Source organism: Pseudomonas sp. F2 (assembly GCF_057174385.1).
The window spans coordinates 1268775-1384117 of record NZ_CM169904.1 but is presented as its reverse complement, the minus strand read 5'-3'; the positions used below and the strand labels follow the sequence as shown (position 1 = coordinate 1384117).

Below are 115343 nucleotides of genomic sequence, written 5' to 3'. Positions count from 1 at the left end.
TCGCCTCGACTGGCGCTGTTGTTAAGTGGCCCTAATAAACAAAACGAGTATTTGAGTTTATTTATCAAATAGACTTTTCCGTTAATGCCTGCGCCGCTCTCGCAAATTTTTCACATGTTCTTCACTGCACCGCCACGACTCTGAACGTAGTGTTCAGCAGCCATTCAAGTAGACCACCGTAAAGTAACTAACCTCCTGGAGCTTACGTTGCACTGTGCGTGTACTGAGTGGAACTCGGGAATGACAAGGGGCAACGTCGTGGTTGAATTAGTACACGTACAATCAGCATCTAAACGATGGGTTCTGTCTCGTCCGCGCACTTGGGCAATCATTGCTGTCGGTTTGCTGTTGATTACACTGATTTGCGGCTTCGTCTGGGTCCAACGCTCGCCCGCCAACCTGCGCTACGCCAGTGCATCGGCGACCCAGGAATGGCTGAAGGCCTGGCAGGCCGGTGAGGTCGTCGCACTGGTCCGTCATACTGAGCGTTGCGACCGATCGACCAATACTTGTCTGGGGCCGGCAGACGGTATCACCCAGGCTGGCAGCATTGCTGCAGCCGAGGTAGGCCGTGGCTTTACGCAACTGGGCCTGGAAAAGACCCGATTCTTCAGCAGCCCGCTGACGCGCACCCTGCAAACCGCGCATTCCATGCTCGGCCACGATGCCGTGGCTGCGGAATGGCTGGAAACCTGTGGCCCGACGATGCGCAATGAAGTGGTGGCGCACAAGACCGCAGGACACAACATGATCCTGGTGACCCACAGCGGCTGCATCGCCGATTTCGAACGGCAAACCGGTTACCCACGTGCGGTTGCCGCCGAATATGGCAGCACGGTTCTAGCCCGGATAGATGCGCAAGGCAAACTTGAAGTAATCGGCATCATGAACCCAGAAGGCTGGCAACGATTGGCCAAGTAATCATCAGACTTGATCAAGTAAAAATGCTCGGGCAATGCTCTGGCACAGACTAATTAGCGTTTATGAAATTGTAATAAGAAATTTTTTTCACTTTGAAAAACTGGAAATATTTCATTTTAAAGCTTGGCTTTTCGAGGAGAACTTAACGCTGGAAGCAGACCCGTTCTCCGAATACAGGACACGCCCTTCGGACGTGCTCGCCTCTGCATTCATTCAACCCAGTGCCGCGCCTGCTATGGAAATCGCCAGGCGCAACACTGAAACGCACACTTTGTACTGCACCAAGGTCCAGTCATGACGTCTGAGAACAAACCGTTGCACCATGCAGCGTTGAATTTGCCGCGCCTCCACCAGAGCACCCTGATCGAACGCTTTGCGATACCCGGGCTGGTACTGGCATTCGTGGTGTTTTATCTGCTGCCGCTGATGACCCACGGCCTGTGGATTCCCGATGAAACCCGCTATGGGCAGATCAGCCAGGAAATGCTGCAGAGCGGCAACTGGGTGGCGCCGCACTTCATGGGCATTCGCTATTTCGAAAAACCGATTGCCGGCTACTGGATGATTGCCATCGGCCAAGCCATTTTCGGTGAAAACCTGTTTGGCGTACGCATCGCCTCGGCGCTCAGCACGGGCGTGAGCGTCTGGCTGGCCTATCTGCTGGCCCGTCGCCTGTGGAACAACCCGCGAATCAGTGCCGCTTGTGCCCTCCTTTATATGAGCTTCGGCCTGATCGCAGGGCAAGCCGGCTATGCCAACCTCGATCCGCAATTCACCTTGTGGGTCAACCTCAGCCTGGTGGCGATCTGGTTTGCCATCGACAGCAATACCCCGCGCGCGCGTCTGGGCGGCTGGGCATTGCTGGGATTCGCTTGTGGCATGGGCCTGATGACCAAAGGTTTCCTCGCCCTGATGCTGCCGGTGCTGATTGCCCTGCCCTACATGATCTGGCAGCGACGCTTTGGCGAGCTGGTGCGTTATGGTCTGGTCGCCGTTGCGGTGGCCGCGCTGGTCAGCGTGCCATGGGCACTGGCCGTGCATTACCGTGAACCGGATTTCTGGCGATTCTTCTTCTGGCACGAACACATCCGGCGTTTTGCCGCCGGCGAAGACGCACAGCACGCACGACCATGGTGGTTCTACCTGCCGTTGCTGTTTGCTTCTACCTTGCCATGGGCCCTGCTGTTGCCTTCGACGCTGCTACGCACCTGGCGCGAAAAACGCGATCCGAAAATCGCCTTCCTCGCCTTGTGGTTCCTGCTGCCGCTGGCATTTTTCAGCGCGAGCAGCGGCAAACTGCCGACCTACATCATGCCGTGCCTGCTGCCGTTGGCCCTGTTGATGGGCTACACGGTAATGAACTGGATAGCTGACCAGAACGGGCGCGTCTTGCGCATCAACGGTGTGGTCAACGTGGTGCTGGCCATTGCGGCGCTGGTTGCACTGATCTACCTGCAAGCGACCCGTGAAATTTACGAACACACCGAAATGTTCAGCCTGTCGCTGGGTTATATCGTGTTGCTCGGCTGGCTCATTGCCGGCGCGCTGCAAACCGTGCGCCCACTGACGCTGTGGGCGATGCCGGCGCTGGGCATCGGCTTGCTCGTCGCACTGCTGCCTGCCGCCATGCCGGCGACCATCGTCAACAGCAAGATGCCGGATCAGTTCATTGCCGAACACCAGCAGGAACTCAGCCAGACCCGCTCGTTGCTGAGTAACGACCTGGGGGCGGCTTCTGCGTTGTCATGGCGCTTGCGTCGCCCGCAAATCGACCTGTTCAACACCGTTGGCGAGCTCAAGTACGGCCTCGATGACCCGGCCATGGCGTCACGCAAGGTCAGCCTCGCCGGTGTAGGCGAGTGGATGACCGAAGCGCGCAAAAAAGGCTCGGTGGGTGTGGTGATGCGCGTCAACAGCACCTCCGACGAACAACAACTTGAGCTGCTGCCGATCGATGGTCAGCACTTCCGGCGCGGCAACCTGGAAATCTTCATTTTTGCCCAGAGCAAACCATGACCGCAGACAAAAAAGATCGGGGCGCGTTGCTGCTTCTGCTTGCCGCGACTGCCCTGCTGTTACTGCTCGGTCTGGGGAGTCGTGAGCTGTGGGGGGCGGAAACCCGCTGGGCTAACATCGCGTTGCAGATGTTGCAGAGCGGCGACTATTTCGACCCCTATCTCAAGGGCAGCCCCTATTACGACAAGCCGCTGCTGTCGTACTGGCTGATCACCGCCACCGCCTGGTTCACGGGTGGACTGGGGCATTGGTCGTTGCGCCTGTCATCGGTGATTTCCGCGTGGTTCAGCGTGTGGCTGGTGTACCTGATCGGCGAGCAACTGTTTCGCAAAGGCACCGGGCTGATTGCCGGATGGATGCTGGCGACCACGTTCTACTTCGTGTTCTGGGCGCGAGTCGCCACTGCCGACATCCTCACCGTCTGCGGTGTGCTGGCGGCCGTCTGGTGGTACTGGCGCGGCCCGGATGACACCCGATTCTGGCGCTACGTGGTGTTCTTCGGTTTGCTGTCGCTGACCTCGCTGTTCAAGGGCCTGATCGGTTTCATCCTGCCGGGGCTGGTGCTGCTGCCGCACCTGCTCAGCGAGCACCGCTGGAAGCGTCACCTGAACCTGCGACTGTTCGCGGCGATAGTGATCGCCGGGGCGTTTTACATGACACCATTCGTGCTTTCGCACTTCTACGGCGCGCCCAACTACGAACAAAGTGGCCTGGGGCTGGTACTGCGTGAAAACGTTGTGCGGTTTTTCCAGCCGTTCGATCAGTTCGGGCCGATTTACACCTACTTGATCTACCTGCCGGTCTACACCCTGCCCTGGGCGCCGTGCTGGTTGATCGCCTTGTGGGTGGCCGCGCGCAACTGGAAGCACATCGAACCGGATACCCGCTGGCTGATTCAAGGGCTCGCGTTGCTGATGCTGTTCTTCACCGCCAGTGGCAGTCGCCGCAGCTATTACGTCTTGCCGCTGGTGCCCTTCGCGCAACTGCTGGGTGCCTGGTGGGTGACCCGGCGCATGGCCGCTCGCCACAGCGAAGGCCGTGGGCTGAAGATCGGTTTCGCTGTCACCACCGTGTTGCTTGCCGCAATCCTGGGTGTGCTTTACCCGTGGACCAACAGCGGCGGCGGTGTCATCCGCTTCGGCGAACAGGTTCGCGAGCAGGCCAGCCAGCAGGCACCGTTGAATCAATGGCGCATGGTCATGGTCGAGGTCGACAACAAAGTGCCGATGTACCTGCAAACCGGTGGTGCACCGTTCTACTACGTGCCGGAAACGATCCAGGACTTTCCGCACAATGGTGACACAGCAACGCTGATCGCCTGGCTGGAACGCACCAGCGGAGAACGGTGGGACCCGCAACGCACGATTTTCGTGGCGCAATACCGTTCCGGTGACGCCGTGCCGCTCGATGCGCTGAAGGCTGACCATCAGGTCATCACCACCACGCCCACCCGTGGCGAGCAGGTCTTTCACGGGCGGGAAGACCAGAGCGTGGCCTACATCCCCCACTCCTGAGCGATGACGTTAAGACAAAAGTAGAGAGTCGCGGTAAATTTGAATGGCAATGACAACTATTAACGGCTTCTTTGACGTTTTTTTCTCATTTGCCACCCTACATTGCCGCGACTCGACACTTGCAAATCGTTCGCATTGTTTCCTGCGAGGGTTTGCTCATAACGTCTGAAATCAGGAGCTGCCCGAATGAATCCACGCCTTCCATCCATCTTCAAGCGCGCATTGCTGGCCACCGCGTTGCTCGGCACCGGGCATGCAGTTGCCGCCGACTCGGTAGGTCTGGTGGTTTACAACGCGCAGCATGAAACGCTGACCAAGGCCTGGGTGGCCGGTTTCACCGAGGAAACCGGGATTCCGGTGACCATTCGCAACGGCGATGACACCGAGATGGGCAACCAGCTCGTGCAGGAAGGCGCCGCCTCGCCGGCAGACGTATTCCTCACCGAGAACTCCCCGGCGATGGTGCTGGTGGACAACGCCAAACTGTTTGCGCCGCTGGCGCCCGCGACCCTTGAGCAAGTCGATGCTGCCTACCGTCCGGCCCACGGCAATTGGGTCGGCATCGCTGCCCGTTCCACCGTGTTCGTCTACAACCCGAGCAAGCTGACTGAAAAAGACCTGCCCAAATCCCTACTCGACCTCGCCACCCCGGCCTGGAAAGGCCGGTGGGCCGCCTCGCCGGCTGGCGCCGACTTCCAGGCGATCGTCGCCGCTGTGCTGCAACAGAAAGGCGAAGCTGCCACGCTGGAATGGCTCAAGGGCATGAAGACCAACGCCACGATCTATCGCGGCAACAGCGCGGTGCTCAAAGCGGTGAACGCCGGGCAGATCGACAGCGGCGTGATCTACCACTATTACAGCTTCGTCGATCAATCCAAGACCGGCGAGAACAGCAAAAACACCCAGTTGTACTACTTCAAACATCAGGATCCGGGCGCGTTCGTCAGCACCTCCGGCGCCGGCGTGCTGGCATCGAGCAAGCATCAGGATGAAGCGCAGAAGTTCGTCCAATACATCACCAGCAAGGAAGGTCAGGAAGTACTCGAAACCGGCACCTCCTTCGAATACGCCGTGGGTAAAGACGCGCCGTCCAATCCGAAGCTGACCCCGCTGAAAACCCTCGATGCGCCGAAAGTCGATGCGTCGACCCTCGACAGCAAAAAAGCCGTCGAGCTGATGACCCAGGCCGGGTTGCTCTAAGTGATGCCCAAAACCTTGCCTGCAACGGCCGTGGTGACGGCCCCCGCCAACCTCCTCCACCCGCCCCGCACGCTGGCCGGGCGCGGCAGTTCGTGGGTGGTGAGCTCGGCGGTGCTGGTGTCGTTGCTGTCACTGCTGCCGATTGCCTTCGTGATCGGCGTGGCGTGGTACACCGGTTGGGCGACCATCGAAGCCTTGGTGTTCCGCCCGCGGGTCGGCGAGTTGCTGATCAACACCGTGCTGCTGGTGCTGATCACCTTGCCGCTGTGCATTGTGCTCGGGACAACCCTGGCCTGGCTGACCGAACGCAGCAATCTGCCCGGCCGGCGTCTGTGGTCCCTGCTGGCGGTTGCGCCACTGGCCGTGCCGGCGTTCGTCCACAGTTATGCATGGGTCAGTCTGATTCCGTCGATCCACGGTCTGCCGGCCGGCGTGCTGGTGTCGGTGATCGCCTATTTCCCGTTTCTGTATTTGCCGATTGCCGCGACCTTGCGCCGTCTCGATCCAGCAATCGAAGACGTTGCGCAATCCTTGGGGCTGAAGCCGTGGGCGGTGTTTTTCCGGGTGGTGTTGCCGCAACTGCGGCTGGCCATCTGCGGGGGAGCCTTGTTGGTCGGCCTGCATTTGCTGGCCGAGTACGGCTTGTACGCGATGATCCGTTTCGACACCTTCACCACGGCGATCTTCGATCAGTTCAAATCGACCTTCAACGGCCCGGCCGCCAACATGCTCGCCGGGGTTCTGGCGCTGTGCTGCCTGGCGATGCTCACGGCGGAATCCGCTGCCCGTGGCCAGGCGCGTTATGCGCGGGTCGGTTCCGGCAGCGCCCGGGATCAGCGCAGCGTGCAACTGGGGCGCGGCGCGACAACCTTGGCGCTGCTGCTGCAAACGCTGACGTGCCTGTTGGCACTGGGTGTGCCGTTGCTCACGTTGGGCCGCTGGCTGGTGGCCGGTGGTGCGCAGGTCTGGCAAGGCGACGAGCTGTTGCCAGCCTTGCTGCAAACCCTGTCGTATGGCGTGGCCGGCGCATTGTTGACCAGTGTCGCGGCGATTCCCATTGCGTGGCTGTCGATCCGCTCTCCGGGCAAACTGCAGCGCTTGCTGGAAGGCTGCAACTACATCACCAGTTCACTGCCCGGCATTGTCGTTGCTTTAGCGCTGGTCACCGTGACCATTCATTTCGCCCGGCCGATCTACCAGACCACCATCACGGTGCTCTTGGCCTATCTGCTGATGTTCCTGCCGCGGGCGCTGGTCAGTCTGCGCGCCGGTTTCGCGCAAGCCCCGGTCGAGCTGGAAAACATCGCACAAAGCCTTGGCCGCTCGCCGTTGCGCGCATTGTGGCTGATCACTGTGCGCCTGGCGGCCCCCGGCGCGGCGGCAGGTGCGGCGCTGGTGTTCCTGGCAATCACCAATGAGCTGACCGCAACCCTGCTGCTCGCGCCCAACGGCACGCGCACCCTCGCTACCGGTTTCTGGGCGATGACCAGCGAAATCGATTACGCCGCCGCAGCGCCTTACGCGCTTTTGATGATCCTGCTTTCACTGCCGCTGACGGCCATTCTCTATCACCAATCCAGGCGTACCGCTGGCCGATGAACGCTCTCGAACTGCACAACCTCAGTAAAACCTTCGGCGCGCAAAAGGCGCTCGACGACGTCAGCCTCAACGTACCGACCGGCAGCCGCACAGTGATCGTCGGCCCCTCCGGTTCCGGCAAAACCACGCTGTTGCGGATGATCGCCGGGTTCGAATTCCCCGACAGCGGCAGCCTTACGCTCAACGGTCAGACGCTGGTGGACCGCAGCCACGCGGTGCCGGCCTATCAACGGCAGATCGGTTACGTGCCGCAGGACGGTGCGTTGTTCCCGCACATGACGGTGGCGGCGAACATCGGCTTCGGTCTGGCCCTGACCGGAGCGACCCGCACCCAGCGCATCCTTGAGTTGATGGACAGCGTCGCCCTCGACGCCAACATGGCCCACCGTTGGCCACATGAGCTGTCGGGCGGCCAGCAACAGCGGGTCTCGCTGGCCCGCGCGCTGGCGCAACAACCACGACTGATGCTGCTGGATGAGCCGTTCTCCGCCCTCGATACCGGTTTGCGCAGTGCCATGCGCAAAATGGTCGCGCGTCTGCTCGAAGACGCCGGCGTCACCACCATTCTGGTGACCCACGATCAGAGCGAGGCGTTATCGTTTGCCGATCAATTGGCCGTGATGCGCAGTGGCCGGCTGGTGCAGTCCGGGCATCCGATGGATCTCTACCGCTATCCGCAGGATGAACAGACCGCGCACTTTCTCGGCGAAGCGGTGGTCCTGCCCGCGCAGATCGAGGCGGGTTGGGCGCATTGCGATCTGGGTCAAGTGGCGGTGAACAGCAACGGTTTCAGTGGCGCCGCGCAAATCATGCTGCGCCCCGAACAACTGCTGATCGCCGAGGTGGCCTCTGACAGTCATGGCTGCCACGCGCGGGTCACCGACCGTGATTTTGCCGGCAACACCTGCACCTTGACGGTTGAACTGAGTTCATCCGCGACTCAGGATCCGGCCCGTTCGATTCTGGTGCGCAGCTCCGGCATGCACGCACCGCCCGCCGGCAGCGCGGTGCAGCTGTCGGTGCTCGGGGCGGCGCATGTGTTTGGCCTGAACTGATCAGAGATCGAAGCGATCCACCGCCCGCCGCCGCTCGTTGTCATCGCGCACATCGTAGTTGGCGGTGGTCTGGATGTTGCTGTGATGCGCCAGTTTCTGCGCAATCGACAGGTCGTGCTCCTCGATCACCCGAGTGATGAACGAGCGACGGAAGTCGTGGGGCATGATCTTCACTCCGACCTGCGTGCCGCGCTGACGGGCAATGTAGTAGATCGCATGCTTGGTAATGCGCTCGCGGGTGATGTGGCTGCCACGGCGAATGCGGTTGAACAGAAAAGCATCGTCGCTCTCGCCTTCCTTGAGCTGCGAACGGCGCAGTTCGAGCCACGCATCAAGCTTGCTGAATGCCCACGCCGGCGCGTACTTGATCAACTGCTTGTTGCCCTTGGCGGTGACGCACAGGCTGCGCTCGGTGAAGTCGACCTGATTCAGGTCCAGGTCCACCGATTCCGACTTGCGCATACCCGTGCCGTACAGCAACGCGATGATCGCCGCATCGCGCAGGCCCTGCGGGCGCGGGTCGGCAGCGCAGACTTCCATCAATTCGTGAATCAGCGTGCGCTTGAGATTGCGCCCCTGGGACAACCGTGTGCCGGCAATGCCCTTGACCGAGCGCATCTTCAAAAGATGTTCCTGGCTGATCAGGCTCATGCGCCAGGCCTCGTTCATGACGCCGCGCACCGCATTCACATACAACGAAGAAGTGTTCGGTGCGTAGTTGTCTGCGCGTAATGCAGCGACCAGTGCAACAACATCTTCTGGTTGCAAGGCATGCCAGGGAATCTCTTCGACATTCATGTCTTCAAAGCCCAGGCGATCGGCCGCATCTTGCAGCACGTAACGCATGGTCAATTGGCTGGAGGGCGCCAAACGTGCGAGGTACAGACTCATCGGGTTGGCTTTTGGAGCGTCGGGGGTTGCAGCAACTAAATCAATCAAACGTTAAACCTTGAGTAAAAAATGTACAGCACTACAACAACTAACAAATGCAATGTACTTGAAGTAAAGAAGGTACTTGAGCGGAACTGTCCGACAAAAAACTGCGATGGACGGCAGAAGCCTGAACAGCGGCTGTATAAGTGACAGATAAACGATTCGCCAACCGGTTTTTCATGTTCCTTTCACAAAAACCGGCATAACCTTAATTCCCATAGGTTCGGTAGTGGCTATGCCCCAACCTGCCGGGCAAATCGTGAAAAGTCAATCTATCCCCGACGTCATGCTTTTTTTGCCAAGTTATTGATGCAGGAGCGCTTTTCTGTGTCTACGCTGAGGCTGGATCCAATAATCGCGTGAATCCATCCTTTATTTTTTGTAATGAGGTGCCCATGAGTCAGGCGTTTCTCCCCTTCTCTCGCCCCAGTATCGGCGATGAGGAAATTGCCGCTGTCGAGCAGGTGTTGCGCTCGGGCTGGATCACCACGGGGCCGAAAAACCAGGCACTCGAAGAGCAATTTGCGCAGTACGTGGGTTGCAAGCACGCGGTGGCCTTGTCTTCGGCCACCGGCGGGATGCACATCACGCTGCTGGCCCTGGGCATCGGCCCGGGCGATGAAGTCATCACCCCGTCGCAGACCTGGGTCTCGACCGCCAACATGATCTCCCTGCTGGGCGCCAAACCGGTGTTCGTCGATGTCGACCGCGACACGCTGATGACCGACGCTGCACGCATCGAAGCGGCCATCACCCCGCGGACCAAGGCAATCATTCCGGTGCACTATGCCGGCGCAGCATTCGATCTCGATCCGCTGTATGCCCTGGCCGACAAACACGGCATCCCGGTCATCGAAGACGCCGCCCACGCTGCCGGCACCCGCTACAAGGGCCGTCATGTCGGTTCGCAAGGCACGGCGATCTTCTCGTTCCACGCGATCAAGAACATGACCTGTGCCGAAGGCGCAATGTTCGTCACCGACGACGAAGCCCTCGCCAGCCGCGTGCGCATGCTCAAATTCCACGGCCTGGGCGTCGACGCCTATGACCGTCTGACCGGTGGCCGCAAGCCGCAGGCACAGGTAATGGAACCGGGCTTCAAGTACAACCTGGCCGACATCAACGCCGCGATTGCCCTCGTGCAGTTGCAGCGCCTGGACGAAATCAACGCCCGCCGCACCGAACTGGCCACGACCTATTTGCAAAAGTTCGAAGGCCTGCCAGTGCAACCGCTGGCCCTGCCCGATTATGCCCAGCAACACGCCTGGCACCTGTTCATCCTGCGCATCGACAGCGAGCGTTGCGGCATGGACCGCGAAGCCTTCATGAAGGCGTTGCAGGATCAGGGCATCGGCACCGGTATCCATTTCATCGCCACCCACTTGCACACCTGGTATCGCCAGCGTGACCCCGACCTCTACCTGCCCAACACCGAATGGAACTCGGCGCGGCTGTGCTCGATTCCGCTGTTCCCCGACATGACCGGTCAAGACCTTGACCGTGTGGTCGGTGCCATCGCACACATCATGGAAAAACGCCTGTGAAACCTTATCCAATCCGTAGCGTGTCGATCGTCATCCCGGTCTACAACGAACAGGAAAGCCTGCCCGAACTGCTGCGTCGTACCGAGGCGGCCTGTCGCCAGTTGCATCACGATTTCGAAATCGTGCTGGTCGACGACGGCAGCCGCGACGAGTCGGCCAACATGCTTGAAGAAGCCGCCGGTCGTGAAAACAGCCCGTTCGTGGCGGTCATTCTCAACCGCAACTACGGTCAGCACGCCGCGATCATGGCCGGTTTCGAACAGTGCAAGGGCGACGTGGTCATCACCCTCGACGCCGACCTGCAGAACCCGCCGGAAGAAATCCCGCGACTGGTGGCCGAGGCTGAAAAAGGTTACGACGTGGTCGGCACCGTGCGCGGCAATCGTCAGGACTCGGCGCTGCGCCGTTATCCGTCGAAGCTGATCAACCTTGCCGTGCAGCGCTCCACTGGCGTTGCCATGAGCGACTACGGCTGCATGCTGCGTGCCTACCGCCGCACCATCATCGACGCGATGCTCGCCTGCCGCGAACGCAGCACGTTCATTCCGATCCTGGCCAACAGCTTCGCCCGTCACACCACCGAAATCGTCGTGGCCCACGCCGAGCGTGAACACGGCGACTCGAAATACAGCCCGATGCGCCTGATCAACCTGATGTTCGATCTGATCACCTGCATGACCACCACCCCACTGCGTTTGCTGAGCATCGTCGGCTTCGCCATGGCCGGGCTGGGTGTGCTGTTCGCCGTCGCGCTGATCGTTCTGCGCCTGGCGTTCGGTGCCGGTTGGGCCGGTGACGGCATGTTTGTGCTGTTCGCCGTACTGTTTGTGTTTACCGGTGGCCAGTTCATCGGCATGGGGCTGCTGGGTGAATACCTCGGTCGCATGTACAGCGATGTGCGCGCCCGTCCGCGTTTCTTCATCGAAAAGGTGTTGCGCAGCCAGCCGGCCGATCCGGCCCCTGCCGTCACCGTTGATGGTCTTTCTTCTACCGCTACTTCTTCCACTTCCGATCAGGTTCTCTCATGAGTGCAAAAACTGTTGTCTTCGCCTACCACGATATTGGCTGCGCCGGCATTGAAGCCCTGCTCAACAGCGGCTTTGACATTGCAGCAGTGTTCACTCACGCCGATGATCCGAAAGAAAACGCGTTCTATGCCTCGGTGGCCCAGCTGTGCGCCAACAAAGGCATCCCGGTACACGCGCCGGAAGACGCCAACCACCCACTGTGGATCGAGCGCATCGCCAAGCTGGACCCGGAATACATCTTCTCCTTTTATTACCGCAACCTGCTGAGCGAGCCACTGCTGGCCCTGGCCAAAAAGGGTGCATTCAACCTGCACGGTTCGCTGCTGCCACGCTACCGCGGCCGCGCTCCGGCAAACTGGGTGCTGGTCAACGGCGAAACCGAAACCGGCGTGACCCTGCACCGCATGGTCAAGCGCGCTGATGCCGGCGCCATCGTTGCCCAGCAGCGCGTTGCCATTGAACGCAGCGACACCGGCCTGACCCTGCACGCCAAACTGCGCACCGCCGCCAGCGACCTGCTGCGCGACACCCTGCCGAACATGCTGCAAGGCAAGATCACTGAAACCCCGCAGGACGAATCGAAAGCCACCGTGTTCGGTCGTCGCACCCCGGCGGACGGCAAACTGGTCTGGGCCAAACCGGCCGAAGAACTGTTCAACCTGGTGCGCGCCGTGACCCGTCCTTACCCGGGCGCCTTCTGCGCCGTGGGCGAGCACAAACTGATCGTCTGGAGCGCCGACGTCGTCAAGGGCAACGAAGGTCAGGCGCCAGGTCGCGTGATCAGCGTCGATCCGCTGCGCATTGCCTGCGGTCAGGACTCGCTGGTGATCAACGCCGGTCAGCGCAACGACAACGGTCTGTACCTCAGCGGCCCGCAACTGGCCAACGAACTGGGTCTGGTCGATGGCTCGCTGCTGCGCGGCGCCGAATCCGGGCGTGCGCCACGTCGTACCCGCGTGCTGATCCTCGGTGTCAACGGCTTCATCGGTAACCACCTGTCCGAGCGCCTGCTGCGTGACGACCGCTACGAAGTCTACGGTCTGGACATCGGCTCCGACGCCATCGACCGCCTGCGCAGCCACCCGAACTTCCACTTCGTCGAAGGCGACATCAGCATTCACTCCGAGTGGATCGAGTACCACATCAAGAAGTGCGACGTGGTCCTGCCGCTGGTGGCCATCGCCACGCCGATCGAATACACCCGCAACCCGCTGCGCGTATTCGAACTGGACTTCGAAGAGAACCTGAAACTGGTTCGCTACTGCGTCAAGTACAACAAGCGCGTGATCTTCCCGTCGACCTCGGAAGTCTATGGCATGTGCCAGGACAAGAACTTCGACGAAGACAGCTCGAACCTGATCGTCGGTCCGATCAACAAGCAGCGCTGGATCTACTCGGTCTCCAAGCAACTGCTGGACCGCGTGATCTGGGCTTACGGCGCCAAGGGCCTGAACTTCACCCTGTTCCGTCCGTTCAACTGGATGGGCCCGCGTCTGGACCGTCTGGATTCGGCGCGTATCGGCAGCTCCCGCGCCATCACCCAGTTGATCCTCAACCTGGTGGAAGGCACGCCAATCCGCCTGTTCGACGGTGGCGAGCAGAAGCGTTGCTTCACCGACATCGCTGACGGCGTTGAAGCCCTGGCGCGCATCATCGACAACGACAACGACGTGTGCAACGGCCAGATCATCAACATCGGCAACCCGGAGAACGAAGCCAGCATCCGTCAACTGGGCGAGGAGCTGCTGCGTCAGTTCGAAGCACACCCGCTGCGTCACAACTTCCCGCCGTTCGCCGGTTTCCGCGACGTGGAAAGCAAGGCGTTCTACGGTGCCGGTTACCAGGACGTGGAACACCGCAAACCAAGCATCGCCAACGCCAAGCGCCTGCTGAACTGGGAGCCGACCGTGGAAATGCGCGAGACCATCGGCAACACCCTGGACTTCTTCCTGCGTGAAGCCATGCTCGAAATCGCGGACAAGAAGTAATGCAGGCAGGTCTTCGTATCGATGTCGACACCTACCGCGGCACCCGAGAAGGTGTGCCGCGTCTGTTGGAGATGCTCGACGAGGCGCAGGTCAAGGCAACGTTTTTCTTCAGTGTCGGCCCGGACAACATGGGCCGGCATCTGTGGCGCCTGATCCGCCCGCAGTTCCTCTGGAAAATGCTGCGTTCCAACGCTGCCGGCCTCTACGGCTGGGACATTCTGCTGGCCGGCACCGCCTGGCCCGGCAAACCGATTGGCCGTGATCTCGGGCACCTGATGCGTCAGGCCCGGGACGCCGGTCACGAGGTTGGCCTGCACGCCTGGGATCACCATGGCTGGCAGGCCAATGCCGGGCGCTGGAGTGACGCGCAACTGATCGAACAGATCCGTCGCGGCGTCGACACCTTGAGCGACATCCTCGGCGAAAAGATCCAGTGTTCGGCCGCCGCCGGTTGGCGTGCGGACGAGCGCGTGATCGAGGCCAAGCAGACTTTCGGCTTTCGCTACAACAGCGATTGCCGTGGGCAGAGCCTGTTCCGTCCGCTGCTGGCGGACGGCACACCGGGCACGCCGCAGATTCCAGTGGACCTGCCGACCTTCGATGAAGTCGTCGGCCCGCACGTGGCGGCGAAGGACTTCAACGCCTTCATCCTCGACCGGTTCCAGTCGCAAGCACTCAACGTCTACACCATTCATGCCGAAGTAGAAGGGATTCTGATGGCTCAGGACTTTCGTCAATTGCTGGCCGATGCACGCCAGCGCCACATTGACTTCCAACCCTTGGGCAACTTGCTGCCCGAGTATTTCAATACCTTGCCCGTGGGCCGCGTGCAACGCGGTGCGCTCGAAGGCCGCGAAGGCTGGCTGGGAGTGCAAGGCGCATGACCAGACGCTGGGCACTGCCGCTGTTGGTCGGCCTTTGTCTGCTGGCCTATCTGTTGCCGTTGAGCACCCATGGCCTGTGGATCCCCGACGAAACCCGTTACGCACAGATCAGCCAGGACATGCTGCTCAGTGGCAACTGGGTGTCGCCGCATTTCATGGGCCTGCGGTATTTCGAGAAGCCGATTGCCGGCTACTGGATGATCGCCATCGGCCAGGAACTGTTCGGGCAGAACCTGTTCGGCGTGCGCTTCGCGTCGGCCCTCAGCACGGCTTTGAGTGTGTTGCTGGCCTACCTGGTCGCGCGCAGGCTATGGAACGATCCGCGCAAGAGCTTCGTCTGTGCCCTGCTCTACATGAGTTTCACAGTCGTCGCCGGTCAGGGCGGGTACGCCAACCTCGATCCGCAGTTCACCTTCTGGGTCAACCTGAGTCTGGTGGCGCTGTGGTTTGCGCTTGACAGCAAAAGCACCGGGCACCGCCTGGGCGCCTGGGCGCTGCTGGGGCTGGCCTGCGGCATGGGCTTCATGACCAAGGGCTTCCTCGCCTGGTTATTGCCGGTATTGATCGCGTTGCCGTGGATGCTCTGGCAGAAACGCTGGCGTGAACTGCTGGTGTTCGGTCCGGTGGCCATCGCCATCGCGATCGTCGTCAGCTTGCCGTGGGCACTGGCGGTGCACGCACAGGAACCGGATTACTGGCGGTTTTTCTTCTGGCACGAACACATCCGCCGCTTCGCCGGTGACGATGCGCAGCACGATGCGCCATGGTGGTTCTATCTGCCGCTGTTGGTGGCGTTCAGTTTGCCGTGGGTTGGTCTGTTGCCGACCGCGTTCAAGCAAGCCTGGCAAACCCGGGCCCAGCCGAACATGGTTTTCCTGCTGCTGTGGCTGTGGTTGCCGCTGGGCTTTTTCAGCCTGAGCAACGGCAAGCTGCCGACCTACATCCTGCCGTGTCTGCTGCCATTGGCACTGCTGCTGGGCAACGCGCTGGCTGATCGTCTGCGTCTGGAACAAGGCCGGGCGCTGGGGATCAATGGTCTGCTGAACCTGCTGCTGGGTGTGGTCACCCTGATCGCACTGGTTTACCTGCAACTGAACAAACCGGTGTACGACCACGAACTGCACAGCATGGTGCTGGTGTTCATTGCGTTGATCGGCTGGATCATCGCCAACCTGGCGCAAGCGTTCCTGCCACTGCAATGCTGGGCGGCACCGGCGCTGGGCAGCCTGTTGCTGGCCGGGATCCTGCCGGCGGCGTTGCCCAAATCGGTGGTGGCCAACAAAACCCCGGATCAGTTCATCCGTCATCACGTCACTGAACTGTCCGGTGCCACGCACTTGCTGAGCAACGATCTGGGCGCCGCAGCGGCACTGGCCTGGCGCATGAAACAACCGCAAGTCGCGCTGTACAACACGGTCGGCGAACTCAAGTACGGTCTGTCCTACCCGGAAGGTGCTGAACGCCGACTCACCAAAGACAACGTTCAGCAATGGGTCCGTGAAGCGCGCCGCAGCGGCTCGGTCGGCGTGCTGATGCGCGTCAAGGGCCAGGACGAACTTGAAGAACTCGATCTGCTGCCTAAAGACGGTACCCGTTACGAATCGGGCAATCTGGTGATCATGGTGCTGCCCAAGGATCCGTCATGAGCTGGTTGCTGTTACTGACGGCGTGTCTGCTGACGTGTCTGGGGCAAGTCGCACAGAAGTTCGCCGTGGAGAGCTGGCGCGGCGTTGAGTCGTCGTGGGCTGACAAACTGCGTTCGCCGTGGTTGTGGCTGGCGCTGTTTTCACTGGGCAGCGGGCTGCTGGTCTGGCTGCTGGTGCTGCAGCGTCTTGAAGTGGGCATCGCTTACCCGATGCTCAGCCTCAACTTCGTACTGATCACCCTGATCGCCCGCTTCGTCTTTCACGAGCCCATCGACCGCCGGCATTGGCTGGGCGTGGCGCTGGTGATCGGTGGCGTGGTTTTGCTGGGGCAACAGTCATGAACCAGGCACGAGGTATCGGTTTTGCGCTGGCCAGCGTGGGCCTGGTCAGCGCTGCCCAGTTGGGCATGCGCTGGAGCATGACGCGCCTGCCGCAACCGGAACAATGGCTGGCGGCGTTGAGCACTGGCAGTGTCGATCTGTCGGCACTGGCTGTGGTGGTGGCGGCGATTTTCGCCTACGCCCTGTCGATGCTCTGCTGGCTCGCGGCCTTGCGCGATCTGCCGCTGGGGCGGGCCTATTCACTGTTGAGCATCAGCTATGCGCTGGTGTACCTGCTGGCGGCCAGTCTGCCGCTGTTCAACGAATCGTTCAGTTTCACTAAATCGCTGGGCGTGGCACTGGTCATGCTCGGGGTCATCACTATTAACACTCGTCCGTCTCGTGCGCCCGAATTCAGGAGTGCTCCATGAAAATCACAGTATTTGGTAGCGGTTATGTCGGTCTGGTGCAGGCCGCCGTGTTGGCCGAAGTCGGTCACGACGTCGTGTGCATGGACATCGATCAGAAGAAAGTCGAACTGCTGCGCCAGGGTCACGTCAGCATCTTCGAACCGGGCCTGTCGAGCCTGGTGCGCGAAGGCCTGGACTCCGGCCGCCTGCATTTCACCTCGGATGAAAAACTCGCCGTGCAGCACGGTCGCGTTGCGTTCATCGCTGTCGGTACACCGTCCAGCGACGACGGCTCGGCGGATCTGAAATACGTGCTGTCGGTGGGTGACGCCGTGGCGCGCCACCGTGAGCAGCCGCTGATTCTGGTAGAGAAATCCACCGTGCCGGTCGGCACCGGCGACACCTTGCGTGCGCACATTCAGGCGGCGCTGGACAAGGCCGGTCGTGAACTGCAGTTCGATATCGTCTCCAACCCGGAATTCCTCAAGGAAGGTTCGGCGGTAGCCGACTGCCGTCGTCCCGATCGCATCGTCATCGGCTGCGAAGGTGACGAAGTGCAGGACGTGATGCGTGACCTGTACTCGCCGTTCAACCGCAACCATGACCGCATCATGTTCATGGACCTGCGCAGCGCCGAGCTCACCAAATACGCCGCCAACTGCATGCTGGCGACCAAGATCAGCTTCATCAACCAGATCGCCGAACTGGCCGAACACCTAGGCGCCGACATCGAATCCGTCCGTCAGGGCATCGGTGCCGATACGCGCATCGGTTACCACTTCATTTACCCGGGCTGCGGTTATGGCGGCTCGTGCTTCCCCAAAGACATGCGCGCGCTGATTCACAGCGCCGAGCAGGCGCACTGCTCCAGCGACCTGCTGCAAGCGGTCGAAGCGATCAACGAGCGGCAGAAGCACAAGCTGTTCGACCGTATCAACGCGTTCTACAAGGGTGACCTGCGCGGCAAGACCTTCGCCCTGTGGGGCCTGGCGTTCAAGCCGAACACCGACGACATGCGCGACGCACCGAGCCGCGTGCTGCTCGATTCGCTGTTCGCCGCCGGCGCCAGTGTGCGCGCGTTCGACCCGGAAGCGATGCAGGAAACCCAGCATCTGTACCCGAACGAAGAAAAACTGATGCTGATGGGCACCCCGGAATCGGTGCTGGCCGGTTCCGATGCACTGATCATCTGCACCGAATGGCAGCAATTCAAGGCCCCGGATTTCGACCTGATCGAGCAACGCCTGAAAGCCCCGGTGATCTTCGACGGCCGCAACCTGTACGACGCCGAGCGTCTGGCACGCAACGGCTTCAAGTACTTCCCGATCGGCCGGGGCGATTCGCGCAAACTGCCGATGCCGCTGCAGCAGTGGCCTCACAAAGCGGAAGTCGCTTGATCACGTTGTCGCCTGTCATCCGCCGGCAGTCCCTGATCGCAGGGCTGCTGGCACTGCTGTTGTTTATCGCCGGGGTTTACGGACAGGCTCCCATTGGCTTCGATTCACGTTTTGTGCTGTTTGCCCAAGAGATGCTCAGGCACGGGCCAACGGTATTCCCGACGACCTACGGGCAGCCATACGCCGATTATTCGGCGCTTTCGACGCTGTTCATCTGGCTGTTGTCGCTGCCCTTCGGCGCGATCAACACCCTGACGGCATGGCTGCCCAGCGCCATTGCCGGCGGCGTGATCGTGACGTTGATGTACCGCTTGCTGGCGGTGCATTCGCAACGCTGGGCATTGATCAGCATTGCGCTGATGATGCTCACCAGCACCTTCGTCACCGAAGTGCGCGCGGTGTCGCAAGACCTGATGCTCGCCGCCGTGGCGCTGTCGGTGTTTTATCTGGGCTACGCTCGCGACCACTTCGGTTCCGGCCCTCGCTGGCCGTTGATCTTTGCCCTGCTGTTGCTGGGCTTCGGGATTCGCGGGCCGATCGGCCTGGTGGTGCCGACCGGCATGCTCTGCAGTTACTACTTGCTCAATCGTGAGTGGAAACGCCTGTTGGTGTTCGGTGTGCTGGCGTCGATCCTGCTCGCCGCGTGCGTGGGGCTGCTGTTGTGGCTGGCCAGACTCAGTGGCGGCGAAGCGTTCCTGCAAGACGTGATCCGCATGCAGTTCATGGGGCGCATGGACGGCAGTGAAGGCGTCAGCGGTTCGCTGTATTACTTCACCAGTTCCATGGGCAACTACGCACTGGCATATCCGCTGGCGATCCTGGCGTTGGCGGCGACCTGGCTGAGCAAACCGCATCAGCGCGGGCCGGCCTTGCGTCTGGTGCAATACTGCGCTGCTGCCGGGCTGATCGTCATGGTTGGCCTGTCGATTCCGCAGGCGAAGAAGGCGCGTTACCTGCTGCCGATGTTGCCGATGGCGGCGATCATCGCGGCGTACCCGTTTCAGGTGCTGCACGGTCGGGTGTTCCGCGTATTGCGTGGGGTGATCCAAGGTATCTGGCTGGTGACGCCGGGACTGTTGATGGTGGCCCTGCTGGTTGCCAAACGCCGCTTCCCCGAGCAACTCGACGGTCTGACTCTGGTGCTGATCGTGCTCGGTGTTCTGCAATTGCTCGCGTTGTCGCGCCTGTTGATACCGCGTTGGCGTGCCGAAGTGCTGGCGCTGTGCTCGGTGCTCGCATTGTGGATGGTGTATGCCGCGGTGTTCGAACCGGTGGAGCGACGCTTGTACGACACGCAGGCGTTCAGTCGCGCCGCCTTCGCGCAGGTGCAGCAGAACCCGGCACCGCTGGTGCTGCACGGCATGGGCAAAGACGCCAAGGCGATCAAGTTCATGGTCAACGTCGAGCAGGACCTGCAACCGCAGTTCACCGAAACGGTGCAGCAACTCGAAGCCCTCAAAGGCCCGGCCTGGCTGATGATGGACAGCAAGGACCTGCAATCGCTGCAGGGCACCTCGCTGGCGGGCCTGCAACCGGTGCTGGCCGGCCGTTTCGACAAGAACGATTACGTGCTGTTGTACCTCAACCCCTTGTAGGAACTGATTGAGGCTGCGATCTTTTGCGCTTTCAGGAAAAAGATCGCAGCCTGCGGCAGCGCTTACAGGGACTTTTACCATGAGTTTTGTTGTACGCCGGGCGCGGCAGAGTGACGCCGACGCCCTCCCCGCCATTGAACGCTCGGCCGCCGAGCTGTTTCGCTCAGATCCGACCCTCGCCTGGCTGGCCGACACCGACGTGGCCAGCACCGCGCAACATCGCCAATTCATCGACCATGCCCATGTCTGGGTCGCCGAAAACACCTCGGCGCAGCTCGCAGGGTTTATCCGCGCGCTGGATGTCGGCAAGCAACTGCACGTTGAGGAACTGTCCGTCAGCCTGGCGTTTCAGGGTCAGGGCGTGGGCCGTCATCTGCTGCTGGCCGCGATTGAACATGCCCGCCGCGAGCAGATGCGCGCCGTGACCCTGACCACGTTCCGCGACGTGCCGTGGAATGCGCCGTTTTATCAGCGGATGGGGTTTGTGGACGTCGCACCCGGTGAGCACGACGCGCATTTGCTCGATGCCCTGCAGAACGAAATCGAACAGGGTTTTGCCGCCGAGCGACGCTGCGCCATGCAGTTGAGATTGCCCTGACAGGGAAAATCCCTTGTAGGAACGAGCCTGCTCGCGATAGCGTCCTGTCAGTCAACTGCGTTGGCGCCCGACACTCGGTATTGGCGAGCAGGCTCGCTGCCACGCGGGTTTTCATCATAAAAATAAGGACATTTGCACTGCCGTGGCCACTTACTCCCGCCTGATACGCAGACTGATGATCACCTCGCTGAGCATCGTCATCAGCCGTGCCCTGATCAGTCCACTGCTGACCCTGTTCCTCAGCAACAAACTGGACCTCAACCCGCAGGACGTCGGTCTGCTGTTGGGCATCGCCGTGTTCAGTGCCACGCTGTTGTCGCTGTATGGGGGCTACATCATCGATCGCCTCGACAAGCGTCAGCTGTTGATCCTGACCATGCTATCCAGCGGTGTCGGCCTGATGCTGCTGACCTTCGCGCAGAATCTGTACCTGGTCACGCTGGTGCTGATCATCAGTGAAACGGCGTCGGCACTGTTCCTGATCTGCTCCAAAGCGATGCTCAGTGAAAACCTGCCGGTCGGCCAGCGGGTCAAGGCGTTTTCACTGAACTACACGCTGACCAACATTGGCTACGCCGTGGGCCCGATGATCGGTGTAGTGATTGCCGGGGTTCAGCCTTCAGCGCCGTTTATCGTCGCCGGGCTGGTTGCCGCCGGCAGCGTTTTCCTGCTGCTGGGCGTTTCCCGCGAGACCGGTCCGCTGTCGCCAGCCAGCCCGCCACAGAGTTTCCTGAACACCCTGATCATCCTGAAAAACGACCGCACGATGATCCTGTTCACCCTCGGTTGTCTACTCAGCACCCTGGTCCACGGGCGCTTTACCCTGTACCTGTCGCAATACCTGCTGGTCACCCATACCCAAGAACAGACACTCGACACCATGGCCGCCCTGCTGGCCTGCAACGCGATCACGGTGATCCTGCTGCAATACCAGATCGGGCGTTTACTCAAGCGCGAGCACCTGCGGTTCTGGATTGCCGGCGGCACGGCGTTGTTCATCGTCGGTCTGATCGGTTTCAGCCTGGCGGACAGCCTCGTCGGCTGGTGCGTGGCGATGTTCATCTTCACCCTCGGCGAGATGATCATTTACCCGACGGATTTCCTCTTCGTCGATACCCTCGCGCCGGAAGCGCTGCGCGGCAGTTATTACGGCGCGCAGAACCTCGCGGCACTGGGCGGTGCGCTGAGTCCGGTGATGTGCGGTTTTTTGCTGATGCATACCTCAGCGCCGAGCATGTTCTACGCCCTGAGTGCCTTGGCCGCGCTGGGTGGTTATCTGTGTTTTGTCAGTGGACGTCGCGTGGCAACAATTCAAAAATAATGCACTGAATCAGCATTTATATGAATTTGTCAGCATCGTATTTGCACGGCACACTGTGCGCGTTCCTCCCCCAATAGTTGGAACGCTTAGAGGACTTTCCGAAACGGACAAGTCCTTTTTTTTGCCTCGATTTTACTGCCAAGGACCCGATTCACATGCTCGCTCGCTGGTTCCCCGCCGCCATCAACACCCGCCCCACCGAATGGAGCCGCGCCGCCATCGGTATGGCCTTGGGCACCTTGTTCAGTGTCTGGGCGTGCAGTCAGGTATTCGGCCATGAAGTGGCGTATCACCTGCTCGGGCCATTGGGTGCTTCGGCGGTGCTGTTGTTCGCCGTGTCCTCCGGCGCGCTGGCGCAGCCTTGGTCGATCATCGGCGGCTACCTGTGCGCCAGTGTCATTGCGTTGCTGGTGGCTCATGTTCTTGGGCGAACCCTGGGCAGTGCCTGTCTGGCGGCAGGCATGGCGCTGATTCTGATGTGCTGGTTGCGTTGCCTGCATCCACCGGCCGGCGCGCTGGCGCTGACACTGGTGCTGGCCGATCCGGCCACCATCGCCATGGACTGGAAAGCCATGGAACCGGTGATGCTCGCCGCCGCGTGCATGCTGCTCAGTGCGCTGGCCTACAACAACCTGACGCGCATCCGCTACCCGAAGCGTCCGGCCGAAACTGCGCCGCTGCAGACTCCCGTCGACAGCCAGTCAATTACCGCCGAGGATTTGAAACGGGCACTGGCTGAGATGGAAGCCTTTATCGACGTCACTCCCGAAGACCTCGAACAACTGATCCACGCCAGCGAACTGCACGCCAAACGCCGCAGCATCGGCGAAGTCTTCTCCTGACACCTCACGCACCCTGTAGGAGCTGTCGAGTGCAACGAGGCTGCGATCTTTTCAAGATCAAAAGATCGCAGCCTTCGGCAGCTCCTACACAAGCACATTCGATTTTTACCTAAGGCAAAAACGCAAACTCCCCCTGCACATATCCCGGTTGTACACGGCAAATTTGCACTGTTACGATCCGTTAACGCTCGCGCGCGAGCTTCTCGAATAAAGACAATAAAAGCAGGGAGTTAGTGATGACTGCTCAGGCTTCATCCCCGCGGACGCCGTCCATGGATGCCACGCAAAACGAAGTGCTGGCCGAGGTTCGCAACCACATTGGTCACCTGACCCTCAACCGCCCCGCCGGTCTCAACGCCATCACCCTCGACATGGTTCGCCAGTTGCAGCAGCAACTCGATGCCTGGGCCGCTGATGCCAATGTGCACGCTGTGGTGCTGCGCGGTGCCGGTGAAAAAGCTTTCTGCGCCGGTGGCGATATTCGTTCCCTGTACGACAGTTTCAAAAGCGGCGCCACGCTGCACGAAGATTTCTTCGTCGAGGAATACGCCCTCGACCTGACGATTCATCACTACCGCAAACCGGTGCTGGCGTTGATGGACGGTTTCGTCCTCGGCGGCGGCATGGGCCTGGTGCAAGGTGCCGATCTGCGGGTGGTCACCGAAAAGAGCCGTCTGGCGATGCCGGAAGTGGCCATTGGTTATTTCCCCGATGTCGGCGGCAGCTATTTCCTCTCGCGGATTCCCGGTGAACTGGGGATCTATCTGGGCGTCAGCGGCGTGCAGATTCGTGCGGCCGATGCGTTGTACTGCGGGCTGGCGGACTGGTTTGTCGACAGCAGCAAACTGTCGAGCCTCGACGAACAACTCGATCACCTGGAATGGCACGACACGCCGCTCAAGGATCTGCAGGGCCTGCTGGCGAAAAACGGCGTGCAAACCCTGAGCGATGCGCCGCTGGAGAAGCTGCGCCCGGTCATCGACCATTTCTTCGCCCTGCCGGACGTGCCGAGCATTGTCGAGCAACTGCGCGCAGTCACCGTCGCCGACAGCCATGAGTGGGCGACGACCACCGCTGACCTGCTGGAGACCCGCTCGCCGCTGGCGATGGCCGTGACCCTGGAAATGCTCCGTCGCGGTCGGCAACTGAGCCTGGAACACTGCTTCGCCCTCGAACTGCATCTGGATCGTCAGTGGTTCGAACGCGGCGACCTGATCGAAGGTGTACGCGCCCTGCTGATCGACAAAGACAAGACACCTCGCTGGAATCCGCCGACCCTCGCCGCGCTGGACGCCGGGCACGTCGCGAGTTTCTTTAACGGTTTTGATGAGAGCGGGAGCTGAGCCATGCACGATCTCGAACTGACTGAAGAACAAGTAATGATCCGCGACATGGCCCGGGATTTTGCCCGTGGCGAAATCGCACCTCATGCGCAAGCCTGGGAAAAGGCTGGCTGGATCGACGACGCGCTGGTGGCGAAGATGGGCGAACTCGGTTTGCTCGGTATGGTGGTGCCCGAGGAATGGGGTGGCACTTACGTTGATTACGTCGCCTATGCGCTGGCCGTTGAAGAAATTTCAGCCGGTGACGGCGCGACTGGCGCGTTCATGAGCATTCACAACTCGGTGGGTTGTGGGCCGGTCATGAATTACGGCAGCGAAGAACAGAAACAAACCTGGCTGGCCGACCTCGCCAGCGGTCAGGTCATTGGCTGCTTCTGCCTCACCGAACCGCAGGCCGGCTCCGAGGCGCACAACCTGCGCACCCGCGCCGAACGGCGCGACGGCCAGTGGGTGATCAACGGCGCCAAACAATTCGTCAGCAACGGCAAACGGGCGAAACTGGCGATCGTGTTTGCGGTGACCGACCCGGATCTGGGCAAGAAAGGCATTTCTGCGTTCCTGGTGCCGACCGATACGCCGGGTTTCATCGTTGATCGCACCGAACACAAGATGGGCATCCGCGCCTCCGACACCTGCGCAGTGACCCTCAACAACTGCAGCATTCCCGAGGCCAACCTGCTCGGCGAACGCGGCAAGGGCCTGGCGATTGCCCTGTCCAACCTCGAAGGCGGCCGCATCGGCATTGCTGCGCAAGCCTTGGGCATCGCCCGGGCGGCGTTTGAAGCGGCGCTTGTGTACTCCCGTGATCGCATCCAGTTCGGCAAGCCGATCAACGAACACCAGAGTATCGCCAATCTGTTGGCCGACATGCACATGCAAATCAACGCGGCGCGCTTGATGATCCTGCACGCGGCGCGTCTGCGTACGGCGGGCAAACCGTGCCTGTCGGAGGCGTCGCAGGCCAAACTGTTCGCCTCGGAGATGGCCGAAAAGGTTTGCTCGTCGGCGATTCAGATTCATGGCGGGTACGGGTATCTGGAGGATTATCCGGTCGAGAAGTACTACCGCGATGCACGGATCACCCAGATCTATGAGGGGTCGAGTGAGATTCAGCGGATGGTGATTGCTCGTGAGCTGAAGAACTACCCGCTGTAAAAAGCAAAAGATCGCAGCCTTCGGCAGCTCCTACAGGAAAATGGTGTAGGAGCTGCCGAAGGCTGCGATCTTTTGATGTTGCCTCAAAAGCTTCGCGAGCAAGCTCGCTCCCACAGGGGATTTGTGTACGACATAAATCCAGTGTGGGAGCGAGCTTGCTCGCGAAGACGTCAGCCAGGACGATGCATTACTTTCCGGTAAACTCCGGCGCGCGCTTGGCCACAAACGCCGCCATCCCTTCCTTCTGATCCTGCGTCGCAAACGCCGCGTGGAACACCCGGCGCTCGAAACGCACGCCTTCAGTCAGGTTGACCTCAAACGCACGGTTGACGCTTTCTTTGACCATCATCGCAATCGGCAGCGACTTGCTGGCGATCACGGCGGCGACTTTCAACGCCTCGTCGAGCAACTCATCGCTCGGTACGATCCGCGCAACGATGCCGCAACGTTCGGCCTCCACCGCATCGATCATCCGCCCGCTGAGGCACATTTCCATGGCCTTGGCTTTGCCCACGGCGCGGGTCAGGCGCTGGGTGCCGCCCATGCCCGGGAGCACGCCGAGGTTGATTTCCGGTTGACCGAATTTGGCGTTGTCGCCTGCCAGAATGAAGTCGCACATCAACGCCAGTTCACAGCCGCCACCAAGGGCGAAACCGTTGACCGCAGCGATGATCGGCTTGCGACGGTTGGCCACGCGGTCGCTGTCGCTGAACAGGTCGTCCATGTAGATTTGCGGGTAGGTCAGCTCGGCCATTTCCTTGATATCCGCGCCGGCGGCGAAGGCCTTCTTCGAACCGGTGATGACGATGCAACCGATGTTCGCGTCCGCTTCCAGAGCATCAAGGGCGTGGTTGACTTCGCTGACCAGTTGCGCGTTCAGGGCGTTCAGTGCCTGCGGACGGTTCAGGGTGATCAGGCCGACGCGGCCGTGGTGTTCCAGCAGAATTGTTTCGTAGCTCATACATGACTCCTGAATTTGTACCCTGTAGGAGCTGCCGCAGGCTGCGATCTTTTGATCTTGTTTTTAACAATCAAAAGCAAAAGATCGCAGCCTGCGGCAGCTCCTGCAAAGGGTTGGGGTTAAAGGTTGCGTGAGATGACCATGCGCTGAATGTCGCTGGTGCCTTCGTAGATTTGGCAGACACGCACATCGCGGTAAATGCGTTCCAGCGGGAAGTCGTTGAGGTAACCGTAACCGCCCAGCGTCTGCAACGCCATCGAGCAGACTTTCTCGGCCATTTCCGAGGCGAACAGTTTGGCCATCGAAGCCTCAACCAGTGCCGGCTGACCGCTGTCGCGCAGCGCGGCGGCGTAATGCACCATTTGCCGGGCGACGGCGATCTGCGTGGCCATGTCGGCGAGACGGAACGCCACGGCCTGGTGCTCAATGATCGGCTTGCCGAACGTATCGCGCTCGCGGGCGTAATCGCGAGCGGCTTCGAACGCAGCGCGTGCCATGCCCACCGCTTGCGACGCGATGCCGACCCGCCCGCCTTCGAGGTTGGCCAAGGCGATCTTGTAGCCTTCGCCCTCCTCACCCAAGCGGTTGGCGACCGGTACTTTGACGTCTTCAAACAGAATCTGGCAGGTGTCCGACGCGTGCTGCCCGAGTTTGTCTTCGACCCGTGCGACTTTGTAGCCCGGCGAATCGGTGGGCACGATGAACGCCGTGATGCCGCGCTTGCCGGCACTCGGATCGGTCACCGCAAACACGATCACGATCCCGGCGTTCTGCCCGGACGTGATGAACTGTTTGCAGCCGTTGAGTACATAGTGATCACCTTCCAGACGAGCGCGGGTTTTCAGGCTGCTGGCATCAGAGCCGGCCTGCGGTTCGGTCAAGGCGAAGGCTCCGAGCATGGCGCCGCTGGCCAGCGGTTTGAGGAAGCGCTCGCGCTGGTCGTCGTTGCCGAACTTGAGGATCGGCACGCAGCCGACCGAGTTGTGCACGCTCATGATGGTCGAGCAGGCGCCGTCGCCGGCGGCGATTTCTTCCAGGGCCATGGCGTAGGCCAGGTAGCCGGTGTCACAGCCGCCCCATTGCTCCGGCACGAGCATGCCGAAGAAGCCCAGTTCGGCCATCTCGCCGATGGCTTCCTTGGGGAAACGATGTTCGCGATCCCACTCGGCGGCGAACGGTTTCAGCCGTTCCTCGGCGAACTGCCGGGCCATGTCGCGGATCTGGGTCTGGTCTTCGTTGGGAATCATGGTGAATCCTTAACTTAAATCCGGGTTACCACACATAACCCTGTGGGAGCTGGCTTGCCAGCGATGGGGCCGTGTCAGTAAACATATTGGCTGTGTGACCCACCGCCATCGCGGGCAAGCCCGCTCCCACAGGGTCCGGTGCCAACGTTAATACACGCATTCCACGGCCATCGCCGTGGCTTCACCGCCGCCGATGCAGATCGCCGCAATCCCGCGTTTCAGGTTTTTCTGGCGCAGGGCGGAGAGCAAGGTCACCAGAATCCGCGCGCCCGAGGCACCGATCGGATGGCCCAGCGCGCAGGCGCCGCCGTGCACGTTGAGCTTGTCGTGGGGGATTTCCAGGTGAGTCATCGCGGCCATCGCCACCACGGCGAACGCTTCGTTGATTTCGAACAGATCGACCTCGTTCAACGCCCAGCCGGTCTTCTTCACCAGCTTCTTGATCGCGCCAATCGGTGCCACCGGGAACAGGCCCGGCGTGTCGGCAAACGCCGCGTGACCGTGAATCACCGCCAGTGGCTTGAGACCCAGTTTCTGCGCTTGCGACTGGCGCATCAGCACCAGCGCCGCCGCGCCGTCGGAGATCGAGCTGGAGTTGGCCGCTGTCACCGTGCCGCCTTCGCGGAACGCCGGTTTCAGTGAGGCGACCTTGTCCAGTTTGGCTTTCGGCGGCTGCTCGTCGTTGCTGATCAGCAGCTGTTCTTTGCCGACGGTCACCGTGAGCGGCACGATCTCGGCTTTGAAGCTGCCGTCCTTGATCGCCTGCTGGGCGCGGGTGGTCGAGGCGATGGCAAACGCATCCTGGGCTTCGCGGCTGAAGTCGTTGGTTTCGGCGCAGTCTTCGGCGAAGGTGCCCATCAGACGGCCCTTGTCGTAGGCGTCTTCGAGGCCGTCGAGGAACATCGAATCGAGCACCCGGCCATGCCCCATGCGATAACCGGCGCGAGCGCGGTCGAGCAGATACGGCGAGTTGGACATGCTTTCCATACCGCCGGCGATCACCACATCTGCGCTGCCGGCCAGCAGCATGTCGTGGGCCAGAATGGTGGTTTCCATGCCCGAGCCGCACATCTTGTTGACCGTGGTGCAGCGCGTCGATTTATCCAGCCCGGCGCCCAAAGCTGCCTGCCGCGCCGGCGCCTGACCGAGGCCGGCGGGCAATACGCAACCGAACAACACTTCATCAACCGCGTCGCTGGCAACCCCGGCGCGTTCAACCGCTGCCTTGATCGCCGCAGCGCCCAGTTGCGGCGCGGTGAGGCTTTTCAGTTCGCCCTGAAAACCGCCCATCGGGGTGCGGACGGCACTGACGATAACAATCGGATCGTTGGCAATAGTCATGACAAATCCTCCTTACTTGGCGGCCATGCGCAAGGCGCCGTCGAGACGGATCACCTCACCGTTGAGCATGCTGTTTTCGATGATATGCCGAACCAGCGCGGCGTACTCGGCAGGTTTGCCCAGGCGCGGCGGGAACGGCACGCCGGCGGCCAGCGACTCGCGCACTTCCGGGGTCATGCCGGCCATCATCGGGGTTTCGAAAATGCCCGGAGCGATGGTCATCACGCGGATGCCGAAACGCGCCAGTTCACGGGCGGCCGGCAGGGTCAGGCTGGCAATCGCGCCTTTGGAAGCAGAATACGCCGCCTGGCCGATCTGGCCATCGAACGCTGCGACCGAGGCGGTATTGATGATCACCCCACGCTCGCCATCGGCATTGGCTTCACTCTCGGCAATGGCCGCTGCGGCCAGTCGCAGCATGTTGAAGCTGCCGATCAGGTTGACGTTGATCACTTGGGCAAAACTCGACAGCGCATGCGGGCCGTTCTTGCCGAGAATCTTCTCGCCCCGGACGATGCCGGCGCAGTTGACCAGACCGTTGAGGCTGCCAAAGGCTTTCAGCGTTGCCTGCACCGCCGCTTCGGCAGCGGCTTCATTGCTGATGTCGGCCACCACGCTGTGCGCGCCGAGGCGCTGGGCCTGCGCGGCGACGGCTTCGGCATTCATGTCCACCAACATCACTTTGGCGCCCGCGTTGACCAGCAATTCGGCGCTGGCTGCACCCAGGCCGGAGGCGCCGCCGGTGACGATAAAAACCTTGTTCTCGATCTGCATGACTGACTTCCTGATTCAAGCTGAAACGTTGTGCGCCGCGGCCTCTTGAGCCTTGGCGATTTCCTGGTTGCGCAAGATAAAGCGCTGCAATTTGCCGCTTGGGGTTTTCGGCAATTCGCTGACAAATTCGATTTCACGCGGGTACGAATGCGCGGCCAAACGCTTGCGCACGTGTTGCCGCAGCTCTTCGGCCAGCGCCGGTTCGGCGCGGTATTGCGGGTTGAGCACGACGAACGCCTTGACCAGTTCGGTGCGCTCCGGATCAGGCTTGCCGACCACGGCGGCTTCGACCACCGCCGGGTGTTCGATCAGCGCACTTTCGACGTCGAACGGGCCGACGCGGTAACCGGAAGTCGTGATCACGTCATCACTGCGCCCGACGAAGCTGATACTGCCGTCCGGGTTCCATTCCACGGTGTCGCCGCTGAGGTAGTAATCGCCGACGAAAGCTTTGGTCGGCACGCCCTCGTAGCCGCCGAACCAGCACATCGGCGACTGGGTACGGTCGATGGCGAGGATGCCCGGTTGGCCGACGCCGAGTTCGTTGTAATTTTCGTCGAGCACCACGATGCGATGGCCCGGCGAGGCGAAACCGGCGGCGCCGAGGTGGATCGGATGCTGCAGACCGTGGTGGTTGCACAGCACCATGCCCAGTTCGGTCTGCCCGTAATGGTCGTGAATCACCACATCGAGGTTGTCGGCGAACCAGCGAATCACTTCCGGATTCAGCGGTTCGCCGGCGCTGCTGACAATGCGCAGCTTGCCCTTGATCGACTTGGCGAACTCGTTGCCACCGGCAATCAGCAAGCGGTACGCGGTCGGCGAACCGGTGAGGTTGGTGATGGCGTATTTGTTGATCACCCGGCAGGTGCTTTCGAGGGTGAACGGGCCATCGTAAAAGGTGATCGGATGCCCCATCGCCATCGGCCCGGTGACGCCGAAATAGATGCCGTAGGCCCAGCCCGGATCGGCGACGTTCCAGAACGCATCTTCAGGGCGCAGATCCACCGCGTCGCGGGTGTAGCTCTGAAACGCGACGATGGCCTTGAGCGGCACCGACAGCGCTTTCGACGGGCCGGTGGTGCCCGAGGTGAACATCAGCAGGAACGGATCGTCACCCGTCAGCAGGACCGGTTCGCAAACGCTGGAATAGTTGGCCAGCTCGGCCCAGAAACTGAAGTCGCCACGGACGATGCCCTGACCTTTGGCACCGCCGACGGTGACGATGGTCGGGCAATCCATGACTTCGGCGAGTTTTGGCCGGTTGACCGCGTCGGTGACCACCACTTTGGCGTCGGAGCTGTTCAGCCGATGCTCGATGGCCTTGGGGCCGAATGCGGTGAACAACGGCTGATACACCGCGCCGATGCGCCAGGTGGCAAACACGGTGATGAGCAATTCGATGTTGCGCGGCAGCAGGCCGGCGACCTTGTCGCCCTTTTGCACCCCTTGTTCGAGAAGGAAATTGGCGAAACGCGCGGCTTTGTCTTGCAGTTCGCTGAAGGTGTACGTGGCACTGGCGCCGTCGCGGCCTTCCCAGAACAGTGCGATGCGCCCCGGCAAGGCATGGCGGTCGCAACATTCGACGCAGGCGTTGAGCGCCTCCAGCGTGCCGCTGAGCGCCGCGTCCACGGTGTGCTGATAGTTGAACTGTTCAGTGGCAGACAAGTATTCGCGCATTGCCAGAATCCCTCGGTGTTTTTATTAGGCTGGGAACCGTAAACAACACAGGGATAGTCGCGCTGCGGCGCGGAGGCGGCAATGGTCAAAGCCATCAAAGTGGCTGACTGGTTTGGCCATGTTTCAAAGGATGTGTTGCCTTGACCGGCCCTATCGCTGGCAAGCCAGCTCCCACAGGGTTAGCGCAAACTCTGTGGGAGCTGGCTTGCCAGCGATGGCGGTGGGCCAGGCGACAGATGCTCTGAATCAGACCGCTTCGTTAAGGATCAACGTACGGTAATGCCCAGGATTGGACCCCGACCACTTGCGAAACGCCTTGTAGAACGAACTCGCATCGGCAAACCCCAGCCGCGTGGCGATCTCGACGAAGCTGATCGACGGCTCCGCCAGCCAACTGATCGCCAATTCCTTGCGCACGCTGTCCTTGAGACCCTGATAGGTCTGCCCTTCCTCGGACAAACGCCGGCGCAGGGTCGAGGCGGACATGCACAGTTGCTGCGCCAGCGCCTCGGTCTCCGGCCATTGTTCGGCGGGCAACTGCCGCAGGTCCTGCTTGATCCGGCTGGCAAGGCTCTCAGGATCGCGGTACTTCACCAGAATGTTCGCCGGCGCATGGGCCAGAAAGCGTTTCAATTCTTCGGCCGTGCGCTTGATCGGCAGATCAAGGCAGTCAGCGGCGAAAATCATCCGTGTACGCGGACGTTCGAAACGCAGGTTTTCCGAGAACATCACCCGATAGTCGTCGCAGAAATCCGGCTCGGCGCAGCGCAATTCGATCGCCAGAATCGGAATCCGCCGCCCCGCCAGCCAGCAGGCCACGCCGTGGACGATCATCCAATAGGTGAAATAGGTGAACGCGCGGCGCGGTTGCGGGTCGTCTTCGAGCAGGACGATTTCCGCCAGGCTCTGCTGATGCACCAGTTGCGCGGGCATTTTTTCCAGCATCAGCGAGAGAAAACTCAAGCCCATGTTCAGGCCGGCGGCCAGCGTCGATTGCGCCATGGCGCTGCGGCAGAGGAATTCGAGGCTGCCGGACCTGAGCCGGCGCGGATCCATGCCAAAGAACTCGTCATCGCCGCGCCGGGCCAGCAGACGCCAGAGCCTGGCGTATTGCGAGGCGGGCACCCTGCCCTGTTCGCTGTGCAGCAGGGCCGGCGCAATCCCGACCTTGTTCAAGACTTCATCCGTGGCCACGCCCGGGGCACAACTTTGCAGCAGCGCTTCACGCACCAGCTGCACGGCAATGGTGTCTTTTTCCGACATGGAGCGAGGCAGACCTTGTGGTTTTCGGGTGACGGGCATCTTACCCCAGTCATCCGATTCACCGAAAACCCTGTAGGAGCTGCCGAAGGCTGCGATCTTTTGACTTTGATTTTTAAAAACAAGATCAAAAGATCGCAGCCTGCGGCAGCTCCTACAGGGGGGCTGTGCGGGGGACGAAAAACATGCCGTTCAGCGAATGTTCAGGTAAATGTCAACCATCCCCATTTGGGAATGAGTGTCATTATGTTACAACTTAGCCACCTATCTAAATCACTCGTGGTTGCCTGAATGCTCGTTCCCTTTCTGATCATGCTGCGCGAAGGCATTGAAGCCGCGCTGATCGTTGGCATCATCGCCAGCTACCTGCAACAGACCGGTCGTGGCAAATGGATGCCGGCGGTGTGGATCGGCGTCTTCCTCGCCGCTGCGCTGGCGTTGCTGGTCGGCGGCGGCCTGGAACTGGTCAGTGCCGAATTCCCGCAGAAACAGCAGGAATTGTTCGAAGGCATTGTCGGACTGGTCGCGGTGGGCATCCTCAGTTCGATGGTGTTCTGGATGCGCAAGGTCGCACGTTCGATCAAGCATTCATTACAAGCCTCGCTGGATCACGCCCTGACCTCGTCAAAGCATCAAGTAATCGCACTGATCGCCATGGTGTTTTTCGCCGTGGCTCGCGAAGGGCTGGAAACCGTGTTCTTTCTGCTCGCGGTATTCCAGCAGAGCGAGGGGCCTGGGGCACCGATCGGTGCCCTGCTCGGCCTGGTGCTGGCAATCGTCGTCGGTTTCCTGATCTACAGCGGCAGCATGCGCCTGAACCTGTCAGCGTTCTTCAAGTGGACCGGGTTGTTCATTCTGGTGGTCGCCGCCGGAATCCTCGCCAACTCAGTGCAAGCCCTGCATGAAGCCGGTGTGTGGAATCACCTGCAAAGCGTGCTGTTCGATCTCAGCGCGACGCTGCCGATAGACGGCCCGCTGGGTTCGGTGCTGGCCGGCATGTTCGGTTATCAGGATGCGCCGACCGTCAGCACCCTCGGTGCGTACCTGATCTATCTGGTGCTGGCGCTGGTGCTGTTCTTCTACCCCGCCGCGCCGGCCTCAAGCGCAGACACAGCCGGCAAATCGTCTTCCGTTTCCAGCCAATAAGGGCACCCATGTCAACGCCTAATACTCCTCAGGCCTCGCCTCCCCGCGCCTTGCGCTGGGCGGTGGCCGGTTCGGTGGTCGTGATGATCGCCGCCGGTGGCCTGTTCTACTACGCCTCGAAAATGGCTGCGGCCAAGCGTCAGCACAACCATGATGAAGTCGTGGTCAACATCAACGCGCACAGCTGTGACCCGAACGAGCTGACGGTGCCCGCCGGCCGCGCCAGTTTCCGCATCGTCAACCGTTCCGAACGGGCGGTGGAATGGGAAATTCTCGACGGCGTGCTGGTGATCGAAGAGCGCGAGAACATTGCTCCGGGCCTGAGCCAGGTGATCAACGCCAACCTGCAACCCGGCGACTACGCGATCACGTGCGGTCTGCTGAGCAATCCGCGTGGCGTGTTGCACGTAACGCCGACCGCCGCCTCCGACGCTGCCGCCAAGGCCAAACCGTCGATGGTCGCTTTCGTCGGGCCTTTGTCGGAGTTCCGCGTGTATCTGGCGACTCAGGGCAGCGCGCTGATCAAAGCCGTGACCGCGCTGAATCAGGCAATTACCAGCGGCGACCTGGCTCAGGCACAAGCGCTGTACCTGCCGGCGCGTGGGGCTTACCAGCGTCTGGCCCCTGCCGCGCAACGGCTGGCGGAGCTGGACAACAGCATCAACGCTCGCGCCGATTACTTCGAAAAACGTGAGCAGGATCCGGCCTTCGTCGGCTTCCACCGGGTCGAATATGCGCTGTTCCAGCAACGCAGCCCCGACGGCTTGAACCCGGTCGCCGAGCGCCTGCTGTCCGATGTCACCACGCTCAAACAGCAACTGCTGGCCCAATCGCTGCCGCCGGAACAGCTGGTGAGCATCGTGGTGCGCAACCTCAACACCCTGGCCGACGTGCGCGCCGCCAGCGGTGAAGAGGAACGCTACAGCCACGCCGATCTCAATGGCTTCGCCAGCAACCTGGAAACCGCACACAAAGTGGTCGAGCTGCTGCGGCCGATGCTGAGCAAGTCGGCGCCGGAGCTGCTGCCGAAAATCGACGCGGCGCTGAGTGATTTCGACAGCGTACTGAACAGCTTCAAGGCCAAGGACGGCTACGCCACTTACGACACGGTCAGTGGCGCACAACGCAAACAGATCGCCGACAAGGCTCAGGCCCTGGCTGACGCTCTGGATGGCATCGACCCCGCCCTCGGCCTCTCCGGCCTGTAAGCAGAAGACGAATACCGATGAAAGAATTGCAAAACCTCGATGTGCAACGTCGCCGCCTGCTGATGGGCATGGGTGTCGCCGGTGTCGCCCTGGCCGGATCGGCCCTGAGCTGCCCGGCGATGGCTGCAGCCCCGGCGCAAGTTACCGAAGCGCCCAGCAGCGACAAGACCGAAGACCGCCACGAGTTCCACGGCGTGCACCAGACCGGCATCGTCACCCCGCGCCCGGCGTCCGGCATGCTGGTTTCGTTCGACGTACTGGCCAGCGATCGCCAAGATCTTGAGCGGCTGTTCCGCACCCTCAACGAGCGCATCGCGTTCCTGATGAAGGGCGGCCCGGTGGCACAGGTCGATCCGAAACTGCCACCGCCGGATTCCGGCATCCTTGGCCCGATCGTGACCCCGGACAACCTGACCATCACCGTCTCGGTCGGCGAATCGCTGTTCGACGAGCGCTTCGGTCTGGCCGGTGCCAAACCGAAGCGCCTGCAACGCATGGTCGGCTTCCCCAACGATGCGCTTGAGGCCGAGTGCTGCCACGGCGACTTGAGCCTGCAGTTCTGCTCGAACACCGCCGACACCAACATTCACGCCCTGCGCGACATCGTCAAGAACCTGCCTGACCTGCTGCTGGTGCGCTGGAAACAGGAAGGCAGCGTGCCGCCGCAAGCCCCGGTCAAACCGGGTGTGCCGGCGCAATCGGCGCGTAACTTCCTCGGTTTCCGTGACGGCTCGGCCAACCCCGACTCCAACGACGCCAAGGCGATGGATCAGATTGTCTGGGTGCAACCGGGCAGCGATGAACCGGCCTGGGCGGCGCACGGCAGCTATCAAGCGGTGCGGATCATCCGTAACTTCGTCGAGCGCTGGGACCGGACGCCGTTGCAGGAACAGGAAAGCATCATCGGTCGGGTCAAGACCACGGGCGCGCCGATGGGCGCCCACCATGAGACCGAGGTCCCGGACTACAGCAAAGACCCGCAAGGCAAGCTGACCAAGCTCGACGCGCACATTCGCCTGGCCAACCCGCGCACCGCCGCGAGCCAGGCCAACCTGATCCTGCGCCGCCCCTTCAACTACTCCAACGGCGTGAACAAGAACGGCCAGCTCGACATGGGCCTGCTGTTCATCTGCTACCAAGCCGACCTGGAAAAAGGCTTCATCACCGTGCAGACCCGGCTCAACGGCGAGCCGCTTGAGGAATACCTCAAACCGGTCGGCGGCGGTTACTTCTTCACCCTTCCGGGTGTCACCGGCGACAAGGACTTCATCGGTCGCTCGCTGCTTGACGCCACCCAACCCAAAACAGCTGCCTAACCACAAAAAAACCTCGGAGCCGCTCCATGAAAAAGTCGCCACTCGCGTTATTGCTGACCCTCGGTTTACTCAACACCCCGTTGTCGGCGTTCGCCGCAACAGCGCCGCTGGATCTGGTCGGCCCGGTGTCGGACTACAAGATCTACGTCACCGAGCAACTGGATGAATTGGGCAGCCACACCAAGCAGTTCACCGATGCGGTGAAGAAAGGCGATCTGGCCACCGCGCAAAAGCTCTACGCGCCGACTCGCGTTTACTACGAGTCGATCGAGCCGATTGCCGAGCTGTTCAGCGACCTCGATGCGTCCATCGACTCGCGCGTCGACGACCACGAAAAAGGCGTGAAGGCTGAAGATTTCACCGGTTTCCATCGCCTCGAATATTCGCTGTTCTCGGAGAAGAGCACCGAAGGCCTGACGGCACTGGCTGACAAGCTGGACAGCGACGTCAAAGACCTGCAGACCCGCGTCGCCGGCCTGACCTTCCCGCCGGAGAAAGTCGTCGGCGGTGCGGCCGCGCTGTTGGAAGAAGTTGCCGCGACCAAGATCTCCGGTGAAGAAGACCGCTACAGCCACACCGACCTGTACGATTTCCAGGGCAACATCGACGGCGCTAAGAAGATCGTCGACCTGTTCCGTCCGCAGATCGAAAAGCAGGACAAGGCTTTCGTTGCCAAAGTCGACAAGAACTTCGCCACCGTGGACAAAATCCTCGCCAAGTACAAGACCAAGGACGGTGGTTTCGAGACGTATGACAAGGTGAAGGACAACGACCGCAAGGCCCTGGTTGGCCCGGTCAATACGTTGGCGGAAGACCTGTCTACGTTGCGTGGCAAGTTGGGTCTTAACTGACGGATCTGAGTCGCCAGTAAAAAGATCGCAGCCTTCGGCAGCTCCTACAGGGTGTTCACATACCCAATGTAGGAGCTGCCGGAGGCTGCGATCTTTTGCTTTTAACGGTTACAAAATCCGGTACAGCAACCGCTCAATCCGCACCCGGCTCACCCGCTTGAGAAACTTCGCCACTCCCGCCGGATACTCCGGCAGAGTCTCAAGGTTCTGGAAGCTGGCAATCCGCGTGGTGTTGCGGAAGATCTCTGCCTGCTCCTTCGCTCGTGGCTCAAGCCACTCGCCTTGCGGATCATCGATCAGCAGCGCGTTTTCCAGGTCGAGACGAAACGCCCGCGGGTTGAGGTTGTTGCCGGTCAGCAGCGTATAGCGCTGGTCGATCCACATGCCCTTAAGGTGATAGCTGTTGTCGCCGTCACGCCACAGGTGCAGGTTCAACTGACCGCTGTCGATGTTGCGCTGATGACGCTTGGCGAAGCGGCGCAGGCTGATTTCGTACAGGTACGGCAGCGCCGCAATCACCTTGAACGGCTCGCTCGGCGGAATGTAGAAATCGTTGGCGGTTTTGTCGCCGACCACGATGTCGATCTTCACCCCACGGGTCAGCGCGCGGTTGATCTCGCGGATGATCGGCAGCGGCAGATTGAAATACGGGGTGCAGATCGTCAGCTGCTGTTGCGCACTGGCGATCAGCTCGACAATCACCCGGTTCAACGGGTTGTTCTTGCCCACGCCGAGCAACGGACTCACCGACAGGCCGCTATGCGCGGTACTGCCGGCACTGGTGTCGTACGCCGCATATTTGAGACGGCTGCGCAGGTCGCCGATGTCGTTGCGCAGGCTGCGGGTAGTTGGCAGGTTCGGCAGGTCGAGGCGATGCACAGCTTTGGATTCGATCAGACCGTGCTTGACCAGATGGTGCATCGAGTCTGCCAGTTCGCGGCTGTGCAGTACGTGGTAGCGGTCGAAACGGTACTTGTCGAACTTGTGCAGGTAGACGTTGTTCAGGCTCGCACCGCTGTAAACCACGCAGTCATCGATCACGAAGCCTTTCAAGTGCAGGACGCCAAACAGTTCGCGGGTCTGCACCGGGACGCCGTAAACCGGCACTTCACTCTGATGCGTGCGGGTCATTTCCTGATACCACGCCGAGTTGCCCGGCTGTTTGCCGGCACCGATCAACCCGCGCTGGGCGCGCAGCCAGTCGACCACCACGACAATTTCCAGCTCCGGGCGCTTGAGCTTGGCGGCGTGCAAGGCATCGAGGATTTCCTGACCGGCCTCGTCGTGCTGCAGATACAGCGCAACGATGTAGATGCGCCGGGTCGCCTCGGCGATTTTCTCCAGCAGGCAACGACGGAACTCGGCGGCGCCGGACAGAATCGTCACGGCCTCGGCAGTCAGCGGAAAGCTGCGCAGTTTGGGCAGCAAAGAGCGTTTGAAAAGCAACGGCATAGGGCTCGCAATGGGTCGAATCCGAAGAACCCGAGAGCTTACACCATCAACCGGTTCGGGTCTTGTGAGTGTCTGTAAAGAGATCAAAAGATCGCAGCCTTCGGCAGCTCCAACAGGGATCAGTGTAGGAGCTGCCGAAGGCTGCGATCTTTTGATCTTAAAAATAGCTTGCGAAAGGAGAACGATCGTTCTACTGTTCGCCACATGAACGAAATCAATGACACCTCGACCCGCGACATCATTCTGGATGTCACCGAAAAGTTGATCTACAAAAGTGGCATTGCGGCCACCGGCATGGATCTTCTGGTGAAAACCGCCGGCGTCTCCAGAAAAAGCATCTACCGCTACTTCGCCAACAAGGAGGAGCTGACCGTCGCCGCCCTGCAACGCCGCGACGTGCGCTGGATGCACTGGTACCGTAGCGCTGTCGATCAGGCCGAAACCCCGGCCGACCGCCTGCTGAACCTGTTTACCGTGCTCAAAAGCTGGTTCGCCTCGGAAGGCTTCCGCGGCTGCGCCTTCATCAATACCAGTGGCGAGACCGGTGACCCCGAAGATCCGGTGCGCCAGGTCGCCAAAGACCACAAACAGAAGCTGCTCGACTACCTGTGCGAGCTGTGTACCGAACATGGCGTCGAAGATCCGCAACGTCTGGCCAGGCAGTTGCTGATCCTGATTGACGGCGCCATTACCGTAGCGCTTGTGATGGGTGATCACAGTGCCGCTGATAATGCGCAATGCATGGCGCGTAAGTTATTGGACCTGTAACGCCTTAAATAAGCCTGAACCGTTGTTTAATCGTTTATTAGATCGGGAGACTGACAATGTCGACTGCTGCCCAAGTGCGTCCGCCTTTACCGCCGTTCAACCATGAATCGGCCATCGAAAAAGTTCGACTGGCCGAAGATGGCTGGAACTCCCGCGACCCCGAGAAGGTGTCGCTGGCCTACACACTCGACACGAAATGGCGCAACCGCGCCGAGTTCGCCAACAACCGTGAAGAAGCCAAGGCGTTCCTGACCCGTAAGTGGGCCAAGGAACTCGATTATCGCCTGATCAAGGAACTCTGGGCCTATTCGGATACGCGGATTGCCGTGCGCTACGCCTATGAATGGCGCGACGATTCGGGCAACTGGTTCCGTTCCTACGGCAATGAAAACTGGGAGTTCGATGAGCACGGCCTGATGTTCCAGCGCTATGCCTGCATCAACGACATGCCGATCAAGGAAAGCGAACGCAAGTTCCATTGGCCGCTGGGTCGGCGTCCGGATGATCATCCGGGGCTCTCCGATCTCGGTCTCTGAGTTCATGTAGATCGAAAATGTGGGAGCGAGCTTGCTCGCGAAGGCGTCGTGTCAGTCAATACTCAAGTAACTGACAAACCGCTTTCGCGAGCAAGCTCGCTCCTACACTGGTCTTGTAGTGGTCAGGCGACGGCGGCAGTCTTTTCAGCCTCCAGTTCCCGCACCAACGGCAACACACGCTTGCCGAAATACTCCACCTCCTCCTGAAAGTGCAGAAACCCCGCCAACACCAGATCCACCCCCACCGCTTTCAGCGCCACAATCCGCTCGGCAATCTGCTGTGGCGTGCCGATCAGGTTGGTCTTGAAGCCATCGTTGTATTGCACCAGATCCTCGAACGTCGATTTCGCCCAGTTGCCCTCACCTTCCGGCGACGCCTTGCCCGCCTGCTTCGCCGCGTCACCGAAAGCATTCACCGCTTCCGGGTCGGCCTGGTCGATGATCTGCGCCAGTACAGCGCGGGCCTCTTCTTCGGTGTCGCGGGCGATGACAAAAGCGTTGACGCCGATTTTCACCGAATGATTGTTTGCCGCCGCTTTGGCCCGGATGTCATCGACCTGCGCCTTGATCCCTTCGACGCTGTTGCCGTTGGTGAAATACCAGTCCGAAACCCGCGCCGCCATGTCCCTTGCCGCACGGGAACTGCCACCCTGGAAGATTTCCGGGCGGCCCAGCGGTTTCGGTTTGAGGGTGTAATTGTCGAAACGGTAGAAGTCGCCGCGAAAAGTGAAGTTGTCCTGGCTCCAGATCCCGCGCAGCGAGCGGATGAATTCCTCGGAACGCCGGTAGCGCTCGTCGTGTTCCAGCCAATGTTCGCCGATGGCCTGGAATTCGCCCTTGAACCAACCGCTGACGATATTGACCGCAATCCGGCCGTTGGTGAGTTGATCGATGGTCGCCAGTTGCTTGGCTGCCAGCGCCGGTTGCCAAGGCCCCGGCAGAATCGCCGCGATCACCTTGAGCCTGGTGGTAGCTGCCAGCAGCGCATGACTGAACGCCACCGATTCATGCTGGAACTCGGCACCGTAACCGGCGGTAAAGCGGATCTGCGTCAGGGCATACTCGAACCCCGCCGCTTCGGCGAGTTGCGCCAGTTTGCGGTTGTAGTCGATGCCCCAGTCGGTGCGCTGCTCGATCTTGCTGACCACCAGGCCGCCACTGACGTTCGGCACCCAGTAGGCGAATTTCACGGCTTGCTTGCTCATTGGCGTGTCCTCGGGATATTTGCGGAGATGTGGGGGATAGAGCAGCAAGCGTGCCAGGGTTGAAATGCCCGGTTTTGTTGGGCTTGGGGCTGATGGTGTTGCATTCTTGGAGGGTAATTTGTCGTCGAGGTGTTGGGTAGGCAACAGTTGAATAGCCTTTGCCTGTGCAGGCCGCGTCGCTGGCAAGCCAGCTCCCACAGGTTTTCGGTCTGTTCTCAACATTTGTGATCGCTGAAGATCCCTGTGGGAGCTGGCTTGCCAGCGATGCGGCCATACGGGTCGCCGCAACAGTTGGATACAGGTAACATGTCAGCCCTTCCCCGCAGCCCTTCTGCGCCCTGCCGAATAAGCCGATTCCATGCCTTTCGAACTCAGCGTTGACCTCACCACCCTGGCCATCCTGGCTTTCGTCGCTTTCATTGCCGGTTTCATCGACGCCATCGCTGGCGGCGGTGGTCTGCTGACCACGCCCGCGCTGCTGACGGCCGGCCTGCCGCCACACCTGGTGTTAGGCACCAACAAACTCAGTTCGACTTTCGGCTCGGCCACCGCCAGCTTCACCTTCTACCGGCGCAAACTGTTCCACCCCCGGCAATGGATGCACGCGATCGTCGGTACCCTGGTCGGGGCGTTGACCGGCGCGATTGTTGCCCATTACCTGCCAGCGGAATGGCTGAACAAGATGCTGCCGGTGATCGTCTTCGCCTGCGGCCTGTATCTGTTGTTCGGCGGAACGCCAAAAGCGCCGCTGGACAGCGACGCACCCATCAAGAAGAAATGGCAATCGAGCCAAGGCTTCAGCCTCGGTTTCTACGACGGCGTGGCCGGCCCCGGCACGGGCGCGTTCTGGACCGTCAGCAGCCTGCTGCTCTACCCCATCGACCTGGTCAAGGCCAGCGGTGTAGCGCGCAGCATGAACTTCGTCAGCAACATTGCGGCGCTGTCGGTGTTCATGTTCTCCGGGCAGGTGGACTGGATCATCGGCCTGAGCATGGGCCTGTCGGTGATGGTCGGCGCATTCTTCGGGGCGCGCACCGCGATCAGCGGCGGCGCCAAGTTCATTCGTCCGGTGTTCATCACCGTGGTGCTGGGGCTTACTGTGCGCCTAGCCTGGCAGCACTGGTTCAGCGTGGCCTAAACGGCGCGCCACGTAGACGTCGATCAGGTAACGGGCAATCGATTTTGACGCCGGCAACGGCGGCAGATCGTGCACGTTGAACCACTGGGCGTCTTCGATTTCGTCTTCCTGGCAAACGATCTCGCCACCGGCATATTCGGCATGGAAGCCCAGCATCATCGAGTGCGGGAACGGCCAGCACTGACTGCCCATGTACTGGATGTTCTTCACCTCGATGCTGACTTCCTCGCGCACCTCGCGAATCAGACAATCCTCGGCCGATTCGCCCGGCTCGGCAAACCCGGCCAGCGTGCTGTAGACCCCGGTGACGAAACGCGGTGAGCGCGCCAGCAGGATCTCGTCACCGCGGGTGACCAGCACGATCATGCTCGGTGAAATGCGCGGGTAACTGCGCAATTCACACGGCTGGCAATACATGGCCCGCTCCCGTGGCACCTGGGTCATGGCCTGACCGCAATTGCCGCAAAAGCGATGTTCGCGCGCCCAGGTGCCGATCTGCGCGGCATAACCCAACACCTTGTAGACGGTGTGATCGCCATCGAGCATGAACGCCCGCAGCCCCTTCCAGATGCAGCCCGGCACTTCGCTGTGACTGTGCAGCTCCAGCAGATACACCGGCTCGCCATCAAGATGGCCGATGCCATGCTCGGCGAGGATCGACAAGTCCTGACGCTTGAGCCATTCCCGGGGGAACAGCGCGCCGTTGTCATCGAACAGAAAGCCTTCGGGGCTGCGCGCCACGGCCCAGCCGCCGGGTTGATCGGTGTCCAGTACTGCAGTGGTCCAGCGAGCTGTCATGGTTTCTCAATCCAGAAATTCAGGTTTCTGTTTACTCATATGGGCGGCCATGGCCACGCGCAAGTCGGTGGATTGCAACATGGCGGCGTTCCAGGTGGCAACGTATTCGAGACCGTCGTCAATGCGGTGGTCACGCATGTAGCTGATCATTTCCTTGGTGCCGGTGACCGCGATGGGCGATTTGCGGGCGATCTCGCGAGCAATGTCCATCACGCCTTCGAGCAGCAGTTCCTTGTCACTGTACACGCGATTGACCAGGCCAATGCTGCGCGCTTCCTCGGCGCCAAAGGTGCGACCGGTATAAGCCAGTTCACGCAGCATGCCGTCGCCGATGATCCGTGGCAACCGTTGCAAAGTGCCAACATCGGCGGCCATGCCGATATCGATTTCCTTGATCGAGAACTGCGCATCTTCCGCAGCGTAACGCATGTCGCAGGCGGCGATCAGGTCGATGGCACCACCGAGGCAATAGCCTTGAATCGCCGCCAGCACCGGTTTGCGGCAATTATCGACGGCGTTGAACGAGGCTTGCAGGGTCAGGATCTTGCGCCGCAGCAGACGCGCGTTACGGCCAACGTCCTTGCCCAGTTCATTGGCGACGCCAGCGAGCATCATCAGGTCGATGCCGGAGGAAAAGTGTTTGCCGTTGCCGCTGAGCACCACCACTCGCACTTCGTCGGTGTCATCGATCCACTGGAAAATCTCGACGATCTCGCTCCAGAACGCGGCGTTCATCGAGTTGATCTTTTCCGGACGATTGATCTGCACGTGCGCGATGTTGTCGGCCAGTTCGACGCTGAAGGCGGTGTATTGAGTCATGGCAGTGATCCTTTACCGGGCAGAAAATGAGGCCCGAACTATAACAAGGCATCACGATGGCGGTTCGGCCAAATGCGGGACTGACTTCAACAAAGAATTTTGCCGCGCTCCAGTCCGTGTAGGAGCTGCCGAAGGCTGCGATCTTTTGACTTTGAAGATCATGCGGCAGCTCCTACAAGGCTTTGTATCGATGCAAAAATGTGGGAGCCAGCCTGCTGGCGATGAGGCCGCCCCGATCTAACCGCCCTTCACCGCCACATACGCCGCCGTCTCATAAGGCACCGTCAGCACATGCCGCCCACGCAACGCCGGCTCCGAGGCAATCAGCGCGCGAATCTGCTCATCGACCTTGTCCCGCTGCGCCTGCGGCAACGCGGCAATGAAACTGGTGGAGCGCACCCGATTGAAAATCACGTCCTCCGGCGAGCCGGTATGTCCATGGTGGAACTGCTGCAAGTGCAACGGCCCGAACGCCGGATGCGGAAACACTTGACGCCATTGGCCGGTGTAGTAACGCGGCGTGTCCCCTTCCAGCGCGTTAACGATGGCATCGAGTTTCGGCACCCAACTGACTTGCGTGTCGCGCAGGTTCCAGATCAGGCCAAGCTTGCCGCCGGGCTTGAGCACCCGGGCGATTTCGCTCAAGGCCTCGGGCGTGGCGAACCAGTGAAACGCCTGCGCGCAGACCACTGCATCCACCGACGCATCCGGCAGTGGCAGATCGGTCGCCGTACCGCTCACCGCCAGTACCTGCGGCCAGGCGGCGGAAAGTTTTTCCAGCATCTGCGCCACCGGCTCCACGGCGATTACCTGTGCGTCAGTCGCCACCAGCCGGCCGGTGAACTTGCCGGTACCGGCACCCAGATCGATGACCGTCTTGTGACTGTCCAGACCCAAGGTCTGGGTCAACCACTGGCTGACCTGCGGCGGGTAGTCCGGGCGCCCCTTGATGTAGGTGTCGGCAGCGGTCTTGTAGCCGGCAGCAGCAGAGTGATGGACCTGATCGTTCATGGCAGTTCCTCGTATGGCAGCGCGGTGGCATCGTCAGGCGCTGGATGGACGGCTGGCGTTCCTGAGCATAACGCCACAATTTGCGCTTACCTTGAACAGAGCCTGACAAAACAATGAATAAAATGCCGTGCTGTGGTGTTCAAAGTGAAACATAACCCTCTGTGGAGCCTTGCCCATGACTATCCGTTCCGTTATGTTCGCCGCCCCGTTGCTGCTGGTGACCGCGTTGTCTGCATCGATGGCGTTTGCCAACGGTGATGAAAGTGCGCCCGTGCAGAAACCCAATTGCCCCAAAGGCCAGGTCTGGGACAGCCAATCGCAGAAATGCGTGATGCAGACCAGCCGCGCCGTGCCGGATGCCGACCGTACCGATTACGCCTACAGGCTGGCCAAGGACGGTCGATACGAAGAAGCCCTGGCCCTGCTCGACACCCTCAAACAACCGAACACTGCCAAAGCCCTCAACTATCGCGGTTACGCCACGCGAAAACTCGGGCGTACCGATGAAGGCATCGGCTATTACCTGCAATCGGTGAAACTCGATCCGCAGTACGCGCAAGTGCGTGAATACCTCGGCGAAGCCTATGTAATCAAGGGCCGCGTCGACCTGGCGCAGGAACAGTTGCAGCAGATCAAATCGATTTGCGGAACCTCTTGCGAGGAATACCAGGACCTGGCTGAAGCCATCAACGATTCATCGAAAACCTGAAACAGATAAAGGAACGCCACCATCGTCAGCGATCAGGCATTCGGAGCAGAACTCGGACAGCATCTGGCGCGACTGTGGCGCTACGGCCTGCTGCTTTCGCGCAATCGGCACGTGGCCGAGGATCTGGTGCAGGCTACGTGCGTGCGGGCACTGGAACGTGCCGGGCAATATGTGGCCGGCACGCGCATGGATCGCTGGTTGCTGAGCATCCTGCATTCGATCTGGCTCAATGAAGTGCGCGCCCGCCGGGTGCGTCAGGGTGCGGGCCAGGTCGATGCCGACGGGCAACTGGCCTTCGACGGCGAATATGCCGCGCAGACTCACGTGATGGCGGCGCAGGTGATTCGCCGGGTCGATGCGTTGCCGGAAACCCAGCGCGAAACCGTGTACCTGGCTTACGTCGAAGGCCTGTCCTACCGCGAAGTCGCCGAGATCCTGCAAGTGCCGATCGGTACGGTGATGAGTCGTCTGGCCACCGCGCGGCTGAAACTGGCCGAATACCCGCCGCTGCAAGCCGTGCCGAAAACCACCGGAGGTGACCGCCCATGAACAAGCCCTCCGACGAACAACTGGTGGCCTACCTTGATGATGAGCTGGACCCGGCGTATCGCAAGCAGCTCGACAGCGCAATTGCCGACGACCCGTTGCTCAGCCTGCGCGTGCAATGGTTCGAGCGCAGCAGTCTGCCGTACAAGGATGCCTATGACGAACTGGCGCAACAGGCGCCGCTGGAGCGTTTGCAGGCGCGCCTCGATGCCATCCCCGCTCCCCAGCGGCCGGGCTTGAGTCGACGCTGGTTTATCGGTGCGGCTGCCGCGAGTCTGCTGGCGGGCGGCGTATTGGCCGATCGCCTGTTTCTCGCCTGGCAGTCACGGCAGGCGCATAACTGGCGCGCCTTGGTGGGCGACTATATGGCGCTGTATGTGCCGCAGACGCTTGATCATTTGCCGGGCGACGAAGCCAGCCAGCGCGTGCAACTGCGTGCGGTGGATGCACGATTGGGGCTGAGTCTGTCGCCGGCACTGGTGAGGTTGCCGGGCGCGGAACTCAAACGTGCACAAATGCTCGAGTACGACGGCGTACCGATTGCGCAACTGACCTATCTGGACGCCCGGCATGGGCCGCTGGCCTTGTGCGTGACCCGCTCCAATAGCGGCAGCCGGCCACTGGCGCACGAACGGCGCCATGAAATGAACGTGGTGTACTGGACCGAAGGCGAGCATGCGTGGATGTTGATCGGGCGCAACCCGGCGCCGGAACTGGAAGATCTGGCCAGGCGCCTGATCGAACGGTTGAGCGCATGAGTGCCGCTGCCATTATGCTGAGCGCGTGATTATCCAAGGAGGAACCACCGATGCAGATTTCACCCCGCAGCGCCCTGCTGGTCATTGACGTGCAGAACGACTTCACCCCGGGCGGCCAGTTGGCCGTACCCGAGGGCGATCTGATCGTGCCGCTGATCAATCGCCTCAGCGGCCTGTTCAAACAAGTGATCATTGCCCAGGACTGGCACCCGAGCGGCCACGCCTCGTTTGCCTCGAGTCACCCCGGGCGCAAGCCTTACGATGTGATCCAGTTGCCCTACGGCGAGCAGGTCCTCTGGCCGGATCACTGCGTGCAAGGCACCGTCGGCGCCCAATTTCACTGCGAGCTGAAGCTGCCCCACGCGCAACTGATCATCCGCAAGGGCTGCAACCCGGACATCGACAGCTATTCGGCGTTTGTCGAGGCGGACCGGCGCACCACCACCGGTCTGGCCGGATACCTGAAAGAACGCGGTATCGACACGGTGTACATGGTCGGTCTGGCGCTGGATTTCTGTGTGATGTTCTCAGCGCTGGACGCGCGGGCGGCGGGGTTCAATACGTTTGTGGTGCTGGATGCCTGTCGCGCGATTGATATGGAGGGCTCACTGGCGACGGCCATGGAGCGGATGCAGACGGCTGGCGTTGGCCTGATCCAGTCAAACCAACTCATCTGACCCTGTAGGAGCTGCGGCACGCTGCGATCTTTTGATTCTGATTTCAAGAACAAGATCAAAAGATCGCAGCCTCGTTTCACTCGACAGCTCCTACAGTGGGTTGATGCTCAGCTTGCAGTGGGCAACCACAGCCTGAACCGCGCCCCACCCAGCGGCGAACTTTCCACCGTCAGCGTTCCGCCCTGCGCCTCCAGCGCCCGGCGGCTGATGGCCAGGCCCAGACCAAAACCACCGGTAGCGCGGTCGCGGCTGCGATCCAGGCGATAGAACGGTTCGAAAATCCGCTCGCGCTCGTCATCCGGGATACCAATCCCATCATCGTCGACCCAGATCCCGCAGCCATCAGGGCTGACCTGCACGCCAATCTGGATACGCTTCTCGCAATAGCGCATGGCATTGCGCAGCAGGTTCTGGATCGCTCGGGCGGTCAGACGCGGATCCAGCGAAAAGCGTTCGAGCTGACCATGCAGCAGCACATCAATGACGATGTCCGGTGATTCCAGCTCTTCATCGACGCTGCCCAGAATGCTGTCGATGAACTCATCCAGCGAAACCTCAACCTGTTCCGGTAATTGCGCCGGATTCTGCAGGCGGCTGTAAGACAACAGTTCCAGCACCAACTCATCCAGTTCACGAATGTGCGCCACCAGCCCTTGCAGGCGCTCGCGACTGGTCGCCGGCAAATCATCGGACAGCGCCAGGGCCAGACCGAAATCCAGACGGGTCAGCGGCGTGCGCAATTCGTGAGACACCGCATTGAGCAGGTCGCGCTGCTGGTTGAGCAAATCCTCGATATCGCCGGCCATGGTGTCGAAAACATTGGCCAGGCTGCCGATGTTGGAGCTGGCGGGAATCTGCGTACGCTCGCTCAGGTGGCCTTTACCGAAGCGCTCGGCGGCACCCTTGAGACGCTCCAGATCACGCCAGTGCGGGCGAATCCACAACAGCAGGCAGGCGAGCATGGTCGCGCCGATCAGCACGTTGATGCTCCAGTACAACAGATTGACGTCCAGCGGATCCGGCGGCACCACCATTTGCACCGCGACATCATCGTTCAGCGGCGTGACCGCCAAGGTGCGCCAGCCCCAATCGCCTATACGCACCACGTTTTCCCCACGGCGCAAACGCGCCTGCTCGGGGGCGGTGAAACCGGCGTCGTCGATGCGCGCCAGAACGATGTGCAGCGGCTGAAAGTCCTTGTCCATCGACTGCGCCAGCGCCGGCCATTGATCCTGCGGCACCGCGTGAAACTGGCGGGTAATCAGCGATTGCAGGCCCCGCGAATAGTCGAGGTTATAAGTGATAAAGCGCTCGCGGAACGCCATGATCACCAGATCCGGCACCAGATAGATTGCCGCGCTGTAGGAGACGATCGTCACCAGATACAGGCGAAACAGGATTCTGAACATCAGCTCAGCATTCCCATTCGGAACGGCTGAACAGATACCCCTTGCCCCACACGGTCTTGATCTTGCGCGCCTCGCCGGCGTGGTCGTCGAATTTGCGCCGCAGCTTGGAAATCGCCACGTCCACCGAACGATCGGTGCCGTTGAACTCGATGCCGCGCAGGCGTTGCAGAATCTGATCGCGGCTCAGCACTTCACCGGCATGCCGGGCCAGCACCACCAGCAAATTGTATTCGCCGCTGGACAGCTCCACCGGTTGATCGCGCCAGGAAACCGTGCGTTCGGACAGGTCGATGCACAGATTGCCCATGACGATCCGGTCATTGACCGTCATCGGCTCACCAAGGCTGCTGCGTCGCAGCAAAGTACGCACCCGAGCCAGCAGAACCCGTGGCTCGCAGGGCTTGGTGACGTAATCGTCGGCGCCCATTTCCAGGCCCAGCACCTGATCGTGGCTGTCGTCGCGGGCGGTCAGCATCAGGATCGGCAGCGTCGCCGAATCGGCCCGCAGCAAACGGCAGACTTGCAGGCCGTCAAGCCCCGGCAGCATCAGGTCGAGAATGACCAGATCCGGCGGATTGATCCGTGCCCGTTCACGCACATGGTCGCCACGACCGATCACGCTGACGGAATAGCCGTTGCGCTCCAGGTAGCTGGAAATCAGTTCGGCGAGGGCGGTGTCGTCTTCGACCAGGAGGATGTTGGGCATGGGGGTGTTCCAGATATTGCTGTGGTGGATGTCAGACCCTCTTCGCGAGCAGGCTCGCGCCCACAGTAGTTTGCGTCGATCACAAAAACCCATGTGGGAGCGAGCTTGCTCGCGAAAGCGGTTTATCTGTCGCAATAAATTTCAAGGCGTAAAGGATATACGCCCTCACCCGTCCCTGAGTAAAACCCTTACACAATTTCACACAGCGCCTACAAAGCTTCACCGCTACCCTCGGCGTCTGGCCTTAGGATGCGGGCTTCAATATTGGGGGTGGTACATGTCGAAAAAACTTCTGGCCGGGCTCGGCCTGATCGCTGTTGCGTCGTTGCTGAGCGCCTGTGATTCGTCTTCGAAGGCCGAAGAAGAAGCGCCGCCGGCCACCGTGCGTATCGAAACCATCGAAACCCGCCCCCTGTCGATCAGCAGTGAACTGAGCGGGCGCATCGCCGCACCGCGCATCGCCGAAGTGCGGGCTCGGGTGGCTGGCGTGGTCCTGCAACGCACGTTCCGAGAAGGCAGCGACGTGAAAAAGGGCGACGTGCTGTTTCGCATCGACCCGGCACCGTTCAAGGCTGATCTGGACAGCGCCGAAGCCGCGCTGCGCAAGGCCGAGGCCAACGCCTTTCAGGCAAAATTGCAAGAGCAGCGCTACGCGCAGTTGATCGACGACAAGGCCATCAGCGCTCAGGACTACGACAACGCCCGCGCCAATGCCCGGCAAACCGCCGCCGACGTGGCCGCCAATAAAGCCGCAGTAGAGCGTGCGAAGCTGAGCCTCGGCTACGCCACCGTCACCGCGCCGATTTCCGGCCGCGTCGGCCGCGCGCTGGTTACCGAAGGCGCGCTGGTCGGGCAGAACGAAACCACGCCACTGGCGCTGATCCAGCAGCTCAACCCGATCTACGCCGACCTTACCCAGTCGACCCGTGAACTCAACGAACTGCGCCGCGCATTCCGTTCCGGGCAGTTGCAGGCAGTCGGTCAGGATCAGGTCAAGGCCACACTGATTCAGGATGACGGCAGTCTCTATCCGTTACCGGGCAAGTTGCTGTTCAGCGACATCACGGTCGACCCGGGCACTGGCCAGATCATCCTGCGCAGCGAGTTCCCCAATCCCGATCTCGACCTGTTGCCGGGCAGTTTCATTCGCGTACGCCTGCAACAAGCGACCGTGCAGAACGGCATCACCGTACCGCAACGTGCGGTGCAGCGTGACAGCGCAGGTATCGCTCAGGTGCTGACTGTCGACCAGCAGATGCGCGTGGCGCAGCAACCGGTGCAACTGGGCGCAGTGCAAAACGACCGCTGGATCGTCACCGGCGGCCTCAAGCCCGGCGACCGTATTGTCATCGAAGGCCTGCAACACGCCCGTCCCGGCGAAAAAGTGCAGATTGACGACACCCCTCTTCCCCTTGCCCAGACTTCTGGTCAGTAAGCAGGACGCTCTTCTATGCCGCAGTTCTTTATCGACCGTCCGGTGTTCGCCTGGGTCGTCGCCCTGTTCATCCTGTTGGCCGGTGCGCTGGCCATCCCGCAATTGCCGGTGGCGCAGTACCCCGACGTCGCGCCGCCACAAATCGAAATCTATGCGGTGTACCCCGGTGCCTCGGCGCAAACCGTCGATGAAAGCGTGGTCAGCCTGATCGAAGAAGAGCTCAACGGCGCCGATCACCTGCTGTACTTCGAATCGCAGAGCAGCCTCGGCAGCGCGACGATCAAGGCCACCTTCCAGCCGGGCACCAACCCGGAACTGGCGCAGGTGGATGTGCAGAACCGCCTCAAAGTGGTCGAGTCGCGCCTGCCGCAGGCGGTCAATCAGCAAGGCCTGCAGGTGGAGAAAGTCTCCGCCGGCTTCCTGCTGCTGATCACCCTGACCTCCAGCGACGGCAAACTCGATGACGTAGCGCTCAGCGATTACCTGGCGCGCAACGTGATGAACGAAATCAAACGCATCGACGGCGTCGGCAAGGCCCAACTGTACGGCGCTGAACGCGCGATGCGGATCTGGATCGATCCGCAGAAGCTGATCGGTTTCAACCTGACCCCGGCCGACGTCAACGCCGCCATCGTCGCGCAGAACGCCCAGGTCTCGGCGGGCAGCATCGGCGATTTACCCAATCCGTCTACGCAGGAAATCACCGCGACCATTCTGGTCAAGGGGCAGCTGTCGACGCCGGAAGAGTTCGCCGACATCGTGCTCAAGGCCAACCCCGATGGTTCTACCGTACGCATCGGCGATGTGGCGCGGGTCGAGATCGGCAGTCAGGAATACCAGTTCGGCACGCGCCTGAACGGCAAGCCGTCCACCGCCGTTGGCGTGCAACTGGCGCCGGGGGCCAATGCGCTGGCGACCGCCACGTTGATCCGGGCGAAGATGGACGAGTTGTCGCGCTACTTCCCGGCGGGCGTCGAATACAAGATTCCGTACGACACCTCGCCGTTCGTCAAAGTCTCGATCACCAAAGTGGTCTACACCCTCGGCGAGGCGATGCTGCTGGTGTTCGCGGTGATGTTCCTGTTCCTGCAGAACATCCGCTATACGCTCATCCCGACGCTGGTGGTGCCGGTGGCGCTGATGGGCACCTTCGCGACCATGCTCGCGCTGGGTTTCTCGATCAACGTGCTGACCATGTTCGGCATGGTGCTGGCCATCGGCATTCTGGTGGACGACGCCATCGTGGTGGTGGAGAACGTTGAACGGATCATGGCCACCGAAGGCCTGTCGCCGAAAGAGGCGACGCGCAAGGCGATGACCCAGATCACCGGAGCGATCATCGGCATCACGCTGGTGCTGGTGGCGGTGTTCATTCCGATGGCATTCATGCAGGGTTCGGTGGGCGTGATTTACCGGCAGTTCTCGCTGTCGATGGCGACGTCGATCCTGTTCTCGGCGTTCCTGGCCCTGACGCTGACGCCTGCCTTGTGCGCCACGCTCCTCAAGCCGATTGCCAAGGGCGAGCATCATGAAAAGAGCGGTTTCTTCGGTTGGTTCAATCGCCGCTTCGAGCAACTGACCGATCGCTATCAAGGCTGGGTCGGTTACGCGCTGAAGCGCAGCGGACGTTATCTGTTGATCTATGGCGTGCTGCTGATCGGCATGGGACTGTGCTTCGCGCGGCTGCCCTCTTCGTTCCTGCCAGTCGAGGACCAGGGTTACACCATCACCGACATTCAATTGCCGCCGGGCGCGAGCAAGAACCGTACGGTGCAGGTGGTCGAGCAGATCGAGGCGCACAACGCCAGTGAACCGGGGGTGGGCGACAGCACGGTGATTCTCGGCTTCAGTTTCTCCGGTAGCGGTCAGAACGCGGCGCTTGCATTTACCACCCTCAAGGACTGGTCTGAACGCGGCAGCGATGATTCGGCTACTTCCATTGCTGATCGCGCCAACATCGCCCTGAGCCAGATCAAGGACGCCATCGCGTTTGCAGTGTTGCCGCCACCGGTCGACGGCCTCGGCACATCCAGTGGCTTCGAGTTCCGCCTGCAGGATCGCGGCGGTCTCGGTCACGCGACGTTGATGCAGGCGCGTACCGAATTGCTCGCCGCCGCCGAAAAAAGCCCGGTGCTGATGAACGTGCGCGAAAGCGCGCTGGCCGAAGCGCCGCAGGTGCAACTGGAAGTGGACCGCAAGCAGGCCAACGCGCTGGGTGTGTCGTTCGCCGACATCGGTAACGTACTGTCCACTGCCGTCGGTTCTTCGTACATCAACGACTTCCCCAATCAGGGGCGCATGCAGCGGGTGGTGGTCCAGGCTGAAGGCGATCAGCGTAGTCAGGTCGATGATCTGCTGAAAATGCACGTGCGCAATAACGCCGGGCACATGGTGCCGCTGTCGGCTTTCGTCCAGGCGAACTGGACCCAAGGCCCGGCGCAACTGACCCGTTACAACGGTTACCCGGCGATTGCGATTTCTGGCGAACCGTCACCGGGGCACAGTACCGGTGAAGCGATGGCGGAGATTGAACGACTGGTCGCCCAAGGGCCGAAAGGCCTGGGTCAGGAATGGACCGGTCTGTCGTTGCAGGAGCGTTTGTCCGGCAGCCAGGCACCGATTCTGCTCGGTCTGTCGCTGCTGATCGTGTTCCTGTGCCTGGCGGCGTTGTATGAGAGCTGGTCGATTCCGACTTCCGTGCTGCTGGTGGTGCCGCTCGGTGTGCTTGGCGCAGTGCTGGCGGTGACTTTGCGCGGGATGCCCAACGACGTGTTCTTCAAGGTCGGCCTGATCACCATCATCGGCCTGTCGGCGAAGAACGCGATCCTGATCATCGAGTTTGCCAAGAGCCTGTACGACGAAGGTCACGATCTGATTGACGCCACGTTGCAAGCGGCGCGTCTGCGGTTACGGCCGATTGTCATGACGTCGCTGGCGTTCATTCTGGGCGTGGTGCCGTTGGCGATTGCCACGGGCGCGAGTTCGGCGAGTCAGCAGGCGATTGGTACCGGAGTAATTGGCGGGATGATTACCGCGACTTTGGCGGTGATCTTTGTGCCGGTGTTTTTTGTGGTTGTGGTGAAAGCCGTAACCCGATGGGCCGGAAAAAAATGATGCTTCACTATAAGACGGTCGGCTTTTACACCTGTCAACATTGACAGGTTCGCCGATGGCCTGAGGCGTTGAGGCTAGCTCCTGTCACGTTTCACTTCGCGGTTTGACTTGAATCAAGAGCTGCTCATGTCGAATGTCAAGGGCAATGCAGATGGCAACCGCTGATGTCGATGGTCTGAAGCCGCCAGTGAAGGGAAGCTACGGATTCGAGTCTGGTCAGGGCAGTGTTCGTGGAAAGACTCGCCGTTGGTATCGACCCTTTTTACCGAGCGATTCGAGGGACAGTCACTTTTTTCAAGCTCCCTGCTGTCGGCTCAGACAAGGGGCAGATTGAAGCCGAATTCGAGTTCCAGGGGCAGAACGGGGATCCTCTTCCGGAAATCGTGACGGTCTCCAAAGGCAAGCTTCATATCCAAAACCGATGCTTTTATGCGCCAGTCCATCTGAAACGAAAAAACCTTGAACCTCTGTCAAAGCTGACAAAGGTTCAAGGTTTTTTTGTTCGCCCTCCTGCCACCTGCCAGAACCCACACCCATGCTATGGTTTGCTCGACACCGTCAACACAGAGCCTGCCATGCGCTTCCTCGCCCGCACCCACCCTCGCCTCTCTGCCGCCGCCTTGTTAGGCCTTGCCGCAGGCCTCCTGGCCCCAGCGGAATCCGTCATCAGCAAAATCCTCATCGGCTGGAACGCCGGGGTCTGGACTTACCTGATCCTGATGCTTTGGCTGACCATCCGCGCCAAAGCGCCGGACGTCAAACGTATTGCCGAAGTCGAGGATGAAAATGCCGGGCTGGTGCTGTTTGTCGTCTGCATCGCGGCGTTGGCGAGCCTGGCGACCATTACCGTCGAGCTGGCTGGCAGCAAGGATCTGGAAGCCACCCGTAAACTCCTGCACTACGGTTTTACCACGCTGACGGTCATCGGCTCGTGGCTGCTGATCGGGGTGATTTTCTGCGTTCACTATGCCCGGCTGTTTTACACCTGGGACGGCAAGGAGCCGGCGCTGCGATTTGCCGAAGGTCTGACGACGCCCAACTACTGGGACTTTCTGTACTTCTCGTTCACCATCGGCGTGGCTGTGCAGACGGCGGATGTCGGCGTGGCAACGCGGGAGATTCGAAAGATCGTGCTGGCACAGTCGCTGATCGGTTTCGTATTCAATACGGCGATTCTGGGTTTCTCGATCAACATCGCCGCCGGATTGTTCGGCTGAGCGCAAAAAAACGCCCCGACATCTCTGCACGGGGCGTTGTTGTTTCAGCGCATCAGAAGAAATAACTGACTCGCAGGCTGCCACTCCAGTCCTGGTTGACAGTATTGCCCTTGCTGCCGCCAACCTGGCCCGAAACCTGCCAGTTGCGTTGTGCCGGCGTCCACTTCAGACCCGCTCCATATTCAACCCCGCTGCTGGCGCGATCATCATCGAAGCTGTCGTCGTTGATCTTGATCCGGTTGGCTTTGACGAACTCATGGTTGGCACCCAAAGACAGGCTCGGCTCCAACAGACTGCCGTTTTCAAGCGCAATGACTCGCCCCCCCCTTACACCGACATTGCCCTGAAGCGAACGCATGGTGTCGGCTTCGACTTCAAGACCGTTGTCCAACCGATAGCTGTCGCTCTGGGTCACACCGGTCGATACCCGGACCTGCGGCTCGACAAACCAGTTGTCCTTCAGGCGAATATGCTTGCCGACCGCCACCGAACCGCTGGCGCCCAGAGCCTTGTAATCGCCCTTAGCCCGCGTGCCATCGCTCATGGTGACCTTGGCCTTGTTGTCGAACTGATTGACCTTGGCCATGACGTTGACGAACACGCCGCTTTCAACATCGTAGGTGCTGCCGTAGACGCCGACGTTCAGACTGTCGACCGTCGCGCTGGAGCCGTATTTGAGATCCATGTTGGTACGGCTGGAACCTACAAAACCACCGATCACCCAAGGGCGACCGCCGATGTCCACGGTGGTATCGGCACCACCAGTGACGCCGTTCTGGTTCTGGGTGTAGCCGTCGCCGTAGGCATTTTTGACGTTGTACTGGTTGCCATAAGTGCGTACCCAGACGCTGTTGCTCAGCTTGGTGGTATCACTGTCACTCGCCGCGCGAAGCGCAGCATCGGGGCGGATACTCAGACCACGATCGCCGATCTGGTCGCTAAGCATGTTCATTTCGGCGTTCAGCACGCTGCGGGCACTGCCGGCCAAAGCCAGCGCGGTGTTGGCCGAGGTGCTGACAGTTTCCTTGTCCGGGGTGAGGTACAAGCCCTGCCCCTCCTGCTTCAATCGGTAAACGAATGTGCCGGCATCCACTGTGTCCTTGTTGGCCAGCGCAAAAGCAGCAGTGCCGGCGGCAATGTTGCCGACTTGCACCGGTTCTGCAGTAACCGGCGTCGTGCCCGTGGCAGAAACCAGCAATTGATGCTGACCGCTTGCGGTGCCGGTCACGTTCAGGAAGTCGGTACTGCCTGTTCCCAGGTCGGTGCCCATCACGAAGGTGCCGTTACCTGTGAGATTGCCGACGTTCAGTCGCTGAAATTGCTCGTTGGTGCCCATTTGCACGACACCATTGTTCATGCCCAGTTGCTGCACGGTGCTGTCGTCGGTCATGACCCATCGCGCAGCATTGTTGATGGTCAGGTTAGCCGAGTTATTGATCTGGCCGGTGAGTACCGAACTGTTATCCAGCAGCACACTGCCGTTGGCATCGCTGGTGACGTTACCGGTCAGCGTGCTGCCATTGTTCAGCGACAGGCTGGCGACATTGTCGACGTTACCGTTGATGGCTGAGCCATTGTCCAGGCTGACAGTGGCCGCGGTTCCCGCCACGGCTTCTACGTTGCCGTTCAAGGTAGCGCCGGTGTCGAACCGGGACCGGGTGACATTCTGCAGATTGCCGTTGAGCGTGGCGCCGTTCTGCATCAGCAGTGCAACCGTACTGCCGGTCTCGGCATTCACATCACCTGCCAGGGTACTGCCATCGACATTGAAGTTGGCGGTGGAGCGGTTGATCGCCTTCAAAACCGAGCCATCGCCGCCGATCAGTTCAGAGTTGCCACTGACATTGATGTTGGCGACAGTCCCGGCCCTGGCGGAGGAACCCAGCACGATAGCTGACCCGGTTCCACCGTTCACGCGAGTATTGTCGAGCGTCACGGTACTGGCGTTGACGCCTTCCGAGTCAGTCACGATTTGCAACCCGTCCTTCGCGCCAGTGATCGTGCTGCCCGTCGCTGAAAGTGTTGCGCCGCCCAATTGCACGCCGTAACTGGTAGCGCCCGTGCCGACGACAGTGGAGTCTGTAAGGTTCAGCACGGCAAAACCTACCGCGTTTACACCGCCAGTCACGCCGGTGACGACACTGTTACCCGAAACGGTGGCGGAGGAAGAGGCTGGCGTGTTGATGTTTCGTCCCAGCAGAAGCCCGAAACTGTTGGTACTGGTAATCGTCGAGTTGTTGATCGTTGCATTGCTGTTGAGCAGTTGAATGGCTCCCCGGCCCGCCGCGCTATTGACCGTGGCGCCGGTCATATTCAACGAGGAGGTGTTGGCATCGATACGCCGGCTCTGGCCACCGTTGAAAACGACATTGGCATTTTGTGAAGCGATGGTCAGCGCTGTCGCGTTGTTGACGGTCAACGTTCCCCCCTCGGACACCACCCAGGCTTCCGGTGCAGGTGGATTGGTGACCACTTCACTTTCGCCCGGCAACAGGGTTCGGCTGTAGGCCTCGGGAGAGGCGATCAACGCCGCTGCCATCATCAGTCTGATAGTGTTCGAGTGTTTTGGAAGAAAAAAAATGGACATGGGTACTCCTCAAACCTGCACGATTACAGAAACTGTTTTTTGGCAGTGTTGAAAGCTCCCACCCAAAAAACGTCCGACAGCCTAATGAGAAAACCGAATGTTTAATGTAGGAATAGTCCTTATATGAGTGACGATTTGTCCTTCAGAAGTGAAGACATTCAGGATATTTCCCTCCTTGATATCGGTAGAAATCGCGAGAGAGACCGTCAGATCCCTCTCGCGGTGCAAACAACATCCACTCTGTTAATCAACACAGCGTTAAGCAGGAGCCACTGTCAGATCGCAATACTGGAAGCTGCTATTGATGGTATCCAGAGGTTTGATGATCGGATTTGACGATTGCGTACCGCCAGCAGCCGTATACCAGTACTTCCCATACGCAATGACACCTCGCTTCGGCTGTGCAGCCTTGAAGTTTGTGGCAGTACCTACACCTGCAACGTCAGGCACATCGGCAGCCTTGATGGTGTACGGTTTCGAGTCCGCCGTACCGTTAATCAACTGTGTACCTGCAGCATCCGAGTACGCTTCAAAGTGTGCGGTAATAATGGTGCCTGGCGGTAATAACGGGTCTTTTGTGATATTCAGCCCCATCACATAATTACTCGTAGGGCTGATCATCGCGAAGCACTCGATATAGTCGCGAGTTGCTGGTTTGCGGACATTGACCGTTGGAGGCGGCAGCACGATCGGGATCTGGTTGACTACCACTGTTTGAGGCAAGGATTTATTGATGTTCTTACCCAGTCCCGTGATTTCGATCGTGTAGCGGGCCGTATCGCTTGGTGGTTTCAACTTTGCCATTTCACTTGCCGGGATAGGAACAGAAAAACTCGACACAGGCCTAAACGGACTAAATGTTTCAAAAGGTACTGTAGCGTTACCCAAGTAACACTTGACCTCATGCTCCGGCAGAATGTCCGGATCGTTCAGGGCGTTTGCCACTGTAAATGTGCCTGGTTTGTCACGATCAGTGGCCGCCACAACGTTTGCAACACCGGAAGCCCCCGTCACAACCGGTAGTTGGAGATCCGCGTTCTCCAGATCAGGTGGATTCGTAGGTATTACACCCGCGACACGCGAGTCAAAAGTAAAGGTTGCAATCGGTGATTCGGCATCAGGCGAAAGACCGGCACGCACTATTACGGAGTTGATATTAATGTCGACAGGGCTATCGGGATCAGCAAACAGCGGATGTATATTTTTGAAGTCAATGCTGTAAGTCAAATTACCGTTAGCCCATGGCTGTTTCGCAGTCTCGAAAGAAACAATGACATCGCTGGCTTTAGTAAGCACCAGAGAGATTTGATCCCCCGGCTCCGCGTCTTGAATTGTCGAGTTTTCGACGATAGCCGTAAGCGCGATGGGGGCCGGAGGTGTAGTCGTGCTGAGAAAATCTTCCCAGTAAAGCGTCGTGGTGTAACTTGGATCAGTCTTCGGCACCAATGGGGCTTTATTGATCGATGGTGCTAATGGTAATTTCAATGTCAGCAAGGGTGCAGAAACAGATTCCTGGCCTTGATTACCGATCCAGTCGGTCCATTCATAAATCCAATTGACGCGCCCGTTAGGGAATACAAGCAACTCGGTGCTAGGAAAACTGAACTTACCCGTCGCATCGACAGTTCCATTGAAGACCTCAACTCTTTGCGAACCGGAAACAAGCCAGACTCTTAAATTGTCATCGACCCTGCGCCCGAAATACCCGACGTTAACCGTACCCTCCACATCTTGATTCGAGTTTATCCAAGTGGAATCAACCGTCTTTTGTGCATCCGCAGGACCGTTGTCAAAACTTGGAGCGGGCGTTGGCTTGATTTTTTTGGGAGGGTTTTTTGTATCGACCGGCGCGAGTTGGTCAACGATAAACTCCACTTGGCCGTCATCGAAATTACCGCCCCCCTCTTTGTAGTACCTGACCAGCAGCTCCCAAACAGTCGGGCCTGGGGATGTCGCCTTTTCCTTAAACAGATTCGCGTCCAAGTCCAACGGGATAGGCGAGACAGGTCGACCAGCGATAGGGCCAAGCACCGCGTCATCCGGGTAATCAATCCAGGTCACTTCGCCTTTTTCACGATATTTGAATCCAACTTCATCATCATCATGTTCATCATCGGGGCGAGCCAGGTTGATCATCAATTTACCGGAATCCATCATGGCCTTCTTGATAAAACCACCCGCCAGCGTATCAATTGTTATAGTCAAGTTAAGAACCCCACCACCTGACAAAACAGAAACCGGGCGTTGTTTTCTAGGTACAAATGTAATTCCCATTGTCGTCTCTCCTTGCGAGTTCAGGCCGGAAGGGCCAGTTGTACCAGGTGTTATTCGATCGATTTTCACCAATCCTTTTTCTGATTCAGCAACGAGCCTGCTGCCATCAAACACCTGACAAATAAAAGCAGCGGAGCCATAATTTCCCAACGAACTTATATAGATTGGAAATGGCACTTCATGCATAAAGCCATTTATTATTTCTGTATCGGAAAGCGTTCTCCTCCATTGACCAAAAGCTTCTTCCACTTCCGTACCACTTCCGTTGATTGACTGGTATCCCCTCCAGGTAATCACTGCAACATATCCCGACAGCGCAATGTTAAGCAGGGAAGGAATTTTTACAGCACCGCCACTTGTCAATGGAGGAATTTTGTCGTTATTCCAGTACCCCCAGGTTGTTGCACCCACCGGCGAAGGTTCCGAAAAGGTTAAAGGCAGCGTGTGATTAATGGTCAGTTTACGGAGTGGAGATAAATCCGGATTACCTCCACCTCTCTTCCATAAATTGTAATAAACATGCGCAACACCATTAGTTGCCATTTGTTGAGGCGTCAAAGGCACATAAACAAAAGAATCAATAATTCCCGCTGGATATTCATTATCAAAAATAAGTGTTTCTACTGAGTTTTGTACCCAGAACACCATCAGTTGATCTTTGGGTCCCGTGTCATCCGGGCGAGGTATTTTGATTTGAGTACCAGCCAGCAGGATATCTCTGGGAATATGTCCGTCCAGATCATTGTCATCAACACCTTCAACTGAAAGAGGTGCGGCAAATATGCCGTTTGAAGGACTGTTTCTGGAAAAATCAGCTGAACTCATGATTCAAATCCACCACATTAATCGGGGTTCCGTTTGTGAAATCCCCTGCTGATCCGTTGGTCAAATTAGGCGCTTCTGTATGTCTTTCTCCAACTGTCAGATCTGACAGGTGCAGCTACCGCCTGTCGGAAACGGCGGACCTTTTTTCCAATCAGCCCCCACCCTTCACTTGACGCAGCCAAGGAATCTGGTGTTACCTGAAACCGGTTTCAGACAATAAGAAGACTCAACCGTGAACGATTTCTCCGCCGCCCAGCGCAGCCGCGTGACCATGCTTGATGTCGCCGAACACGCCGGCGTGTCCAAGGCCAGCGTCTCGCGCTTTATCGGCGATGACCGTGCCCTGCTCTCCGATACCATTGCCCAGCGCATCGAGCAGTCGATTGCCGAACTCGGCTATCGCCCCAATCAAATGGCCCGTGGTTTGAAACGCGGCCGGACCCGCCTGATCGGCATGCTGGTGGCCGATATCCGCAACCCTTATTCAATTGCCGTGATGCACGGGGTGGAAACCGCCTGCCGGCGGCACGGCTACAGCCTGGTGGTGTGCAACACCGACCGTGATGACGAGCAGGAACGTCAGCACCTGGCGCTGTTGCGCTCGTACAACATCGAAGGGCTGATCGTGAATACCCTCGGCCATCACCGTGACGAACTCCACGAGCTGCACCGCGAGATGCCGTTGGTACTGGTGGACCGCAAAGTGGAAGGCCTGGACAGCGATATGGTCGGGCTGAACAACCCACAAGCTATCGAGATGGCGCTGGAGCATCTTCAACATCGTGGCTATCGCGACGTGCTGATGGTGACCGAACCGTATGACGGCACCAGTTCGCGGATCGAGCGGGTCAGCAGTTTTCAGGCGCAGATTGCCCAGCGCTCCGGGCTGACCGGGGCAGTGCAGGAAACCAGCGACGCGCTCGTCACTGATCTACAAACATTTTTAAACACCAAGGCTACCGGCCCCAAAGCACTGTTTTGCGCCAATGGCGTGGCGGCGCTGGCCTGCACGCTGGCCTTGCGCGAAATCGGGTGTCGGCTATTCGAAGATCTCGGGTTGATTGCCCTGGATGATCTGGATTGGTACCCGTTGGTGGGCAGCGGAATTACCGCCCTCGCCCAGCCGACGGCCGAGATCGGTGCGCGGGCGTTTGAGTGTTTGCTCAAGCGTTTGCGGGGGGATGTTGAGGTGACCCGCAGGCTGGATTTTGCGCCGGTGCTGGTTGAGCGCGGGTCTACCCGAGGGAATGGTGGTGTTTGAGCTGACGCGTTCGCTGGCAAGCCAGCTCCCACAGGGTTTTGTGGTGTCAATGCAATCTATCCCATACCCCGGAACATTGTGGGAGCTGGCTTGCCAGCGATGCGGCCCGAAAGGCCATCACAGAACCACCTGATATTTTTTTGCACAAAAATGAAACCGGTTTCAGAGGCAGATAACAATGAATAAACCCGCCGTTTCCATCAGCCTGTCCAGCTACGGCGCCGAGCTTGTGCGCCAACGCGGGCAAGATTTCTTCATCGACGTGCTGGCCGCCGCCGGTGCCAATCGCATCGAATGGCGCGAAGAGTTGCTGACCCGCGAAGTGCCTGCACAACTGCAGGCCGCCACCCAGGCGCAGGGTCTGCAAAGCATCTATTCGTCGCCGACCGAACTATGGCTCGCCGGTCAGGCGCGGCCCAATCCCGAACTGATCAACGCCCTGCAACACGCCCGGGCGTTTGGCTCGAAATGGCTGAAAGTCTCCCTCGGCTACTTCACCGACAACTGTGATCTGCAGGCGCTGCAGCAACTGCTGGGCAACACCCCAGTGCAGTTGCTGGTGGAAAACGACCAGACCTTGCAGGGCGGCCGCATCGAGCCGTTCCAGCGTTTTTTCGCGGCGGTCGAGCAGCATGATTTGCCGATCAAGATGACCTTCGACATCGGCAACTGGCAGTGGCAGGACCAGTCCGCCGCTAACGCCGCACGTCTGCTTGGACGGCATGTCGGCTACGTGCACTGCAAAGCTGTGGCCCGGCGCGCCGACGGCAAACTGGTGGCGGTGCCGCCCGCCGTCAGCGATCTGCATTTGTGGGAACAACTGCTGCGCCACATGGCCCAAGGCGTTATGCGCGCCGCCGAATACCCGTTGCAGGGCGAAGATCTGGTGGCACTGACCACCGAACACGTCGCCGCCCTCGCCCGCCTTGGTCAATCGCGTCTGGAGCCTGCCCATGTCTGAGATCGATATTCTGTCGTTCGGTGAAACCATGGCGATGCTGGTCGCCGAGCAGACCGGTGATCTGGCGGCGGTCGAACATTTTCACAAACGCATTGCCGGCGCCGACAGCAATGTGGCGATCGGCTTGTCGCGCCTGGGTTTCAATGTGGCGTGGCTGAGCCGGGTCGGCGCCGATTCCCTCGGCCGGTTCGTGGTCCAGACCTTGATCGAGGAAGGTCTGGATTGCAGTCACGTCGCGGTCGATGACCAGCACCCGACCGGTTTCCAGTTCAAATCCCGTAACGACGATGGCAGCGACCCACAGGTCGAGTATTTCCGCCGTGGCTCCGCGGCCAGTCGTCTGTCCGTACAGTCGATCACCGATACCTTGCTCAGCGCCCGTCACCTGCACGCCACCGGGATTCCACCGGCACTGTCAGCCAGCGCTCGGGAAATGTCGTTCGAACTGATGACTCGCATGCGCCATGCCGGGCGCAGCGTGTCGTTCGACCCGAACCTGCGCCCAAGCCTGTGGGCCAGCGAACGGGAGATGATCCGCGAAATCAACCGCCTCGCCGCCCTCGCCCACTGGGTACTGCCGGGTTTGAGCGAAGGTCGCTTGCTGACCGGGTTCGAAGACCCGGCGGACATTGCCGCGTTCTATCTCGATCACGGCGCTGAAGCCGTGGCGATCAAGCTTGGCCCGCAGGGCGCCTATTACCGCACGCAACTGGATCAGGGGTTTGTCGCCGGAGTACCGGTGGCCAACGTAGTCGACACGGTGGGTGCCGGTGATGGCTTTGCCGTCGGCATGATCAGTGCCCTGCTTGAGCATCAGAGTTTTGCCGAGGCGGTGCAACGCGCCAACTGGATTGGCAGTCGGGCGGTGCAGAGTCGCGGGGATATGGAGGGGTTGCCGACCCGGTCCGAGCTCATCGCTGAATTCCAGTCCGCCATCGCTGGCAAGCCAGCTGCCACAGGGTTCGGCGGTGGGAATGCAATAGTCGACTTACCCGAGATACCTGTGGGAGCTGGCTTGCCAGCGATGAGGCCCGCTCAGACAACCCATTAATTGAACCTGCTGCGACAAAAACAACAAGCTCAGGAGCAACACCATGAAAACCGCAACCCTCGCCGCCCGCCGCTGGTGGTACATCATGCCGATCGTGTTCATCACCTACAGCCTGGCGTATCTCGATCGCGCCAACTACGGCTTCGCCGCCGCCTCGGGCATGGCCGCGGACCTGATGATCACCCCGGGTCTGTCTTCATTGCTCGGGGCGCTGTTCTTCCTCGGCTACTTTTTCTTCCAGGTGCCCGGGGCGATCTACGCGCAAAAGCACAGCGTGAAAAAGCTGATTTTCTTCAGCCTGATCTTCTGGGGCGGGCTCGCCACGCTGACCGGCGTGGTCTCCAATGCCTATTGGCTGATCGTCATCCGCTTCATGCTCGGCGTGGTCGAAGCCGCGGTGATGCCGGCGATGCTGGTCTACCTGTGCCACTGGTTCACCCGCGCCGAGCGCTCGCGGGCCAACACTTTTCTGATCCTCGGCAACCCGGTCACGATGCTGTGGATGTCGGTGGTCTCGGGCTATCTGGTGCAGCACTTCAGCTGGCGCTGGATGTTCATCATCGAAGGCTTGCCGGCGGTGCTCTGGGCGTTTATCTGGTGGAAACTGGCCGATGATCGTCCGGCTCAGGCCAAGTGGCTGAGCGATCAGGAAAAGCACGATCTGGAAAGCGCTCTCGCCGCCGAACAGGTCGGGATCAAAGCGGTGAAGAACTACGCCGAAGCCTTCCGTTCGCCGAAGGTGATCATTCTGGCGCTGCAGTTTTTTTGCTGGAGCATCGGCGTCTACGGCTTCGTGCTGTGGCTGCCGTCGATCCTCAAGGCCGGCGCGCAAATGGACATGATCGAAGCCGGCTGGCTGTCGGCGTTGCCGTATCTGGCGGCGGTGATCGGCATGCTCGCGGTGTCGTGGGGCTCGGACAAACTGCAGAAGCGCAAACGCTTCGTCTGGCCGCCGCTGCTGATCGCCTCCATCGCGTTCTACGGCTCCTACGCCTTGGGCGCGGAACATTTCTGGTGGTCCTACACGCTGCTGGTGATCGCCGGCGCCTGCATGTACGCGCCGTACGGGCCGTTCTTCGCCATCGTTCCGGAGATCCTTCCGGCCAATGTTGCCGGCGGTGCCATGGCGCTGATCAACAGCATGGGCGCGCTCGGTTCGTTCGGCGGCTCGTACCTGGTCGGTTATCTGAACAGCTCCACCGGCTCGCCCGGCGCTTCGTACCTGCTGATGAGCGGCGCGTTGCTGCTGTCGGTGGTGCTGACGATTTTTCTCAAGCCCGGCGCCAGTGATCGTGTCGTGGCCAAAGCCGTTGCCACGCGTCCCGTGCCGGCGCATTCCTGAAGAGATGTTTGCCCATGAAAAAGCAAGTCGTGCTGTACAAAAAACTGTCGCCGGCGCTGATGACGCGCCTGCAGCAACACTGTGACGTGACGCTGATCGAAACCCTCGACGCCGACGGCCTGATGAAGCTGCGCGACGCCTTGCCGAGCGCCCACGGTTTGCTCGGTGCCAGCTTGAAACTTGACGCCGCGCTGCTCGATCTGGCGCCGCAACTGCAGGCGATTGCCAGCGTTTCGGTGGGCGTCGACAACTACGACATCGACTACCTGAGCCGACGCAAGATCCTCCTCAGCAACACTCCTGACGTGCTCACCGAAACCACCGCTGACACTGGCTTCGCGCTGATCCTCGCCACGGCCCGGCGCGTGGTGGAACTGGCGAACATGGTGCGCAGCGGCCAGTGGCACCGCAACATCGGCCCGGCGCATTTCGGCACCGATGTGCATGGCAAGACCCTGGGCATCATCGGCATGGGTCGCATTGGCGAGGCGCTGGCGCAACGCGGGCATTTCGGTTTTGGCATGCCGGTGCTTTATCACAGCCAGTCGCGCAAACCGGCAGTCGAGGCACGTTTTGACGCGCAGTACCGCAGCCTTGAGGCGCTGCTGCAAGAGGCGGATTTCATCTGCCTGACCCTGCCGCTGACCGCGCAGACCGAAGGTTTGATCGGCACCGAGCAATTTGCGTTGATGCGCCCCGAGAGCATCTTCATCAATATCTCTCGCGGCAAAGTGGTCGATGAAGCGGCACTGATCGACGCGCTGCGCCATCAACGGATTCGCGCGGCGGGGCTGGATGTGTTCGAGCGTGAACCGCTGAATCACGACTCATCGTTATTGCAGCTGAATAATGTGGTGGCAACGCCGCACATGGGCTCGGCGACACATGAGACGCGGGAGGCGATGGCGCGGTGTGCGGTGGACAACCTGCTGGTGGCTTTGGCTGGGGAGAAGCCGGCTAATCTGGTGAATCCAGCGGCTTGGCAGGGCTGAAAAATCGCCGACTGAGAGTCCGTCTTCGCGAGCAGGCTCGCTCCCACAGGGTTCAGGTTGCACATAAAACTTTGTGCCCCCTCCACCCACTGTGGGAGCGAGCTTGCTCGCGAAGGGGCCAGCCTCGACAACACAAACCATCAGGCACTGCGCGCCTGCAACAACTGCACCGCACACAACGCAATCCGTGCACAGGCATCCGCCAGCTTCACCCGGTCCAGCACCAGCCCGATGCGAATGTGCCCCGCCGCACTCGGCCCGAAGGCCTCACCGGCCAGCACCGACACCCCGTAACCTTCCAGCAGCCGCTCGGCAAATGCCTGCGCACCAAACCCGGTCTGGCGCACATCGACCATCACGAACATCCCGCCATCCGGGCGAATCGGCTGCAGCCCCGGGCAACCGCGCAAGCGTTCGCACACCAGATCGCGACGCAACCGATATTCCTCGCGCATCTGCGTCACCTCCGGCAGATCTCTTGCCAGCGCGACCTCTGCTGCTTTCTGCACAAAATCCGGCAGACCGAACAGCATGCTCAACGACAGGTTCACCAGATGCTCGGCCAGCGCTTTCGGCCCGATCGACCAGCCGATGCGCCAACCAGTCATGGCGTGGGATTTCGACAGACTGTTGATGGTCGCCGTGCGTTCGGCCATGCCCGGCAGACTCGCCGGGCTGATGTGCTCGCCCTCGTAAAGCAGATCGCTGTAGACCTCGTCGCTGATCAGCCACAAATCGTGACGCACGCACAGCGCCGCCAGCGCTTGCCAGATCAGCAGGGAAAGGCTCGCGCCGGAAGGATTATTGGGACTGTTGAGCAACATCGCGCGGGTCTTCGGCGTGATCCGCGCGGCGACATCGGCGGGGTCTACGCGAAAGCCGTTTTCCGGCCGTACCGGTACCGGCACCACCGTCGCGCCGCATGCGCCGAACACGCCCTCGTAGGTCACGTACATTGGCTCGGCGACGATCACCTCGTCACCCGGATCCAGCAGGCATTGAGCGACCGAATACACCGCGCATTGCGCACCGGGCAGCACGATAACGTGCTCGGCCTCCACCACCTGACCGCTGCGCCGCTGGTGGCGAGCGGCGATCAGCTTGCGCAGCGCCAGTCGGCCACGCACTTCGGAATAATGCGTATCGCCAGCCAGCAGACTGTCGATGGCGCCGTGAATGATCGGCAGCGGCGTGTCGAAATCCGGATCACCCACGCTCAGCAGCAGAATGTCGACTCCCTCGGCGCGCAACGCCAGCGCGCGGTCATGAATCTGCCAGGCCGCTGCCCCCTCCCCGGCGATGCGTTGGGTCAAGGCTGAATAGCGCATGTACGTCTCCTGATGGCGCGGTCTCCAGCCTTCACCCTAGGTCAAATCACAAACCGCGCCACCATCGCGTTCAAATCCACCGCCAGACGCGACAGTTCATGGGTCGCGGCGCTGGTCTGGTTGGCCCCGGCAGCCGATTGCGTGGCTAGGTCACGGATGTTGACGAGGTTGCGGTCGACCTCACGCGAGACCTGCGCCTGCTCTTCCGAAGCGCTGGCGATCACCAGGTTGCGCTCGTTGATCTGATGGATCGACTGGGTAATCTGCTCCAGTGCCACGCCAGCGGCACGAGCCATTTCCAGGGTGGTCTGGGTGCGCTGGTTGCTTTGCTGCATCGACGACACGGCTTCACCGGTGCCGTTCTGAATACCGGCGACCATTTTTTCGATTTCCTGAGTCGACTGCGCGGTGCGATGGGCCAAGGCGCGCACTTCGTCCGCCACCACCGCAAAACCACGTCCGGCCTCACCGGCACGCGCCGCTTCGATCGCCGCATTGAGGGCCAGCAGGTTGGTCTGTTCGGCGATGGCGCGGATCACGTCCAGCACCTTGCCGATGTCACGTCCCTGCGCGGCGAGGCCTTCGATCATTTGTGCAGTGCTCTGCACGTCATGGGTCATGGTCTGGATCGCGTCGACGGTTTTCACCACTTGATCGCGCCCTTCGCGGGCTGCCTGGGTCGACTGGTTCGAGGCTTCGGAGGTCGACACCGCGTTGCGTGCCACTTCTTCCACCGCGGCGGTCATTTCGTTGACGGCGGTGGCAGCCTGTTCGATTTCGTTATTCTGCTGTTGCAGGCCACGGGAGGCTTCTTCGGTGACCGCGCTGAGTTCTTCGGCTGCAGCGCCCAATTGAGTGGCGGAGCCGGCAATCTGTTCGATGGTTTTGCGCAGATTGGTCTGCATCGTCGACAAGGCTTGCAGCAATTGTGTGGCTTCGTCTTTGCCATCGACCTCAATGGACTGGGTCAGGTTGCCGCCAGCGATGGTCTGCGCCGCCTGCACGGCACGGTTCAGCGGGGTGACGATGCTGCGGGTCAGCAGCAGGGCCAGCAGGACAGTGGCAAGCGCCGCGACAACAGCCACAATGACGATACCGGTAATGGCGCTGTCGTAGTGCTCACCGGCCTGGGTGGAGGCGACTTTCGCGCCTGCAGCGTTGATTGCAATCAGCTTGTTGAGCTGTTCGCCCATCTGGTCAGTGCCGTCCTTGATCCGCGTGTTGATCAGGGTGCGCATTTCGTCGACCTTGTCCTGACGCGACAGCTCCATCATCTGGTTTTGCGCTTGCAGGTAGTTATCGAGTGTGGTCGCGAACGTCTGGTACAACGCTCGCTCTTCGCTCTCTGCCGGCAACGCGGCGTAACTGGCCTGAGCACTGCGCACCTTGTCCACCAGCACGCCGATACGGGTTTGCGCTTCTTGCAGGCCTGCCGGGTCGCGGTTGACCAGAATCCGGAACGACAGAATCCGCAGGCGCAGAACGTTTTCCGTTACCACGCCAAGGTACGTGACGCTGGGCAGTTGATTGGTCTCCATGTCGATGGAGGCCTGGCGGATGGTCGACATGCGGTTGACGGCGAACACACCAAGGACAATCACCAACAAGGCGATAAAGGCAAAACCGAGGAAAGCACGGGGCGCGATATTCAGATTACGCAAGGACATGGTTGGACTCTCGGATAGAGGTAACTGCGAGCGTCCTTGCCGTCATCACTGGCCCTTGAGCGGGGTCAGTCCGGCGGCACTGTTCGAGGGAATCTGTGTGCGCCTGACCTCTGTATCGGCGGCGCTTTAGGAAGATTTCGTGTAAAGCGAAAATATTTTTCAAGGTGTTTCAACACTGAAACACTCACACGCCCCTGTAGGAGCTGCCGAAGGCTGCGATCTTTGGATCTTGATCTTTAAAAACAAAATCAAAAGATCGCAGCCTTCGGCAGCTCCTACAGTGTTTGCTCAGGATTTCGCTGCCAGCCGCCAGACGCGGGCAATGTCAGTTGCGCGTTCACGCAACAAGCGTGGAGCTTCGGCGCAGGCCTGCTCCAGGGTCATCGGGCCGCTGGTGACTGCGAATGCGGCGTCGATGCCGTGTTCGTAGAGCTCCTGATAACCCTCGCCGAGCGTGCCGGCGATGACAATGACCGGGACACCGTGTTTTTTGGCAATCCGCGCCACACCAAACGGCGTTTTGCCGCGCAGGGTCTGCGCGTCGAAGCGACCTTCGCCAGTGAACACCAGATCGGCGCCGTCGACCGCTTCCGCAAGGCCCACCAATTCGGCCACCACTTCCACGCCTGCTTGAAATTGCGCACCGAGAAAGGCTTTCGCCGCAAAGCCCAGCCCGCCGGCCGCGCCGCTGCCCGGCTCATCGCGGACGTCTTTGCCCAACGCTTGCGCGCAGAGCTCGGCGAAGTGACCGAGGGCCTGATCCAGTTGTTGCACCTGTATCGGTGACGCGCCCTTTTGCGGGCCGAAAATCGCCGAGGCACCGTGCGGCCCGCACAGTGGATTGTTGACGTCGGCGGCGATGTCGAAGCGCACCTGGGCCAGACGCGGATCAAGCTCGCTCAAGTCCAGTCGCGCCAGTTGCGCCAGGGCCAGGCCGCCCGGCACCAGAGCCTGCCCCTGAGCATCGAGCAATTTCACCCCGAGCGCCTGCATCGCACCGGCACCGCCATCGTTGGTGGCGCTGCCGCCAATGGCCAGAATCACTCGTTGCGCGCCGGCATCCAACGCGGCGCGAATCAGCTCACCAGTGCCGAAGGTGCTGGTGATGCAGGCATCGCGCTGCCCCGTAGGCACCAACTGCAAACCACTGGCCTCGGCCATTTCAATGATCGCGGTGTGGTTGTGCGGCAGCCAGCCCCACGCCGCATCGACCGGAGTGCCCAGCGGCCCGCGCACCCGCATCCGGCGCAGTTCGCCTTCGCAGGCAGCAAGAATCGATTCCACCGTGCCCTCGCCGCCGTCGGCCATCGGGCATTTGACCAGCGTGGCGTGTGGCCAGACTTGCGCCAGCCCCAGCGCAATGGCCTCGGCAACGCCTTGGGCACTCAGGCTGTCCTTGAACGAATCGGGGGCGATGACGATTTTCATGCGAATTCTCCAGTTCCAATGCGCTTCATGCTGCCAGTCGGCATGCGCATTGACGCCTGTCCGCTGCACAAGGGCGGTTGGCGTTTATTGTTCATTTCTACAAAAGCCTGTGTCGAATGTACCGACGCTTTCGCGAGCAGGCTCGCTCCCACAGGGGAATGCATTTCAAATGTGGGAGCGAGCCTGCTCGCGAAGGCGTCGGTGAAAACACCCGATCAGCCCGGATCAATCTGCGGCAACAATTGCACCCCAAGGTACAACGCCAACATCCCGTCCAGCCGCAACGGATCAACTCCGCTGATCTCGGCAATCCGCTCCATCCGGTAACGCAAGCTGTTGCGATGAATGCCCAGCGCATCGGCACAGGCCTGGCTCTGGCCGTCGTGTTCGCACCAACTGCGCAGGGTCGCGAGCAACTGGCCGTTACCGTCTTTGGCAATCACTTTGCGCAACGGCTTGAGCAACTCATCCAGCGCATCATCGTTGCGATGGCGCCAAAGCATCACCGGCAAACGATAGCGATTGAGCGTCAGCAGTCGTGACTGCGGCAGTACCTCACGCCCATACGCCAGCAGATCACCGACCCGTCGATAACAGCGGCGCAAACCGGCCAGCCCATCCGCCTGCCCGCCGACGGCAATGCGCAGAATGTTCCAGCCCTGGCCATCGAGCTTTTCCAGCAAACGATCATGCTCAACCGTCTGACTGGCGGGCCGGCACCACAGCAGCGATGACTTGGCCGAACTCACGCACCAGCTGTCCGGGTAGCGCGAGGTCAGCCACGCACTCAGCGCCTCGACGGTTTGTCCCGGCCCTTGTTCCAGGCCCAGCTCGAACAGATACGGCACCCGGGTCAACTGCGGCTTGAGCCCCAGTTGCTGCGCCTCATCGACCAGCCGCGGCGAGTCGCCGGCGTCGCTCAGCAGCAACGCCAGCAGGTCATCGCAACGCTGGCGCCGCCATTGCTGCTCGGCCTGCTGATTGCGCTGACCAACGAGCATTTCGGCAGTCATGCGCACCAGTTCGGCGTAGGTGCGCAGTTGCTCCGGCTCGCCGGTAATGCCGAGCACGCCGATCAGGCGTTGATCGAGCATCAGCGGCAGGTTGATCCCCGGCTGCACGCCTTTGAGATGCACCGCAGTTTGCGCATCGATTTCCACCACGCGGCCGTTGGCCAGCACCAGTTGCGCGCCTTCGTGACGGGTGTTGATGCGCTCCGGTTCGCCACTGCCGAGGATCAGCCCCTGGCTGTCCATGACGTTGACGTTGTAGGGCAAAATGGCCATGGCCCGGTCGACGATATCCTGAGCGAGGTCGTGATCGAGTTCGAACATGATCGGCAAAATCCTTAAGCAACGGCGGCGGACGGTTGTTCACCCGCACAGGGTCTGGCGGCAAACCCTGTGCTCAGGCACAAAGACAATCCGGCCACAGGTGGCCGAGACTCTCAGGGCGATCAACGTTAACCTGTGCATCGCAAAAAATCATAATAAAGAGAGAGCCGCTATGTCGCAGAGCGCCGCAGCTACCCAGACCATTGATGACGGTAAAAACGCCGTCTACAAACGCATCACCCTGCGTTTGATTCCCTTCATTTTCATCTGCTACCTGTTCAACTACCTCGACCGGGTCAACGTCGGCTTTGCCAAACTGCAGATGCTCGACGCGTTGAAATTCAGCGAAACCGTGTACGGCCTCGGCGCCGGGATCTTCTTCATCGGCTACGTGCTGTGCGGCGTACCGAGCAACCTCGCGCTGACCAAGTTCGGCCCACGGCGCTGGATCGCGCTGATGATGATCACCTGGGGCACGCTGTCGACCTGCCTGCTGTTCGTCACCACGCCGACCCAGTTCTACACCCTGCGCCTGTTCACCGGTGCGGCCGAAGCCGGGTTCTTCCCCGGCGTGGTGCTGTACCTCTCGCAGTGGTTCCCGACGTTTCGCCGTGGGCGGATCATGGCGCTGTTCATGTCGGCGATCCCGGTCTCGGGCCTGCTCGGCAGCCCGTTTTCCGGTTGGATCCTCAATCACTTCGCCGCCGGCCAGGGCGGCCTGGCCGGCTGGCAGTGGATGTTCCTGCTGCAAGGCATTCCGACGGTGATCCTCGGCGCCCTCGCCTATTTCCTGCTGAGCGACAGCTTTGCCAACGCCAAGTGGCTGAGCCCGCACGAGCGTGCGGTGCTTGAAGCCGATCAGGCCGAAGACCTGGCGAACAAACCGAAAACCACCTCCGACTCGTTGCTCGCGGTATTCAAGAACCCGGCGATCTGGGCGTTTGGCCTGATCTACTTCTGCATCCAGAGCGGCGTGTACGCGATCAACTTCTGGCTGCCGTCGATCATCAAGAACCTCGGTTTCAGCGACAACCTGGTGATCGGCTGGTTGAGCGCGATTCCGTATCTGCTGGCGGCGGTGTTCATGCTGCTGGTCGGGCGTTCGGCGGACTTGCGTAAAGAACGTCGCTGGCACTTGGTGGTGCCCATGCTGATGGGCGCCCTCGGCCTGCTGATCGCGGTGAACTTCGCCGCCAACCCGGCCATCGCGATCCTCGGCCTGACCCTCGCAACCATGGGCGCGCTGACCGGTCTGCCAATGTTCTGGCCAGTGCCGACCGCGCTGTTGAGCGCGGGCGCGGCGGCCGGCGGCCTGGCGTTGATCAACTCGATGGGGCAGATGGCCGGTTTCCTCAGCCCGTACCTGGTGGGTTGGGTCAAGGACAGCACCGGGTCGACCGATGCGGCGTTGTATCTGCTGGCGGGTGTGATTGTTGGCGGGAGTTTGCTGGCATTGCGCATGACGCGGACGCTGCGCGCGTAATTACGCTTGCAGATCAAAAGATCGCAGCCTGCGGCAGCTCCTACAGGGAAACACGTATTTCCGTGTAGGAGCTGCCGCAGGCTGCGATCTTTTTTTGCTCATTGATTGCCGCGTCAGTTCTTGCCAATCACGGAAAAATCCCGCAAAAACGCACAGTTTTTTAAAGGATTTTTACCAATGAGCTCGATTCTCGATCTGGAGATCTTCGTCCGCGTTGCCGACTCCGGCAGTATCTCCGCCGCTGCCCGCGCGCTGGAACTGACGCCGGCCGCTGCCAGCATTGCACTGAAGAGGCTGGAAACCCGCCTAGGCATCCGCCTGCTCGCGCGCTCTACGCGCAGCATGCGCCTGACCGAAGAAGGTCGGCGCTATCTCGACAGCGTACGCATTGCCTTGTCTGCCCTGGCCGAAGGCGAACAAGCGCTCAAGCAACACGGCGAAGGCCTCAGTGGGGTGCTGCAACTGGCGGCGCCGTCGGATTTCGGGCGCAACGTATTGTTGGCATGGCTGGATGATTTCAAACGCGAACACCCGAATATTCAATTGCAACTGCTGCTCAACGATCGGCACGCCGATCTGTTTCGCGAAACGGTGGATGTCGCGCTGCGCTTCGGCGTGCCCAGCGACTCGACGCTGGTGGCGCTGCCGATTCTGCCGGCGCATCGACGGGTAGCCTGCGCCAGCCCGGACTATCTGGCTCGCCATGGTACCCCGCAACATCCCGGCGAACTGAACGAGCACAGCGCCCTGCTCTATTTGCGCAACGGCCGGCCTTACAACACCTGGCGCTTCAGTCGCGAGGACGAAACGCTGGAAGTTGAAGTCCACGGTGACTATCTCAGCGATGACGGCGAAGTCGCGCGGCGCTGGGCGCTGGCCGGGCATGGCATCGCCTACAAGGCGTGGCTGGACATCGCCGAGGACGTGCGCAGCGGACGCCTGCTGACGCTGTTCGATGACTGGCATGGCGAGAGCGTGCCGTTCAATCTGCTCTGCCCGCATCGGGTGCAAGTGTCCGAGCGCGTTCGGGTGCTGCAGGCGTTTTTGCAAACGCGTTGCGCGGCACTCAGCCGATAATTCACTTTGCCCCGTCGGGCGCTTCTGGTATTTGATGGAAGCTTTCCCACCGATAAAAGGATTTCGCCATGAGCTATCGCACACTGGGGCACTCGGGGTTGCAGGTGTCCACCCTCACCCTCGGCACGATGATGTTTGGCGAGCAGACCAGCGCTGAAGACTCACTGCGCATCATCGACAAGGCCTGGGATCAGGGCATCAATTTCATCGACACCGCCGACGTCTACACCAACGGCCGCTCGGAAGAAATCGTCGGCGAAGCGATTGCCCGCCATCGTCACGAATGGGTGTTGGCAACCAAGGTCGGTTTCGGCCCGGTGGATGGCCTGCCGAACCGCAGCGGCTTGAGCCGCAAACACATCTTCAACGGTCTGGAAGCCAGCCTCACGCGCCTGGGTACCGACTATCTCGACATCTATTACCTGCACCGCGAAGACCACAACACGCCGCTGGAAGTCAGCGTGTCGGCGATTGGTGATCTGATTCGCCAGGGCAAGATTCGTTACTGGGGCCTGTCGAACTATCGCGGCTGGCGCATCGCCGAGGTGATTCGCATCGCTGACAAGCTCGGGATCGACCGCCCGGTGATCAGCCAGCCGCTGTACAACATCGTCAACCGCCAGGCCGAGACCGAACAGATCACCGCCGCGCAGACCTATGGCCTCGGCGTGGTGCCTTACAGCCCGCTGGCCCGTGGCGTGCTCAGCGGCAAATACGCACCCGATGTCACGCCGGATGCCAACAGCCGCGCCGGGCGTCAGGACAAACGCATTCTGGAAACCGAATGGCGGGTTGAATCGCTGCGCATTGCTCAGCAGATCCAGCAGTACACCCAAGGCCGTGGCGTGGGCATGGTCGAATTTGCGATTGCCTGGGTACTGAACAACAGTGCGGTGACTTCGGCGATCGTCGGGCCGCGCACCGAGCAGCAGTGGGACGCTTACACCAAGGCGCAGGCGGTGCAGATCACGGCGGAAGATGAAGCGTTTATCGACTCGCTCGTGACCCCGGGGCACGCGTCGACACCGGGGTTCAATGATGTGAGCCATTTTGTGTCGGGCCGTAAACCGCGTCAGGCCTGAAAGCCTCACAAGCCGGGCATCAGCGGCATCAGCAGATTACGAGGGCAACACAAATCCATTGTGGGAGCGAGCCTGCTCGCGAAGAGGCCGGCACATTCAATATCTGCGTTGTCTGGCACACCGCTTTCGCGAGCAGGCTCGCTCCCACAGGTTTTGTGCTTATCTTCAGAATGTGGGAAATATTGAGCACTCGGCCAATATTCAGCACAAAAACCACGTATCCTGCGCGCCCTGTTTGATCACCCACCCGCGAGGACAGTTTGTCTAAAGGTATCGCTCTATCGGTATCAGCTTCGGTGCTGTTTGCCGTCATGTATTACTACACCTCGCTGCTCACCCCGTTGAGCGGCGTGGAAATCTTTGGCTGGCGGATGCTGCTGACCGTGCCGTGCATGACCGTGTTCATGCTGGTTTCCGGTGAATGGCGGCGAGTGCTGGAGTTGCTGCGGCGCGTGGCCGGCTGTCCGAAGCTGATAGGCGGCCTGAGCGTTTCGGCAGCGTTGCTCGGCGTGCAGTTGTGGCTGTTCATGTGGGCGCCGCTCAACGGTTATAGCCTTGACGTGTCGCTGGGCTATTTCCTGCTGCCGCTGGCGATGGTGCTGACCGGGCGCATCGTCTACGGCGACAGCCTGTCGTACCTGCAGAAAATCGCGGTGTTCTTTGCCGTTCTCGGCGTGGCAAACGAGCTGTATCGGGTCGGCGGCTTTTCCTGGGCGACCCTGGTGGTTGTGGTCGGTTACCCGCTGTACTTCGTGCTGCGCAAACGCTTGAAGACCGACAACCTCGGCGGTCTGTGGGTCGACATGACGCTGATGCTGCCGGTGGCGTACTGGTTTGTACGCGGTGGCGAGCAAGGCTTTGCCGTGTTCGATCAATACCCAGGCCTGTTGTGGCTGATTCCGCTGCTCGGCCTGATCAGTGCCTCGGCGCTGGTGGTGTACATCATTGCCAGCCGCTTGTTGCCGTTCAGCCTGTTTGGTCTGCTCAGCTATGTCGAGCCGGTATTGCTGCTCGGTGTCGCGCTGTTGCTCGGTGAAAGTATCAAGGCCGGTGAATGGCTGACTTACATCCCGATCTGGCTGGCGGTGGTGGTGCTGGTCTTCGAAGGCTTCAAGCACTTGATGCGGCAACGCCGCTCTTAAAAGCAAAAGATCGCAGCCTTCGGCAGCTCCTACATTGGAATACATTCTCTGTAGGAGCTGCCGAAGGCTGCGATCTTTTGATCTTAAAAAGCCTGGCATCAGCCAGGCTTTTTCATGGCTTACTCGGTCGCGAGCACACCACGGCGCACCTGGTCACGCTCGATCGATTCGAACAGCGCCTTGAAGTTGCCCTCGCCGAAGCCATCGTCGCCCTTGCGCTGGATGAATTCGAAGAACACCGGCCCCATCAGGGTTTCCGAGAAGATCTGCAACAGCAGGCGCTTGTCGTCCGGGTTCGACGAGCCGTCGAGCAGGATGCCACGCGATTGCAGTTGATCCACCGGCTCGCCGTGGTTCGGCAGGCGGCCTTCGAGCATTTCGTAGTAGGTGTCCGGCGGCGCGGTCATGAAGCGCATGCCGATTTTCTTCAACTGATCCCAGGTCTTGACCAGGTCATCGGTGAGGAACGCCACGTGCTGGATGCCCTCGCCGTTGAACTGCATCAGGAACTCTTCGATCTGCCCGGCGCCCTTGGACGACTCTTCGTTCAGCGGGATGCGGATCATGCCGTCCGGTGCGGTCATCGCTTTCGAGGTCAGGCCGGTGTATTCGCCCTTGATGTCGAAATAGCGGATCTCGCGGAAGTTGAACAGCTTCTCGTAGAAGTTGGCCCAGTAGGCCATGCGGCCGCGGTACACGTTGTGGGTCAGGTGATCGATAATCTTCAGGCCGGCACCGACCGGGTTGCGATCAACGCCATCCAGGAACACGAAATCGATGTCATAGATCGAGCTGCCTTCGCCGAAACGGTCGATCAGGTACAGCGGCGCGCCGCCAATGCCTTTGATCGCCGGCAGGTTCAGCTCCATCGGCCCGGTTTCGATATGAATCGGCTGAGCACCCAATTCCAGGGCGCGGTTGTAGGCTTTCTGCGAGTCCTTGACCCGGAACGCCATGCCGCAGACCGACGGCCCATGCTCGGCAGCAAAGTACGACGCTACGCTGTGAGGTTCATTGTTGAGGATCAGGTTGATCGCGCCCTGGCGATACAGGTGCACGTTCTTGGAACGGTGGGTCGCGACTTTGGTGAAGCCCATGATCTCGAAGATCGGCTCCAGGGTGCCAGGAGTCGGCGATGCGAACTCGATGAACTCAAAGCCCATCAGGCCCATTGGGTTTTCGTATAAATCTGCCATGGTGACGCCTCATCATTCTTATCAATTAACCAGAGTTAGTTGTCAGTAATGCTGAGACCGGCGGGTGGTGCGCAGGAGATGCCTCGCACACTGCGGGCGAGGAAGTCACCATAGATCAGTTGAAACCCGAATATCTTCATTGTCGACCCAAGGCTCTTGCGGGCGAGGCTTCTGCTGCCAGAAGACGTTTATTATTGTATGCGTAACCGGATTCTACACAGCGTAAATAGGGTTGTCTGCCCTCTCTATAAAATCCGCCTTTTTCGCATCGGTGCAAGGGGTTTGTTGCACAGATAAATTCCCGCCAGCACCAGCGCGCCGCCAAGGCACAGAGTCAAAGTGAGTCGTTCGCCAAGCAACAGCGCGCCGAGCAGCACTGCGGTCAGTGGATTGAGGGCTATGAACACGCCGGAACGGGTCGCACCGATTTTGCGGATGCCGTCGTAGTAGCCGATGTATGCCAATGCCGAGCCGAACACGCCGAGGTAGATCAGGCTCAGCCATTGTGGCGTGTCGAGGTTGAGCAAGGCTGCCGCGCTCATCTCGCCACGCAGTGTTGCCAGCACCAACAGCATCACGCAGCCGATCAATACCGAAAACGTCACCGTCTGCAGCGGGCCGAGTGCCTGATTCAACTCACGGGAACACAGCGAGTAAATGCCCCAGCCCGCTACGCAACCGAGAATCAACAAATCGCCGATCCAGGCATTCGGTGTCACGGCGAGCAGTTGCGGGTTGCGACTGACGATCACCAGACTCGCGCCGCCAATGCACAGGGCGATGCCGGCGACTTTCACCCGGCCCAGGCGCTCCTTGAACAACAGCCAGGAAGCCAGGCCGATCACGGCTGGATTCAACGCGACGATCAACGAAGCGCGCGAGGCATTGATGTACTGCAAGCCATAAAAGAAACACAAATTGTAGAAAAAGATCCCGAAGGACCCCAACAGCGTCAATTGCAGCCATTGCCGAGGCGTCGGTCGTGCCAGCGGGATGCGCGCAACCCATACAAACCCGAGCAACGCCACGCTGGCGAGCAGGAAGCGCAGGCTGGCGGCGAACAGCGGGCTGAGGCTGCCCGCCAGAAAACGCCCGGCGACAAAGGTCCCGCCCCACATCACGGTCACGGCAGCCAGCGTCAGATAAACCGACCGGTCAGAAACGTTATTGCGAGTTTGCTCCACGTTGCGCATGACGCTCCAAACCAGAGAAGCCAAAGGATGGCGTATCATTCACTTCATTCCTTGTCATCGTAAAATGAGCAAACACTCATGACCCTCACGCAACTGGAGATCTTCTCACTGGTCGCCGAACTGCGCGGCTTCACCCTCGCCGCCCATCGTCTGGGGATTTCGCAGTCAGCGGTATCCCACGCCATGAAATCCCTGGAGCAGGAGTTGGGCGTCGAGTTGTTGCGCCGTCATTCGTCGCAGGTGGAGCTCACCGATATCGGCGAGCAGGTGCTCCAGCGCGCACGCGCCATGCTCGGTCTGGCCAACACTCTGCGCCAGGAGGCGGCCGATGCCCGGGGCATGAAAAGCGGTACGCTGCGCATTGGCTCGTTTGGCCCGACGGCGTCGATCAAGTTGCTGCCGAGAATTCTGCAGCGCTATCGCCAAGTCCATCCCGGCATAGAAGTGCACATCGATGAGGGGCCGGACCGGCAGGTACTGCAGTGGCTGGAAGAGCGGCGAATCGACGTCGGTTTCGTGGTGTTGCCCGAGGAACGCTTCGACACTTTCGCGCTGGTCGAAGACCAGATGGTTGCCCTGCTCCCGCTCGGTCATCCACTGGCCGCCAGCGCGGCGCTGAGCCTTCAGGATTTGTGTGCCGACCCGTTTGTGCTGACCGAGGCCGGTTCAGCGGAACTGGTTTCACGCCTGTTCACTGCCGCGCGCCTGCAACCGAACATTCGCTACCGCTGCTCGCAATTGCTCAGCACACTTGACGTTGTCAGCCGGGGCGATGCAGTCACGGTCGTCGCCGAAGGCTCATTGCCAGACGATCCAGCGCCGTGTTACGTGAAGAAGCCGCTGTTGCCGGCGGTGCAACGTCTGATCGGCCTCGCTGTTCTCGATCAGCGTCAGGCTTCGCCCGCCACGCGGGCATTTATCGAACTCGCCAAGCAGATCAATCAGCCGTGAGCGGCACAAGCGCCAGCGGCCATCTATCATCCCTTCTGACTCCGCTGTTCCTCACCGGTGCGCCGTTGCCAGGCCTGCATTCGAGCGTTCCACCTCATCGCAACAGGATGCGCCTATGCCCTTGACCGTCAGACCCCGCCGCAAACGTAGCGTACGCATTTTGGTGACCCTGCTCTGCGGTGTATTGCCCGTCCTGCTGGGCGGCGGGATTCTGTATATGCAAGCCGAACGGGCCTTGCAGCAGAGCACGCAAAATACCGCCGATGAGGCGTTGCGCCAATTCGAGCTGATGCTCGACAACACCGCCCAGGCCGCCAGCGAATTATTGCCCCTGGCTGGCCAGCCCTGCGAAAGCGTAAAACTGGCTTTACGTGAGCAGGTAACCCGCCGGCCTTTCGTGCGTTCGACCAATCTGGTGTGGGACAACAACCTCTATTGCAGCTCGCTGTTCGGTGAATTCAAGGAAGCCGTCAACCCGGGCGACTATGCGCAAGGCAAACTGTGGTTGATGAATGGCAACCCCGTCACGCCCGACACCGCGCTGCTGGTGTATCGCCTCAGCGAAGGTCGCGGCGGCGCGCTGACTACGCTCGATGGCTATCACTTGAGCAACATCCTGCGCCTGATCGGCCGGCAGACGCAGTTGGTGCTGCTGGTCGGCGACAACTGGCTGTCAGCCGATGGCAAAGTGCATCAGGGCGCCCTGCCGCCGCTGCCGATAGCGCAAAGTACGTTGATGTCTTCACGTTATGCCTTCAGTGTCAGCGCAGGGTTCGCGCAAGGGCAAACGTGGCGCTACATGGCCGCCGAATACCCACCCTTGTTCAGCCTGCTGATCTTTTTCGGGGTGATATCGGGCGCGATCGCTCACGTCCTGCAACGACGCGCCACCTCGCCCAGTCATGAAATGCTCCGCGCCCTGGAGGCCGGCGAGTTCATCCCTTACTTTCAGCCGGTGGTGCATGGTGACAGCAGGAAATGGTCCGGCACTGAAGTGCTGATGCGCTGGAAACACCCCAAGGAAGGCCTGGTGCGCCCGGACCTGTTCATCCCGTTCGCTGAACATTCGGGGCTGATCGTGCCCATGACCCGTTCGCTGATGCAACAGACTGCCGCCCTGCTCGGCCCGCTCTCTGCAGACTTCGACCAACCCTTCCACATCGGCATCAATATCACCGCCAGTCACTGCCAGGACCTGGAGCTAGTGGAGGACTGTCGCGAATTTCTTGCCGGGTTTGCCCCCGGCAGTATCAATCTGGTGCTGGAGCTGACCGAGCGCCAACTGATCGAGCCGACCGACGTCACGCACCAGTTGTTCGAGCAGTTGCACACGCTCGGCGTGATGATCGCCATCGACGACTTCGGCACCGGCCATTCAAGCCTGGGCTACCTGCGAAAATTCAATGTCGACTTTCTCAAGATCGACCAGAGTTTTGTCGCGATGATCGGTATTGATGCGCTGTCGCGGCATATTCTGGACACGATTATCGAACTCTCGGCCAAGCTTGATCTGGGTATTGTTGCCGAAGGTGTAGAGACTCCGGCACAGGCTGACTACCTGACCGCACACCACGTCAACTTCCTGCAAGGCTATCTGTTCGGAAAACCCATGCCCGGCGCTGACTTCATCGCTGCATTAAGTGATCGTTAACTAAAAATAAATTAAGCCCGACGCTTCGACGCGACGCACCAAATTGATACAAAACACCACTGTTGTTACATGACGACAAGATCAGGATTTACTCTTGGCGCATTAACTACTACAATTTTTTCAGCCTGTGCAAGATTGACAGGTGAGCCATTATCACCGAGTCGCTTCAAGGCTCTTGGCTTATAGCTTTGTTTGCGGTTGGTATCAGCCAAACACACTATTGGAGTAAAGATATTGTCCAGACTCGCTGAATTTCGTGCAGCTGAAAAGGCCCTTCAGGAACAGCTCAAGCAGCTGGAATCGCTGAAGAACGATGCCGGGCTCAAGAAAGAAATCGAATTCGAAGAAAAGCTCCAGGGGCTGATGAAAACCTACGGCAAAGGCCTGAAAGACATCATCGCCATCCTCGATCCGAACCCGTCCAAGTCCGGCTTACAAGTGTCCGCCGCACCAAAAACCCGCCGCGCTCGCGTGGTCAAGGTTTATCAGAATCCGCACACCGGTGAACTGATCGAAACCAAGGGCGGCAACCACCGTGGCTTGAAAGCCTGGAAGGAACAATACGGTGCAGCCACCGTTGATTCCTGGTTGCGCGGTTAATCTTGCGCCAACAAACAAGCCCTGCTGTATGCAGGGCTTTTTTTTGGACAATATCTAACAAAAGCAACGATTTCCCCCGCGCTAGTTATCAATCCGCTTTAACACCCACAAGACGTGAGGCTAAAAACTCTTGCCGGATGTTGCGACGGTCATCGCTGCTAAACTTTGTGCTTAATGCCTTCGAGGTATCTAACCTGGCCGAGGTGAAACAGAGGCTTAAAGTTTCAAGCTGTTTCTCGCGGCGACTATTTCGTCAGCGCTGGCCTTATAAATCTCAGCCTGACCCGCGTAAGAAAGTACATACGCCTTATCCGCCCCGACCGCCGCAACCAATGTTTGCGACAACACATGTCGGCCATTTTCAGTGATCGTACAGGTGGTTTCCAGTGCGTCCAGGGCGCCGAGTTTCGCCGGGTGCACCTTATTGCAAACACTTTGATAACCGCCCTGGAAAAAGTCTTTCTGAATCGACTTGCGCATCTCCAGCAGCACGCCCTGCACATTGACCTGATGGCCAGCTTCAACCTGAGTCATGGTCAACTCCATCACCATGACCTGATTGCCATCGGCGTCGTTTTTCACCGCACGCTGGCGCGACACCTGCGGCGGCGTGTCGGGCAATGCCTGGATTTCCCACCCCGCAGGCCAGGTGATGCTCGGCTGATCGGCCCATGCGGGGGCAGCCAGCAGCGACGAGAAAAGGCAAACGAACAGCACTTTGAACGGTCGGATCATTACCAGAGGCACTCGCAGATTGAGCAGCAAAGTCTGAGGCCCGGTCGCCCACAGAGCAAGCCGCGCATTCGGTTTGGCGATGCCGCCCCGCATGCGTATCATTGCGCCCATTCACTCGCCCCATTGTTACGGAGGGCCTATGAGCCTGCACGAACTGAACACTTTCCCCGGCGTCACTGCCACGCCAGACAGCGCAACCCGCAACTTCGTCTTCAACCACACCATGCTGCGTGTCAAGGACATCACCAAGTCCCTGGACTTCTACACCCGCGTCCTAGGCTTCTCGCTGGTTGAAAAACGTGATTTCCCGGAAGCCGAATTCAGTCTGTACTTCCTCGCGCTGGTCGACAAGGCGCAGATCCCGGCCGACGCCGCGGCCCGCACCGAGTGGATGAAGTCGATTCCCGGCATCCTCGAACTGACTCACAACCACGGCACTGAAAACGACGCCGACTTCGCCTATCACAATGGCAACACCGACCCGCGCGGCTTCGGTCACATCTGCATTTCGGTGCCGGACATCGTTGCAGCGTGCGCACGTTTTGAAGAGCTGGGCTGTGATTTCCAGAAGCGCCTGACCGATGGCCGCATGAAAAGCCTGGCGTTCATCAAGGACCCGGATGGCTACTGGGTTGAAATCATTCAGCCTGCGCCGCTGTAAAAGATCGCAGGCTTCGCCAGCTCCTACACATCCTCTGTAGGAGCTGCCGCAGGCTGCGATCTTTTGCTTCACCCATAAAAAAACCCATGATCACTCATGGGTTTTTGCGTTTCAGCGACTGACGTTTACGCCGGCGCCGAAGTACGGATCAAGTGATCGAACGCGCTGAGGGAAGCCTTGGCGCCCTCGCCCACTGCAATCACGATCTGCTTGTACGGCACGGTAGTCACGTCACCCGCCGCGAAGATCCCCGGGATCGACGTCTCGCCGCGGTTGTCGACGATGATCTCGTCGCGTGGCGACAGCTCGATGGTGCCTTTGAGCCAGTCAGTGTTCGGCAGCAGACCGATCTGTACGAAGATCCCTTCCAGCTCGACGTTGCGCAGTTCGTCAGTCTTGCGATCCTTGTAACGCAGGCCGTTGACCTTCTCGCCATTGCCGGTGACTTCCGTGGTTTGCGCACTGGTGATCACGGTGACGTTTGGCAGGCTGTGCAGTTTGCGTTGCAACACCGCGTCGGCACGCAGTTGCACGTCGAACTCCAGCAGCGTCACGTGGGAAACGATACCCGCCAGGTCGATGGCCGCTTCGACACCGGAGTTACCGCCGCCGATCACCGCCACACGCTTGCCTTTGAACAGCGGACCGTCGCAGTGCGGGCAGTACGCCACGCCCTTGTTGCGGTATTCCTGTTCGCCCGGCACGTTCATTTCACGCCAGCGTGCGCCGGTCGCCAGGATCACGCTCTTGGCTTTCAGGGTCGCGCCACTGGCGAAGTGGACTTCGTGCAACTCGCCATTCTTGCCGGGAATCAGCTTGTCGGCGCGTTGCAGGTTCATGATGTCGACGTCGTACTGTTTGACGTGTTCTTCCAGCGCCGTGGCCAGTTTCGGACCCTCGGTTTCCTGCACGGAGATGAAGTTTTCGATGGCCATGGTGTCCAGCACCTGACCGCCGAAGCGCTCGGCCGCCACACCGGTGCGGATGCCTTTACGGGCGGCATAGATAGCAGCCGAAGCACCGGCCGGGCCACCGCCAACTACGAGCACATCAAAGGCTTGCTTGGCGCTGATCTTCTCGGCCTGACGCTCGATGGCGCCGGTGTCGAGTTTGGCGAGAATTTCTTCCAGCCCCATACGGCCCTGACCGAAGTTTTCACCGTTGAGGTAGATGCTCGGCACAGCCATGATCTTGCGATCGTTGACTTCGTCCTGAAACAACGCGCCATCGATGGCGACGTGACGGATGTTCGGGTTCAGCACGGCCATCAGGTTCAACGCCTGGACCACGTCCGGGCAGTTCTGGCACGACAGTGAGAAGTAGGTTTCGAAGCTGAACTCGCCCTTGAGCGAGCGGATCTGTTCGATGACTTCAGCACTGGCTTTCGATGGGTGGCCGCCGACTTGCAACAGGGCCAGCACCAGCGATGTGAATTCGTGGCCCATCGGAATGCCGGCGAAACGCAGGCTGATGTCGGCACCTGGGCGATTGATCGAAAACGACGGCTTGCGCGCATCGGTGCCGCTGTCGATCAGGGTAATCTGGCTCGACAGACTGGCAACGTCTTCGAGCAGGTCAAGCATTTCCCGGGATTTCGCACCGTCGTCGAGGGAAGCAACGATCTCGATCGGCTGGGTGACCCGTTCCAGGTACGATTTCAACTGGGCTTTAAGATTGGCGTCCAACATACGGGCGATCTCCTGTGTCTTTATTCAAGGCGAAAAAAAGCCCGAGCGAATCTCGCCCGGGCTTTTTCAATGGGCGGTGCAGCTTACTGAGGTAGGTGCGGAGTACCGCCCTGTGTTGCGTGTCTCACAGACTCAGATCTTGCCGACCAGGTCCAGGGACGGAGCCAGAGTGGCCTCGCCTTCTTTCCACTTGGCTGGGCAAACTTCGCCTGGGTGAGCAGCAACGTACTGAGCAGCCTTGATCTTGCGCAGCAGCTCGGAAGCGTCACGGCCAACGCCGCCATCGTTCAGCTCAACGATTTTGATCTGGCCTTCAGGGTTGATCACGAAGGTGCCACGGTCAGCCAGACCCGCTTCTTCGATCAGCACGTCGAAGTTGCGGGAGATGACGTGGGTCGGGTCGCCGATCATGGTGTATTCGATTTTGCCGATGGCTGGCGAAGTGTTGTGCCAGGCAGCGTGAGCAAAGTGGGTGTCGGTCGAAACGCTGTAGATTTCCACGCCCAGTTTCTGGAACGCAGCGTAGTTGTCGGCCAGGTCTTCCAGCTCGGTTGGGCAAACGAAAGTGAAGTCGGCTGGGTAGAAGAACACTACGGACCATTTGCCTTTCAGGTCAGCGTCCGAGACTTGTACGAAGTCGCCGTTTTTGAATGCGGTAGCTTTGAACGGTTTTACTTGGCTGTTGATGATAGGCATTGATGACTCTCCGTCAGGGTTGTGAATTCGATGGGTGAATCCTACCCACTCACTCGACGGATGGCTCATTGGCAAACCTGATGCTGCTGATTTGTTTTCGCTATTAGCTGACTGTATTAATAGAAGAAAACCATATCTACGACGAAGCCGGCTTATCCGTAATCCGAGCCATCCCGTGAAAGGGGCTCGCTTCAACATAGCGCATGGCTGACTTCATATCCTTCCAGCCGACATAGCTCATCAAGGATTTCAGATCCCAGCCACTTTGATGCGCCCAGGTGGCAAAGCCGCGACGCAGGGAATGGCTGGTGTAGCGCTCGGCCGGGATGCCGGCGCGTTCCAGCGCCTGACGCAGTAATGGAATGACACTGTTGGCGTGCAAGCCCTCCTCGCTCAGATGTCCCCAGCGGTCGATGCCGCGAAATACCGGACCGCGTACCAGCGCCGCCTCGGTGATCCAGTCGATATAAGCCTGCACCGGGCACAGTTTGAGCAGCGCCGGCGCCTGATACGTCTGCCCGAGGTTCTCGCGGTCGCCCTTGCTGCGCGGTAAATACAAGGTGATGCCGCTGCCGGCGTGCGCCTGCACATGCTCGATTTGCAAACGGCACAACTCATCGCTGCGAAAGCCGCGCCAGAAGCCCAGCAGGATCAGCGCCCGGTCGCGACAGGCCTTGAGCAACTGCGGGCGATCTTGCTGCTGCCGCGCACTGCGGACTTCCTGATCAAGCCAGTCGACCACTTGCTGCAGATCGTGCAATTGCAGCGGCTCGGCCTGTTTTTCCTGCGCCGGATGCAGTGCGCGAATGCCTTTGAAGACCTTGCGCACCACTGGCGCCTTGGTTGGGTCGGCAAAACCCTGACTGTTGTGCCACTGCGCCAGCGCCGACAAACGCAGCTTCAGCGTATTGATCGACAGCACGCCGGCATGCTCGACCAGATAACGCGCAACGCTATCGGCCGTCGCCGGCAGGAACCCGCCCCACTTCACTTCAAAGTGTTCAATCGCCGAACGATAGCTACGGCGGGTGTTGTCACGGGTGGCAGCTTGCAGATAGCGATCAATCTCGCTCATGGACAGTGTTCTCGCTGGCCTACTGATTCAGGGCGACAAAAGCAATTTAATCACCTGACATTGGGTAATACCAGTATATCCCGTCTGTTATTAATCAAACATTTAACTTTATTTTCAGCGTGGTACACTGCGTACTTTGGTGGCATGTACCACAGTACGAAACGGTAGGAGTTCACATGGCCCGTGGCGGCGTAAATAAAGCAGTGGTTCAGATCGCGCGCACAGCGATTCTGGCCCGAGGCGAACACCCCAGCATCGATGCGGTACGCATTGAGCTGGGCAACACCGGCTCGAAAACCACGATCCATCGCTATCTGAAAGAGCTCGATGACGGCAGCCAACCGGTCGAAGCGTCCGCAGAACCGATCAACGATGAGCTGACGGCGCTGGTCTCGCGCCTCGCCCAGCGCCTGAAAGAACAAGCACAAGAGCCCATTGAACAAGCGCGCGAGCAGTTCGAAGAGCAGCGTGAAACGCTGGAAGCGGAACTCAAGCAAGTACGCCAGGCACTCGAACAACTGGAGCAACAGCACGACATCCAAGGCGCGGCGCTGGCCAAGGAATCCGAGGCGCTGAAAGAAACCCGTTCGATGCTGCAGACCGAGCAAACCCGCAACGCGGGACTCAATCAGGCGCTGGCCGATTTCGAGTTGCGCCTGCAGGACAAGGACGAGCAGATCCGCTCGCTGGAAGAAAAACATCTGCACGCCCGCGATGCGCTTGAGCATTACCGCAACGCCACCAAAGAGCAGCGCGAGCAGGAACAGGCCCGTCACGAGGGACAACTGCAGCAGTTGCAGATGGAATTGCGCCAGGCGCAACAAAGTGCACTGGTGCGTCAGGACGAGATCACCCAGCTGCATCGCGACAACGAACGTCTGCTCACGGAAAACCGTGGTACCCAGCGCGAACTGAGCCTGATGCAGGATCAGCTCAAGCACAGCAACCAGCGTCAGGATCAGTTGCTGGAGCAAGCCACTCGCGTCGATAACGAACGCACCCTCCTCCAGGAACGCCTGCGCGTGGCCCTGCTGGAGAGTCAGACGCTGAAACAGGATGCCGACGAACAGCGGCAGCTCAATCAGTCACTGGAGAAGGAATTGACCAAGACTCAAGCGAGTCTGGAAGACAGCTTGCGTCTGGCGGCTACCGTTGCAGCAGCGCCAGACACAGGCAAAGCGAAGGATGCTTAAGCGCCGACCGGCGTACGCATGGTGACGAACTCTTCGGCGGCCGTCGGGTGCACCCCGATTGTGTCGTCGAAGTCACGCTTGGTCGCGCCAGCCTTCAGAGCAATCGCCAGACCTTGCACGATCTCACCCGCGTCCGGGCCGACCATATGGCAGCCGAGCACTTTGTCGGTCTTGCCGTCGACCACCAGTTTCATCAGGGTTTTCTCCTGACATTCGGTCAGCGTCAGCTTCATCGGGCGGAAGCGGCTCTCGAAAATCACCACTTCGTGGCCCGCTTCCCGCGCCTCTTCTTCGGTCAAACCGACAGTGCCGATGTTCGGCAGGCTGAACACCGCCGTCGGGATCATCTTGTAATCCACCGGGCGGTATTGCTCCGGCTTGAACAAGCGCCGCGCCACCGCCATGCCTTCGGCCAGTGCCACCGGCGTCAGTTGCACCCGGCCGATGACATCACCCAACGCCAGAATCGACGGTTCGCTGGTCTGGTATTGCTCGTCGACCTTGATGAAGCCCTTGTCGGTGAGCTGCACATCGGTGTTTTCCAGACCCAGATTGTCCAGCATCGGACGGCGACCCGTGGCGTAGAACACGCAGTCGGCTTCCAGTACGCGGCCATCCTTGAGGGTCGCCTTGAGGCTGCCGTCTGGCTGTTTGTCGATGCGCGCGATGTCGGCGTTGAACTGCAGATCCATACCGCGCTTGGTCAGCTCTTCCTGCAAATGCTTGCGCACCGAGCCATCGAAACCACGCAGGAACAGATCGCCGCGATACAACAGCGTGGTGTTGGCGCCCAGGCCGTGGAAAATCCCGGCGAACTCGACCGCGATGTAACCACCACCGACCACCAATACACGTTTCGGCAGTTCTTTGAGGAAGAACGCCTGATTGGAACTGATCGCGTGTTCGTGCCCCGGAATCTCCGGAATCTGCGGCCAGCCACCCGTAGCGATCAGGATGTTTTTCGCGGTGAAGCGCTCACCGTTGACCTCGACCTCATGCGGGCCGACGATCTTCGCGTGGGCTTCGTGCAGGGTCACGCCACTGTTGACCAGCAGGTTGCGATAAATGCCGTTGAGGCGATTGATTTCGCGGTCCTTGTTGGCGATCAGGGTCGCCCAGTCGAAACTGGCTTCACCCAGACTCCAGCCGAAACCGGACGACTGCTCGAAGTCTTCGGCGAAATGCGCGCCGTACACCAGCAGTTTCTTCGGCACGCAGCCGACGTTGACGCAGGTACCGCCCAGATAACGACTCTCGGCCACCGCCACTTTCGCGCCGAAACCGGCCGCGAAGCGCGCTGCACGTACACCGCCGGAACCGGCACCAATCACATAAAGGTCAAAATCGTAGGCCATTGCTATCTCCTCGGCAGGCCAACAGCATACCCGCCACCGTCCATTGGGCAAGCGCCGTGCGCAGCTTTTCGCCCGCCTCGGCGAAGTCGGGAAACTTCTCCAAATAATAATATTTCTTGTTTGATACTAAATCGTCGGGCTGCACCTCGTCTTTGAACCAACGGATTTTTTCCCTCGAAGACAAGGAGTCGGCTGCGATGTTCGCGCCCATTACCCGTTCCATGACCTTGACTGTCGGCTTGTTCAGCATGGCGTTAAGTCCCGATCTGCTGGCTGAAACCGACCCTGAAACAGCACCACAATCCGCCGCCCAGGCGCTGGAACTGGACGCCACCAGCGTCAGCGCTGAAGGCCTCGGCCTCAATACCGAAAACACTCATTCCTACACCACCGGCGCGATGAGCACCGCAACGCGGCTGAACCTGTCGATCAAGGAAACCCCGCAATCGGTGTCCGTGGTCACGCGCCAGCAGATGGATGATTTCAAGCTCGGTACATTGTCCGAAGCCATGCGTCAGACCACCGGTATTGTCGTGCAACACAACGACTCGGACCGAGTCAGCTATTCGGCGCGGGGTTACCCGATCAACAATTTCCAGATCGACGGCATGCTCAACACCTTCGGGCGCATGAAGTCGGATTCGGACACCATCATCTACGACCGCATCGAAGTGGTCCGCGGCGCGACCGGCCTCACCACCGGCGCCGGTGATCCCTCCGCCACCATCAACATGGTGCGCAAACGCCCGACTGCCCAGTGGCAGACACTGGCCGGTGTCAGCGGCGGCAGCTACGACAATTACTACAGCTATGTCGATGTCGGTGGGCCGCTGGCTTTCGACGGCCGGCTGCGCGGGCGCACGGTGCTGGCCTATCGTGACAGCCAGTCGTTCCGTGACAAATACGCGCTGCAACGCGAGGTCGGCTACGGCATTCTCGAAGCTGATCTGACCGATTCCACGGTGCTAGCCGTCGGTTACGACTATCAGGACAAGCAGGTACAAGGCACCTCCTGGGGCACCGTGCCGTACTGGAACGCCAACGGCAGCAAGGCGGGCCTTGGCCGGTCGACGAACATGGCGACCTCCTGGAGTTCCTGGCCGCTGAAGGACAAGACCGCATTCGTCACCCTGGACCAGCAATTGGGTGATGGCTGGAAGTTGAAGGCCGCCTACACCCACCGCGAAAGTGATACCGACGGCAAGGTCTATTACGGCGGCAGCGGATTCCCCGAGGCCGACCGCAGCGGCATGACGGCCTACATGGGGCACATGCTTGGCACGCAGAAAATGAGCGTGTACGACTTCAACCTGTCGGGGCCGTACCAATTGTTCGGCCGCGAACACGAGATGATGTTCGGCTACGGCGAGGCGGAAAACCGCTCGACTTCGCCCTACGCCTTCAACGGCCCCCAAGCCGCCGACTACGGCAAGATCCGCGACTGGAAATACATGGGTGACATCGGCAAGTTCGCCGACACCGTTACCGGCCTGCCGGGCGCGCGCGGCATCACTCGGCAAAAGGCCGGTTACCTCGCGACCCGCCTGAGCCTGACCGATGAGCTGCATGCCGTCATCGGCAGCCGCTATGGCAGCTGGGACGAATCCAGCACCGATTACTACTATGACGCGCAGCAAAAACTGACCAGCACCGATGCCACCCATCAGCGTCAGAACGATATCTGGACGCCCTACGCCGGCCTGCTTTATGACCTGACGCCGGAGTACACGGCTTACGTCAGCTACACCGATATTTTCAAACCGCAGAGTAAACGCGACAGCAACCGCAATTACCTCGACCCCGTGGTTGGCAGCAACTACGAAGTCGGGCTCAAGGGCAGCCTGCTCGACGAACGCCTGAACCTGGCGACGGCAGTGTTCTGGAGCAAACAGGACAACGTCGCCGAGCGCGACAACTCGGTGCCCCCAGACCCAGTGAGTGGCGAGGAGTTTTTCAAGTCCGGCGGCAAGGGCAACAAGGTCAATGGCTTCGAGGCCGAGGTGTCCGGCGAAATCCTCAATGGCTGGAACATGACCGCCGGCTACACCTACACCCATTCCGTCGACGGCGAAAAACAGCGCAGCAACACCGCTCAACCGCTGAACATGTTGCGGCTGTCCACGACCTATCGCTTGCCGGGCAACTGGCACGCACTGACTGTCGGTGGCGCGGTGAACTGGCAGAGCGACGTCTATGGCGCGGCCAACCGCCCGGTCGGGCGCGGCGCCAACGGCCGGATCATCACCGAACCGGCGCGGATCAATCAGCAGGCCTACAGCGTGGTCAAGCTGATGTCACGTTATGAATTCGACAAGCACCTGTCGGCATCGCTGAACGTCGATAACCTGTTCGACAAGAAGTATTACGACAACGTCGGTTTCTACAACGGCGTGTACTGGGGCGACCCGCGCACGGTGACGCTGAGCCTGGACTGGAAGCTCTGACCCATCCAATCAAACCAAACCCTGTGGTGAGGGGATTCATCCCCGATGGGTCGCGAAGCGGCCCCACGCTCGAGGTGACGCGCAATGCGTCACCCAATCCCTCACCACCGCTGTTAACCCCGAGTTAATGCCGCGCCGGGACACTGTGCCCCGAGATCTGCTTCATGGACGAACGGCTCCCACGTTTTTCAGTAGGAGGCACCATGAAAACCACCACCGCCATTCTTGCCGGGCTACTCGCCCTCGGTTCCGCCAGTGCCTTTGCCGAGGGCGGCGCCGAACGCATGCGGCATTACTACGACAACTTCCCGGTCCACCCCGCGCAAAGCGAACAACCGACCGACAGCAAAGCAGCGGAACTGCAGGTTCCGGACGATCAGACCGCGCAAGTCACCGAGTCTTATCGCAACTGATTCACCGAGCAACCGATGGACCTCCGATGGCTCCGCTCTGGCCTCGGAGACGACAGTTGGGCGCCCTGTGTGGGGCGCCTTTTTTATGCCTGCAGATCCTTGATCCAGAACAGCATGCGGCCATGTTCCGGGTCGAACATGCCAGGGGCGAAGCCGAACTTTTGATAGGCGTTCTGCGCCACCGCATTGCCTTCGAGCACTTCCAGGGTGATCTTGCAGCAGCCGCGCTGGCGGGAAATCTCCTCGACCTTGCGCAGCATTTTCTGGCTCAGCCCGAGGCCGCGAAATTTCGAAATCACCGCCACGTCATGAACATTGACCAGCGGTTTGCAGGCAAACGTCGAGAACCCTTCAAAGCAGTTCACCAGCCCTGCCGGCTCACCACCGACAAACGCCAGCACGCTGAACGCGTGGGGCCGGCGGGCCAGTTCTTCAGGCAGGCGACGCAGCAGCTCGGGGGCAATCGGCTGACCGCCGCCCATCGGATCTTCTGCGTAGTGATTGAGCACAATGCCGATAGCTTCGGCGTGCAGCGGATTGGTGTAGCTGGCTTGCAGCACAAGTATTTCTGCGGAATCCATTTCCATCCCCGATCAAAGCCCCGGCGTGCAAGGTGCGCACCTGAAAGGCTGCTCGACCTTAACGCGAGGCTGCCGTGGGCCACAATCGGAGAAACGCTGATAGCAAACGCCTGCAGGAGCTGCCGCTGGCTGCGATCTTTTGATTTTCCAGCGTCAGCGCCCCCAGATCAGCTCCTCGGTCCAACCCAGTTCGGCAAAATCCTGAGCACGCAAGCCGCTCTCGCCAGCGCAGAAAAACTCATCCAGCTGCGGCGGATTTACCGAGGTCGCGCTGAGCATCGCATGCACTTGCCCACGATGATGGATCTGATGCTCGAACAGGTGCGAAAGCATGCGCAGGCGACTGTCGTGCTGCGGCGTTTCCCGGGCGATGGTGACGATCCGCCCCAGATCGGCATCGCGCAGTTGCTCACAATAAGCGATCAACCGACGGTCCACGTGCGCCTGCTCTTCACGCAGCGCAGAGGCCTCGGTAAACGGCTCGTCACGTTCGAAAAACACATAGCAGTCGGGATGCGGCTCGTCACCGCGCAACTCGCGCTCCAGCGCGTCGACGTAGAACCAGTCGCACGTCAGGATGTGATTGAGCGTGAGGCGGATGCTCGGAAAAAAACTCACCCGTGGCGCTGCCAGAGCCTCAGCGTCGAGTTGGGCCCAAGCGTTGCCCAAGCGATGATTGGCCCACGCGTTCTGGTAGGCCATGGTCAGTAAATGATGCGACAGCGGTTGGCTCATGTTCGCGCCCTCTGCGCTCAGGATTCGGCAAAACGCTGCAACTGCATCTCCTGCAATCGGCTGAGGGTGCGCCGGAACGGAAATTCCAGATAACCCTCGGTGTACAGCGCGTCCATCGGCACCTGCGCCTCAATGTACAGCGGGACTTTACGGTCGTAACACTCGTCGACCAAGGCGATGAAGCGACGCACGCCGTCGTCGTGCACCGACAGTTGCGGCAGTTCGCGGTCGCCGGCCACCACCTGCGCCGAGCCATCCTCGGTACCGCGAGCGATACGCCCTTCGCGCTTCTGCGCGCTGAGGTTCGGCACGTCGCTCAACAGAATAGACCGATAGCGGTCGCACAGCGCGATGAAGTCCATCGCGGCGAACGGTTGTTCGCAGAGATCGGTATAGCGGCACCAGAGCACCGATTCGCTGGCCTGCACCACGTTCAACAGGCGATGGCCGACGGGCACTGGCTCGTTGCTGGCGAGCTGCCCGGCGTTGAGCGACTGGAAGACCTGCTGCAGCGCGCTGTCCTGCCCCTGCGCAACGACAAAATACCGCTGCAGACCCGCACCCGGATGCAGGCGATGATCCTCGGCGCCATTCACCGCCACCACCTGCATGTGCGCCTTGATCGCAGCAATCGCCGGGACAAACCGGTCGCGGTTGAAGCCGTCGGCATACAACTCGTCCGGTGGCAGGTTGGAGGTGCAGACCACCACCACGCCTTCGTCGAACATCACCTGAAACAGCCGACCGAGGATGATCGCGTCGCCGATGTCGTTGACGAACAGCTCATCGAAACACAGCACCCGCACTTGCGCCGCCAGTTCCTTGGCCAACGCTCGCAGCGGATCGGCGATCCCGGTCAACTGGAACGAGCGCTGGTGCACCCAGCCCATGAAATGATGAAAGTGCTGCCGTCGGGCCGGCACCCGCAGGCTCTGATAGAACTGATCCATCAACCAGGTCTTGCCGCGCCCGACCGGGCCCCACAAATACACGCCGGCGACCGAACGGGCACCGGCATGCAAGGCTTCATGGCATTTTTGCAGCGCCCAGACCGCATGTTCCTGGGCTTCATCCTGGATGAAGCCCTTGTGCTTGATCGCGTTTTGCCAGGCGCTTAGAGGAGAGTCGAAAGTCATGCGCGGCAGTATATATCCCTGCAGCAGCTGTCGAGTGCAACGAAGCTGCGATCTTTTTATTTTGTTTTAAAGATCAAAAGATCGCAGCCTTCGGCAGCTCCTACACAGGGGTTGTGGGGTGTCAGAGGTCGACTTTATGTCGGGCGGCGTAGAGGCAGAGCATTTCCATGGCCAGGGTTGCCGCTGCCAGTGACGTTACGTCCGCATGATCATAGGCCGGTGCCACTTCCACCACGTCCATGCCCACCAGATTGATCCCGCGCAAACCGCCGAGGATTTCCAGCGCCTGCAACGTGCTCAGCCCGCCACACACTGGAGTGCCGGTACCCGGAGCGAAGGCCGGATCGAGGCAGTCGATATCGAACGTCAGGTACACCGGGTGATCGCCAACCCGCGCGCGAATCGCCTCGACAATCGCCTCGCAGCCTCGCCGATGTACCTGACGTGCATCAAGCACGGCAAAGCCTTGATGATCGTCATTGGTGGTGCGTAAACCGATCTGCACCGAGCGCGCCGGATCGACCAGGCCCTCCTTGGCCGCATGCCAGAACATGGTGCCGTGATCGACACGTTTGCCGCCCTCGTCCGGCCAGGTGTCGCTGTGCGCATCGAAGTGGATCAGCGACAGCGCGCCGTGTTTGCGCGCATGGGCCTTGAGCAGCGGATAGGTGATGAAGTGGTCGCCGCCAAACGTCAGCATGGCGCTGCCGGCATCAAGAATGCGTTCGGCGTGAGCCTCGATGCTTTCCGGAATGGTGTGCGGCGAGCCGTAATCGAAGTCGCAATCGCCGTAGTCGATCACCGCCAGATGATCGAACGGATCGAACGCCCACGGCCAGTGCCGTTCCCAGGCGATCCCGGTGGACGCGGCGCGAATCCCCCGAGGCCCGAAACGCGCGCCCGGGCGATTGCTGGTAGCGGTGTCGAACGGAACCCCGCTGACCGCCACGTCGACGCCGCGCAAATCACGGCTGTAGCGGCGACGCATGAAACTGGTGATCCCGGCGTAAGTGCTTTCGGCGGCAGTCCCGTACAGGCTGTCACGGGTCATGGCCTGGTCGTTGAGCATCGGCACGTCCATCGGTGTGCTCCTTTGATTATTGATGGCTACGGAAAGTGGTCCACAGACGCGTGCGCTGACGCATGTCCTTGAGGCTCATGCTGCGGTCGGCGTACAACCGATCGCGCACTTCGGCGGGTGGATAGATGTCCGGATCATTGCGCACCGCCTCGTCCACCAGCGGCGTTGCAGCCTGATTGGCGGTGGCAAAAAACAGCGTGTTGGTCAGCTCGGCGACGGACTCGGGGCGCAGCATGAATTCGATAAACGCCCGCGCCGCCTGCGGGTTCGGCGCATCCTTGGGAATCGCCAGGTTGTCCTGCCAGATCAACGTACCTTCGCGCGGAATCCGGTAAGCGACCTCGTACGGTTTGCTGGCCTTGTGCGCCTGATCGGCAGCCATGCTCACGTCGCCGTTGTAGGTCAGTGCCAGACAGACGCTGCCATTGGCCAGGTCGTTGATCTGCCGGCCGGTGGCGACATACAGCACCGAAGGCTGGAGTTTCTGTAACAAGGTTTCGGCGGCGGCCAGATCATTCTTGTCGGTGCTGTAGGGATCTTTACCCAAGTAGTGCAACGCCAGGCCAATGACTTCTTGCGGCGAGTCGAGCACGGCAATCCCGCAGTCCTTGAGCTTGCTGGCGTACTCGGGTTTGAACAGCAGGTCGAGGCTGTTGAGTGGCACATCCGGCAAACGCTTTTTCACCGCCTCGACATTCAGCCCCAGCCCCAACGTGCCCCAGGTATAAGGCACGGCGTAGCGATTACCGGGATCAACGGCGGCGAGTTTTTCCAGCAGATCGGGATCAAGGTTGGCGTAACCCTTGAGGCCCTCATGGGGAATTTCCTTCAGCGCTCCCGCCGCCAAGCCACGGGCCAGCACGCTGGACGATGGCACCACCACGTCATAACCGCTGCCACCGGTCAGCAGTTTGGTTTCCAACACCTCGGAGGTATCAAAGGTGTCGTAGCGCACATGAATGCCGGTCTCCTGCTCGAAACGCTGCAGCGTCTGCGCCGGCACGTAATCGGCCCAACTGTAGAGATTGAGGGTTTTATCCTCGGCCTGTGCCGGGATGACCACGGACAATAACAGCGCGGGAAAACACAGCTTGAATACGGGAGCCATGACGAACACCTGACCGGAGGAAGTGGTGGCAGGATGCGCCGTCGGATACATTGCAGAAATACCAAGTTTGTTAACCTGACTTTATCCGGGAGTAATGTAATGCTCGGTCAGCTTCACGACGTCGACCTGCAGTTGCTGCGCCTGTTTGTGCGGGTCGTGGAATGTGGCGGCTTCAGCGCGGCGCAAGGTGAGCTGGGCCTCAGCCAGTCGAGCATCAGTCAGCAAATGGCCAAGCTGGAAACCCGCCTCGGTTATCGCCTGTGCAGCCGGGGCAAGGGTGGTTTCAGCGTGACGCCCAAGGGCGAGCAATTGCTGATCGCAATTCGCACGCTGTTTGCATCCATCGAAACCTTCCGCCATCAATCCAACGGCGTCGCCGGACGGTTGATCGGTGAGGTGCGGCTGGGCCTTTCCGAAGCAGTCGATCAGTCGGTGCTGCTGCGGGTGGCGGATGCGATCCGGCGCTTTCGTGAGCGCGATGAGTCGGTGCGCATCGAGTTGATCAGCGCGATGCCCGGGGAGATGGAGCGCCTGCTGCTGCAACAGCGGCTGGACCTGGCCATCGGTTATTTCTCACAGGTGCAGAACGCTTTCGATTACCGCGAACTGTTCCGGGAAACCCAGCATCTGTACTGCGCACAGGGACATCCGCTGTTCAGCGTCGATGCACCGGATGACGCGGCGTTGCAGGCGTGCGACCGGGTCGATCATCCGTATCGGTTCATGCGCCGTGGCGAGCCGATTGCGGACCAGCGCTGTTCCGCGCGTTCGGAGCAGGTCGAAGGTACCCTCGCGTTCATTCTTTCCGGCAAGCACATCGATTATTTGCCCGATCACTACGCGCGGGTCTGGGAGGACAAGGGACTGCTGCGCGCGCTGCGGCCAGGGGAACTGAGTTTCGACGTGGCGTTTCATCTGGCACGACACCGGGCGCAGGTGCCGGGGGATGCGCAGAAGGCGTTTGAGGTGGATTTGCTCGCAGCCTTTGTTTGAGGATCAAGAGATCGCAGCCTTCGGCAGCTCCTACATTTTGCATTCCTGTAGGAGCTGCCGAAGGCTGCGATCTTTTGATTTAAGGGAAAATCCTCCTCAAACCCAATAAAACCTGACCTTTCAGGCAATTTTTGCTCGTTGCCCTCGCCGCCCTCTTCCGGCATCCTGCGCCTCCATTTTCTGACCCGGCCCCGCCTCACGGCGCGCAAAACACCATGACCGCCTCTGAAAAAGTCCCGCGCAACAACGATCTGATCTACGGCCTCAACGACCGTCCGCACCTCACCGCCACGGTGTTCGCCGCACTGCAACACGTACTGGCCAGCTTCGTCGGCATCATCACCCCGACCCTGATCATGGGCGGCGCCCTCGGTCTGCAAAGTGAAATTCCGTACCTGATCAGCATGGCGCTGTTCGTTTCGGGCCTGGGCACGTTCGTTCAAGCCAAGCGTTTCGGCCCGGTCGGTTCCGGTCTGCTGTGCCTGCAAGGCACCAGTTTTTCCTTTATCAGCGTGATTCTCAGCGCCGGCTTCATGGTCAAGGCCCGGGGCGGCGGCACCGATGAGATTCTCTCGACCATTTTCGGCGTGTGCTTTTTCGCCGCGTTCATCGAAGTGGTGCTGAGCCAGTTCATCGGCAAACTGCGGATGCTGATCACTCCGGTGGTCACCGGCACCATCATCACCTTGATGGGTCTGTCGCTGATCAAAGTGGCGATGACCGACATTGCCGGCGGTTTCGGCGCGCCTGATCTGGGCGCAGCCAGCCATGTATTCCTGGCCGCTTTGGTGATCGGCACCATCGTTGTGTTGAACCGCGTTGACGTGCCGTTTCTGCGCCTGGGCGCCATCGTCATCGGCCTGACCCTCGGCTACGTGGTCGCATGGCTGATGGGCACCGTGGATTTCGCCTCGATGCCCGAAGTGCCGCTGGTCAGCGTGCCGGTGCCGTTCAAGTACGGCTTCAATTTCGACTGGGTAGCGTTCGTGCCGGTGGCGGTGATTTTCCTGGTTTCGCCCCTGGAAGCCGCTGGCGACCTGACCGCCAACTCGATGATTTCACGGCAACCGGTCAAGGGCCCGCTGTACATTCGCCGGATCAAGTCCGGTCTGCTCGCCGATGGCCTCAATTCGGCGATGGCCGCAGTATTCAACAGCATGCCGATGGTCACGTTCGCGCAGAACAACGGCGTGATCCAGTTGACCGGCGTCGCCAGCCGCTACGTGGCGTTCTTCATCGCCGGCCTGTTGGTGCTGCTGGGGCTGTTCCCGATGATCGGCGCGGTGCTGCAACTGATGCCCAAACCGGTGCTCGGCGGCGCCGAACTGGTGATGTTCGGCACCGTGGCCGTGGCCGGGATCAAGATCCTCGCCGAGGCTGGCCTGCATCGGCGCAACATGTTGATCGTGGCGATCTCCGTGGGCATGGGCCTGGGCATCGCCGCCGTGCCGGAAGTGCTGCGCGAGTTGCCGCAAGCGCTGCGTAACATCTTCGAATCGCCGATCACCGTTGGTGCGTTGTGCGCTATCGTGCTGAATATCTTCCTGCCGGAAGAATTCATTGAACTGGAAGAAGACGATTTCGATCCGGAAGCGTCGATTCTGCAGGTCATGGAAAACCCCGATCTGCCGGCCAAAGCTGAACCTGCCAGCGCAGCGGCGGTCGCACAGTTGAACCGCTGACGCGACGCCATGAAAAAAGGGCTGAACCGGCAACGGTTCAGCCCTTTTCGTTGAGAGACTGTTTATGCGCCGCGTCCACGCCGTCATCCTGTCCCTGCTGCTGTTGTCCCTGAGCGCCTGCGCGCTGTTTCCCAACCGAGACCCGGTGAACATCAACGTGGTCGGCCTCGAACCGTTGCCAAGTCAGGATCTGGAAGTGCGTTTCGCGATCAAGCTGCGGGTGCAGAACCCCAATGAAACGGCCATCGATTACAACGGTATCGCCCTGGATCTGGAGGTCAACGGCCGTCCCTTGGCCTCGGGCGTCAGCGATCAGGTCGGCTCGATCCCGCGCTTCTCGGAAACCGTGGTCAGCGTGCCGGTCAGCGTTTCCGCGTTCTCGGTGCTGCGCCAGACCCTCGGCCTGAGCCAGACCCAAACCCTCGATAACCTGCCTTACGTCTTGCGCGGCAAACTCGCGGGCGGGGTGTTCGGCACCATGCGATTTGTCGACAGCGGCAAGCTGAGTTTGCCAAAGGCCACTGCTGCGACCTGGTAATCAACTGCACATACCTATCCCCTGTGGGAGCGAGCTTGCTCGCGAAAGCGCCAGATCAGCCAGCATCATTGTTGAATGGCACACCGCATTCGCGAGCAAGCTCGCTCCCACAGGGTATGTGTCAGTCCTGAAGTCATGCGCTGAAACGCACGCCGGGTTTGGCCCGTTCATCGACACTCAACTCAAACACATCCGGCCGCGCATAGTGGCCAACCACGTCATAGTCATAGCGCGCCCGAACCAGCTCATCAGTATCGATCTCAGCCGTGAGCAACCCGGCCTCGCCACGCAACGGCCCGGCCAGCACATCGCCCATCGGCCCGACAATCACGCTGCCGCCGGCAATCAACGGTCGATCCGCCGGCCAGTTGGCAATCTCCATGCCCAGCGCGTTCGGCGAAGCCTGCACCTGACAGGCACTCACCACAAAGCAACGGCCCTCATGGGCGATGTGACGCATGCTGACCTGCCACATCTCACGCTCGTCCACGGTCGGCGCGCACCAGACTTCAATGCCTTTGGCGTACATCGCCGTGCGCAGCAGCGGCATCATGTTTTCCCAGCACACCACCGCACCGAGCCTGCCGACCTGAGTGTCGAGCACCGGCAGCGTCGAGCCGTCGCCCTTGCCCCAGATCAGCCGTTCGGTGCCGGTCGGCATCAGTTTGCGATGCTTGGCCACCAGCCCCGCCTGCGGGTCGAAATACAGCGCCGTGCAATACAGCGTGCTGCCGGCACGCTCGATCACGCCGATCACCAGATTGGCCCCGGTGCGCGCAGACAGGCCGGCCAGTGCCTCGGTCTCGGGCCCCGGCACGTCAATGGCGTTCGCGAAATAGCGTGCGAAGGCCTCGCGCCCCTCGGGCAGGCGATAGCCCAACTGAGTGCCAAAGCCCTCGCCTTTCGGATAGCCACCGAGCAACGCTTCCGGCATCACCACCAACGCCGCGCCGGACTCGCTGATCGCGTCTTCCCAGCTGAGGATCTGTTCCAGGGTTTCACCCTTGCCACCGGGCAAGGCGCCAATCTGCAGGGCGGCGACGATTGATTTGGGCATTGCAGTCACTCCATCAGGTTCAAGTGTTGCCGATTCTGCGGCGGCGCGGGATCATGAATAAAGACCGATTCACTGCTGAATGATATGAGCCAAATGAATATCGCAACCATCGACCTCAACCTGCTGAAAGTCTTCGAAGCCCTGCATGAGGAGTCCAGCGCCAGCCGTGCGGCGCTGCGTTTGGGCGTGACCCAATCGGCGGTCAGCGCGGCGTTGCGCCGGTTGCGTGACGTGTATGGTGATCAATTGTTCGTGCGCACCGGACGCGGTCTGGCACCGACGCTCAAGGCCAATCAACTGAAGCCGGTGGTCAGCGAGGCGTTGAACAAATGCCGGCAAAGCCTGGCGATGGTTGACCCGGCGGCCCATCACTATGACGGCCGTTCGGTGACGGTGGGCCTGTCCGATGACTTCGAAATTGCCTATGGCCGGCGCCTGATCGAAGAAATCGCCCGCTGTGCACCCAAGCTGCGGCTGATCTTCCGCCAGACCCACAGCCAGATCGTCGCTCGCGCCCTGATGGAGCGCAGCATCGACCTGGCGATCACCGCCGGCGGGTTTGCCGAACGCCTGCTCAGTCGTCTGGTATTGGGTGAAGGGGATTATGCCTGTCTGATCGATCCGGGCAGTCTGGCGCCCGGTCAACAGGGCATCGATTTGCCGGAGTTCGTCGCCCGTGAGCACATTCTGGTGTCATCGGGCGGCTTTATCGGCATCACCGATGAAGGTCTGGCGGCGCTGGGGCTGAGCCGGCGGGTCTGCGCCTCCACCACCCACTTTGCCGCGCTGCCGCATCTGCTCAAGGGCAGCGACGCCGTGGCAACCATCCCGACCCATGCCGCCCAGGCCATTGCCCAGCTCAGCGGACTGATGCTGCTGCCCTGCCCACTGGCGCTGCCGCGTTACCCGATCGAACTGGGCTGGCGCACCAGCACGCAGATCGACCCGGTGGTGATCAAGGTACGTGAGGCGATTGTTGCGTGTTTCAACGCAGACTGACGGCTGTGTTACTTGTTGGCCGCCATCAGTCGATTGACCTCACTGCGCACCATGTTGGCGAATTCCGGCGGGGACATGCCATCAAGCTCGGCGCGCACCCACTCGGCCCATTTGCCCTTGCGCTTGGAGCGTTCGCCGAACAACCGCGCGGCTTCGCCTTTGGCTTTGCCCAGATTGTTCTGCCAGAGTTCGAACAGACGGGATTTCTCGTCTTCCAGCGCGGCGCGCTCGGCGAGGGATTTGTCGGCCAGATTGAAACTCATGGGGAAATACCTGCTGCGTAAAATGGCGACATCTTACACGCTCGGCGAAAATCTCCCGCGCAGGTTTTTCTTTCGCACCTAAAATCAGTGCAACTTTTCAGTCCGCGCCACACTCCATTGATCACTGTTCATCCATCTGCAAGGAGTCACCCAATGGCCCGCAAATCCCGCGTGCAAGCCGTCGAAGACCAAATCAAGGATCAGGCGTTCAGCGAACTTCAGGCTTTGATCGAAGAGTCCGACAAACTGCTCAAGAGCAGCGCCTCACTGGTGGGCGAGGAAGCCGAGACCCTGCGCGGACAAATCGCCCTGAAGCTGCAACAGGCGCTGGACTCGGTGTCCAGCGTGCGTGAGCGCACCAAACCGGCGGTCGAGGCCACCGAGAGCTACATTGGCGGCCATCCGTGGCAGACCGTGGCGATTTCCGCCGGTTTTGGCCTGGTGGTGGGCTTGTTGCTCGGTCGTCGCTAAGCGACGTTTGTCAGCGCGCATTGTTCAAGGCCTGACAATAAATCTGTAGCGAGGGAGCTTGCTCCCGCTGGACTGCGCGGCAGTCCCCCTATTCTCAAGCAGACAAAGGGGGCCGCTTCGCAACCCAACGGGAGCAAGCTCCCTCGCCACATCGGTTATCTGACCATTATTCCCCCGCCAGTTCTCGCAACTGCGCCAGCGTCTGCTCGTCCAGCACGATGCCTTCGGCCATTGATCGCGCGCGCTGCAAATGCCGACGATCACCCGGCAAACGTTTCAACCCCACGCCGTGCATCTGCCGCACCAGCTCTTCGCTGCGCTCGGCAAACGGTTGCCCGGCAGCCTTGCTCGGGTCGATGACGATCAGCAACTGCCCGGTCCACGGTGTTTTGGCCCCGGGATGGTTCGACCAGTCGAATTCGAAAGAAAAGTTCCCGCCGGTCAACGCCGCCGCCAGCAGCTCGACCATCATCGACAGCGCCGAACCTTTGTGGCCGCCAAACGGCAACAGTGCGCCGCCCTCAAGAATGGCCTTCGGATCCTGCGTCGCCTGACCCAAACCGTCCACACCCATTCCGGCAGGCAGCCGTTCGCCCTTGCGTGCGGCAATCTGCACGTCGCCGTGAGCTATGGCACTGGTCGCCAGATCGAACACGATCGGTGCTCCGCCGGCGCGGGGCGCGGCAAAGGCAATCGGGTTGGTGCCGAACAGCGGTCTGTCGGCGCCATGGGGCACCACGCAGGTCATGCTGTTGACCACGCTGAGCGCCACCAGGCCTTCCTCGGCGAACGGCTCGACGTCCGGCCAGAGCGCCGCAAAGTGATGGGAATTGCGAATCGCCAATACGGCGATCCCGGCGTTGCGCGCTTTCTCCACCAGCAGCGACCGGGCCGCCGCCAGCGCCGGCTGGGCGAAACCATTGCCGGCATCGACTCGCACAAAACCGGAGGCCACGTCCTCGACCACTGGCACCGCCTGACCATTGACCCAGCCACTGTTGAGGGTCGAGACATAACCGGGGATACGGAACACGCCATGACTGTGCGCCCCATCACGTTCGGCACCGGCGCAGTTGGCAGCCAGGGTGCGGGCGACGGACGCCGACGTACCATGGCGCAGAAAAACCTTTTCAAGCAATTGCGTCAACGCTTCGAGCGAGAGTGTGGACGCAGCGAGGGAAGACAGGGGTTCGTGTGGCGCAGACATCTGAAGCTCCAGACTAATTATTGGAGGGAACAACAGCGTACGAATATCCAGCCCACCGATTAACCACGTCAGACACGGGTGCTGTCAACCGTTGCGGTGAAGCCTTGTCGCAGCAAGCACACGGCGCTGCCGCTGGTGCGGTAACTATGTACCACCCGCGTCATCTGGCCGGTCATTAGTCTCGAGTCTCAATTTACCGGTGCACCGGACGGTGCCCTGAACGAGACCCGATGATGCCTGCTCCCCTGCCTCCGCTGCTGTTCCTGTCCTTTCTCGATTCCCCCGGATTGTGGCGTGAACTCGGCAATGTCCATCACTTGTCCACCGCTGACTTCCAGTGGCTGAGCCACGTGCAACTGGCCACCCACGCACTGCGCAGTCAGCAAACCCCGCCCATGCTTGCCCATCGAATCCTGCTCAACACCGACGATACGCCTGCGGTGCCTCTGGCCGGCAGCTTCATACTCAGTGCCACCCCCGATGATCGCGGCGTCATGTTGTACACCCCCTTCGACGGGCTGAAAAAACATGCCAGCCTCGCCAGCCTGACCGCACACCTGGAGGAGCGCCTGAACCGTGTCACCGAAGATGATCGGCTGCTGGCGTTGCTCGCCCTGTCACAACGCAAACGGCTGGTCGAACGACGCGCTGTCAGCGTGACCTATCAGCTTGTCGAGGGCGATATCTTCGAAGATCAACGCGCTGCCATCGATCACTGCCTGCGCCTCAACGCGCAGGCAATGCACGATGAATTGATGCAACTGCCCGAACTGGAAAGCCTGCTCCAAAGCATACTCGACGCACTCCTGACGCCGACGATGCCTGGCGTCGACCAGACCCGCACACGCGTGAACCTGTACGCAACCGGCACAGCAAACGGCCCGGCATCGAGCGACCGTCCTTCACTGGGCGGGTTTGAAGCGCTGTCACTTGGCGATGCGCTGCTTTTGCACTACCGCCACGCCGGCTGGCCGGTTGGCCAGACCCATGAGTTTTCGCACCCGGACCGGACAGTCCAGGCCAGTGATCAGCAACACTGGGAAACAGCCATTACCATGGCTTCGGGCAAACTGTTGGTGTGGCTGTATCAACAAATGGAGCGTTACTGGAATGCGCCCAGCGCTGACGGAGTCTCGCGGCGCAGCGTATTGGCGCAGATCATTCGACAGCAGGCGCTGGCAGACTTTTTGCTCAAACGCGAGGCTGGCATTATCGAGCAGCACACCTTCGACAGCCTGCTGACCTCGTTGGGTTTCAGTGACGGTCCGGCACGCCGCGCGACGCTGGAAACCGTACGTTTGTGGGAGCATCAGGCAAACTTCGTGGAGCTGGCCGGCGCGTTGATGATCAGCCATTCCGACAGCTGCCTGTATACCCCGACCCACGGCTTGCAGGTACTGAGGGATTACGAAGATCTCAAAGCCATGCTGCTCGGCAAATTTGCCAGCCCCGGGCACGAAGACGAACTCTACGGTCTGTTGAATCTCGACGAGCGGCAACGCTTTCTCGGTTTCGACAAGCCGCAGGTTTCCGGCCAATCGATTGCCGGAGATGTTTTCAGCGTGCTGCTCGAGTTGATCATCACCAAGCAGCGACAGAACATCGACTATGCCTTGCAGTGGTATCGGCACAGCGACGGCGCCGTGGATATTCGCGCGCTGTTCGACAAGGCCCTGGACATACGTTCGATGCTCCACGAGCGGCTTGAGACCCTGGATGCCCACGGGCGCTGGAGCACCCGGCCGATGCTCGCTGGCAACCAGTTACCTTCAAGGGTGCTGGCGGATACCGCCGCGGCCGAAGTGCGCAAATTCGACAGCATCATGCCCAGCCTCGCCGCAGACTTCGCCGCCCAGCCGCTGACCGTCACGGCGCTGCAGCGCACCTACCTGCAAGGAATCGCCGCGAAGCTGGCGCACGCCCTGTCTGTCGGCATCACAGCCGAAGCACGGTTAAGCGTCCTGAATGGCACGCTGAGCCGCCATGAGCAAGCGCTGGTCGACACCGTGTTCAATCCGGATCAACCGGATCGCGGCCGCCGCAAGGCACTCAACGGGTTTCAGCCGGATGCCTGGTCATTGACGTTGCAGGTCGCCGGGCAGAACGAAATGCTGCCGCTGGCCAACTGCGTCCTGCTCACGGAACGCGGTGGCCGCGATACGCAGCACTCGGGACGCGCGATACTGTGGACACCAGCCCTGGGCCTGGAAGTCTTCCGCTCGATCGAACATGCCAGACAGGTGTTGGACCAGCGGCTGGTGGATCCGCACAAACGCCTGATGCTGCTGGAAAACCTCTTTCCCCGGCACCAAGGGTTCCATCAACACTACACGCTGGGACAGTGGCAATTGATCAGCCGCAGTGTCCTGCAGGATCGGGCCGACTCGGCGATCGAACAGTTTCTTCAGCGCTGTGAACAGGTACGGGGCCGTCAATGGCCAAAGCCGCGGGAAACTCAAATCCTCAGGACGTTGAGTGAGCACGTCGTGGAGACCAACCTGCAGCGCGCCACCGCTCTGGCGCGGGCGATCGGCAAACAGCATTCGTTGCCTGCCTGGCTGGGCATGGCCACGCTTGAAGCGCAGCAGTTGCATCTGGAACTGCTGGAACAGTGGCGCCACAGCGTCATTGACGATCAGGATTATCTTCACGCGCTGCCAACCGTGCGTGACTATATCCGGCAGACGCTTCAAACGTTGTTGAAAAGCCGCTTGCAGAGGCAGGATCTTGACCCCGAGCAAATCATCGTCACTCCGGCACTGGCGCTGATCGGGCCGGCGATGAGCCTGACCGATTTCGCCCTGAACCATGCGCATCTCGCACAGAACACGGCATTCACCCTCCGCTCGGGCACTGACCGGGCGCTGCCGACAGGGCTTGATCAGCAAGCAGTCAGGAGCCTGCTGCTGTCCCTGAATGTTGCAACAACGTTTGCCGATAAAATCACCTCAGCGTTGTCCGCCAGTGATGTCGCCGCTGAACAACGCAAACAGCGTTTCCTCCGCCAACTGCCTTGGCAATTGCTGCAGCACGCCCATCAGTTACAACTGCAACAACGCTTGTCGTCGAAGGCCTTCGGCTTGATTTCTCAGGTGTTCGACATGCCCGACGCCGTGGCCCGCGCGACCGTGCAAGGGGCCGACGCCATTGCCCGGCCGCTGGCGCTGGTCAAGACTGCCGGAGCATCAGCGGTCAAGGCACTGGCGCTGTACTTGATCGGACCTGCGGGAAGACCGGGCCCCCAGGTGTTGTATGCGCCCTACCACGGTGAAAACGCATTCAGTGAATTCGAGGATGAGGCGGCAGTGATCGCCGCGCTCAATACGCCGGGCTCACTGCAGGACTTGCTGCTGCACCGCTTGCCGGAAACTCAACGTTCGATCTTCAGCGCGTTGTTCAACGCGAGCAGCGGCCAGACGAGCGAGATGACCCTGGCCTCCACCCCGGTCAACGGTAACTGGTTGCTGCAGTTGTTCGACGACAACCTGGCCTTGTTGCCACGCTTGCTGAGCGGCCATTCAATGCCGTCGGCGCAGACGGACTGGGACACCGCGAAGCACCTGTTCAGTTCCGGCATCCAGTTGGTCCGGGGCGTGCTGCCGGGCAAACTCGCCTGTGCGCAGTTTCTCTGGCAAAGCTACAAGGATTTCAAGGGCTCGGCCGAAGCGTTGCAGGATCACCACTGGAAACGTGCGCTGGAAACCTTTACCGCCGGCGCAGCGCAAATGATCAGTCTCGGGCGGCTGGCTCTGGAGTCACGTCTGGAATCTCAAGAGGCGGTGCCGCCGCAACCACCGCAGCCAACCGCGCCGAGCGCCCCCGTCCTTGCGCAGACCAAGCCGACCGATCCGCAGCGCACCGCGTTGCAGGCATTCGAAACCTCGAAGATCGCCCTGAAGGATCTGACCCACAATGCTGCCGAGGGCACGTATCAGGACCTGAAAGCCAAAGCGACCTATGCCCCGATTGCCGGCAAAGTCTATCCCGTGCAACGGCCGGGAGCCGTCTGGCAGATCAAGGGCGCCGGCCAGCCAGGTCCGGTGTTGCAGCACACCGCTTCCCGGCAGCTGGTGCTGGACCCGGATCGCCATACCGTGCATTTCGGCAAGGCCTTGTCGAAGATGGTCAACCATTACACCACCCATCGCCAGGCCCGGTACATGCTGAATATCGAAGCGCAAGGCATGGAAGAAATCCGCGCCCGCCATCCGGAAAAAGCACACATGTTGATCGAGGCAATTGATCTGGCCCGGCATTACGCGTTCAACAGCCTGCACAATCTTGTTCAGCTACGAAACGATGTGCCGGGCACCCGCCTCGATACTTTTCTCAAGTCTTTTTTTGACGTGCAACAGATTGATGCCGAGATACTGCGCAAGTTGAAGCAGTCCATCGTGCCGATCTGTGATGCTCTGGTCGATCCAACAGAGGACCTGTTGAATACCCGACGCTTTGTGGTCGGCTCGAACAGACAGCCCGACTCGGGTGTAATTGCCTTCGTACTGGAGGGCGATCTACTCAAGAAAGTCCATTTCACCGAAAAGTTCTTCAATCAAGAACTGGAATGGTACAACACGGGGCTGACCGAGCCCTTCAATGTCGAAGGGCATGCGCGGGCAGCGACGCTGATCCACGAGTTTTCCCATCAGTTCAACAAAACCGTAGACATTGCCTCCCTCGAAGCACGGCGTCCGTTTGCTGATTTGATCGCTACGGTGACCGGTTATGGAGCGGCCCGCAAACAGGTACAGACACGATTTCAGCGTGAAGCACTGTCACTGGCCACGCCCCGTGAAGAGCTGTTTTCACGCTGGAATCATGACGCTCAAGAGTGGCTGGATATCGACAAGTTCGAGGGCATGAATCATGTACGCAAGGAAATTCTCAAGATCACACGTACCGCGAATCTGGAAGACGCGCGAACGGCTTTTCTCAACCCGAACAACCCACATCCACGAATCGACACCATATTACGCAATGCCGATTCGATCGCCTTTCTGATCTGTGAAATGGGCCGTCAGCTTGATCCGGTGCCACAAACTCACCCAGGACTCGACTGAAGCAAAAAAATGCGCAGGCGGTTGGCCTGCGCATTGTTTATCGCTGGTTGAAATCAGTCTTTCTGGTCACGCAGGACATTGCCCGAGGCACCATCGATGCGGAATTCATACACCGAACCATCGGCCTTGCGTCCCTCACCTTTCCAGTAGCCGTCATTGTCGGCCTCGATTTCATAGATTTCGACGTAACCGGCCTTGGTTTTCACGATCTCGATAGCCTTTTCGATGGTGACCCAGCCCGCACCGGGACGGTCAGCCATGGCAGCACCGGCACTGAACAAGGCGGCGGTGGCGATTGCAGCGGCCAAGGTTTTTTTGATCATTTTTTTCACTCCATTTGTGGATGATGTTCGTCTAACGTCCTGTTTTTGGGCGCCACACGGAAAAATAAGTTCCACTTTGATGGGCAATTGCCATGACGGATGTTCTCGGCACCCGACCCGCAAGGTTAGAATGCAGCAAATCAGGACGAGTCAATGACCCAAGAATCTCTCTCGGAAGCCGAATACGATGCAATCACCGATGCCGCCGCGCACTGGTGCATGCGTCTGCACGCCGCAGACTGCTCCGCCGAAGAGCGTCTGGCTTTCGAGCAATGGCGCGATGCGCATCCGCTGCATGCGTTCGAATATGACGCCATGCTGGAAATCTGGGACGTTGCCGAACACTTGCCCCGTCCGCAGGCGCTGCCGGAAGTACCGCTGAATAAACCGGTTCCCGCCTGGCGTCGCTATGCAATGGCGGCGAGCGTCTGCGCACTGGCCTTGCCACTGGCGGCGTACAGTGGCTGGAATCTGGGCTGGTTGCCCGACAGCTATCAGCACTTCGAAGCCACCGACAATGTCCGTCAAGTTACCTTGAACGATGGCAGTCAAGTCGAACTCAACCTCAACACCGAGCTGACTTTCAGCAATTACAAGGACCAACGCCGAGTCACCCTGAAAAAAGGCGAGGCGTTTTTCGAAGTCAGTCACGACCTCTCCCACCCGTTCGTGGTCAGGGCCGGCGAAGGCAAGATCCGCGTGACGGGTACCCGTTTCAATGTCTGGCTCTACGAAGATCAGGTACGGATTAATCTGATCGAAGGCTCGGTGCTGGTAACCAGCAACGCCGCACTGCCCGGCGACGGTCTGCGCCTGGGGCCCGCCATGCAGGCGCAGTACCGGCATGGCGATTACATGCCACAAATCAGTCGGACCTACGCCAACGACAACGCTCTGGCCTGGCGCAATGGCAAACTGGTGCTCGACAACCTGGCACTGAATGAGGCCTTGCCGCTGATCAATCGCTACCTGAGCAAACCGTTGAAACTGGCTGACGCCAGTACCGGCGCCATCCGTGTCGGCGGTGTCTACAACGTCAAAGAACTCGGCGGCCTCGTCAACACCCTGCCCAAGGTGTTGCCGGTCTACCTGACCCGTAACACCGAGGGTGATCCGGTGATCAATTCGATGCCGCGGCAGCCGCCGAAAACCTGAAACCGGACACCACCTGCCAGGGTGAACCCGGAGCAATAAAAAGCCGCTGTCCCCATTCAGGGAGCAGCGGCTTTTTTGTTCAGACTGACTTACTGCGCAACCACCTCAGCGCTCTTGCCCGCCACATCGCGAACGGTCTGCAATTGATACTGCGGGTCGGCAGCGATCTGCTGTTCAGTGAATGGCAAGACGCTCCACTGTTTTTTCGAAAACGCCTGGGTCTGATCCCGGGAATATTTCGACTCGGGGTCGCTCGACAGCGAGAACGCCAGCAGCCCTTGAGCATGCGGGCCTTTGTCATCAAAGCTCACCACTTGCAGATAGCTGGTACCGCTGATCACTTCGAGTTTGCCGTCTTCACGCGGCACACTCTGGATCGCGTTGTAGATTCCCAGCGTCCCGGGCCCGCCGTGGATCGCAGTTTGTTGAGCGCCGTTGCTCACCACTTGAATATCGCCCCAGCGGGTTTCAGGTTTGAGCCCCATTTTCTGCGCGGTGGCGGCCGACGTCAGCAGCGCTTCATGCAGGGCCTTGCTCACGGTCGGTTGCTCGATCGCCAACCCGCGTGGCGTATGTTGCGGGTCTTTTGGATCGAACGGCACCCGCCAGATATCCGGCGACGCTTGCAGCGCCTGCATGATGTTCTGGAAATGCACCAGACCGATGCCCGAATCCAGATTCGCCCGGCCATCCCAGCCCTTGAGGCTGACACAAACCGGCTTCAACGCCGCCGCGTCTGCCCCCAGATCCGCAGCGCAGAACTTCAACAGATCGGGCAGCACCTGGGTTGCCAGATAGACGTTGTCGTCCATTACCATCTGCTGCAGATCCTTGACCGCCAGCGGCCCCTTTTTGCCCAGCGCACTCAGACGCTCCAGCGCAAATCGCGATCGCAGGCCCAGTGGTTGGCCATCCTGACTGATCAGTGGCGAGAACCCCGTCAGCGGTTGTGCCGGGTTGGCCAGCCACGCGGAATCGTTGGAGTGCTGGACGAAGTCCTTGCGCAACAGTTGCGGCAGCTGGCTGGCGGCATAGATGCCCTTCTGCGCCGCTTGCGGATCGATATCCCAGGCGCAAGCGCTGTTGGAACCGTCGAGCACGATCATCTGCAAACCGATGCGCGGGTCGCTGCACTTGGCCAGTTTGTCGGCGCTGACGTTCGGCACCACCGACAGGTTCATGTACAGCGTTTGCCCCTTGTCATCCACGGCCAGCGTGTTGACCCACGGGATGCCCTGGATCTTGTGCACCGAATCCTGCAGGGCTTTGAGGCTTGACGCCTGGTTCATCGCGTACCACTGCGTCAGCACGCGATCATTGTCCAGATTGGCGTCGCGCAGGCTGTAAGCGTACTGATGATCCCAGTCGAGTTTGCCCGGCCACTGAACAATCGGGCCGAACTGCGAGCTGTAGACATCGCGCGAAACCGGCACCACTTGGCCATCCGCCTGTTTGACCTGCACGGTGACGGTCTGCTTGTCCAGCGGCAGCGATTTACCGTCGAGCAGGTAGCGGGTCGGATCTTTCGGGTCGAGTTGCAGGCGATACAGGGTGAAGTGTTTCGATGAATCGACCGTGTGGGTCCAGGCCAGATGCTGGTTGAAACCGATGTTGATCATCGGCAGCCCCGGCAAGGCGGCGCCCATGACGTCCAGTTTGCCGGGGATGGTCAGGTGCATCTGGTAAAAGCGCATGCCGCCGACCCAAGGAAAATGCGGGTTGGCCAGCAACATGCCGCGTCCGTTGAATGAGCGTTCACTGCCGACCGCCACGGCGTTGCTGCCGCGATCCAGAGCGAAGCGCTGCAGGCGCGCGTCCGCCAACTGATAGGCCTTGGCACTGCTGTCGAGCTGCGCCGTGGCCTGCGGCGGGGTCGCGCCCGCCAGGGCTTCGGCGAACTGCCCGACACCGCCCTCGACCAACAAGCGCCGAGTAAGCTTCACCAGATCTTCGGCAGCGATATCGCGCACCCACTCGCCCTGGCACTGTTGCGGCAGACCTTGCTCACGGCGTTCGGCCAGATAGCGGTTGTAACCGGCGGCGTAACCTGCCACCAGATTGCGCACCTGCGCCGGTTGCGCGTCCCAGAAGGTTTTCACCGCTTCGGGGGTGTTGAGCCAAGTGAAGAACAGGTCGCTGACGCGATTCTCGCGTTGTTCGACAGTGAACTGCTCCGGCCCGAAATAGCGCGAGCGCTGACCGTTGACCGTGACAATCTCGTTGGCCAGCAAGCACAGGTTGTCCTGCGCGTAGGCGTAACCGATGCCGAAACCCAGCCCGCGCTCGTTCTCGGCGCGGATGTGCGGCACGCCAAATGCGGTGCGGCGGATATCGGCACTGGCTGGCGTGGCGGGACTGAATGCATGGGCCGACAGACTGAGCCCGAGAAACGCGCTGGCGAGGGCCAGCCCGGTTAACTGCCTGGAAATAATCACACTCGCTCCTGATCGATAGGACACGGTTCGGCGCGTGCGTTGCGCAAGCTTCGAACTCGGTCTGAAGTTGACGCCTGCGCCTGGGCGCAAGGTGGCTGTTCAGGAAACGAATGCAGCAAAAAAATATTTAGCCCGTTTGCCCAAGGGACAAACCGCCGATGACGGGAAAACAACGAATAACCGACAAAATTTCTACATATTTCCTTTCATGATTTGTCGTGCTGAAACGTCTTGTTTACTGAGAGCAGCCAAAACGTTTCCTGAACAGGCTCTGCAAAGGAGTAACCCATGTACAACTCGCAACTACCAACGGACGGTAGCCAGGCGTCACAAGGAGCTTCCATGAGTCCCCGCGCGAGCAGTTTCGCACCCAGCCCCGAACGCCAGGGCAATGAGCGCATTCGCCTGTTGCTCAAAAGCTTCGGCCTGCGCACCAGCCTGATTCGCCTGAAGGTCATCGACGCGCTGTTGGTCGCCGCGCAAAACGATCGACGCCTGGGCGTGCGCGGTGTGCACAGCCAGTTGCTGGACCTGGATATTCCGTTGTCCTTTCTCAGCGTGCGCGAAGTGTTGAAGCGTCTGTGTGCCGAAGGGGTTGTCACCTTCAACCCGGACAAGAGTTACAGCCTGCATCCACAGGCTGCTGCCGTGCTCAATCACGATTGAAGCGTCCCGCGATCGCCGTCAGGGTCTGACCTTGCGGCGCATCACCCCGTTGATCACCACCACGACCACCGCCACACCGATGGCGATGTACTGGAACGTCTTCTCGCTGATCATCCCGGCATTTTGCAGCCACGACAGGCCGAGCATGATCGCCAGCACCGACAGCGCGATCAGTATCGAATATTTCAAACGTTGCTTCTGGGTCATTGCGGGTTCCTGAACCTTTCAAATGTATCCGGTTTGTATCCGGTTGCATGCCATGCACATACCGTGTTGCGGGGATGGGCTTTGATAAACGCGGTCTCATGTTACAGCCGATGAAGAGTTTTGGCTTCATGACGGCGTAACCATGAGGATTTTTGAAATGTTCCGTCGAATCACCTGGCTGATTCCCGTCCTTGCCGTACTGACCTTGAGCGGCTGCATCATTTTCCCCCACGGCGGCTGGCATGACGACCACCATCGGTACCAGGAAGGTCCCGGTTATTACCAACATCGATAGGCAATGACTCCCCGCATAAACGTTAAAAACTGTGTTCCCGGAACGACCGCGCCTGCTGAATAGCAGGCGCTTTCTGTCTCTAATCTGACCTGCTCGTGTAAGACGTTGATCAAGCTTTTGTAGGACTCTTCGAGCTGCAACGATTTGCGCATTTTTGATATTTCTGGTCACACCCGTCTGGTGTAAATCCACCTCCCCTCCGCTCTACTCTCTGCGCCCCTGAAGCCCAAGCAGACGAGCTCATCCGCGCATGCAACGAACACTTATCGATATCA

98 protein-coding genes and 1 pseudogene (1 of these 99 only partly in view) are annotated in these 115343 nt (G+C 60.2%); 60 read left to right on the top strand and 39 right to left on the bottom strand.

The genetic code is table 11. The features are described from left to right. Nucleotides 1–240 precede the first annotated feature (240 nt). The 6 genes from pmrG to AC193Q_RS05985 all read left to right on the top strand — a co-directional run bounded on the left by pmrG (nt 241) and on the right by AC193Q_RS05985 (nt 8305). Nucleotides 241–921: a lipopolysaccharide core heptose(II)-phosphate phosphatase PmrG gene (pmrG, locus tag AC193Q_RS06010; protein WP_121185416.1), complete on the top strand. Its 681-nt coding sequence runs from the start codon at nt 241–243 to the stop codon at nt 919–921. A gap of 294 nt (nt 922–1215) precedes the next feature. Next, nucleotides 1216–2937 (top strand): lipid IV(A) 4-amino-4-deoxy-L-arabinosyltransferase, encoded by a 1722-nt coding sequence (gene arnT / locus AC193Q_RS06005; protein ID WP_483879299.1) that lies wholly within the window; start codon nt 1216–1218, stop codon nt 2935–2937. Continuing rightward, complete coding sequence (locus AC193Q_RS06000) at nt 2934–4451, top strand: ArnT family glycosyltransferase (RefSeq protein ID WP_131670408.1); 1518 nt, start codon at nt 2934–2936, stop codon at nt 4449–4451. The genes arnT (AC193Q_RS06005) and AC193Q_RS06000 overlap by 4 nt, the downstream gene beginning before the upstream one ends. A 186-nt stretch (nt 4452–4637) precedes the next feature. Continuing rightward, on the top strand, nt 4638–5651 hold the full coding sequence (locus AC193Q_RS05995; RefSeq protein ID WP_239777002.1) for an iron ABC transporter substrate-binding protein: 1014 nt from the start codon (nt 4638–4640) through the stop codon (nt 5649–5651). A 3-nt stretch (nt 5652–5654) separates the two neighbouring features. Next, nucleotides 5655–7250 (top strand): ABC transporter permease, encoded by a 1596-nt coding sequence (locus AC193Q_RS05990; RefSeq protein WP_483879625.1) that lies wholly within the window; start codon nt 5655–5657, stop codon nt 7248–7250. Continuing rightward, on the top strand, nt 7247–8305 hold the full coding sequence (locus AC193Q_RS05985) for an ABC transporter ATP-binding protein (RefSeq protein ID WP_483879298.1): 1059 nt from the start codon (nt 7247–7249) through the stop codon (nt 8303–8305). The genes AC193Q_RS05990 and AC193Q_RS05985 overlap by 4 nt, the downstream gene beginning before the upstream one ends. Here AC193Q_RS05985 and AC193Q_RS05980 read toward each other — a convergent pair whose 3' ends face one another. Beyond that, a complete protein-coding gene (locus AC193Q_RS05980) occupies nt 8306–9196 on the bottom strand; it encodes a site-specific integrase (RefSeq protein ID WP_108182683.1) in 891 nt (296 codons plus the stop codon). Between the two features lie 437 nt (nt 9197–9633). Between AC193Q_RS05980 and arnB the strand changes: the two genes are divergently transcribed. From arnB to AC193Q_RS05910, 14 genes and pseudogenes are all read left to right on the top strand, one after another. Further along, complete coding sequence (gene arnB, locus AC193Q_RS05975) at nt 9634–10782, top strand: UDP-4-amino-4-deoxy-L-arabinose aminotransferase (protein WP_086791189.1); 1149 nt, start codon at nt 9634–9636, stop codon at nt 10780–10782. After that, nucleotides 10779–11810, top strand: coding sequence for an undecaprenyl-phosphate 4-deoxy-4-formamido-L-arabinose transferase (gene arnC / locus AC193Q_RS05970; RefSeq protein ID WP_239777006.1), 1032 nt, complete (start codon nt 10779–10781; stop codon nt 11808–11810). Before arnB ends, arnC begins: the two co-directional genes overlap by 4 nt. Next, entirely contained in the window at nt 11807–13798 is a 1992-nt protein-coding gene (gene arnA / locus AC193Q_RS05965) for a bifunctional UDP-4-amino-4-deoxy-L-arabinose formyltransferase/UDP-glucuronic acid oxidase ArnA (protein WP_483879297.1), read from the top strand. Before arnC ends, arnA begins: the two co-directional genes overlap by 4 nt. Beyond that, a complete protein-coding gene (arnD, locus tag AC193Q_RS05960) occupies nt 13798–14682 on the top strand; it encodes a 4-deoxy-4-formamido-L-arabinose-phosphoundecaprenol deformylase (RefSeq protein WP_041063807.1) in 885 nt (294 codons plus the stop codon). The genes arnA and arnD overlap by 1 nt, the downstream gene beginning before the upstream one ends. After that, entirely contained in the window at nt 14679–16328 is a 1650-nt protein-coding gene (arnT, locus tag AC193Q_RS05955; RefSeq protein WP_483879296.1) for a lipid IV(A) 4-amino-4-deoxy-L-arabinosyltransferase, read from the top strand. The genes arnD and arnT (AC193Q_RS05955) overlap by 4 nt, the downstream gene beginning before the upstream one ends. Next, the gene (arnE, locus tag AC193Q_RS05950) at nt 16325–16669 is read left to right on the top strand and encodes a 4-amino-4-deoxy-L-arabinose-phosphoundecaprenol flippase subunit ArnE (RefSeq protein WP_095669197.1); all 345 of its coding nucleotides are present in this window, start codon (nt 16325–16327) and stop codon (nt 16667–16669) included. Before arnT (AC193Q_RS05955) ends, arnE begins: the two co-directional genes overlap by 4 nt. After that, nucleotides 16666–17079 carry a 4-amino-4-deoxy-L-arabinose-phosphoundecaprenol flippase subunit ArnF gene (arnF, locus tag AC193Q_RS05945; RefSeq protein WP_086791179.1) on the top strand — a complete coding sequence of 138 codons (414 nt, stop codon included), beginning with the start codon at nt 16666–16668 and terminating at the stop codon, nt 17077–17079. Before arnE ends, arnF begins: the two co-directional genes overlap by 4 nt. Then, nucleotides 17076–18457: pseudogene (locus AC193Q_RS05940) on the top strand (UDP-glucose dehydrogenase family protein); the annotation flags it as partial. The gene arnF and the pseudogene AC193Q_RS05940, both read left to right, overlap by 4 nt. Next, complete coding sequence (locus AC193Q_RS05935) at nt 18452–20050, top strand: ArnT family glycosyltransferase (RefSeq protein ID WP_483879624.1); 1599 nt, start codon at nt 18452–18454, stop codon at nt 20048–20050. The pseudogene AC193Q_RS05940 and the gene AC193Q_RS05935, both read left to right, overlap by 6 nt. A 79-nt stretch (nt 20051–20129) precedes the next feature. After that, nucleotides 20130–20648 carry a GNAT family N-acetyltransferase gene (locus AC193Q_RS05930; protein ID WP_121185389.1) on the top strand — a complete coding sequence of 173 codons (519 nt, stop codon included), beginning with the start codon at nt 20130–20132 and terminating at the stop codon, nt 20646–20648. 142 nt (nt 20649–20790) lie between these two features. Then, nucleotides 20791–21969, top strand: a complete 1179-nt coding sequence (locus AC193Q_RS05925) for an MFS transporter (RefSeq protein WP_483879295.1) — start codon at nt 20791–20793, stop codon at nt 21967–21969. A 155-nt stretch (nt 21970–22124) separates the two neighbouring features. Beyond that, nucleotides 22125–22811 carry an HPP family protein gene (locus AC193Q_RS05920; protein ID WP_131670400.1) on the top strand — a complete coding sequence of 229 codons (687 nt, stop codon included), beginning with the start codon at nt 22125–22127 and terminating at the stop codon, nt 22809–22811. A 236-nt stretch (nt 22812–23047) separates the two neighbouring features. Continuing rightward, nucleotides 23048–24154 (top strand): enoyl-CoA hydratase/isomerase family protein, encoded by a 1107-nt coding sequence (locus AC193Q_RS05915; protein WP_483879294.1) that lies wholly within the window; start codon nt 23048–23050, stop codon nt 24152–24154. A 3-nt stretch (nt 24155–24157) separates the two neighbouring features. Continuing rightward, on the top strand, nt 24158–25309 hold the full coding sequence (locus AC193Q_RS05910; protein ID WP_086791167.1) for an acyl-CoA dehydrogenase family protein: 1152 nt from the start codon (nt 24158–24160) through the stop codon (nt 25307–25309). A 187-nt stretch (nt 25310–25496) separates the two neighbouring features. Here AC193Q_RS05910 and AC193Q_RS05905 read toward each other — a convergent pair whose 3' ends face one another. From AC193Q_RS05905 to AC193Q_RS05880, 6 genes are all read right to left on the bottom strand, one after another. After that, nucleotides 25497–26270, bottom strand: coding sequence for an enoyl-CoA hydratase (locus AC193Q_RS05905; RefSeq protein WP_258674332.1), 774 nt, complete (start codon nt 26268–26270; stop codon nt 25497–25499). A 119-nt stretch (nt 26271–26389) separates the two neighbouring features. Beyond that, nucleotides 26390–27517 (bottom strand): acyl-CoA dehydrogenase, encoded by a 1128-nt coding sequence (locus AC193Q_RS05900; RefSeq protein ID WP_027611962.1) that lies wholly within the window; start codon nt 27515–27517, stop codon nt 26390–26392. Between the two features lie 147 nt (nt 27518–27664). Beyond that, on the bottom strand, nt 27665–28858 hold the full coding sequence (locus AC193Q_RS05895; protein ID WP_131670396.1) for an acetyl-CoA C-acyltransferase: 1194 nt from the start codon (nt 28856–28858) through the stop codon (nt 27665–27667). Between the two features lie 12 nt (nt 28859–28870). Next, on the bottom strand, nt 28871–29632 hold the full coding sequence (locus AC193Q_RS05890) for an SDR family NAD(P)-dependent oxidoreductase (RefSeq protein WP_095669207.1): 762 nt from the start codon (nt 29630–29632) through the stop codon (nt 28871–28873). Between the two features lie 15 nt (nt 29633–29647). Next, nucleotides 29648–31312, bottom strand: a complete 1665-nt coding sequence (locus AC193Q_RS05885; RefSeq protein ID WP_483879293.1) for an AMP-binding protein — start codon at nt 31310–31312, stop codon at nt 29648–29650. Nucleotides 31313–31558: 246 nt separating this feature from the next. After that, a complete protein-coding gene (locus AC193Q_RS05880; RefSeq protein WP_182401056.1) occupies nt 31559–32575 on the bottom strand; it encodes an AraC family transcriptional regulator in 1017 nt (338 codons plus the stop codon). 288 nt (nt 32576–32863) lie between these two features. Between AC193Q_RS05880 and efeU the strand changes: the two genes are divergently transcribed. Genes efeU through efeO (AC193Q_RS05860) form a run of 4 tightly spaced genes read left to right on the top strand, consistent with a single transcriptional unit; the run spans nt 32864 to nt 37093 of the window. Continuing rightward, nucleotides 32864–33718, top strand: coding sequence for an iron uptake transporter permease EfeU (efeU, locus tag AC193Q_RS05875; RefSeq protein WP_483879292.1), 855 nt, complete (start codon nt 32864–32866; stop codon nt 33716–33718). Nucleotides 33719–33726: 8 nt separating this feature from the next. After that, complete coding sequence (efeO, locus tag AC193Q_RS05870; RefSeq protein WP_483879291.1) at nt 33727–34926, top strand: iron uptake system protein EfeO; 1200 nt, start codon at nt 33727–33729, stop codon at nt 34924–34926. 17 nt (nt 34927–34943) lie between these two features. After that, a complete protein-coding gene (gene efeB / locus AC193Q_RS05865; RefSeq protein WP_483879290.1) occupies nt 34944–36242 on the top strand; it encodes an iron uptake transporter deferrochelatase/peroxidase subunit in 1299 nt (432 codons plus the stop codon). A 26-nt stretch (nt 36243–36268) separates the two neighbouring features. After that, nucleotides 36269–37093, top strand: a complete 825-nt coding sequence (gene efeO, locus AC193Q_RS05860; protein WP_041063755.1) for an iron uptake system protein EfeO — start codon at nt 36269–36271, stop codon at nt 37091–37093. A 108-nt stretch (nt 37094–37201) separates the two neighbouring features. Here the strand turns inward: efeO (AC193Q_RS05860) and pssA are convergent, their stop codons facing one another. Next, entirely contained in the window at nt 37202–38545 is a 1344-nt protein-coding gene (gene pssA, locus AC193Q_RS05855; RefSeq protein ID WP_483879289.1) for a CDP-diacylglycerol--serine O-phosphatidyltransferase, read from the bottom strand. 204 nt (nt 38546–38749) lie between these two features. Here pssA and AC193Q_RS05850 point away from each other — a divergent pair, with 204 nt between their 5' ends. Then, on the top strand, nt 38750–39313 hold the full coding sequence (locus tag AC193Q_RS05850) for a TetR/AcrR family transcriptional regulator (RefSeq protein ID WP_041063753.1): 564 nt from the start codon (nt 38750–38752) through the stop codon (nt 39311–39313). Between the two features lie 56 nt (nt 39314–39369). Then, a complete protein-coding gene (locus tag AC193Q_RS05845) occupies nt 39370–39849 on the top strand; it encodes a nuclear transport factor 2 family protein (RefSeq protein ID WP_047294316.1) in 480 nt (159 codons plus the stop codon). A gap of 122 nt (nt 39850–39971) precedes the next feature. On the opposite strand, the gene sfnG is transcribed toward AC193Q_RS05845, so the two are convergent. Beyond that, nucleotides 39972–41054 carry a dimethylsulfone monooxygenase SfnG gene (gene sfnG / locus AC193Q_RS05840; RefSeq protein ID WP_483879288.1) on the bottom strand — a complete coding sequence of 361 codons (1083 nt, stop codon included), beginning with the start codon at nt 41052–41054 and terminating at the stop codon, nt 39972–39974. Between the two features lie 358 nt (nt 41055–41412). On the opposite strand from sfnG, the gene AC193Q_RS05835 reads away from it, so the two are divergent. After that, the gene (locus AC193Q_RS05835) at nt 41413–42192 is read left to right on the top strand and encodes a TSUP family transporter (protein WP_047294312.1); all 780 of its coding nucleotides are present in this window, start codon (nt 41413–41415) and stop codon (nt 42190–42192) included. Here AC193Q_RS05835 and nudC read toward each other — a convergent pair. The 3 genes from nudC to AC193Q_RS05820 all read right to left on the bottom strand — a co-directional run bounded on the left by nudC (nt 42160) and on the right by AC193Q_RS05820 (nt 44820). Beyond that, nucleotides 42160–42990 (bottom strand): NAD(+) diphosphatase, encoded by an 831-nt coding sequence (gene nudC, locus AC193Q_RS05830; protein ID WP_483879287.1) that lies wholly within the window; start codon nt 42988–42990, stop codon nt 42160–42162. The genes AC193Q_RS05835 and nudC overlap by 33 nt on opposite strands. A gap of 6 nt (nt 42991–42996) precedes the next feature. Next, nucleotides 42997–43809 (bottom strand): crotonase/enoyl-CoA hydratase family protein, encoded by an 813-nt coding sequence (locus tag AC193Q_RS05825; RefSeq protein ID WP_047294311.1) that lies wholly within the window; start codon nt 43807–43809, stop codon nt 42997–42999. Between the two features lie 237 nt (nt 43810–44046). Further along, nucleotides 44047–44820 carry a class I SAM-dependent methyltransferase gene (locus AC193Q_RS05820; protein WP_095666616.1) on the bottom strand — a complete coding sequence of 258 codons (774 nt, stop codon included), beginning with the start codon at nt 44818–44820 and terminating at the stop codon, nt 44047–44049. 175 nt (nt 44821–44995) lie between these two features. Between AC193Q_RS05820 and AC193Q_RS05815 the strand changes: the two genes are divergently transcribed. The 4 genes from AC193Q_RS05815 to pncA all read left to right on the top strand — a co-directional run bounded on the left by AC193Q_RS05815 (nt 44996) and on the right by pncA (nt 47510). Then, complete coding sequence (locus AC193Q_RS05815; RefSeq protein WP_047294307.1) at nt 44996–45529, top strand: tetratricopeptide repeat protein; 534 nt, start codon at nt 44996–44998, stop codon at nt 45527–45529. Nucleotides 45530–45640: 111 nt separating this feature from the next. Further along, entirely contained in the window at nt 45641–46078 is a 438-nt protein-coding gene (locus tag AC193Q_RS05810; RefSeq protein WP_483879286.1) for a sigma-70 family RNA polymerase sigma factor, read from the top strand. Next, nucleotides 46075–46833, top strand: coding sequence for an anti-sigma factor family protein (locus tag AC193Q_RS05805; protein WP_476284524.1), 759 nt, complete (start codon nt 46075–46077; stop codon nt 46831–46833). The genes AC193Q_RS05810 and AC193Q_RS05805 overlap by 4 nt, the downstream gene beginning before the upstream one ends. Nucleotides 46834–46883: 50 nt before the next feature. After that, nucleotides 46884–47510: a bifunctional nicotinamidase/pyrazinamidase gene (pncA, locus tag AC193Q_RS05800; protein ID WP_121185359.1), complete on the top strand. Its 627-nt coding sequence runs from the start codon at nt 46884–46886 to the stop codon at nt 47508–47510. Between the two features lie 107 nt (nt 47511–47617). Here the strand turns inward: pncA and AC193Q_RS05795 are convergent, their stop codons facing one another. After that, the gene (locus tag AC193Q_RS05795; protein WP_121185357.1) at nt 47618–48919 is read right to left on the bottom strand and encodes an ATP-binding protein; all 1302 of its coding nucleotides are present in this window, start codon (nt 48917–48919) and stop codon (nt 47618–47620) included. Nucleotides 48920–48923: 4 nt separating this feature from the next. Beyond that, nucleotides 48924–49625 (bottom strand): response regulator, encoded by a 702-nt coding sequence (locus AC193Q_RS05790; protein WP_007963407.1) that lies wholly within the window; start codon nt 49623–49625, stop codon nt 48924–48926. 277 nt (nt 49626–49902) lie between these two features. Here AC193Q_RS05790 and AC193Q_RS05785 point away from each other — a divergent pair, with 277 nt between their 5' ends. The 3 genes from AC193Q_RS05785 (at nt 49903) to AC193Q_RS05775 (ending at nt 55391) form a co-directional block, all read left to right on the top strand. After that, nucleotides 49903–51060, top strand: coding sequence for an efflux RND transporter periplasmic adaptor subunit (locus AC193Q_RS05785; protein WP_121185355.1), 1158 nt, complete (start codon nt 49903–49905; stop codon nt 51058–51060). A 15-nt stretch (nt 51061–51075) separates the two neighbouring features. After that, nucleotides 51076–54174 carry a multidrug efflux RND transporter permease subunit gene (locus AC193Q_RS05780; protein ID WP_483879285.1) on the top strand — a complete coding sequence of 1033 codons (3099 nt, stop codon included), beginning with the start codon at nt 51076–51078 and terminating at the stop codon, nt 54172–54174. 575 nt (nt 54175–54749) lie between these two features. Beyond that, entirely contained in the window at nt 54750–55391 is a 642-nt protein-coding gene (locus AC193Q_RS05775; protein ID WP_095666623.1) for a DUF1345 domain-containing protein, read from the top strand. Between the two features lie 52 nt (nt 55392–55443). Here the strand turns inward: AC193Q_RS05775 and AC193Q_RS05770 are convergent, their stop codons facing one another. Then, complete coding sequence (locus tag AC193Q_RS05770; RefSeq protein WP_483879284.1) at nt 55444–57978, bottom strand: autotransporter outer membrane beta-barrel domain-containing protein; 2535 nt, start codon at nt 57976–57978, stop codon at nt 55444–55446. A 258-nt stretch (nt 57979–58236) separates the two neighbouring features. Next, the gene (locus AC193Q_RS05765) at nt 58237–61077 is read right to left on the bottom strand and encodes a hypothetical protein (protein WP_483879283.1); all 2841 of its coding nucleotides are present in this window, start codon (nt 61075–61077) and stop codon (nt 58237–58239) included. Nucleotides 61078–61309: 232 nt separating this feature from the next. On the opposite strand from AC193Q_RS05765, the gene AC193Q_RS05760 reads away from it, so the two are divergent. The 5 genes from AC193Q_RS05760 to AC193Q_RS05740 all read left to right on the top strand — a co-directional run bounded on the left by AC193Q_RS05760 (nt 61310) and on the right by AC193Q_RS05740 (nt 66684). Beyond that, a complete protein-coding gene (locus tag AC193Q_RS05760) occupies nt 61310–62338 on the top strand; it encodes a LacI family DNA-binding transcriptional regulator (protein ID WP_121185351.1) in 1029 nt (342 codons plus the stop codon). A 178-nt stretch (nt 62339–62516) separates the two neighbouring features. Then, a complete protein-coding gene (locus AC193Q_RS05755; RefSeq protein ID WP_047294289.1) occupies nt 62517–63299 on the top strand; it encodes an AP endonuclease in 783 nt (260 codons plus the stop codon). Then, nucleotides 63292–64350: a sugar kinase gene (locus tag AC193Q_RS05750; RefSeq protein ID WP_121185349.1), complete on the top strand. Its 1059-nt coding sequence runs from the start codon at nt 63292–63294 to the stop codon at nt 64348–64350. The genes AC193Q_RS05755 and AC193Q_RS05750 overlap by 8 nt, the downstream gene beginning before the upstream one ends. 43 nt (nt 64351–64393) lie before the next feature. After that, on the top strand, nt 64394–65692 hold the full coding sequence (locus tag AC193Q_RS05745; protein ID WP_047294284.1) for an MFS transporter: 1299 nt from the start codon (nt 64394–64396) through the stop codon (nt 65690–65692). 14 nt (nt 65693–65706) lie between these two features. Next, nucleotides 65707–66684: an NAD(P)-dependent oxidoreductase gene (locus AC193Q_RS05740; protein WP_121185347.1), complete on the top strand. Its 978-nt coding sequence runs from the start codon at nt 65707–65709 to the stop codon at nt 66682–66684. A gap of 140 nt (nt 66685–66824) precedes the next feature. Here AC193Q_RS05740 and AC193Q_RS05735 read toward each other — a convergent pair whose 3' ends face one another. The 4 genes from AC193Q_RS05735 to AC193Q_RS05720 all read right to left on the bottom strand — a co-directional run bounded on the left by AC193Q_RS05735 (nt 66825) and on the right by AC193Q_RS05720 (nt 72441). Then, entirely contained in the window at nt 66825–68012 is a 1188-nt protein-coding gene (locus AC193Q_RS05735; protein ID WP_121185345.1) for an aminotransferase class I/II-fold pyridoxal phosphate-dependent enzyme, read from the bottom strand. A gap of 41 nt (nt 68013–68053) precedes the next feature. After that, complete coding sequence (locus tag AC193Q_RS05730) at nt 68054–69679, bottom strand: methyl-accepting chemotaxis protein (protein WP_041063716.1); 1626 nt, start codon at nt 69677–69679, stop codon at nt 68054–68056. A gap of 288 nt (nt 69680–69967) precedes the next feature. Then, entirely contained in the window at nt 69968–71107 is a 1140-nt protein-coding gene (locus AC193Q_RS05725; RefSeq protein WP_483879282.1) for a glycerate kinase, read from the bottom strand. A 215-nt stretch (nt 71108–71322) separates the two neighbouring features. Further along, the gene (locus tag AC193Q_RS05720; RefSeq protein WP_483879281.1) at nt 71323–72441 is read right to left on the bottom strand and encodes a sugar diacid recognition domain-containing protein; all 1119 of its coding nucleotides are present in this window, start codon (nt 72439–72441) and stop codon (nt 71323–71325) included. A gap of 172 nt (nt 72442–72613) precedes the next feature. Here AC193Q_RS05720 and AC193Q_RS05715 point away from each other — a divergent pair, with 172 nt between their 5' ends. From AC193Q_RS05715 to rarD, 4 genes are all read left to right on the top strand, one after another. Further along, nucleotides 72614–73924: an MFS transporter gene (locus tag AC193Q_RS05715; RefSeq protein WP_041063709.1), complete on the top strand. Its 1311-nt coding sequence runs from the start codon at nt 72614–72616 to the stop codon at nt 73922–73924. Between the two features lie 177 nt (nt 73925–74101). After that, a complete protein-coding gene (locus tag AC193Q_RS05710; RefSeq protein WP_047294270.1) occupies nt 74102–75001 on the top strand; it encodes a LysR family transcriptional regulator in 900 nt (299 codons plus the stop codon). A gap of 68 nt (nt 75002–75069) precedes the next feature. Beyond that, nucleotides 75070–76083 carry an aldo/keto reductase gene (locus AC193Q_RS05705; RefSeq protein WP_121185337.1) on the top strand — a complete coding sequence of 338 codons (1014 nt, stop codon included), beginning with the start codon at nt 75070–75072 and terminating at the stop codon, nt 76081–76083. Between the two features lie 260 nt (nt 76084–76343). Continuing rightward, nucleotides 76344–77225 (top strand): EamA family transporter RarD, encoded by an 882-nt coding sequence (gene rarD, locus AC193Q_RS05700; protein WP_047294266.1) that lies wholly within the window; start codon nt 76344–76346, stop codon nt 77223–77225. Between the two features lie 119 nt (nt 77226–77344). Here the strand turns inward: rarD and hppD are convergent, their stop codons facing one another. Beyond that, nucleotides 77345–78421, bottom strand: a complete 1077-nt coding sequence (hppD, locus tag AC193Q_RS05695; RefSeq protein ID WP_047294263.1) for a 4-hydroxyphenylpyruvate dioxygenase — start codon at nt 78419–78421, stop codon at nt 77345–77347. 245 nt (nt 78422–78666) lie between these two features. Then, nucleotides 78667–79614: an EamA family transporter gene (locus tag AC193Q_RS05690; RefSeq protein ID WP_121185331.1), complete on the bottom strand. Its 948-nt coding sequence runs from the start codon at nt 79612–79614 to the stop codon at nt 78667–78669. A gap of 78 nt (nt 79615–79692) precedes the next feature. Here AC193Q_RS05690 and AC193Q_RS05685 point away from each other — a divergent pair, with 78 nt between their 5' ends. The 3 genes from AC193Q_RS05685 (at nt 79693) to AC193Q_RS05675 (ending at nt 82816) form a co-directional block, all read left to right on the top strand. Beyond that, entirely contained in the window at nt 79693–80565 is an 873-nt protein-coding gene (locus AC193Q_RS05685; RefSeq protein WP_047294259.1) for a LysR family transcriptional regulator, read from the top strand. A gap of 115 nt (nt 80566–80680) precedes the next feature. After that, entirely contained in the window at nt 80681–82216 is a 1536-nt protein-coding gene (locus AC193Q_RS05680; protein WP_121185329.1) for an EAL domain-containing protein, read from the top strand. A gap of 234 nt (nt 82217–82450) precedes the next feature. Next, nucleotides 82451–82816 carry a histone-like nucleoid-structuring protein, MvaT/MvaU family gene (locus AC193Q_RS05675; RefSeq protein WP_003224630.1) on the top strand — a complete coding sequence of 122 codons (366 nt, stop codon included), beginning with the start codon at nt 82451–82453 and terminating at the stop codon, nt 82814–82816. Nucleotides 82817–83032: 216 nt separating this feature from the next. Here AC193Q_RS05675 and AC193Q_RS05670 read toward each other — a convergent pair whose 3' ends face one another. Next, nucleotides 83033–83551: a DUF4946 domain-containing protein gene (locus tag AC193Q_RS05670; RefSeq protein ID WP_121187755.1), complete on the bottom strand. Its 519-nt coding sequence runs from the start codon at nt 83549–83551 to the stop codon at nt 83033–83035. A gap of 139 nt (nt 83552–83690) precedes the next feature. Between AC193Q_RS05670 and gloA the strand changes: the two genes are divergently transcribed. After that, entirely contained in the window at nt 83691–84212 is a 522-nt protein-coding gene (gene gloA / locus AC193Q_RS05665; RefSeq protein ID WP_007963339.1) for a lactoylglutathione lyase, read from the top strand. A gap of 125 nt (nt 84213–84337) precedes the next feature. Here gloA and ahpF read toward each other — a convergent pair whose 3' ends face one another. The 3 genes from ahpF to AC193Q_RS05650 form a co-directional block, all read right to left on the bottom strand. Continuing rightward, nucleotides 84338–85900 carry an alkyl hydroperoxide reductase subunit F gene (ahpF, locus tag AC193Q_RS05660; protein WP_121185327.1) on the bottom strand — a complete coding sequence of 521 codons (1563 nt, stop codon included), beginning with the start codon at nt 85898–85900 and terminating at the stop codon, nt 84338–84340. 132 nt (nt 85901–86032) lie between these two features. Further along, entirely contained in the window at nt 86033–86596 is a 564-nt protein-coding gene (gene ahpC / locus AC193Q_RS05655) for an alkyl hydroperoxide reductase subunit C (RefSeq protein ID WP_003224621.1), read from the bottom strand. 136 nt (nt 86597–86732) lie between these two features. Further along, nucleotides 86733–87671 carry a site-specific integrase gene (locus AC193Q_RS05650; protein WP_121185325.1) on the bottom strand — a complete coding sequence of 313 codons (939 nt, stop codon included), beginning with the start codon at nt 87669–87671 and terminating at the stop codon, nt 86733–86735. A gap of 176 nt (nt 87672–87847) precedes the next feature. On the opposite strand from AC193Q_RS05650, the gene AC193Q_RS05645 reads away from it, so the two are divergent. After that, entirely contained in the window at nt 87848–88864 is a 1017-nt protein-coding gene (locus AC193Q_RS05645; RefSeq protein ID WP_047294247.1) for a DNA-binding protein, read from the top strand. On the opposite strand, the gene gorA is transcribed toward AC193Q_RS05645, so the two are convergent. Together gorA and AC193Q_RS05635 are read right to left on the bottom strand one after the other, a co-directional pair. Continuing rightward, complete coding sequence (gene gorA, locus AC193Q_RS05640) at nt 88861–90219, bottom strand: glutathione-disulfide reductase (RefSeq protein ID WP_121185323.1); 1359 nt, start codon at nt 90217–90219, stop codon at nt 88861–88863. The two genes, AC193Q_RS05645 and gorA, sit on opposite strands and share 4 nt — an antisense overlap. Next, on the bottom strand, nt 90203–90430 hold the full coding sequence (locus AC193Q_RS05635; RefSeq protein WP_047294243.1) for a hypothetical protein: 228 nt from the start codon (nt 90428–90430) through the stop codon (nt 90203–90205). The genes gorA and AC193Q_RS05635 overlap by 17 nt, the downstream gene beginning before the upstream one ends. On the opposite strand from AC193Q_RS05635, the gene AC193Q_RS05630 reads away from it, so the two are divergent. Together AC193Q_RS05630 and AC193Q_RS05625 are read left to right on the top strand one after the other, a co-directional pair. Then, entirely contained in the window at nt 90417–92663 is a 2247-nt protein-coding gene (locus AC193Q_RS05630) for a TonB-dependent siderophore receptor (RefSeq protein WP_483879280.1), read from the top strand. The genes AC193Q_RS05635 and AC193Q_RS05630 overlap by 14 nt on opposite strands. 203 nt (nt 92664–92866) lie before the next feature. Further along, the gene (locus AC193Q_RS05625; protein WP_121185319.1) at nt 92867–93076 is read left to right on the top strand and encodes a hypothetical protein; all 210 of its coding nucleotides are present in this window, start codon (nt 92867–92869) and stop codon (nt 93074–93076) included. An 83-nt stretch (nt 93077–93159) separates the two neighbouring features. Here AC193Q_RS05625 and AC193Q_RS05620 read toward each other — a convergent pair whose 3' ends face one another. The 5 genes from AC193Q_RS05620 to AC193Q_RS05600 form a co-directional block, all read right to left on the bottom strand. Then, complete coding sequence (locus AC193Q_RS05620) at nt 93160–93657, bottom strand: GNAT family N-acetyltransferase (RefSeq protein WP_121187753.1); 498 nt, start codon at nt 93655–93657, stop codon at nt 93160–93162. 153 nt (nt 93658–93810) lie between these two features. Further along, the gene (locus AC193Q_RS05615; RefSeq protein WP_047294237.1) at nt 93811–94392 is read right to left on the bottom strand and encodes a DinB family protein; all 582 of its coding nucleotides are present in this window, start codon (nt 94390–94392) and stop codon (nt 93811–93813) included. A 17-nt stretch (nt 94393–94409) separates the two neighbouring features. After that, nucleotides 94410–95528 (bottom strand): cell division protein ZapE, encoded by a 1119-nt coding sequence (gene zapE / locus AC193Q_RS05610; protein ID WP_483879279.1) that lies wholly within the window; start codon nt 95526–95528, stop codon nt 94410–94412. A 121-nt stretch (nt 95529–95649) separates the two neighbouring features. Next, nucleotides 95650–96609, bottom strand: coding sequence for an agmatinase (gene speB / locus AC193Q_RS05605; RefSeq protein ID WP_131670368.1), 960 nt, complete (start codon nt 96607–96609; stop codon nt 95650–95652). A 16-nt stretch (nt 96610–96625) separates the two neighbouring features. Further along, complete coding sequence (locus AC193Q_RS05600; protein ID WP_121187751.1) at nt 96626–97717, bottom strand: polyamine ABC transporter substrate-binding protein; 1092 nt, start codon at nt 97715–97717, stop codon at nt 96626–96628. Nucleotides 97718–97816: 99 nt separating this feature from the next. On the opposite strand from AC193Q_RS05600, the gene AC193Q_RS05595 reads away from it, so the two are divergent. The 3 genes from AC193Q_RS05595 (at nt 97817) to AC193Q_RS05585 (ending at nt 100930) form a co-directional block, all read left to right on the top strand. Further along, complete coding sequence (locus AC193Q_RS05595) at nt 97817–98710, top strand: LysR family transcriptional regulator (protein WP_483879278.1); 894 nt, start codon at nt 97817–97819, stop codon at nt 98708–98710. Between the two features lie 215 nt (nt 98711–98925). Further along, entirely contained in the window at nt 98926–100392 is a 1467-nt protein-coding gene (locus tag AC193Q_RS05590) for a nucleobase:cation symporter-2 family protein (RefSeq protein WP_086791097.1), read from the top strand. A 64-nt stretch (nt 100393–100456) separates the two neighbouring features. Continuing rightward, complete coding sequence (locus tag AC193Q_RS05585) at nt 100457–100930, top strand: LEA/WHy family protein (protein WP_007966053.1); 474 nt, start codon at nt 100457–100459, stop codon at nt 100928–100930. Nucleotides 100931–101063: 133 nt separating this feature from the next. Here AC193Q_RS05585 and AC193Q_RS05580 read toward each other — a convergent pair whose 3' ends face one another. Then, a complete protein-coding gene (locus AC193Q_RS05580) occupies nt 101064–101987 on the bottom strand; it encodes a carbon-nitrogen hydrolase family protein (protein WP_483879277.1) in 924 nt (307 codons plus the stop codon). 84 nt (nt 101988–102071) lie between these two features. On the opposite strand from AC193Q_RS05580, the gene AC193Q_RS05575 reads away from it, so the two are divergent. Then, complete coding sequence (locus AC193Q_RS05575; protein ID WP_483879276.1) at nt 102072–102986, top strand: LysR family transcriptional regulator; 915 nt, start codon at nt 102072–102074, stop codon at nt 102984–102986. A gap of 8 nt (nt 102987–102994) precedes the next feature. Here AC193Q_RS05575 and AC193Q_RS05570 read toward each other — a convergent pair whose 3' ends face one another. Then, entirely contained in the window at nt 102995–103249 is a 255-nt protein-coding gene (locus AC193Q_RS05570; protein ID WP_003224595.1) for a hypothetical protein, read from the bottom strand. A gap of 153 nt (nt 103250–103402) precedes the next feature. Here AC193Q_RS05570 and AC193Q_RS05565 point away from each other — a divergent pair, with 153 nt between their 5' ends. Beyond that, nucleotides 103403–103720: an ElaB/YgaM/YqjD family protein gene (locus tag AC193Q_RS05565; protein ID WP_007961870.1), complete on the top strand. Its 318-nt coding sequence runs from the start codon at nt 103403–103405 to the stop codon at nt 103718–103720. Between the two features lie 166 nt (nt 103721–103886). On the opposite strand, the gene AC193Q_RS05560 is transcribed toward AC193Q_RS05565, so the two are convergent. Further along, nucleotides 103887–104927 carry an Ldh family oxidoreductase gene (locus AC193Q_RS05560; protein ID WP_483879275.1) on the bottom strand — a complete coding sequence of 347 codons (1041 nt, stop codon included), beginning with the start codon at nt 104925–104927 and terminating at the stop codon, nt 103887–103889. A gap of 233 nt (nt 104928–105160) precedes the next feature. On the opposite strand from AC193Q_RS05560, the gene AC193Q_RS05555 reads away from it, so the two are divergent. Further along, a complete protein-coding gene (locus AC193Q_RS05555) occupies nt 105161–109987 on the top strand; it encodes a hypothetical protein (RefSeq protein ID WP_483879274.1) in 4827 nt (1608 codons plus the stop codon). 53 nt (nt 109988–110040) lie between these two features. Here AC193Q_RS05555 and AC193Q_RS05550 read toward each other — a convergent pair whose 3' ends face one another. Continuing rightward, nucleotides 110041–110310 carry a PepSY domain-containing protein gene (locus AC193Q_RS05550; RefSeq protein ID WP_047294224.1) on the bottom strand — a complete coding sequence of 90 codons (270 nt, stop codon included), beginning with the start codon at nt 110308–110310 and terminating at the stop codon, nt 110041–110043. 153 nt (nt 110311–110463) lie between these two features. Here AC193Q_RS05550 and AC193Q_RS05545 point away from each other — a divergent pair, with 153 nt between their 5' ends. Beyond that, nucleotides 110464–111465 carry a FecR family protein gene (locus tag AC193Q_RS05545; RefSeq protein WP_483879273.1) on the top strand — a complete coding sequence of 334 codons (1002 nt, stop codon included), beginning with the start codon at nt 110464–110466 and terminating at the stop codon, nt 111463–111465. Nucleotides 111466–111554: 89 nt separating this feature from the next. Here AC193Q_RS05545 and pvdQ read toward each other — a convergent pair whose 3' ends face one another. Beyond that, nucleotides 111555–113900: a bifunctional acylase PvdQ gene (gene pvdQ, locus AC193Q_RS05540; RefSeq protein ID WP_483879272.1), complete on the bottom strand. Its 2346-nt coding sequence runs from the start codon at nt 113898–113900 to the stop codon at nt 111555–111557. A 288-nt stretch (nt 113901–114188) separates the two neighbouring features. On the opposite strand from pvdQ, the gene AC193Q_RS05535 reads away from it, so the two are divergent. Further along, complete coding sequence (locus AC193Q_RS05535) at nt 114189–114566, top strand: fe2+ zn2+ uptake regulation protein (RefSeq protein WP_047294218.1); 378 nt, start codon at nt 114189–114191, stop codon at nt 114564–114566. A gap of 18 nt (nt 114567–114584) precedes the next feature. On the opposite strand, the gene AC193Q_RS05530 is transcribed toward AC193Q_RS05535, so the two are convergent. Then, a complete protein-coding gene (locus AC193Q_RS05530) occupies nt 114585–114773 on the bottom strand; it encodes a hypothetical protein (protein ID WP_047294216.1) in 189 nt (62 codons plus the stop codon). A gap of 157 nt (nt 114774–114930) precedes the next feature. Between AC193Q_RS05530 and AC193Q_RS05525 the strand changes: the two genes are divergently transcribed. Next, on the top strand, nt 114931–115068 hold the full coding sequence (locus AC193Q_RS05525; RefSeq protein ID WP_177327908.1) for a hypothetical protein: 138 nt from the start codon (nt 114931–114933) through the stop codon (nt 115066–115068). 250 nt (nt 115069–115318) lie between these two features. Next, a protein-coding gene (locus AC193Q_RS05520) for an MFS transporter (protein ID WP_483879271.1) crosses the window boundary here: on the top strand, nt 115319–115343 show its start. The gene runs 1241 nt beyond the window's last position; 25 of the gene's 1266 nt are visible here — the first part of the coding sequence; its start codon is at nt 115319–115321; the stop codon falls past the right edge of the window.

Coding starts and splice junctions, on each gene's coding strand:
- pmrG (WP_121185416.1), top strand. CDS start 241: ATGACAAGGGGCAACGTCGTGGTTGAATTAGTACACGTACAATCAGCA.
- arnT (WP_483879299.1), top strand. CDS start 1,216: ATGACGTCTGAGAACAAACCGTTGCACCATGCAGCGTTGAATTTGCCG.
- AC193Q_RS06000 (WP_131670408.1), top strand. CDS start 2,934: ATGACCGCAGACAAAAAAGATCGGGGCGCGTTGCTGCTTCTGCTTGCC.
- AC193Q_RS05995 (WP_239777002.1), top strand. CDS start 4,638: ATGAATCCACGCCTTCCATCCATCTTCAAGCGCGCATTGCTGGCCACC.
- AC193Q_RS05990 (WP_483879625.1), top strand. CDS start 5,655: ATGCCCAAAACCTTGCCTGCAACGGCCGTGGTGACGGCCCCCGCCAAC.
- AC193Q_RS05985 (WP_483879298.1), top strand. CDS start 7,247: ATGAACGCTCTCGAACTGCACAACCTCAGTAAAACCTTCGGCGCGCAA.
- AC193Q_RS05980 (WP_108182683.1), bottom strand. CDS start 9,196: ATGAGTCTGTACCTCGCACGTTTGGCGCCCTCCAGCCAATTGACCATG.
- arnB (WP_086791189.1), top strand. CDS start 9,634: ATGAGTCAGGCGTTTCTCCCCTTCTCTCGCCCCAGTATCGGCGATGAG.
- arnA (WP_483879297.1), top strand. CDS start 11,807: ATGAGTGCAAAAACTGTTGTCTTCGCCTACCACGATATTGGCTGCGCC.
- arnD (WP_041063807.1), top strand. CDS start 13,798: ATGCAGGCAGGTCTTCGTATCGATGTCGACACCTACCGCGGCACCCGA.
- arnT (WP_483879296.1), top strand. CDS start 14,679: ATGACCAGACGCTGGGCACTGCCGCTGTTGGTCGGCCTTTGTCTGCTG.
- arnE (WP_095669197.1), top strand. CDS start 16,325: ATGAGCTGGTTGCTGTTACTGACGGCGTGTCTGCTGACGTGTCTGGGG.
- arnF (WP_086791179.1), top strand. CDS start 16,666: ATGAACCAGGCACGAGGTATCGGTTTTGCGCTGGCCAGCGTGGGCCTG.
- AC193Q_RS05930 (WP_121185389.1), top strand. CDS start 20,130: ATGAGTTTTGTTGTACGCCGGGCGCGGCAGAGTGACGCCGACGCCCTC.
- AC193Q_RS05920 (WP_131670400.1), top strand. CDS start 22,125: ATGCTCGCTCGCTGGTTCCCCGCCGCCATCAACACCCGCCCCACCGAA.
- AC193Q_RS05915 (WP_483879294.1), top strand. CDS start 23,048: ATGACTGCTCAGGCTTCATCCCCGCGGACGCCGTCCATGGATGCCACG.
- AC193Q_RS05910 (WP_086791167.1), top strand. CDS start 24,158: ATGCACGATCTCGAACTGACTGAAGAACAAGTAATGATCCGCGACATG.
- AC193Q_RS05905 (WP_258674332.1), bottom strand. CDS start 26,270: ATGAGCTACGAAACAATTCTGCTGGAACACCACGGCCGCGTCGGCCTG.
- AC193Q_RS05900 (WP_027611962.1), bottom strand. CDS start 27,517: ATGATTCCCAACGAAGACCAGACCCAGATCCGCGACATGGCCCGGCAG.
- AC193Q_RS05895 (WP_131670396.1), bottom strand. CDS start 28,858: ATGACTATTGCCAACGATCCGATTGTTATCGTCAGTGCCGTCCGCACC.
- AC193Q_RS05890 (WP_095669207.1), bottom strand. CDS start 29,632: ATGCAGATCGAGAACAAGGTTTTTATCGTCACCGGCGGCGCCTCCGGC.
- AC193Q_RS05885 (WP_483879293.1), bottom strand. CDS start 31,312: ATGCGCGAATACTTGTCTGCCACTGAACAGTTCAACTATCAGCACACC.
- AC193Q_RS05880 (WP_182401056.1), bottom strand. CDS start 32,575: ATGTCGGAAAAAGACACCATTGCCGTGCAGCTGGTGCGTGAAGCGCTG.
- efeU (WP_483879292.1), top strand. CDS start 32,864: ATGCTCGTTCCCTTTCTGATCATGCTGCGCGAAGGCATTGAAGCCGCG.
- efeO (WP_483879291.1), top strand. CDS start 33,727: ATGTCAACGCCTAATACTCCTCAGGCCTCGCCTCCCCGCGCCTTGCGC.
- efeB (WP_483879290.1), top strand. CDS start 34,944: ATGAAAGAATTGCAAAACCTCGATGTGCAACGTCGCCGCCTGCTGATG.
- efeO (WP_041063755.1), top strand. CDS start 36,269: ATGAAAAAGTCGCCACTCGCGTTATTGCTGACCCTCGGTTTACTCAAC.
- pssA (WP_483879289.1), bottom strand. CDS start 38,545: ATGCCGTTGCTTTTCAAACGCTCTTTGCTGCCCAAACTGCGCAGCTTT.
- AC193Q_RS05850 (WP_041063753.1), top strand. CDS start 38,750: ATGAACGAAATCAATGACACCTCGACCCGCGACATCATTCTGGATGTC.
- AC193Q_RS05845 (WP_047294316.1), top strand. CDS start 39,370: ATGTCGACTGCTGCCCAAGTGCGTCCGCCTTTACCGCCGTTCAACCAT.
- sfnG (WP_483879288.1), bottom strand. CDS start 41,054: ATGAGCAAGCAAGCCGTGAAATTCGCCTACTGGGTGCCGAACGTCAGT.
- AC193Q_RS05835 (WP_047294312.1), top strand. CDS start 41,413: ATGCCTTTCGAACTCAGCGTTGACCTCACCACCCTGGCCATCCTGGCT.
- nudC (WP_483879287.1), bottom strand. CDS start 42,990: ATGACAGCTCGCTGGACCACTGCAGTACTGGACACCGATCAACCCGGC.
- AC193Q_RS05825 (WP_047294311.1), bottom strand. CDS start 43,809: ATGACTCAATACACCGCCTTCAGCGTCGAACTGGCCGACAACATCGCG.
- AC193Q_RS05820 (WP_095666616.1), bottom strand. CDS start 44,820: ATGAACGATCAGGTCCATCACTCTGCTGCTGCCGGCTACAAGACCGCT.
- AC193Q_RS05815 (WP_047294307.1), top strand. CDS start 44,996: ATGACTATCCGTTCCGTTATGTTCGCCGCCCCGTTGCTGCTGGTGACC.
- AC193Q_RS05805 (WP_476284524.1), top strand. CDS start 46,075: ATGAACAAGCCCTCCGACGAACAACTGGTGGCCTACCTTGATGATGAG.
- pncA (WP_121185359.1), top strand. CDS start 46,884: ATGCAGATTTCACCCCGCAGCGCCCTGCTGGTCATTGACGTGCAGAAC.
- AC193Q_RS05795 (WP_121185357.1), bottom strand. CDS start 48,919: ATGTTCAGAATCCTGTTTCGCCTGTATCTGGTGACGATCGTCTCCTAC.
- AC193Q_RS05790 (WP_007963407.1), bottom strand. CDS start 49,625: ATGCCCAACATCCTCCTGGTCGAAGACGACACCGCCCTCGCCGAACTG.
- AC193Q_RS05785 (WP_121185355.1), top strand. CDS start 49,903: ATGTCGAAAAAACTTCTGGCCGGGCTCGGCCTGATCGCTGTTGCGTCG.
- AC193Q_RS05780 (WP_483879285.1), top strand. CDS start 51,076: ATGCCGCAGTTCTTTATCGACCGTCCGGTGTTCGCCTGGGTCGTCGCC.
- AC193Q_RS05775 (WP_095666623.1), top strand. CDS start 54,750: ATGCGCTTCCTCGCCCGCACCCACCCTCGCCTCTCTGCCGCCGCCTTG.
- AC193Q_RS05770 (WP_483879284.1), bottom strand. CDS start 57,978: ATGTCCATTTTTTTTCTTCCAAAACACTCGAACACTATCAGACTGATG.
- AC193Q_RS05765 (WP_483879283.1), bottom strand. CDS start 61,077: ATGAGTTCAGCTGATTTTTCCAGAAACAGTCCTTCAAACGGCATATTT.
- AC193Q_RS05755 (WP_047294289.1), top strand. CDS start 62,517: ATGAATAAACCCGCCGTTTCCATCAGCCTGTCCAGCTACGGCGCCGAG.
- AC193Q_RS05750 (WP_121185349.1), top strand. CDS start 63,292: ATGTCTGAGATCGATATTCTGTCGTTCGGTGAAACCATGGCGATGCTG.
- AC193Q_RS05745 (WP_047294284.1), top strand. CDS start 64,394: ATGAAAACCGCAACCCTCGCCGCCCGCCGCTGGTGGTACATCATGCCG.
- AC193Q_RS05740 (WP_121185347.1), top strand. CDS start 65,707: ATGAAAAAGCAAGTCGTGCTGTACAAAAAACTGTCGCCGGCGCTGATG.
- AC193Q_RS05735 (WP_121185345.1), bottom strand. CDS start 68,012: ATGCGCTATTCAGCCTTGACCCAACGCATCGCCGGGGAGGGGGCAGCG.
- AC193Q_RS05730 (WP_041063716.1), bottom strand. CDS start 69,679: ATGTCCTTGCGTAATCTGAATATCGCGCCCCGTGCTTTCCTCGGTTTT.
- AC193Q_RS05725 (WP_483879282.1), bottom strand. CDS start 71,107: ATGAAAATCGTCATCGCCCCCGATTCGTTCAAGGACAGCCTGAGTGCC.
- AC193Q_RS05720 (WP_483879281.1), bottom strand. CDS start 72,441: ATGTTCGAACTCGATCACGACCTCGCTCAGGATATCGTCGACCGGGCC.
- AC193Q_RS05715 (WP_041063709.1), top strand. CDS start 72,614: ATGTCGCAGAGCGCCGCAGCTACCCAGACCATTGATGACGGTAAAAAC.
- AC193Q_RS05710 (WP_047294270.1), top strand. CDS start 74,102: ATGAGCTCGATTCTCGATCTGGAGATCTTCGTCCGCGTTGCCGACTCC.
- AC193Q_RS05705 (WP_121185337.1), top strand. CDS start 75,070: ATGAGCTATCGCACACTGGGGCACTCGGGGTTGCAGGTGTCCACCCTC.
- hppD (WP_047294263.1), bottom strand. CDS start 78,421: ATGGCAGATTTATACGAAAACCCAATGGGCCTGATGGGCTTTGAGTTC.
- AC193Q_RS05690 (WP_121185331.1), bottom strand. CDS start 79,614: ATGCGCAACGTGGAGCAAACTCGCAATAACGTTTCTGACCGGTCGGTT.
- AC193Q_RS05685 (WP_047294259.1), top strand. CDS start 79,693: ATGACCCTCACGCAACTGGAGATCTTCTCACTGGTCGCCGAACTGCGC.
- AC193Q_RS05680 (WP_121185329.1), top strand. CDS start 80,681: ATGCCCTTGACCGTCAGACCCCGCCGCAAACGTAGCGTACGCATTTTG.
- AC193Q_RS05670 (WP_121187755.1), bottom strand. CDS start 83,551: ATGATCCGACCGTTCAAAGTGCTGTTCGTTTGCCTTTTCTCGTCGCTG.
- gloA (WP_007963339.1), top strand. CDS start 83,691: ATGAGCCTGCACGAACTGAACACTTTCCCCGGCGTCACTGCCACGCCA.
- ahpF (WP_121185327.1), bottom strand. CDS start 85,900: ATGTTGGACGCCAATCTTAAAGCCCAGTTGAAATCGTACCTGGAACGG.
- ahpC (WP_003224621.1), bottom strand. CDS start 86,596: ATGCCTATCATCAACAGCCAAGTAAAACCGTTCAAAGCTACCGCATTC.
- AC193Q_RS05650 (WP_121185325.1), bottom strand. CDS start 87,671: ATGAGCGAGATTGATCGCTATCTGCAAGCTGCCACCCGTGACAACACC.
- AC193Q_RS05645 (WP_047294247.1), top strand. CDS start 87,848: ATGGCCCGTGGCGGCGTAAATAAAGCAGTGGTTCAGATCGCGCGCACA.
- gorA (WP_121185323.1), bottom strand. CDS start 90,219: ATGGCCTACGATTTTGACCTTTATGTGATTGGTGCCGGTTCCGGCGGT.
- AC193Q_RS05630 (WP_483879280.1), top strand. CDS start 90,417: ATGTTCGCGCCCATTACCCGTTCCATGACCTTGACTGTCGGCTTGTTC.
- AC193Q_RS05635 (WP_047294243.1), bottom strand. CDS start 90,430: ATGGGCGCGAACATCGCAGCCGACTCCTTGTCTTCGAGGGAAAAAATC.
- AC193Q_RS05625 (WP_121185319.1), top strand. CDS start 92,867: ATGAAAACCACCACCGCCATTCTTGCCGGGCTACTCGCCCTCGGTTCC.
- AC193Q_RS05620 (WP_121187753.1), bottom strand. CDS start 93,657: ATGGATTCCGCAGAAATACTTGTGCTGCAAGCCAGCTACACCAATCCG.
- AC193Q_RS05615 (WP_047294237.1), bottom strand. CDS start 94,392: ATGAGCCAACCGCTGTCGCATCATTTACTGACCATGGCCTACCAGAAC.
- zapE (WP_483879279.1), bottom strand. CDS start 95,528: ATGACTTTCGACTCTCCTCTAAGCGCCTGGCAAAACGCGATCAAGCAC.
- speB (WP_131670368.1), bottom strand. CDS start 96,609: ATGGACGTGCCGATGCTCAACGACCAGGCCATGACCCGTGACAGCCTG.
- AC193Q_RS05600 (WP_121187751.1), bottom strand. CDS start 97,717: ATGGCTCCCGTATTCAAGCTGTGTTTTCCCGCGCTGTTATTGTCCGTG.
- AC193Q_RS05595 (WP_483879278.1), top strand. CDS start 97,817: ATGCTCGGTCAGCTTCACGACGTCGACCTGCAGTTGCTGCGCCTGTTT.
- AC193Q_RS05590 (WP_086791097.1), top strand. CDS start 98,926: ATGACCGCCTCTGAAAAAGTCCCGCGCAACAACGATCTGATCTACGGC.
- AC193Q_RS05585 (WP_007966053.1), top strand. CDS start 100,457: ATGCGCCGCGTCCACGCCGTCATCCTGTCCCTGCTGCTGTTGTCCCTG.
- AC193Q_RS05580 (WP_483879277.1), bottom strand. CDS start 101,987: ATGCCCAAATCAATCGTCGCCGCCCTGCAGATTGGCGCCTTGCCCGGT.
- AC193Q_RS05575 (WP_483879276.1), top strand. CDS start 102,072: ATGAGCCAAATGAATATCGCAACCATCGACCTCAACCTGCTGAAAGTC.
- AC193Q_RS05570 (WP_003224595.1), bottom strand. CDS start 103,249: ATGAGTTTCAATCTGGCCGACAAATCCCTCGCCGAGCGCGCCGCGCTG.
- AC193Q_RS05565 (WP_007961870.1), top strand. CDS start 103,403: ATGGCCCGCAAATCCCGCGTGCAAGCCGTCGAAGACCAAATCAAGGAT.
- AC193Q_RS05560 (WP_483879275.1), bottom strand. CDS start 104,927: ATGTCTGCGCCACACGAACCCCTGTCTTCCCTCGCTGCGTCCACACTC.
- AC193Q_RS05555 (WP_483879274.1), top strand. CDS start 105,161: ATGCCTGCTCCCCTGCCTCCGCTGCTGTTCCTGTCCTTTCTCGATTCC.
- AC193Q_RS05550 (WP_047294224.1), bottom strand. CDS start 110,310: ATGATCAAAAAAACCTTGGCCGCTGCAATCGCCACCGCCGCCTTGTTC.
- AC193Q_RS05545 (WP_483879273.1), top strand. CDS start 110,464: ATGACCCAAGAATCTCTCTCGGAAGCCGAATACGATGCAATCACCGAT.
- AC193Q_RS05535 (WP_047294218.1), top strand. CDS start 114,189: ATGTACAACTCGCAACTACCAACGGACGGTAGCCAGGCGTCACAAGGA.
- AC193Q_RS05530 (WP_047294216.1), bottom strand. CDS start 114,773: ATGACCCAGAAGCAACGTTTGAAATATTCGATACTGATCGCGCTGTCG.
- AC193Q_RS05525 (WP_177327908.1), top strand. CDS start 114,931: ATGTTCCGTCGAATCACCTGGCTGATTCCCGTCCTTGCCGTACTGACC.